Below are 111,858 nucleotides of genomic sequence, written 5' to 3' on the forward strand. Positions count from 1 at the left end.
GGCGCAAATCGAAGGGCTGCGCCGACTGGCCTACGCACTGCGGCCGTTGATCGACCAGGGGCTCGACGCCCACGACATCGCCGCAGAGCTGACCTCCTGGTGGCTCGACTGGCGCCCCGCTCGGCCCGCCGCGTACATCAGCGCGCATCTCCGTGAACGGACGACTGCCACTCCGTACGAAGCCCGGTCGACCAACCTCCACCCGCACACCGCCGAGCCCATCGGCAATCCCGCATGGCAGGCGTGGCTTCGGCAACGCGCCACGGCGAAAGAGTTCCCCGAACCGCAGCGCACCGACGACGATCGCCGCCACGCCCGCCTCTACGGCTGGGACCGGTGGGCGGAGATCGCCGACCACTACGCCACGGACCCCGATGACGCCTTGGACCTCTACGGCACTCGCCTGTGCAGCTACGCGGGCAAGCGTGCTTCGAATGGTGGGGGTAGGAGGTGAGACGGGCATGTGTGGCGACAGCACAACGATGCCCGGGTGGCGGCCGCCAGATGTTCATCACCCAGGGGCGGTCGCCCGCGCGATGGACCTCGACCGGGTGACATGACGGCTGTTCCGCGTCGGCGACCAGAGCTGCGGCTCTACCGTGCGTCCGCACGCCGAATTTCACACAGAGGAATCGCCATGATGAAAGCTTCGGATCAGCAGCCTCCTCACGCCGCAATGCCTCCGATCATCATCAACAACAACGTGGTGGCTTCGGCCTCTGCCTCGGCGGTCGCCGGCGGCTTCGTGGTCCGGCGACGACGCCAAAGCCCATGGGCCCACTTCTGGCTGCTGATGCTCACCGGGGGCATCGGCAACGTCTTCTATGCAATTCACATCAGCCGGTGGAACAGGGACCGGGGTCTGTAGAAGACTGAAACGTTCAGGCCCTTCCCGTGCGCTTCGGGGAGGGCCCCTCGCGGCTCTCGACCCGCCTCCTCCCGATAGGCCCCTTGACCGGGGACATGGGCTATAGTTGATCTTGACGGCGTGCTCCGCTTCGGCGGTGCGGTTGCCTGTGCGTTGGTCGTCCAAGGAAAGATGCCCCGCTTCCTGCGGGGAGATGCAGGTGCAAGGCCTGCCCAGCGCTCCATGAAAGGCCCCGTTCCTGCCGCGGCAGGAACGGGGCCTTTCACATGGGCTGCGGGGTCAGTGCAAGTCTGCTGGAGTCGGTATCCGCTCCTCGCTCTCGGCCGCCGGGCAGTGCCCCCTTCTCGGATTCGCCATCTGGTACCGCGGCTCGCAGGCAGCCCCTCCCCGCGAGCACGTGCAAGCACGCGCGAGCGATCAGTCCGAGGCGCGGAGCGCGACGAGGTGCGAGCCCTCCGCGTACACAAGGCGGTTGCTGCTGAGGAAGAACGGTGTCCCGTTGCTGGTACGCCGCCAGGTGATCTTTCCGTAGACGTCGACGGCGATGATCTCGCCCTTCCGGCCCCTGCCGGGCACGTACCACGCGCCCTGCCCCAACTCCCGCGCGTCGGCGGTCAGCTCTTCGGGACGAATGCGGGGATGGCCGGACGGCCGGGTGCGCGGATCGCGATAACTGCCGTCGGCGCGATGGGCGAAGATTTCGGCGCCGACGGCAACGGGGTACTCGCCGGGCTTCAGGCGCAGCGGGAACGTGCCGTGGTAGTCGTCACCGACCAGGGCGCCCGCCGAGTCCGGCAGGGTCAGTCGGTAGCCCACGAGGAGGGGGATCGACGGATCGCGGCGGCAGCCTTCGCGGACGGACGCCTGGGGCTGGTCCCAGGTGAAGGCGCGCTGCCAGGCCGGGGCGGAGCCGGTGGGCTGGTCCGTGAGGTCGTACGACGCTGCCCGTGCGCGGCAGTCGGGCCCGTGCGGGGCGGATAGCACGAGGACGCGGTAGCGGGTGGGAATCACCTCGGCGACACCGCCCCGGGACGGCTCGATGGGTCTTGCGTGGGGCCGGTCCGCGCCGCGCAGGAGCGTCACGAGGCGGCCGTCGGCGACGAAGGCCAGCACCTCGCAGTTCTGGGTGAAGGCCGGCCCCTTCGCCTGCTTCCCCTGGTCGCAGGGGGCGGCGAAGACGGCCGGGCCACGGGTCCGGTACTTCCACAGGACCTTGCCGGTGGAGGCGTCCCACGCGGTCACCGTGCAGGACGACCCGGTCAGGCACGTGGCGGCCACCGCCTGGAAGGGGAGTCCCGAACTCGACAGGACCTTGACGAACCGCAGCTTCCCGGGGGTTCGGGCCGGTGGCGGGGCGAGCCGCGTCACGCGGCCGGAGACGGGATCGATCTTCGCCATGCTCGGGAACCGGCCGGATGCGGCTGCGCCGACGAGCAGCACCGGGCCGTCGATCGGGGTCGCGGCGGCATGCGTCCGGCCCGGCCGCCCGGTGAGTGCGAACTGGTCCGGCAGCGTCGTACGCCAGAGGAGCTTGCCGTCCTCGTCGACCCTCGCCACCACTCTGCCCTGGCCGATGACCCCCAGGTGACGATTCACCAGCGCCCAACCGCCCGACGGATCCGTCGGCACGGGCAACGGCACACGGAACGCTTCTTCGGTCTCCTGGCTCGCCTCGATGCGCGGTGGACCGGGCGCGAAGCAGCCGGCGAGCAGAGGAAGAAGTATCAGAAGACCAAGCAGTCTGCGCATGAGAACCCCCGCACCACCATGTACGGGACCACTGCTCGCGGGGAGCACGAACGGCGACCGATTCGGTCACGGAACAGCAGGCCCCCTACCGTGCGGCGGTGTCCGGGCAGGCCAGCCGCAAGGGGCCGAGAGCCCTGCCGTGGTCAGCGGCGCAACGTTGTACGGGCTGCTCCCTGACCGCTGGATGCGGATGAGGCGGCGCTGATCGTTACCCGCCTGGGCGGGCGGCGGCCGGGGGTGGGCTTCCCCCCTCTTCGCAGCGAGGGCCGGGGGCCCGCAGGGTGCGGTCGCCGCCGCTGCCGCCGCCGTGCCGAAGCGTTGACGCTCGCAGCAGTCCGAGACCAAAGCGTCATCACGAAATAGCGACACCATGCACACAGATTCCTCACAACAGTCATAAGATCTCACCGATCTGACGCTCTGAGTGGCTTACGCCTCGGGGCTCGGCCCGTATCGCCGCGTCACACGCGGGCGTCGGGCCGCAGCAGTGGTGGGAAACGGGAACTAGGGGGTGGGTGGCATGTCTCTTCGAGATGCGTCCAGGTATTCGATATCCAACGGTGGCCAGGGCATGAAGAACAGGAGCAAGGCGCGCCGGGCGTACGGGGCCCTGGTGGTCGGGCTCGTGGCCCTCTCCGTCAGCATCTCGGGGTGCTCCGGCGGGGGCGAGGACACGTCGTCGGCTTCGGTTTCGGCGAGCACATCGGCTTCGCCTTCCGTCACGGCTTCGGCCTCCCCCTCAGCCACGGCTTCGACGTCCCCGCCCGCCACCGCCTCCGCGTCGCCTTCCGCGACTCCCTCGAAGAAGCCCGTCGTCGTCATGGCGACGGTGGGCGACTACGCCGGGTGGAACCTCCGCAAGGCCGTGGCGGACGCTCGCGGGCACCACGTCAAGTCCGTGTCGTACAAGGACGCCAGCGAGCTGGGGCGCTCCGTGGTGCACACCACCAACTGGAAGGTGTGCTCGCAGAGTCTCTCGGCCGGTACGTACAGCACGGCCACCAGGCTCACGTTCAAGATCGTGGAGGCCGACGAGTCGTGTGCGAACCCGCCGCGCGCCTCGTCCGGGTCGTCCGGGTCGGGCGGGTCCGGCGGGTCCGGCGGCTCCGGTGGTACGTCCACCAGCGGCGGGTCCTCCTCATCCGGCGGCAGCAGCGGCGGCAGCTCCGGTGGGAGTACGGCGACGAGCGGCGGCGACTCCACCACGCAGGTGTGCAGCATCCGGTCCAACGCCGGCAACTGCTACCGCGCCGGACAGTTCTGCCGAAAGGCCGACGTCGGGGCGTCGACCACGGACGCGGCCGGACGAAGGATCACGTGCGGCTACCAGTCCAGCGCGAACCGGTGGCACTACTGAGGCTGTCCGGGGCTCGGCCGAAGCGGCCGGGCCCTTCGGGCGTTGCTCGTCGCCTCGTCTCGTACGCGGTGTCCGTGCCCCCGCTCCGTCACGGCGAGACCGGCGCGGCCGGCGATCACCTCGACGTCGCCGTGCCGGGCGGCGACGACCAGCTGTTTTCCCATGGCACCTTCCGATTCCTTGTCGGCCGCACACCCTGTCGGGGGGCGGCGGCGGGGGTGGTCGGTCGGTCATCCCAACCAGGACCCGAGGGGCGCCTTCCCGACTCCCGTCCGCTCGTACCGGAGCCGGTACGAGCGGCCGCATCTGTGCACGGACCTCCACTGCCTCCTGCGTGACCGGCCGCACCAAGTGGTGCATAAAAACTGCCGGTTGGGGTGGGGCGAGGCAGGGCGTCGCATGTCGGGCTTCAGTGCCGCCCCGCGTCCACATGTGCCGCGATGCGCGCGATCGTTCCGGCATTGTCCTCGATCAGGTGCGCCTGCATGCCCACCGCCTCGGCAGCCCTCACGTTGACCGCCAGGTCGTCGATGAAGAGGCAGCTCTCCGGCCGCACACCCAAGGCGGCGCAGGCGGCCTCGAAGGCGCGTGGGTCCGGCTTCTCGATGCCTGTCTCGTGCGAGTAGACGATCTGCTCGACCAGTTCGTCGAACCCGTACAGCGCCGTCTCCCTCTCCCGGGCACCGACGAAGCTGTTGCTCAGGATGCCGAGCCTGCACTTCCCCCGGAGGCCTCGCACATAGGCGATGAGTTCCTCGTTGGGCGAGCCCAGGTACTCCGTCCAGAGGTCAGCCATGAACGCCTCGACCTGGGACGCGTCCAGTCGCAGGCGGGCGGCCAGTTGCTCGTGCACCTGCTGTTCGCTGATGCTCCCGAGGCTTCCGGCCTGCCATACGTCGCCCATGCGCTCGTTCACCGCGCCCGGGGGCAACTCCAGTCGTTCTTCCCAGCGTTGTACGCACCCCGTCGCCGGGGTGATCTCCAGTACGCCGCCGATGTCGAAAATGACACAGGCCGTGGTCGCTGTCATTCCTCGGTCTCCCTCTTCATCCGGCCGTCCGGCCTCATCCGGCCCCCGGTCGGTCGCACCACATCGTCGCCGCCGACGGCACCAGGCCGACCCAGAACAGCATGAGGGGGACCGTGCGGTCCGTCCACGGGATCCGGGTGACGCGGCGGGAACCACGTAACGCATGCGCGCGTCCGTCCGTCCAGACGCGCGCAAGGTCACCGGAACCCGACAGAGGATCTCACCTCCATGACTGGAACAGCCGCCCGCTACCTCTACCTCACACGCCACGGAGAGGCGTCACCGGACGAGAGCGAACTGACCGCCATCGGCCGACGGCAGGCCGTGCTGCTGGGCGAGCGGCTTCGGCGCAGCCCTCTCACTGCCATCCACCACGGTCCGCTCCCCCGGGCGACGCAGACCGCCCGGCTGATCCGCGAACAGCTCGACGGCGTGCCCCTGCTGGTGTCCGAACAGGCCGGCGACTACATCCCGTACCTGCCGCAACCGCACGAACTGCCCCCGGAGTCGGCCGACTCCATGATCGCGAGGCTGGCCGAGTTCCCGGCCGAGGAACGCGAACAGGGGCCGGAGCGGGCGCGGGCGGCTCTCGCCCGGTTCACCGGGCCCGTGGACGGTGACGAGCCTCGCCATGAACTGCTCGTGACGCACAACTTCCTGGTCGGCTGGCTCGTCCGAGACGCCCTCGACGCTCCGCCGTGGCGCTGGATGGGGCTCTATCACGCCAACGCCGCGCTGACCGTCATCCGGTACGCACCCGGGCGGCCCGCCTCCGTACTCCTCTACAACGACACCGGTCACCTGCCCGCGGAGCTGCGCGCGACCGCGTTCCCGCCCGAGCTGCACATCTGATGCGGGGACCGGCCGCTCCGTATCCGGCGGCCGCCCCGCGCACCGCTGTCCGAGGTCACCCTCGAAAGGGTGCCGCTCACTCCGCGACCACACGTGGCGGGTGCGCAACGAGCGCCGCGATGACGGACCGGTAATGCGCGACAGGGATGTCCACCCGCTTGACCGTCCCCCGGTAGAGGGTCAGACCCGCGATCGCGTCGAGCAGCACATCCGCATCGGCACCGGCGGCGATCTCGCCGCGTGCGATGCCGCGCGCGACGATCTCCACCCCCTGGTTCCGCCGGTTCCTGAAGTACCGCTCCCACAACAACGGGAACACCTCCGGTTCGAAGATCGCGAGCAGCCCGCTCCGGGACTCCGCCGACGGCCCCTGCCGCTGCTGGTTCCGGTGGTTGACCAGCGCGTGCTCGAGGAGGTCGCCTTCGAGGCTGCCGGTGTCGGGCGCCTCGCCCACTTCCAGGACCGACATCGCCGCGGACGCCACCAGGCCGGCCTTGTCGGTGTAGCGCCGATAGATCGTCGCCTTGCCGCAACCGGCACGCTGGGCGACGTGCTCGACGCGCAGGCCGCCGTAACCGACCTCGGAGATCAGCTCGACCGTCGCGCCCAGGATCCGGCGCGTCACCTCCGCATCCTCCGGGCGGCCAACCGTTGCTACAGCTTGGATGCGGGTCATATACATACGATACGTTCCGTTGCCGTACGGCCATGCGTGTCGCCCGGCATCGAGTCGGCACGGGGGCACCTGCTGCGGCCTCGATGGCCGGGAAGCGGATGCGGATGCGGGTGCGGCAGGTTGCCGCGGCGGCCGCAAGTCCACGGCGGCGACGCCGTTCCGGGCAGGCCTTCGGACCGCGCTCACCCCGGCGCCGCCGTCGGGCGACCTCCCCGCCTCCCCCTCCGAGACCACCAGGACGAGCAGGACATCCCATGAACTCCACGTCGATCCGCCTGATCAAGCCGTCCGACGGCCCCGCCCTCGCCGATCTGCGCACCCGGGACCGGCAGAACTACGCGCGCTGGCTGCCCGCCAAACCGCCGGAGTTCTACACACCCGACGGGCAGGCCGCGGTCATCGAGTCCCTTCTGGCCTCCCACGGCGACGGGCTCACCTGGCCCGGCGTCGTGGTCTGCGACGGGGACGTCATCGGGCAGGTCAGCATCAGCTCGATCCTGCGCGGCCCGTTCCAGAAGGGCTTCCTCGGCTACTGGGTCTCCTCCCTCCACCAGGGGCTCGGCCACACGAGCCGTGCCGTCGGCCTGGCGCTGGGGATCGCCGAGGACGAGCTGCGCCTGCACCGGTTGGAGGCGCACACCCAGCTGGAGAACCTCGCGTCCCAGGCGGTCCTCCGCAAGCACGGGTTCACCTCGTGGGGCACCGCCCATGAACACTTCTACGCCGACGGCGCGTGGCGCGACGAAGTGTTCTGGGAAAGGATCCTGGCCGGTGGGCCCGCGTCCTGATGCCGGACAGGCCGCCGGCGGGCCACGCCTCACCGGCGGGCCCGCCGCCTGAGCCCGACACGTTCTAGGCCTGCCGGACGACGTCCTTGACGAACACCATCCCGTCGCTGCCCGCCAGGCGGGCCGGGTCGAGAGCCGCGTAGCCGAACCAGGGGGATACGCGAGGCGCGGGCACCATATCGCCTAAGGCGGACGCCAGTTGTCGGGCATCGATGACGCACCGCTCCTCCGCGAGGGCGTACAGGATGCCCTCGACCGTGTCCGGCGGCGGCGCGTCCACTCCCCGGTGCCCGATCGTGCCGAGTGCCGTGGCCACGAAGGCGTACGCGTCGCCGAGTTCGGCGCTCACCAGCGCACCGGCGCTCCACCACTCCAGCGGCTTCCCGTCCATCCGCATCGAGCTCATCTCCCGCTGGAGATGGGCGTTGTGGGCGTGGACGAGCACCGGCCCCCGCGCGGCGAGCGCGAGGAGGTTGTCGGCCATCAGCCGGTCCCGTACGGCCACCAGCCTGGCCAGGCGGCCGGGTGAGGTGTCGGCCATCCAGGAGTGGTAGCGCAGCAGGCCGGTTGCGGTGCGCCCGTAGAGGCGGGCCCGGTCCCCGGCCTCGGCCGAGGTCGCCGCGAGCAGGTGTGGCGCCTGCTCACCCAGCAGTGCCACCAGGTCGTCGGCGAGCGGCCCCAGCCGGCCGGCGTCGGCGGACCGCCCCATCGACCGGGACGGGTCCCTCATCGCGGCGGGCTCGGTCCACCGGTCGTCGGCGCCGAGCAGGCGGTCGAGCGATTCAGCGGTGCAGGGGAACAGGTCCGCGTCCACCCCGGCGCCGACGAGGTAGGAGTGCAGTGCCGTGAGGGCCTGCCTCGGGCTCGCGGCGCCTTCGATCTCCAGCGGACCGTCGAAGCCGGCGAAGCGGACCTGTTCGGACGCGGGTCTGCCTTCGTTGTGGGCGCGCATCCAGCGCACCAGTTCACGATTGGCCTCGGAGGCGCCCCATCCGTGGCTGATCCCGTGCTCCATGACGTCGTCGAGCGTGCCGGTGCCCGTGGTGACGTAGTCGTCCACGATCAGTCCCCTCAGGCAGTCGCTCTCGATCGCGATCGTCCGGTAGCCCTCCTGTTCGACCAGTTGCCGGAAGAGCTCGTTGCGCAGGTCGAGCAGAGCGTCCTCGCCGTGGGTGGGTTCACCCAGGGCGAGCAGTCGGGGGCGGGCCGGGAACAGTCCCATGACGGCGGAGGCCTCGAAGGCGTGGACGGCGTCCTTGATGTCGGTAGCCATGCCTTCAACGGTATCGTTGAAGCCTCGGTTGAAACTTTTGCGCGACATGGGTGGGATATGGCCAGGGAGGCGAGTCATAACCCTCAAAGCGGTGAGCGGCTCAGGCCCGTTGACCTGGCACGCGCACACGGCCTGTCCACTCAGGCCGTCCGGAACTACGAGGAGGCCGGCATCCTCCCGGCCGCCGCTCGCACCGCCCACGGCTACCGGACGTACACCTCCCTGCACGCGACGGCCCTGAGCGCGTTCCTCGCCCTGGTGCCCGGCCACGGGCACCCGACGGCGACGGCGGTCATGCGGGCCGTGAACGGGGGCGGGGCCGAGGAGGCGTTCCGCCTCATCGACGAGAGCCACGCCCAGCTCCTCGACGACCGCCGGACCCTCCAGGCCGTGGAGAACGCCCTCCGCGGCCTCGGTAGTGCCGAGGCGGCGGAGCCCGGCCCGGCGTCCGGCTCCGGCCGTACGTTCATCGGGCCTCTCGCGGAGCGCCTCGGCCTCCGCCCCGCGACGCTGCGCGCATGGGAGCATGCCGGGCTGGTGCGCCCGCGCCGCGACCCGCAGACCGGCTACCGCGTCTACGAGGAGGCGGACGTACGGGATGCCCAGCTGGTCCACCAACTCCGGCGGGGTGGCTATCTGTTGGAGCAGATCGCTCCGCTGATCGCGCAGGTGCGGGCGGCCGGTGGGCTGGAGCCGCTGGAGGCAGCGCTGCACGACTGGCGCGCCCGGCTTTCGGCCCGCGGGCGGGCGCTGTTGACCGGGGCCGCCGAGCTGGAGACGTACCTCCGCGAGCGCGGTTGAGACGCCCGCTTCCGGGACGCTTCCCGGCTGCCGCGTTCCGCGGTGGAGCCGGCCGCACGCGGCACGGGTGGGGCGCATGGCATGGCGGCGGGCCGGTGCGCGTCGGGGGGCGCCGGGCACGAACAGGCGACCGGCTCGGTGCCGAATCGGTCCGATGTCTTGACGTGCCCCTGACTGGATGGCTTCATGGGATCGCGCAAATGTGGGAGCGCTCCCACGAAGCCCCGGAACGTCTGTCGATGCTCAGCTCTTGATCCCGCCCATCCCCTGGAGCCGCAGTGAGAACAGCAAGAAGCACGGCGAAGAACCCAGCGCGCAAGAATCCCGTCACCGCCCTCCTGACCGCCCTGGTCACCCTCCTCGGGCTGCTCGCCCTCGGCGGCCTCGCCCCGGCGCAGGCCGCCACCCACGCCGCCGCGACCGGGCTGCACATCAGCGACGGGCGTCTCGTCGAGGGCAACGGCAACGACTTCGTCATGCGCGGGGTCAACCACGCCCACACCTGGTACCCCGGCGAGACCCAGTCGCTGGCCGACATCAAGGCGACCGGCGCCAACACCGTCCGGGTCGTCCTCTCCGACGGGTTCCGCTGGAGCAAGAACAGCCCTGAGGACGTCGCAGCCGTCATCGCCCAGTGCAAGGCCACCCGGCTCATCTGCGTACTCGAGGTGCACGACACCACGGGTTACGGGGAGGACGCCGCCGCCGGCACGCTCGATCACGCCGCCGACTACTGGATCAGCCTGAAGGACGTCCTCGCCGGCCAGGAGGACTACGTCATCATCAACATCGGCAACGAGCCCTGGGGCAACACCGATCCCGCCGGCTGGACCGCACCCACGACCGCCGCGATCCAGAAGCTGCGCGCGGCCGGGTTCGCGCACACGATCATGGTGGACGCGCCCAACTGGGGCCAGGACTGGCAGGGCGTCATGCGGGACAACGCCCAGGCCGTGTACGACGCCGACACCACCGGCAACCTGATCTTCTCGATCCACATGTACAGCGTCTACAACACCGCCCAGAAGGTCACCGACTACCTGCACGCCTTCGTGGACGCCGGACTCCCCCTGGTCATCGGTGAGTTCGGAGGCCCTGCCGACCAGTACGGGGACCCGGACGAGGACACCATGATGGCCACCGCCGAGCAGCTGGAGCTCGGCTACATCGCCTGGTCCTGGAGCGGCAACACCGACCCCATCCTGGACCTGACGATCGGCTTCGACCCGACACGGCTCAGCTCCTGGGGCGAGCGCATCTTCCACGGCGCCGACGGCATCGCCCAGACCTCCCGCGAGGCCACCGTCTACGGAGGCGCCTCGGAGGACGACACCGAGGCCCCGACCGCTCCGGGCACCCCGGCCGCCTCCGCGGTGACGGCCACCTCCGCCTCCCTGACCTGGACCGCGTCGTCCGACAACGTTGCCGTAGCCGGTTACGACGTCGTCCGCGTCAGCGGGACCTCGGAGACGACCGTGGCCGCCTCCGCGACCAACAGCGTCTCCGTCACCGGCCTCACCGCCGACACCGCGTACACGTTCGCCGTGTACGCCCGTGACGCGGCGGGGAACCGTTCGGCGCGCTCGGCCACGGTGAGCGTCACCACGGACGAGGGCGGCAGCACGCCGACGGGCGGCTGCTCCGTCGGCTACCGGATCGTCGGCCAGTGGCCGGGCGGGTTCCAGGGCGAGATCACCATCCGCAACGCCACAACCGCCGCCATCGACGGCTGGACGCTGGGCTTCGCCTTCGCCAACGGCCAGAAGGTCACCAACATGTGGGGCGGGACCCCGACGCAGACCGGCGGTTCGGTGAGCGTCGCCCCGGCGTCGTACACCTCGACGATCGCCGCGAACGGCTCGGTCACCGTCGGCTTCACCGGCAGCCAGAGCGGTACGAACGCCGCCCCGGCCGCCTTCACCCTCAGCGGCGCCGCGTGCACCGCCGCGTGACGGAGTAGTACCGCCCCGAGCCCAGGCTGCCGCGACCTCACGCGGACGGGCCTGGCCGGGTGTCCCGGACGCGCTGTCACGGCACGGCGGGCACCCCGGGTATCGCCGGCCGGCAGGGCACTCGCCCCACCGGCCGGCGTCTTCGTGTGCCGGGTTCGCAAGCACGTACGCCGGCGGCCCGGCGCACGACGTCCGGCACACGTCGGCCGCACACCGGCCGTCTGGAGCGGCCCCGGAGTAGGGCCCCCTGGTCCGAGTTACTCTGACGGTCCGTCAGTTCGTGTCGGTGGTCGTGGCACGCTCGTACGTGAGGAACGCCACCCCGCTGTCGAGGACCTTGTGGTCCGCGAGCGTCCAGGCGTTCGGCTGGAACGGGGCCTGGTGGGAGAAGAGCGGGATGCCCGCCCCGATCGTCAGCGGGCTCAGCTTGACGATCAGCGTGTCGATCTCCGGGTAGAGGGAGGCGGCCAGCTCGCCGCCGCCGACCAGCCAGATGTCCTTGCCCTCCTCCTGCTTCAACTCCCGTACGCGCGCCGCCGGATCGGTGGCGACGATCTCCACTGCGGGATCGGGGCTCTCCCCCAGCGTCCGGGAGAAGACGATGTGCCGCAGATGCGGATAGGCATCGCTCACGCCCGCCTTGAGGCCGATCTCGTAGGAGCGGCGTCCCTCGACGACCGTGTCGAAGTGCGTGCCCTCCGCCGTGATCGAGAGCGCGGCCCGGGCGGGGCCCGGGAGGGTCTCCGGGAACTCGGCGATCATGTGCGCGATGTAGTCCCCGGGGATCGGCCAGAATCCGTCGGGCCCGCTGGGGTCGGCGCCGTCCGGACCGGCGATGAAGCCGTCGAGTGTGGAGGCGATGTAGTACACGAGCTTGCGCACGTAGGGCCTTTCGTCCATTGACGCGCCAGCCGCGGGGGCGGCGCGCGTATTCCCCACGGGCGGCAACCCGGGGGCCGGGCAGGGCGGTTCAGGCGGGGTCGAGGAGGGCGAGGTCCAGGGTCAGCCGGTTTCTCCAGTCATTGGTGCAGACGGCGGTCGTTCCCTCGTAGTGCACCGTGATGAACGGGTTCGAGAAGTACATGACGGCGACCCACCGCAGGGTGCGGTCGCTGCCGAGACGGGCGAGGTAGCCGACGTTGCCCATTCCGCTGCCGCCGCCCGACATCCATCCCGACCCGTCCGGGAGCGGGCTCTCGAAGCAGGTGTCCACTTCCGTGGTGCCGTCCTCCTCGATGGCGAGGGCCACGTCGAGCGGCTCACCGAGACGGAAGGGAATCGGCTGCCCGGCGTCCGGGTGATAGGCGCCGGGGCCGTCCACGTGCACGTCCCGACCGGTGTCATCCGGCCGGTACAGCCCGTCCCGGTACGGCATCTCTCCGGCCGCCCACAGGCGCTCGATCATCCCCACGGCCCACCCCGCCGACTCCAGAGGCCCAGCACCCGTCATCGAAGCGCCGCTCGACATGATCAACCAGGCGCTGCCCCCGCGCAACGGGAATCCCCGCTTCCGTCACGGGACCAGCCGGGGCGGCCCCGCGACCGGCAACGCGTCCGGCCCGGCCGCGCGCTGCCGGGTCAGCTCGCCACCTCCTCCCGCCGCCGGTCATCGCTGACTGTGGCGGGGATGGCGTGGTCGATGAGGACGGCGGCGATGGCGTCGGCGGTGGGGAAGGCGTCGGCGTCCAGGACCCGGGTGCGGGCCGCGGCGCCGTCGAGGAGCAGCGCGAGCTGCTCGCCGAGCTGTTCGGGGTCGGCGGCGCCGGCTTCGCGGGCGGTGTCGGCGAGCCGTACGGCGACGGCCTTCTTGTAGTCGCGCGCGTACTGGGACGCGGGGTGCTGGGGGTCTGGCCCACCGCGAGGAGACCTCGATCGCACAGGAGGTCGCCAAGGCGGCCCCGGCCGGCGTCGGCGTGGTGAAGGCGTTCAACACCGTCTTCCGTCACGTCCTGGAGAAGGGACGGCCCGACGTATTCCTCGCCGGCGACCACGCACAGGCCAAGGCGAGCGTGGGGGCGTTCATCGAAAGCCTCGGGATGCGCCCGCTGGACGTCGGGCGGTCTGAAGATGGCGCACTGGCTGGAAGGAGCGGGCCTGGTCACGGTGGGCCTCACCAACAACGGAGTGGGGAACCTGGACTTCGCCCTCGGCGTCACCGAACTCCCCGCCTGAGCGCGCGGCTGACGGTCCATCGGGTCAGCTCGTCGACGGACCCGGGTTCCGCACTCTCCACAGCTCCGCCTCGTCAGCAGGTGGGCAACCGCACCGCGCCGACGTTGTCGTGGGCGTCCCGCGCGCGGTCGACGGACTCGGGAGGGGAGCGTCCGACGAAGCCGCGAATTCGCGCGGGACAGCCCTCGACGTCGGCATCCGCGTCGGCCTCGATGTGCGGCAGCCGACAGAACGGCCGGCGGGAACGTAAGGACCCCGTAACACGCGTACTGCGCCGGTCGGGATTTGGATAGGGTGCCGTTCCTACAGTAGTGCTCTCCGGGGGAGTTACGAGTTCATGAGCGGTCAGCAGCCACAGCGCGGCAGCGCCTCCCACGTCTTCCAGCCACTGGCGGCCGACGACCCGGCCACCATCGCCGGATACCGTCTCGCCGCCAAACTCGGCGCGGGCGGCATGGGCAAGGTGTACCTGTCGTACACGCCCGGCGGACGGCCCGTCGCCATCAAGGTCATCCGGCCCGAGTTCGGCGAAGACCCCGAATTCCGGCGGCGGTTCGCGCAGGAGGTGCAGTCCGCGCAGCGTGTGCAGGGGCTGTTCACCGCGCCCGTCATCGACGCCGACACCAAGGGTGCGCAGCCGTGGCTCGCCACCGCGTACGTCCCGGGGCCCTCGCTCGCCGACGCGGTCCTCGCGCACGGGGCGCTGCCGGTCGAGGCCGTGCTGCTGCTGATCGCCGGAATGGCGGAGGCGCTGCACGTCATCCACGGGGCGGGCATCGTGCACCGCGACCTCAAGCCGTCGAACGTGCTGCTCGCCGCCGACGGGCCGCGCGTCATCGACTTCGGCATCGCGTACGCGGCCGACGCGACCTCGCTCACCGGCAGCGGTGTCACCATCGGCACCCCGTCGTTCATGGCTCCGGAGCAGGCCGCCGGGCGCCGGGTCACTCCGGCCACCGACATCTTCGCGCTCGGTCAGGTCGCGGCGTACGCGGCCACGGGGTCCCCGGCCTTCGGCGAGGGGACCTCGCACGGGGTGCTGTACCGGATCGTCCACGAGGAGCCGGACCTCACCGGTGTCCCGGAGCGGCTGACGGAGCTCGTCGGCCGTTGCCTGGCCAAGGACGCGGAGGCCAGGCCCTCGGTCGCCGAGGTCATCGCGCTGTGCCAGACCGCGAACGCGGAGACGGTGCTGCGGCGCCCCGAGGACTGGCTGCCGAGTCCGGTGGCCGCCGACATCACCGTACGAGCGGCCGCCCCGGCGCCGGTCCAGACGCCGCCGCCCCCGGCCGCCGCCCCCGTCGTCGCCCCGTCCGCCGCCCACGCGCCCACGACTCCGGCGGCGCCGAGCACGCCGCCTCCGGGCTTCGGGCCGCCGGTGACGCCGCCGCCCGGCCAGGCGCCGTATCCGGTGCAGCAGCAGACCGGGCCTCCCACGCAGCCCTACCAGCCGGCCCCGGCGGCTCAGGCGCACACTCCGGGGCCGTTCCCCACGCCGTACCCGCCGCAGGCCCAGACCCACCCCGGACACCTCGCGCCCCAGGGACCGGCCGCACCCCAGCCCAAGAAGCGCCGTGGTGGCCGGGTCGCGGCCCTCGCCATCGCCGTGGCGCTCGTCGTCGGCGTGGCCGGCGGCGGGACGGCGTACTTCCTCCTCAAGGACGACGGGAAGTCGTCGCAGAGCAACGAGTCACCCAAGGGCGACAGCACGCCGAAGCAGAGCAGTTCGTCGCCGAGCACGGAGGAGAACGCGGGGGTGGAGAGCCCGGACACCGCTGCCGATCCGGCGCCGTCCACCGAGGCCGACCCCGAACCTGAGGACTTCGCGGGCATCAACCTCACCACCGAGTACTACCTGACGCTCGGGGACGACGACCTCAAGCCGCAGAACGACGACAGCAGCGGTTCCCCGCTGGTGTACTACAGCAACGGCGGGCACCTCGACGCGGCGGGCCCGGAAGGAACCCTGGTGCTGCTCAATCCGGGCCAGCAGGGGTCGCTGGACGTCTGCCGCGCGGAGACCCGGTTCACCGGGAGCATCTCCGTGAGCAAGCTCTCCAAGGGGAGGCAGGTCTGCGTCACGACAGAGGCCGGGCACATGGCCCTCCTGACGTACCAGGGGCACTCGTCCGAGGACTCCCCCAGCAGGTACATGACGGTGGATGTGACGGTCTGGCGCAACGCGGCGAGCTGACCCGGCGGTGCGGGACGCGGCCGGGGCCGGGCCCCCGGCTGCCGTCCCGCCCGGCGCCCCGCCGCCCCCGGGAGGTAGCTTGCGGGGATGTCCTCATCGCTCCGGCTCATACCGGTCACGTCCGACAACGTCGAAGCGGCGTGCGCCCTCTCCGTCCGGCCCGACCAGAACGGGCTGGTGAAGCCCGTCGCCTGGTCGCTGGCCCAGGCCTACGCCACGCCCGAGACCGCGTGGCCGCGGCTGATCGCCGACGGCGAGACGCTGGTGGGATTCGTCATGGCCTTCCTCGACGTGCGGTTCGACCCCGAGAAGCCTGGTGACCGGTTGCGTTCCGGGCTCTGGCGGCTGAACATCGCCGCCGCGGAACAGGCCCGCGGCTACGGGCGGTTCGCCGTCGAGGCCGTCAACGAGGAGCTGCGGCGGCGCGGATGCACCCGTACGACCGTCACGTACGTGCCCGGCGCGCTCGGCCCCGCGGAGTTCTACCGCAAGCTCGGCTTCCGCCCGACCGGCGAGCTGAGCGGCGACCAGGAGGTCGCGGAGCTGGACCTGACGTAGGCGGCCGGGGCGTCGGCGCGGCCGGGGCGCCCGCCCGTCAGCGGTAGTCCTCCGGGTGGCCCTGCATCCAGGTGCTGACGCGGTCCCGCGTGCCGATCAGATCGTCGAAGTACTTCTTTTCGCCGGCCGTCGAGCTGTCGCCGGCCGGCTTCGCGTGCAGGGCGCTCAGCCAGCCCAGGGGTTCCTTGAAGTGGTCCGGCCCGTCGCTCCGCGCCCTCATCGACTTCTCCAGGCCGGTCAGTTCCTCGTTCACCCGGCCCAGGAAGTAGTCGCAGTCCCCCGCGCCGGGGGTGCAGGTCTCGTCGAGGGTGGCCTGTAGTCCGGCGAAGGCGTCGCGCACCTCCTCCGGCCCGTTGATCTTCGCTCCCCGCTCCGCCTGCGCGTCGGCGGCCGCGTCGGCCGCGTCCGACTCCTCGGCCTTCTCCGCCGCGACTGCCGCCGCCGACGCGTTCACCGACGGGGCCACTTCCGGGACGTCGTCCCCGGGGCCATGCGACGTACTCGCCCCGGTACAACCGGCCAGGGCCGCCACCAGGGCGGCCGTCACCGCCAGTGCGGCGGTGGATGTGCGCACGCGGATCTGGACAGACATCGGAGGCCCCCCTCGTAGGATGGCCCAGACCATACCGCGCGCGTGGCGCGGTGATCAGCCCGTGATCAGCTGCTGGAGCGCGGGTGCGTAGAGGTCGGCGATGCGTTCCGGAGTGGCGCGCGCGCCCGCGCCCTCGCGGTGCAGGCCGAGCGTCGCGCCGAGGCCCAGCAGGTGACCGGCCAGGAGTTCGGCGCGCAGGGCGCGGTCGTCACCGGGGAGCCGGGCGGTCAGGGCGTCGGTGACCTGCTCCTGGAAGCGGTCGCGGAGCAGGGAGCGCTCGTCCTGGTTGCCGAGGGAGAAGACGACGCGCAGCAGCGGATCGGACTTGAGCGTGCGGCGGTGCGTCACCAGCGTGACGACCGTGTGGCGGCCCAGGACGTCCAGCGGGGCGTCGAAGAGTTCCTCGGCCGCCGGGCCGAAGTCGGCCACGGTGTTGAAGAGTTCCTCCTTGCGGCCGAAGTGCTTGACCACGAGCGACGGGCTCACCCCCGCGTCCGCGGCGATCTGGCGGATCGTCACCTCGGCGTACGGGCGCTGGGTGAACGCCCGTCGCGCGGCGCGCAGGATCGCGTCCCGGCCGCTGCCCGCCTCCGCGGAGGCGGGGGCCGTCGCGATGGCCTGGCCGCCGGTCATGCGCCCTCCTGGATTCCTGCCGTCCGGGCACCCCCTTCGCTGGTGCCCGGCGCCTTGCGGCTCCCCTCGACCGTACCCGCACCGGCCGGCGTCCTGCCCGGCAGGAACAGCGTGACGGCCAGCGCGGCGAGTGCCGCGCCCGCCGCGATCACGAAGACCAGCTGGTACGCGTGGAGCGTCGGGGCGGTCCTGCCGCCTGCCTGGAAGGTGATGTTGGCGAGGACCGCGGCGACCGTCGCGCTGCAGAAGGCCTGCCCGATCGACCGCATGAGCGTGTTCAGGCCGTTCGCCGCACCGGTCTCACTGGCCGGCACCCCGCGCATCACGAGGGCGGGCAGGGCCGAGTACGCGATGGCCGTGCCCGAGGCGACGACCGTGGCGCCCGCGATGATCAGCCACAGGCTGTGGCTGGTGAAGTACCGCACCCCGTAGCCGACGGCGATGACCCCGGCGGCCAGCGCGAGGCTGACCTTCGGGCCGTGCTTGGCGGAGATCCGGGCCGAGACGGGCGACAGCGCCACCATCGCCACACCGCCCGGCAACAGGCACAGTCCGCTGACGACGAGCGAGGCGCCGAGCCCGTACCCCGTGGCCTTCGGCTCCTGCACCATCTGTGCGGTGACCAGCGAGTTCGCGTAGAACGCGAAGCCGATCAGCAGTGCGGCGACGTTGGTCAGCAGGACGGCCGGGCGCGCCGAGACCCTCAGGTCGACCATGGGCGTCGCGACGCGGAGCTCGTACGCCCCCCAGAGCAGTGCCACGACCGCGGCGGTCACGAGCAGGCCGACCGTCCGGAGCGAGCCCCAGCCCCAGTCGGCGCCCTGGGTGACCGCGAGCAGCAGGCAGACGAGGGCGGCGGACAGGCCCAGCGCGCCGACCGCGTCGAAGCGGCCGCGGCTGCGCAGCGGGGACTCCGGTACGCAGCGCAGCACCAGCGCGATGTCGATGAGGCCGATCACGCCGGAGACCCAGAACATGGTGTGCCAGTCGAAGTTCTCCACGACGAGGGCGGCGACCGGCAGGCCGATGGCCGCGCCGATCCCGAGCGTCGAGCTCATCAGGGCGACGGCCGACAGGACCCGTTCGGGCGGCAGTTCGTCGCGCAGGATGCTGATGCCCAGCGGTACGACGGCGATCGCGGCCCCCTGCAGGGCGCGGCCGGTGATCAGTACGCCGATGTGGGAGCTGACCGCGCACAGCACCGAGCCCACGACCAGTACCGCCAGGGAGGCCACCAGCACCCGGCGCTTGCCGTACATGTCGCCGACCCGGCCGAGGACGGGGGTGAAGACCGCGCCGGTGAGGAGCGTGACGGTGACCAGCCAGCTCGCGGCGGCCGGGGTGGCGCCGGTCAGCTCGGGGATGTGCGGGAGCAGGGGCACGACGATCGTCTGCATGACCGCGACGACGACCCCGCAGAACGCCAGCACGCCGACGGCGAAGCGGGGGTGCGGGGGCCGGACGCCGGAGGGCGCGGGGCTGACTGGGGCTGGTATGTCCGCGGGCATGTGTCTCCGTACGGTGCTCGGCTGCCGGGAATCATGGGGGTGCACGTCTGTTCACCCCCCAGGGTAAACGCCTGTGCACCCCCTCGGCGACGGGATGCCCGAAGACCGGGTTAGCCTCGGAGCCGATGGCCGGTACGGGCGGACATGCCGCGCGTCCGGCGACGACCTACGAGAAGGCTGAGGTGGCTGCGATGGCGAAGGTTCCGGCAGCGGCGGTAGCGGCGGGCGGACTGGTCGGCGGCTACGCCGTCGCACGGTGGACCAGGAAGCGGCCGCTGGGCGGGGTCGCCCTCGCCGCCGCGGGAGGCGTCGCCGCGTACGAGTGGAACCGGCAGGCCGGGCCGCGCGCCGCCGCCGCCCTGACCACCGCCTACGTGGCCGCCTTCGCGGGATCGCACCCGCTGGCGAAGAAGGTCGGCGCCTGGCCGGCGGTCTTCACCGTGGCGGGCACCGTGGCCGCCGCGTCGTGGGTCGTCACGCGCCGCGCCGCCTGAGTAGAAAAAGTCTCGGGCGGAAAAAGCCTCGGGCGGAAACTCCCTGAGTGGAATCCCCTTGCTCGGAATCTTCTTGGGCGCGGGGTGAACGCGGGCGACGCGGGGTGCGTACTGATGGGCACTCCCCCGCGTAACCCGGGTGCGTATCCGAACGAATCGACAGGACGGATACGCACCCGGCCCTCATCCGTCTCACCAGGCGGCAAGGGCTGTGGGGGCGGCGGCTACGGCCTCAGGCTCCGAACGCCCGCGAGACCGAATAGATCACCAGGCCCGCCAGCGCACCCACCACCGTGCCGTTGATCCGGATGAACTGCAGGTCACGGCCGATGTGGGCCTCGATCTTCTTCGACGTCTGGTCCGCGTCCCAGCCGGCCACCGTGTCGCTGATCAGCGACGTGATCTCCTGCCGGTACGTCGTCACGACGTACACCGCCGCGTCCTCCAGCCAGCCCTCCAGCTTCGCCTGGAGCCGCCCGTCCGTCGCCAGCCTGGCGCCCAGCGCCATCAGTGAGGCCCGGGCCCGCAGCCGCAGCTCGCTCCGCTCGTCCTCCGCGGCCGCGATCACCATCTGCCGGACGGACGACCAGGCGGACGCGATGACGTCCTGGACCTCGCCCCGCCCCAGGATCTCCGACTTCAGCCGCTCCACCCGGGCCCGGGTCTCCGCATCCGTCTGGAGGTCCGCCGCGAAGTCCGTCAGGAACGTGTCGATCGAGCCGCGCGCCGGATGCCCCGGCATGTCGCGCATCTCGGTGAGGAACCGCAGCAGCTCCTTGTAGACCCGTTCACCCACCCGCTTGTCGACGAACCGCGGGGTCCAGCCCGGCGCACCGCCCTGCACCGCGTCCATCACCGAGTCCCCGTGCTGCACCAGCCAGTCGTGCGCCCGCACACAGACCAGGTCCACCACCTTGCGATGACCGCCGTCCGCGACGACCTTCTCCAGCATCTTCCCCAGACCGGGGCCGACCTCCGCCGCGTTCGCCCGCCGGGTGATCGCCTCACCGACCACCGCCTGCACGTCCGCGTCACGGAGCACGGTCAGCGCACCCCGCAGCGCGGTCGACAGCTCGGCCGTCACCCGGTGCGCGTGTTCCGGCTCCGCGAGCCAGGCGCCCAGCCGCCCACCGATGGCGAGGGAGTGGATCCGGTCACGGACGACGCCGGCCGACAGAAAATTCTCGCCGACGAAGGAACCGAGGGAGGCCCCCAGCTGATCCTTCTTCGTGGGAATGATGGCGGTGTGCGGAATCGGCAGACCGAGCGGACGCTTGAAGAGAGCGGTGACGGCGAACCAGTCGGCCAGCGCACCCACCATCCCCGCCTCGGCGGCCGCCGCGACGAAGCCCGGCCAGCCGCCCACCCCCTCGTTCTTCGCCCAGGTGGCGAGGACGTACACCAGCGCGACCAGCAGAAGGAGGCCGGTGGCCGTGGTCTTCATACGGCGTACGCCACGACGCTTCTCCTCGTCCGCCGCGGTGTACGCGAACGAGGCGAGGGAGGCCGGCGGGCGGGTGCCCGTCCGCCGCCCCGGCCCGTCCCCCGCGCCGCCCGCCGCGTCCTCGGCCCTGTCTTCGATCCGTTCCATCCGCTCCACCCGTCCGCGTGCCCGTCGCCCCCGGCGTCCCGTACGCATTGTGCCTACCTGACCTACTCCCGGGCCGCACGTCGAGTTCCCCAGGCCCTGCCGCATCATGGGTCCGACCCACGAACGAATGAGGAGACAGACCGTCCATGCCCAGCCGCCAGGGATCCACCCTGCTCATCGCCCTCCTGGTGGGCACAGCCGCGCTCGCCGCCCTCGTGGCGTTCACGGGGTCCCTGCTGTTCACGGAGCCCCGGGCGAGGACCGTCGCCGCCTCGGGCCCGCAGGGCGTGGCGCGTACCCCCGCCGCACCGGCGCACTCCACCGGCCTCTGGCTCGCCACGTGGGCCGCGGCCCCCGTCCGCGGTGAGACGGACCCGGAGCAGGCGACGGACCCGCACCTGCGCACCATCCGTAACGTCGTCCACACCAGCATCGGCGGCGACGCGGCCCGCATCACCCTGTCCAACCTCTTCGGTACGCATCCCCTGCTCATCGACCGCGTCACCGTGAGCGGCCTCCCGGTGACGTTCCGCGGCGCACCCTCCGTGACCGTGGCCGTCGGCGGGCGGATCGTCAGCGATCCCGTCGTCGTCCCCGTCGCCGCCGACGCCGACCTCGTCGTCGCCCTGCGCACCCCGACGGCCCGGGGGCCGGTCACCGTCCACCCCAACAGCCACCAGACGTCCTCCACCGAAGCCCCGCAGGGCACCCGGGACACCATGGACTGGCGCTACCTCACCGCCGTCGACGTGCGGGGCGGGAAGGCTGCCGGGACACTCGTCGCGTTCGGCGACTCGCTCACCGACGGCAGCGGCTCCACCACCGACGCGAACAGCCGCTGGCCCGACGTCCTCGCCGACCGCCTGGCCGGCCGGTACGCGGTGGTCAACCAGGGCATCGCCGGCAACCGTCTCCTGCGCGACGGCACCGGGCCCCGCGCCCTCGACCGCTTCGAACGCGACGTCCTGGCCGTCACGGGGGCGAAGACCGTCGTCATCGCCCTCGGCATCAACGACGTCCAGGCCTTCCCCCAGGAGACGGACCCCGCCCGGATCACGGACGCCCTGCGCACCCTGACGGAGCGCGCGCACACCCGCGGACTGCGGGTCATCGGCGCGACCCTGATGCCGTACGAGGGCCACCGCAACTGGACGCCCGCCCGCAACGCCGTACGCACCCGGGTCAACGAGGCGATCCGGGCCGGCGGGGTCTTCGACGAGGTCCTCGACTTCGACCGTGCGGCGCGCGACCCGCTGCGGCCCGACCGGCTGCTGCCCGGCTACGACGTCGGCGACCACCTGCACCTGAACGACGCCGGCTACCAGCGCCTGGGCACCCTGGCCGACGTGGCCGGCCTGCTGCGCACCCGGCCTGCGTCCGACGCGCTCTGAGCGATCCGGGACGCTCACGACCTGGTGCTCGACAGCGGGCACCAGGTCGTCACACCCCGGGCCTGTCGTCGCCCTTCTCCAGGCGCGGACGCTCCGCGTCACGCAGCCGCTGCTTCCCGGCCTCACGCAGCCGCTGCTTCTCCGCCTTGCTCCGCTTGTGCTCCACACCGACGCCGCCCATCAGCGCGAAGCCGGTGATCCGCACCCGGGGAGCGTCCGGCGCCGGAATCGCCTCGTCCTTCGTGTGCTCCCCGAAACCGCCCATGATGCCGATGCCACGGACGTCGACGTTCAGATCCGGGGGAACCGTCACATGAATGCCGCCCATGATCGTGAAGCATCGGATGACCACCTCGGGGGCCTCGAAACTCGCCTCGCGCAGATCGATGTGGCCGCCACCCCACATCGCGAAAGCGGTGAACACCCGGCCGACGGTCCAGTTTCCCTGGCGTCGGAACCCGCCCCAGAGCGCGAAGCCGCCGCCGGACGTCGCGGGCTTGCCGATCCGGTCCGACCAGCGGGCCGATGACCCCGTACGCGGCTGCCCGGCGACCACCGACGCCCCCGCGGCACCACCCGGGGCGGGCAGATCACGGACGAGCGGTTCCAGCTCACCGTGCGTGCGGGCCCGGTAGGCGGCGTCGAGCCGTTGCTCGAACTCCTCCATCTGCAGGCGTCCCTCGGCCACCGCCTCGCGCAGAACCTCGGCTATCCGTTCACGTTCGACGTCGCTGGCGCGCATATCCGGGAGTTCGCTTGTCATACCGCGCAGCCTATGGAACGCGGACGCTCCCGTCACCGCACCGAAGGCCACCGGCGCCCCACTACGAGCCGTCGGCCGACGCGTACATCTTCGCGATGACGGCCTCGATGTCCGGTTCCCGCACCGAGAGATCCATCAACGGGTACTCCGCGGCGATCCGCGCCACCAGCGGCGCCGCCGAAGCGGAGGCCGGAAACGCCAGCCACTGCCGCACCCCTTCCACCTTCACCGTACGCACCGACGGCTCCGACTCCAGTCGGATCGGCGGGAGTTCACGCTCCAGATCCACCACGAGCGTCCGCTCGCTCTCACCCACCTCATGCAACCCGGCGAGCGCACCGTCGTACATCAGACGACCGTGATCGATCACCATCACCCGCTTGCACAGCTGCTCGATATCGGTCAGATCATGGGTGGTGAGCAGCACCGTCGTACCGCGCTCCACGTTCAAGTCCCGCAGGAAACCACGGACCTTGGCCTTCGACACCACATCGAGGCCGATCGTCGGCTCGTCCAGGTACAACACCTCCGGGTCGTGCAGCAGCGCCGCCGCGATGTCCCCACGCATCCGCTGCCCCAGGGACAACTGACGCACCGGCACGTCCAACAGCTCGGCCAGGTCCAGAAGTTCGATGCAGCGGTCCATGTTGACCCGGAAGCGGTCATCGGGAATCCGGTACATCCGATGCATCAGCCGGTACGAGTCCCGCAGCGGCAGGTCCCACCACAGCGTCGTGCGCTGCCCGAAGACCACGCCGATCCGCTGCGCCAGCCGCGTACGCTCCCGGGACGGATCGATGCCCGCCACCCGCAGCGAACCGGCGCTCGGGGTGAGGATGCCGGTCAGCATCTTGATCGTCGTCGACTTCCCGGCCCCGTTCGGACCGATGTAACCGACCATCTCGCCGCGCGCCACCCGGAAGCTGATCCCGTCGACGGCCCGCACCTCACGCCGTTCGCTGCGCAGGAACCCCGTCCTGCGGCGGACGTCGAAGACCTTCTCCACGCCGTCGAGCTCGATGAAGTCCGTATCCATGTCCATGTCCGCCGCCTCTTCCCGCTCGCCCCGCCTCAACTTCCCGTACTCCGGTACGCCCGCAGCCCCGCCCGCCACGCCAGACCCGCGGCCGCCCCGCACGCACCCGCCACCAGCGGCGGCAGGAACGCCACCCAGTCCGGCAGGCCCAGCGGATAGTCCCGGCCCAGCACGTACAGGGACGGCAGCCAGTTCACGAACGCCAGCGGCACCACGAAGGTCACCCCCCGCACCAGGTCCGTCGCGAAGACCGTCGGCGGATACTGGAGCAGCGTGGCACCCCCGTACGTGAAGGAGTTCTGCACCTGCGAGGCGTCCTGCGCGACGAACTGGAACGCCGCCCCCGCCACGAACACCGCGGCGAAGATCACCCCACCGCTCAGCACCATCAGCGGCACCAGCACCACCTTCGCCACCGACCAGTCGATGTCCAGCGTCACCAGCGCATACCCCAGCACCATCAGCCCCTGGGACACCCGCCCCAGCCGGCGCAGCGCGAACCGGTCCGCCGCCACCTGCGCGAGCACCGGAACCGGCCGCACCAGCAGCGTGTCCAGCGTGCCGTCCCGCACCCGTCGGCCCAGCCGGTCCATCGAGCCCATCAGCAGATCCGCCAGACCGAACGACATACCCGATGCCCCGTACAGCAGAGCGACCTCCGGCAGCGAGTACCCGCCCAGCGCGTCGACGTGGGAGAACATCAGCAGGATCGCGACGAAGTCGAACGCCGTCGCCGCGAAGTTCCCGAACGTCGTCATCACGAACGACGCCCGGTACGCCATCGTCGAACGCAGCCACATCGCCACGATCAGCCCGTACGCCCGCACCCCCTCAACCACCCGCGACCGGGGGACGAACACCGCTCCCGGCGCGGCCACCACCCCCGTGTCGACCGCCTCCACCGCCTCAGCCACCCTGGACCACCACCCTCCGTGTCGCCACCGACTGCAACAGCCGCCCCGCCAGCAACAGCGCCACCGCCCAGCCCGCCTGGAACGCGTACACCCGCACCAGACCCCAGCCCGTGTACCTGCCGAGGAACACATCGGCCGGCACCTGGAGCAGCGCCGACCACGGCAGCGCCCGCGCCACCTCACCCAGCAGCCCCGGGAACAGATTCAGCGGCAGCAGCATCCCCGAGAAGAACGTCCCCGCCAGGAACGCGATCTGCGCCGCGCCCGCCCCGTCCATCAGCCAGAAGGCCGACAGCGCGACCATGTAGCGGATCGCGAAACTCACCACCACGCCCAGCGTCACCGCGACCAGGAACGCCACCCAGGTCCCCGGCGACGCGGGCATCGTCAGATCGAAGGCGAACGAACCGAAGATCATCGGCACGATGCCGCGCCCCAGCAGATGAAACGCCGCGCGGCCCAAGTCACCTGCCAGCCACCACAGTTGCAGATCTACCGGCCGGTAGAGATCGACCGCGACATCACCCGTGCGGATCCGCTCGATCAGCTCGTCCTCGAAGCCGCCGCCCATCATCACGCACGTCATCAGGAGCGCCTGACCCAGCCACACGTACGTGAGCGCCTGCGACATGTCGTAACCGCCCAGCTGCGGACGCTCGTCCCACAGCGCCGCATACGTGTACGCCAGGATGAAACCGAAGACGGTGTTGGTGAACACCCCCGCCGCCGTCTCGATCCGATACGTGGCATAGCGCCGGAACCCGCCCGCCGCCACCACCGCGTAGAGCCGCACCACAACCACCCCCCGCGATCGGGGTGCCCCGCCGCGCGCGGACACCAAAGCGCAGGAGCCTAGCCCAGCCGGGGCAACCGCCGCGACCGCTTTACGGAGGTCGATCCGATAGTTATTCCATAGAAAAGTGCAGTATGGGAGAACTGACCGCGGCCGAGGAGTCTGCACCGACATGAGCGACGAGCCACAGCAGCAGAACGGGGACCCGGCAGACCGGGGCTGGACCCCCAGGGACCTGTCTGCCGACGCTGCCGCCCCCGCGGAACAAGGCACCCCGGCCACCGGAGGCGGCGACGGCAAGGGCGGCACCGGCGGCGGCGACGGCACCGGCGCGGGCAAACAGAAGAAGCCGAAACGCCCCAAACGCACCGGCTGGCGCCGCGCCATCCCCACCTGGCGCATGGTCCTCGGCGGCATCCTCCTCATCGCACTGGTCCTGATCGGCGGATTCATCGCCGGCTACCAGCTCGTCGACATCCCGCCCGCCAACGCCAGCGCCACCGCCCAGTCCAACGTCTACCTCTACAAGGACGGCAGCGTCATCGCCCGCGACGGCGACGTCAACCGCGAGAACGTCAGGCTCGCCCAGGTCCCCCGCACCGTCCAGCACGCCGTCCTCGCCGCGGAGGACCGCGACTTCTACTCCGAACGCGCCGTCGACATCACGGCAATGGCCCGGGCCGGCTGGAACACCCTCACCGGCAAGGGCAAACAGGGCGGCTCCACCATCACCCAGCAGTACGTCAAGAACTACTACCTCGGCCAGGAACAGACCGTCGTCCGCAAGATCAAGGAATTCTTCATCGCGATCAAGCTCAACCGCGAAGAGTCCAAGGACCAGATCTTCGAGGGCTACCTCAACACCAGCTACTTCGGCCGCAACGCCTACGGCATCCAGGCCGCAGCCCAGGCCTACTACAGCAAGGACATCGGCGACATCACCACCGCCGAAGGCGCCTACCTCGCCTCCCTGCTCAACGCCCCCAGCGCCTACGACGTCATCACCCACCCCGAGAACAAACCCGCCGCCCTCGCCCGCTGGAACTACGTACTCGACGGCATGGTCAAGGAGGACTGGCTGGGAGCCGGCGAACGCGCCGCCCTCACCTTCCCCCTCCCCGGCCCCGTCAAGCCCGCCAACAGCCTCTCCGGACAACGCGGCTACATCGTCCAGGCCGTCGACGACTACCTGATCCAGAACGACATCCTCGACGAGAAAACCCTTGCCACCCGCGGCTACCGCATCACCACCACGCTGGAGAAGACGAAACAGGACGCCCTCGTCGAAGCCGTCGACGACAACGTCATGTCCAAGACCAGCAAGAAGAACGCGGCCGACCGCAACGTCCGCGTCGGCGGCGCCTCCATCGACCCCGCCACCGGCCGCGTCCTCGCCATGTACGGCGGCATCGACTACACCCGGCAGTACGTCAACAACGCCACCCGCCGCGACTACCAGGTCGGCTCCACCTTCAAGCCCTTCGTCTTCACCTCCGCCGTCGCCAACCACTCCACCACCCAGGACGGCCGCCGCATCACCCCCGGCACCCTCTACGACGGCACCAACAAACGCATGGTGCAGGGGCCCGACGGACCCACCGGATACGACCCGGCCAACGAGGACGACCGCAGCTACGGACCCATCACCGTCCGCACCGCCACCGACAAATCCGTCAACGCCGTCTACGCCCAGATGGCGGAGGACGTCGGACCCGAGAAGGTACGCGCCACCGCCATCGACCTCGGCATCCCGAAGAACACCCCCGACCTCACCGCCTCCCCGTCGATCGCACTGGGCCCCGCCACCGCCAGCGTCCTCGACATGACCGAGGCCTACGCCACCCTCGCCAACCACGGCAAGCACGGCGCCCACGTCCTCGTCGACAAGGTCACCAAGGACGGCGAGAGCGTCCGGCTCCCCGACCGCACCACCGAACAGGCCGTCCCCCACGAAGCCGCCGACACCACCACCTCGATCCTCCAGAGCGTTGTCAACGGAGGAACCGGCACCGCCGCCCAGGGCGCCGGCCGCCCCGCCGCCGGCAAGACCGGCACCGCCGAGGAGGACAAGGCCGCCTGGTTCGCCGGCTACACCCCCGACCTCGCCACCGTCATCGCCGTCATGGGCCAGAACCCCGACACCGGCGCCCAGAAACCCCTCTACGGAGCACTCGGCCTGCCCCGCATCAACGGCGGCGGCGCCCCCGCCCAGACCTGGGCCCAGTACACCGCGGCCGCTCTGCGGGGCACCCCCGTCGCACAGTTCGACCTCGACCTGGAAGCCGGCACCGACGAGACCGCACTCCCCACCGACGAGAACACAGCCCCCGGCACCACCCGCACACCCAGCCGCACACCCTCCAGCACAGCCCCGGACACCCCGAGCACCACCCCGCCCAGCACCCCGTCCGCCCCACAGACCACGCCCGACACCACCGACACCGACGGCGGCCCGACGGACGGCGGCACCGACACCGAGGGCGGCGACAACGGAGGCGGCACAGGCGGCGAGGGCAACGGCGGAAACGACAACGGAGGCGGGGACGGCGGAGGCGGCACAGGCCTCCTCGAAGGCCCCCGCGCCGCCGCCGTCCCCGCCATCCCCGCCCGTCAGTGACCCGACGTCGCCTTCAGCCCCACCACAGCCACCAGCAACAGACACACGAAGAAGATCCGGGCCGCCGTCACCGGCTCATGCAGCACCACCATGCCCAGCACCGCCGCACCCGCCGCACCGATACCGACCCACACCCCGTACGCCGTACCGATCGGCAGAGTCCGCGCCGCATGCGACAACAACAACATGCTCGCGACGATCCCCAGGCCCGTGAACACACTCGGCCACAACCGGGTGAACCCCTCGGTGTACTTCATCCCGATCGACCAGGCCACTTCCAGCAGACCCGCGACCACCAACAGAACCCACGCCACGACGGCACCTCCGACGACACAGAACACACGAACAACACGGGTGCGTCGTCTTTACGGAAACCCGGTACGGCGCGTCTCGTCGGGGTCACACCACCGTAGCAAAGAACAGGCAAAAGGCCCGGTGACCGCAGTCACCAGGCCTCCTCCCCCACTCCACGGGCGCTACAGATACAGCCCCGTCGAATCCACCGAACCCTCGAACCGGTCCGCAGCCACCGCGTGCAGATCCCGCTCGCGCATCAGCACGTACGCCACTCCCCGCACCTCGACCTCGGCACGGTCCTCGGGGTCGTACAGGACCCGGTCCCCCGGCTCCACCGTCCGCACGTTCTGCCCCACGGCGACCACCACGGCCCACCCCAGCCGGCGCCCGACCGCAGCCGTCGCCGGAATCAGAATGCCGCCACCGGAACGCCGCTCACCCTCGGGCGAATCGGACCGGACCAGCACACGGTCGTGCAACATCCGAATGGGCAGCTTGTCGTCGCTGTTCTCGCTCACGCCCCGCAACCTACCTGGCCGCGAGGCGGGCACGCGCCCTTGGGGTCAGCGGTTCTTCCGGCGCCGGGACACGACGACCAGCCCCACCACGCCCACCGCCAGCAACGCCGCCGGAATCACCCGCTCCAGACGCGGCGCACCCTCCTCCGACACGAACTGCGCCTTCACGTCCGAAACCGTCCGGTTCACCGCGACGAACGCCCGCCCGGCCGTCCGGTCCACGGTTTCGGCCACCTTCGCCTTCGCGTCACCCATGATCGTCTTCGGGTGCACCCGCACCCCGATCTCATCGAGCACCACCGCGAGCTGCTCACGCCTGCTGATGATGTCCGCCTCGATCTGCGCAGGGCTCCTGGCATCCGACACTGCGCCGCCTCCGTGGTCCTCGTCCGGTAAACCTTCATCGACAGTCTGTCAGCTCGACCGCTCCCGCACCCGGCGGCACCCCTATTACTCTCGGTCCCGTACACCCCACGTACCAACGAGGAGAACCATGAGCGAGCGCCTCCAGCCCGGCGACACCGCCCCCGCCTTCACCCTCCCCGACGCCGACGGGAACGACGTATCGCTCGCGGACCACAAGGGCCGCAAGGTCATCGTCTACTTCTACCCCCGCGCCCTTACCCCCGGCTGCACCAAGCAGGCCTGCGACTTCACCGACAACCTCGACCTCCTGGCCACCGCCGGCTACGACGTCATCGGCGTCTCCCCCGACAAGCCGGAGAAGCTCGCGAAGTTCCGTGACGAGGAGAACCTCAAGGTCACCCTGGTCGGTGACCCCGCCAAGGAGACCCTGGAGGCCTACGGCGCCTTCGGCGAGAAGAAGAACTACGGCAAAACGGTGATGGGCGTCATCCGCTCCACGATCGTCGTCGACGAGAACGGCAAGGTCGAGCACGCCTTCTACAACGTGCGCGCCACCGGCCACGTCGCCAAGATCATCAAGGACCTGGGCATCTGACCCTCCGGCCGAGCCACCTCGAACCGCCCGGGGATTGAGCCGAATGGCCGAAAACATGTGATGGACATCCCAATCCCCGGGCGAATCGGTTTGCAACCGCCATGTCCGCGCAGAAGCCTTTCCTGGAACACCCACCGAGGAAAGGACCCGGCCATGGCGGCCTCCGACCCCCAGCAGGTGGCCGACCCCGAAGCGGTCAAACGCCACCCCGCCCTCTTCCGTGCCATCCGAAAGCGCCAGAACCCGAAGCTGCGCAGGACGGACATCACGGTCACGGACGACCAGGCGGTCAAGCGCGCGGTCAAGGCGGCATCCCTCGGTAACGCCATGGAGTGGTTCGACTTCGGCATCTACTCCTACCTCGCCGCCACCCTGGGTCATGTCTTCTTCCCCTCCGGGAACGACACCACCCAGCTCCTCTCCTCCTTCGCCACCTTCGCCGTCGCCTTCCTCGTGCGACCGCTCGGCGGCATGTTCTTCGGCCCCATGGGCGACAAGATCGGCCGCAAGAAGGTCCTCGCCCTCACCATGATCCTCATGGCGGTCGGCACCTTCGCCATCGGCCTGATCCCCTCCCACGACACCATCGGCGTCGGGGCCCCCATCCTCCTCATCCTCTTCCGGATGCTCCAGGGCTTCTCGACCGGCGGCGAGTACGGCGGCGCCTCCACGTTCATCGCCGAGTACGCCCCCGACAAGCGACGTGGCTTCTTCGGCAGCTTCCTCGAATTCGGCACCCTCGCCGGATACGTCGGAGCGGCCGGCCTCGTCACCGCGCTCTACGCCCTCCTCAACGACACCCAGATGGAGTCCTGGGGCTGGCGCATCCCCTTCCTCGTCGCCGGCCCCCTCGGCCTCGTCGGCCTCTACCTGCGACTGCGCCTCGACGAAACCCCCGCGTTCCAGAAGCTGGAGGGCGGCACCGCACACGCCACCGAAGCGGCGGACAGCGTCGAGACGACCGCCAAGGGCGACCTCGCCAAGATCTTCCGCAACTACTGGCCGACGCTGATCCTCTGCATCTGCCTGGTCGGCGCGTACAACATCACCGACTACATGCTGCTGTCGTACATGCCGACGTACCTCTCCGACGAACTCGGCTACAGCGAGACCCACGGCCTGCTGATCCTGCTCGCGGTCATGGTGTTCCTCATGGTGATCATCAGCCAGGTCGGCAAACTCTCCGACCGCTTCGGCCGCAAGCCCCTGCTGATGACCGGCATGCTCGGCTTCCTGATCCTCTCCCTCCCCGCCTTCCTCCTGATCCGCCAGGGCAGCATCCCCGCCATCACGATCGGCATGCTGATGCTGGGCCTCTCCCTGGTCTGCATGCTCGGCACGATGTCCGCGGCGCTCCCGGCGCTGTTCCCGACGAACGTCCGCTACGGGTCCCTGTCGGTGGGCTACAACCTGAGCGCGTCGATCTTCGGCGGTACGACCCCGCTGGTCATCACGGCCCTGATCAGCGTCTCGGGCAGCAACCTGATGCCGGCGTACTACGCGATGGCGGCGGCGCTGGTGGGCGTGATCGCGGTGGCCTGCATGAAGGAGACCGCCAACAAGCCGCTGGCGGGATCGCCCCCGTCGGTGGAAACGAGCGCGGAGGCGGAGGAACTGGTCGCGGCCCAGACGCCGGACCCGAAGTTCTGATCCTTGCCTCTTGCACGGTCCGTACCGCATCCAGGGAAGCGGTACGGACCGTTCCGCATCTTGTCGGATATCGGACGTGACTCCCCGATAATCGGTTCGTTGATCCGTACGAGGCCACGAACGCGCGGCCGGATACGGAGGGGAACGTGCCGGGTCAGTTTGTGTACGAGCGGGAGAGGCTCACCGGCGCGGTCGCCGAGGCGAAGAACTGGACGGACCTGATGAGTCGGCTCGGGCTCAAGAAGAGTGGGGGCCAGCGGCGCGTTCTGCAGGGGAAGGTGGCCGAACACGGTCTGGATACGTCCCACTTCCAGAAGCGCAGCCCGTGGCAAAAGTACCCGGACGCGGCCATTGCAGCGGCCGTCGCGTCCTCTTCGTCGCTACGCGAGGTCGTCACCAAGCTCGGTGCACCACCCGCCAGTGGCACGCTCTCCCACATCAGCCGCCGCATCGCAGCTGCGGGATTCGATGTCAGCCACTTCCCTGGCATGAACCGCCCGCATCTGGACCTGGTGTTCACCACAGAGGAGCTACGGACGGCCACGGCCGCCGCCGACAGCATCCGCGGAGTGGCGCGCGGCCTGGGAATGGGTGACGACAGCCAGTCGCGCTCAGCACTGGCGGGCCTGCTGCGCAGGAGCGGCATCGATACCTCGCACTTCCGCAATGCGCGCCTCGCCATTCCAGAGGCCGCCCTGCGCGATGCCGTTCCGAGAGCCAGCAGCTTCGCGGAGGTCCTGTGTGCACTCGGTCTTGAGGTAAAGGACTCGAACCACCGCCGGGTGCGACGCAAGGTCCTTCAGTTGAAGCTCGACACGAGCCACTTCACACGACGCCCTTGGGCTTCGATCCAGGTGCGCGAGCCCAAAGCGCTCGCACCGACGACCTTGGTTGTCAAGCCGCAGGGGTCAGCACGCACGAACCGGGAGAGCCTTCACCGCTCTCTGCAAGAGATTGGGGTCGCGTACCGCTGCGAGTCCTGCGGCAACCGGGGGAAGTGGCTGAAACAGTCCTTCACGCTTCAGATCGACCACATCAATGGCGATTGGTGCGACAACCGGGCCGAGAACCTTCGTTACCTCTGCCCCAACTGCCACGCGCTGACTGACACCTGGTGCCGGAAGAAGTTGCCTTCCCAAAGGCTCCACACAGCGACCTGACTGTGCCACGAAGACCTCTGCCACTACGATGGCTATGAGTATGCGGCCGTGGCGGAATGGCAGACGCGCGCCGGCTTAGGACCGGGTGAGCTTCGCTCGTGTGGGTTCGAATCCCACCGGCCGCACAGCAGGATGGGCCGCCCTTCGGGGCGGCCCATCCGCATGTTCAACCCACCAACTCCCGCACCACCGGCACCAGCCCCCGGAACGCCTTCCCCCGGTGGCTGATCGCGTTCTTCTCCGCCGCGGAGAGCTCCGCGCAGGTGCGGGTCTCGCCCTCCGGCTGGAGGATCGGGTCGTAGCCGAAGCCGCCCGTGCCGGACGGGACGTGGCGCAGGGTGCCGAGCAGGCGGCCCTCGACCACGCGTTCCGTGCCGTCGGGGAGGGCGAGGGCGGCGGCGCAGGCGAAGTGCGCGGCGCGGTGCGGTGCGTCGATGTCGGAGAGCTGGGCGAGGAGCAGGTCGAGGTTGGCCCGGTCGTTGCCGTGGGTGCCGGACCAGCGGGCCGAGAAGATGCCGGGGGCGCCGCCGAGTACGTCGACGCAGAGGCCGGAGTCGTCGGCGATGGCGGGGTGGCCGGTGGCCCGGGCGAGGGCGTGGGCCTTGAGGAGGGCGTTCTCGGCGAAGGTGACGCCGGTTTCCTTGACGTCGGGGATCTCCGGGTACGCGTCCGCGCCGACGAGTTCGTGGGTGAGGCCTGCGTCGGCGAGGATCGCGTGGAGTTCGGTGATCTTCCCGGCGTTGCGGGTGGCGAGGATGAGGCGGGTCATGGGTCGATTATCGCCGCGCCGGGATGGCGGGCGTTACGGCGTGCAGACCTTGCCGATCTCTGTCGCCGCGTCGGTGACGGGGGTGATGTCGGGGGTGGCGTCGCCCTTGTCGATGGAGTCGCGGACGTTGCCGACGCCCGCCCGGAGGTCGTCGACGGCCTTGCTGAGGTCGGCGTCGTCGGTCTTGTCGCCGAGGTTGTCGAGTTCCTTCTGGATCTCGTCGAGTGATTCGGAGGCCTGGGTGGGGTCGTTGGAGGCGTTGGCGACGGCCTGTTGGAGGTTGTCGACGCTGGTGGCGATGGCGTCGGCGGTGCGGACGCAGTCGAGGGTCTTGTCGAGGGCGCCGCAGCCGGCTGCGGTGGTGACGGTGAGCAGCGCGGCGGTGATGGCCAGTGCGGTGCGGCGGTGGCGTCGGTGGCGCGTGGCCATGGTGGGTCCCTCCCCGGGTGCGGATACGCGGACGGGCGCACGGTTCGACCCGTGCGCCCGTATTCGTATCGACGCTGTGCGGGGGGACTTGGTTGCTTCTTTACCTGGCGGGCTCTACTCGCCGAGGGTGCGGGCGAGGGCGTCGTTCTGGAGGGCGGTGAGGTCGACGCAGCCTGCCGTGGCGAGGTCGAGGAGGGCGTTCAGTTCCTTGCGGTCGAAGGGCTCGGCCTCGGCGGTGCCCTGGATCTCGACGAAGCGGCCGTCTCCGGTGCAGACGACGTTCATGTCGGTCTCGGCGCGGACGTCTTCCTCGTAGCAGAGGTCGAGGAGGGGGGTGCCGTCGACGATGCCGACGCTGATGGCGGAGACGGTGCCGGTCAGCGGCTTGCGGCCGTGCTTGATGATCTTCTTGCCCTGGGCCCAGGTGATGGCGTCGGCGAGGGCGACGTAGGCGCCGGTGATGGCGGCGGTGCGGGTGCCGCCGTCGGCCTGGAGGACGTCGCAGTCCAGGACGATGGTGTTCTCGCCGAGGGCCTTGTAGTCGATGACGGCGCGCAGGGAGCGGCCGACGAGGCGGCTGATCTCGTGGGTGCGTCCGCCGATCTTGCCGCGTACGGATTCGCGGTCGCCGCGGGTGTTGGTGGAGCGGGGCAGCATGGAGTACTCGGCGGTGACCCAGCCTTCGCCGCTGCCCTTGCGCCAGCGCGGGACGCCTTCGGTGACGGAGGCGGTGCAGAAGACTTTGGTGTCGCCGAAGGAGACGAGTACGGATCCTTCGGCGTGCTTGCTCCATCCGCGTTCGATGGTGACGGGGCGGAGCTGGTCGGGGGTGCGGCCGTCGATACGAGACATGGCGTCGACTTTATCGGGTGCGGGGTGGGGGCCGTTGCGGTGCGGGTGTGCGCCGGGTACGCCGCAGGCCCCGTCCTGGTGGACGGGGCCTGCGGCGTCCCGGGCCGGGGCCCGGGGGTTCAGCGGTGGGTCACATCATGTCTTCGATGTCGGCGGCGATGGGGTCGGCGTCGGTGCCGATGACGACCTGGATCGCGGTGCCCATCTTGACGACGCCGTGGGCGCCGGCGGCCTTGAGCGCGGCTTCGTCGACCTTGCTCGGGTCGATGACCTCGGTGCGGAGGCGGGTGATGCAGCCTTCGACCTCTTCGATGTTCTCGATTCCGCCGAGCCCGGCGACGATCTTCTCAGCCTTGCTGGCCATGGCCTTCTCCCTGGTTCTTCACGTACGTGCGACGGCCCACCCTGGGTCCGTTTCGTCACGGTAACGCACGGTTGGCCCAACTTCGCGAGCGAGTGGCCTGACCATCACCAATGATGACGATCACCGGCGCCCTGTCTTCCGGGCGGGCTCCGCACCGTACCGCAACTGGTCTACACCAGTCTGCAACACCCGCCACACGTGGCCTGTTCCGGGAGGACGCCGATGAGCTCAAGCAGCGCGACGATCCCACAGAAGAAGTGGTGGAACGGCCTCTTCCAGGGCCTCCAGAAGATGGGGCGCAGCCTCCAGCTCCCGATCGCCGTCCTGCCGGCGGCGGGCATTCTGAACCGGCTGGGCCAGCCGGACGTGTTCGGCGACGAGGGTCTGGGCTGGAACAACCTCGCCAAGGTGTTCGCGGCGGCCGGTGGTGCGTTGCTGGACTCGGGCCTCGGTCTGCCGTTGCTGTTCTGTGTGGGTGTCGCGATCGGCATGGCGAAGAAGTCGGACGGGTCCACGGCGCTGGCCGCGGTGACGGGTTTCCTCGTCTACTACGCGGTGCTGCACGCGTTCCCGGTGGACTGTGACAGCGGTTCGACGTTCGTCTCGGGTGGTACGTGGTTCGGTACGTGTGTCACGGGTGACGCGCAGGTGACGGCGGCCGAGTACCAGAACCCGGGAGTGTTCGGCGGGATCGTGATGGGCCTGATGACGGCCTGGTTCTGGCAGCGGTACCACCGGGTGAAGCTGGTGGACTGGCTGGGCTTCTTCAACGGCCGCCGGCTCGTGCCGATCATCATGGCGTTCGTCGCCCTGCTCTTCGCGGCGCTGTGCGCGTGGGTGTGGCAGCCGATCGGTGACGGTCTGACCAGCTTCTCGAAGTGGCTGGTGGACCTGGACTGGGCGGGGTCGGGCATCTTCGGTGTGGCCAACCGTGCGTTGCTGGTGATCGGTCTGCACCAGTTCCTGAACACGTTCGTCTGGTTCCAGTTCGGTGACTACACCAAGCCGGACGGGACGATGGTGCACGGTGACATCAACCGGTTCCTGGCGGGTGACCCGACGGCCGGTCAGTTCACGACGGGCTTCTTCCCGATCATGATGTTCGCGCTGCCGGCGGCGGCGCTGGCGATCTACCACTGCGCGAAGCCGCATCGTCGCAAGGCGGTCGGCGGCATGATGGTCTCGGTCGGGCTGACGTCGTTCGTGACGGGGATCACGGAGCCGATCGAGTACTCGTTCCTGTTCGTCGCGCCTCTGCTGTACGCGATCCACGCGGTGCTGACGGGTGTGTCGATGGCGGTGACGTGGGCGTTCGGGGTGAAGGACGGCTTCAGCTTCTCGGCGGGTCTGATCGACTACGTCATCAACTGGAGTTTGGCGACGAAACCTTGGCTGATCATCCCGGTCGGGCTGGCGTTCGCCGCCGTGTATTACGTCATCTTCCGGTTCGCGATCACCAGGTTCAACCTCCAGACGCCGGGCCGGGAGCCCGACGAGGTGGAGGAAGAGATCGAGAAGGACCTGACGAAGTAGCCGAAGCAGCTGCTCCGACCAGGGCTTACGCCCTGGGCGGCGAAGGCCCCCGGACCACCGGTCCGGGGGCCTTCGGCATGTCACTGTGCGTGGGTGATGGCTGCTGCGAAGTAGTCGGAAATTGCAGGTTCCTTATCTAACCCTCACCGTGCTACAACTGGTCTACACCACTCAGTGGTCCAGACCACGCGACGCCTGCGCGTCGCGTTTCTCGAGTCGTCGCCCACCAAAAACACCCTGTCCCTGGCGGCGCCTTGCTTACTGGAGGAAGTTGATGAGTACGGCCACCGCTACGGCGGCCCCCGCGAAGAAGCGGGGCTCCGGCGTGTTCCAGGGACTGCAGAAGGTGGGACGCAGCCTCCAGCTGCCGATCGCCGTGCTGCCGGCCGCGGGCATTCTGCTCCGTCTCGGCCAGCCCGACGTCTTCGGCGACGACGGTCTCGGCTGGCACAAGGTCGCCTCCGTGTTCGCCACCGCGGGCGGCGCGGTCTTCGACAACCTTCCGATGCTCTTCTGCATCGGTGTCGCCATCGGGTTCGCCAAGAAGTCGGACGGCTCCACCGCTCTGGCCGCCCTCGTGGGCTTCCTGGTCTACAGCAACGTCCTCAAGGCCTTCCCGGTCACCGAAGCGGTGATCCAGAAGGGCGCGGACACTGCCGCGACGTACAACAACCCCGGTGTCCTCGGCGGCATCCTGATGGGCCTCGTCACAGCCATCCTGTGGCAGAAGTTCCACCGCACCAAGCTGGTCGACTGGCTGGGCTTCTTCAACGGCCGCCGGCTCGTCCCGATCATCATGGCCTTCGTCGGCGTGATCTTCGGTGTCTTCTTCGGCCTGGTCTGGGAGCCGATCGGTGAGGGCATATCCAACTTCGGCGAGTGGATGACCGGCCTCGGTTCCTTCGGCGCCGGACTCTTCGGCCTGATCAACCGCGCGCTGCTGCCCGTCGGCATGCACCAGTTCGTCAACACGGTCTCGTGGTTCCAGCTGGGTGACTTCACCGACGCCACGGGCGCCGTCGTGCACGGCGACCTGAACCGCTTCTTCGCCGGTGACCCGACCTCGGGCCAGTTCATGTCGGGCTTCTTCCCGATCATGATGTTCGGCCTCCCGGCCGCCGCCATCGCCATCGCCCACGCCGCTCGCCCCGAGCGCCGCAAGGCCGTGATGGGCATGATGATCTCCCTCGCGCTGACCTCGTTCGTCACCGGTGTGACCGAGCCGATCGAGTTCTCGTTCATGTTCATCGCGCCGCTGCTCTACGCGATCCACGCGGTCCTGACCGCGCTGTCGATGGCCATCACGTGGGCCCTGGGTGTGCACGCCGGGTTCACCTTCTCGGCGGGCTTCATCGACTACGCGTTGAACTGGAACCTGGCGACCAAGCCCTGGATGATCATCCCGATCGGCCTCGTCTTCGGAGCCATCTACTACGTGCTCTTCCGCTTCGCGATCACGAAGTTCAACCTCACCACCCCGGGCCGTGAGCCCGAGGAGGAGGTCGAGGACCTGACCAAGGCGTAAGCCGGGTCGGCAGCACGACGGACCGAAGCCCTCACCTTCCCGGCGGAAGGTGAGGGCTTCGTCGTACCTCGTGGCTCAGATCTCGTACACCGCGCCCGGGATCGCCAGTTCCGTAGGCCCGCCGAAGACCTCGCGGGCGTCGGAGAGGTTGCGGTCGGCGTCGGTCCACGGCGGGATGTGGGTGAGGACCAGACGGCCCACCTGTGCGCGGGCGGCGAGTTCGCCGGCCTCGCGGCCGTTGAGGTGGAGGTCCGGGATGTCCTCCTTGCCGTGGACGAACGACGCCTCGCAGAGGAAGAGGTCGGCGCCCTCCGCCAGCTCGTCCAGGGCCTCGCAGGTGCCGGTGTCGCCGGAGTACGTGAGCGAGCTGCCGCCGTGCTCGATGCGGATACCGAACGTGTCGACGGGGTGGCAGAGCTTCTCCGTACGCACCGAGAACGGGCCGATGTCGAACGAGCCGGGCTTCAGGGTGTGGAAGTCGAAGACCTCGCCCATCGCGTGGTCGGACGGGGTGTCGGCGTGTGCGGTGGTGAGCCGCTGCTCCGTGCCGTCGGGGCCGTAGACCGGGATGCGGGCCGGGCGTCCGCCGTCGGGCGGGTAGTACCGGACGACGAAGTACGCGCACATGTCGATGCAGTGATCGGCATGGAGGTGGCTGAGGAAGATGGCGTCGAGGTCGTAGAGACCGACATGGCGCTGCAGCTCGCCGAGGGCGCCGTTGCCCATGTCGAGGAGCAGCCTGAAGCCGTCGGCCTCTACGAGGTAACTCGAGCATGCCGATCCCGCGGACGGGAACGAGCCGGAGCAGCCGACGACGGTGAGCTTCATGGAGCGTGAACCTCCGAGACGTGGGAACGGGGAGGGTTCGTGCGGTTCGTTGAGCGTAAGGCGCGAAAGAGGTGGTCGCTCCTTTGAGGCGGGTCGTTGTGGGGGAACTCACCTGTGCTGTCACCGGTTCGATGGAAGCGGTGAGGCCGACTCACAGCCCCTCCGGCGATCGAGGAGCGGGGGTGCGGGGGCAGCGGCCCCCGAAACGGCGGATGCCGGGGGCCCGGACCCGTGTGGTCCGGACCCCCGGCATCCGGGGTGGGGCGAGCGCGGGCGGCTACGCCCAGAGCTGGCCCTGCAGCGTTTCGATCGCCGCTTCCGTCGTCGGCGCGGTGTAGACGCCCGTCGACAGGTACTTCCAGCCGCCGTCGGCGACGACGAAGACGATGTCGGCCGCCTCTCCGGCCTTGACCGCCTTGTTGCCGACTCCGATCGCGGCGTGCAGCGCGGCGCCGGTGGAGACGCCCGCGAAGATGCCCTCCTGCTGGAGGAGTTCGCGGGTGCGGGTGACGGCGTCGGCGGAGCCGACGGAGAAGCGGGTGGTGAGTACGGAGGCGTCGTAGAGCTCGGGGACGAAGCCTTCGTCGAGGTTGCGCAGGCCGTAGACGAGGTCGTCGTAGCGCGGTTCGGCGGCGACGATCTTGATGCCGTCGACGTGTTCGCGCAGGTAGCGGCCGACCCCCATGAGGGTGCCGGTGGTGCCGAGGCCGGCGACGAAGTGGGTGATGGAGGGGAGGTCGGTGAGGATCTCGGGGCCGGTGGTGGCGTAGTGGGCGCCCGCGTTGTCGGGGTTGCCGTACTGGTAGAGCATCACCCAGTCGGGGTGCTCGGCCGCGAGTCCCTTGGCGACGCGGACGGCGGTGTTGGAGCCGCCCGCCGCCGGGGAGGAGATGATCTCGGCGCCCCACATGGCGAGGAGGTCGCGCCGTTCCTGGGAGGTGTTCTCCGGCATCACGCAGACGATGCGGTAGCCCTTGAGCTTGGCCGCCATGGCCAGCGAGATGCCGGTGTTGCCGCTGGTGGGTTCGAGGATGGTGCAGCCGGGGGTGAGCCGGCCGTCCTTCTCGGCCTGCTCGACCATGTGGAGCGCGGGGCGGTCCTTGATCGAGCCGGTGGGGTTGCGGTCCTCCAGCTTGGCCCAGATGCGGACGTCGTCCGACGGTGACAGCCGCGGCAGGCGGACGAGCGGGGTGTTGCCCACTGCGGCGAGCGGGCTGTCGTAGCGCATCAGTTCATGCCGCCGGCGACGGCCGGGAGGATGGTGATGCTGTCGCCGTCGCTGAGCTTCGTGGAGATGCCGTCGAGGAAACGGACGTCCTCGTCGTTGAGGTAGACGTTCACGAAGCGGCGGAGCTGGTCGCCGTCGACGATGCGCTCACGGATGCCGGTGTGGCGGCTCTCCAGGTCCGTGAAGAGGTCGGCGACGGTGTCCCCGTTGCCTTCGACGGCCTTGGCGCCGTCGGTGTAGGTACGGAGGATGGTCGGGATGCGGACCTCGATGGCCATGGCGTGGGCTCCTGTCGAAGCGGAGTGGTGGCGGTGGGCGTGGGGCGCGCGGCTCTGCCCCCGCGCAGGGGTGGTGCGTGCGGTGGGGCGGCGCCGGGCTGGGCCCGGCTCAGGCCTCGCGGCCGGCGGTCCGGTGGTTCGTACAGATCGCGCTGGCGAGTCGGCACAGGTCGACGTGCAGGCGCGCCACGAGCAGCGTGCCCGGCGTCTTGTCGCTCACGTCAGTGGGAACCATGCGCTCATCGTATCGATTCCCGGTCCGGGTTCCGGAATGTGATCTCAGCTGATGGATGGTTGGCGTTCGGCAGGTGGACAGGGCGGGGCGGGAGGCTCCGTCCACCTGCCGCGGTGGGGTGCCGGTGTCGAGGTCAGGGTGCCGGATAGGCGTCGACGACCTCGACGTCCTCCTCGGTGATCTCGCCGTCCACGATGCGGTACGAGCGGAACTGGAAGGGCCCCGCGTCGTCGGTGTCGGCGGTGGAGACGAGGACGTAGTGGGCACCGGGCTCGTTGGCGTACGTGACGTCGGTGCGGGAGGGGTAGGCCTCGGTCGCGGTGTGCGAGTGGTAGACGATCACGGGTTCCTCGTCGCGGTCGTCCATGTCTCGGTAGAGCTTGAGGAGGTCGGCCGAGTCGAATTCGTAGAACGTGGGCGAGCGGGCCGCGTTGAGCATGGGGATGAAGCGTTCGGGGCGGCCGGTTCCGGCGGGACCGGCGACCACGCCGCACGCCTCGTCGGGGTGGTCGGCGCGGGAGTGCGCGACGATCTGGTCGTACAGCGCCTGGGTGAGGGTCAGCATGGCGCCCAGGATAGGACGACGGGCCGCCGCGTACCGAGGAGTGGTACGCGGCGGCCCGCATCGTGGACATGACCCCTGTGGGGCGGGGGGGTTCAGCGGCCGGCGAAGGCCTTGTTCTCGGGGTTGCGGGCCTTGAGGACCAGGTAGGAGACGCCGAGGATCAGGGCCCACAGCGGGGCGCAGTAGAGGGAGATCCTGGCGTCCTTGTCGATGCCCATCATCACGATGACGACGCCGATGAAGGCGAGGGCGAAGACGCTGGTGTACGGGGCTCCGGGGGCCCGGAAGCCGGACTGCGGGAGGACGCCGCGGTCGGCCAGGCGGCGGTAGCGGATCTGGCTGATCAGGATCATGATCCAGGCCCACATGCCGGAGATGGTGGCGAAGGAGACGACGTAGGTGAAGGCGTCACCGGGCCACTGGTAGTTGATCCATACGCCGACGAGCATGAGGGCGGCGGAGAACGTGGTGCCGACGAGGGGGGTGCCGCTCCGCGTCAGGCGGGTGAAGAACTTCGGCCCCTGTCCGTTGAGCGCGAGGTCGCGCAGCATGCGGCCGGTGGAGTACATGCCGGAGTTGCAGGAGGACAGGGCGGCGGTCAGGACGACGAAGTTGACGATGCCCGCGCCGAGGCCGAGGCCCATCTTCTCGAAGGCCTCGACGAACGGGGAGACGCCGGGCGAGAACTCGGTCCAGGGGACGACCGAGAGGATCATGATGAGGGCGCCGACGTAGAAGACGGCGATGCGCCACGGCACGGTGTTGATGGCCTTGGGCAGGACGGTCTTGGGGTCCTTGGACTCGCCCGCGGTGACGCCGACGAGTTCGACGGCGAGGAAGGCGAACATCACGATCTGCAGCGTCATCAGGGTGCCCTTGATGCCGTGCGGGAAGAAGCCGCCGTCGGACCAGAGGTGGGTGACGGACGCGGTGTCGCCGGCGTCGGAGAAGCCGAGGGTGAGGATTCCGGCGCAGATGAGGATCATGCCGACGATGGCGGTGACCTTGACCATCGAGAACCAGAATTCGAGTTCGCCGAAGAGCTTTACGGAGATCAGGTTCACGCCGTACAGGATGATCGTGAAGATCAGTGCGGACGCCCATTGCGGAATGTCGAACCAGAAGGTCATGTACTGGGCGGCCGCGGTGACTTCGGTGATTCCGGTGACGACCCAGAACAGCCAGTAGGTCCAGCCGGTGACGAAGCCCGCGAAGGGGCCGATGAATTCGCGGGCGTACTCCGAGAAGGAGCCCGAGACCGGGCGGTACATGAGGAGTTCGCCGAGCGCCCGCATGATGAAGAAGATGACCAGGCCCGCGATGGCGTAGGCCAGGATGAGGCTGGGGCCGGCCTTGGCGATGGCTTTGCCCGCGCCGAGGAAGAGGCCGGTGCCGATGGCCCCGCCGATCGCGATCATCTGGATCTGGCGGGATCCGAGCGCCCTCTGGTAGCCCTCGGCGGACGTGGTGGCATCCGCGGCCGCGGCCTGCGGATCCCGTCCTTTGTCGTCGACCTGCGCCGATGTCATGTGCTGCGCCTTTCTCCACGCCGATCCGCGCCTCACGGCTGCGGATCAGGTCCTGATCCCCCCGGATATGGATGGAGTGCTGCCGGTGGTTGCCGGACTCGTAGCGCCTACCCGGGAACAGGGGTGGCGTCCCCGAGTGGTCGTGAAGATTTATCACGGGGACATCGGTGATCCAGCGGACATTATGTGGCGCACACCACAGGAAAAAGCGGACAACGGCGGCCAGGCCGCTGCAAAGAAGGCCGTTCAGGTGACGCGATCGTTATTCGGATTTGAGCGTTCGTTGAGCGAACGGGCCGTGATCGGCCGTTTACGGCATCAGCGTTTCGATGAGTGTTTCCTGGAGGGCCCCCAGCCAGAGGTAGGCCATGACCATGGGCTTGCGCGGGTCGCTGTCGGGGAGCCGGTAGAGGGAGCCGTCCTCGCCGCCGTCCTCGTCGGAGACGTCCAGGCGGGTGCCGATGGTGAGCCGGAGGTCATTGAGGGAGCCCAGCCAGCTGCGGCACTCGTCGGCCGTGAGGGTGAGGACGGCGGCCCGGTCCCCGGCGGGCGTGAGCGCGTCGAGGGTACGGACGACGACGAGGGCGTCGTCGCGCTTGCGGGTGCGCAGGTCGTTCTCGGTGAAGCGGCGGAACTCGGCGGATGCGGCGCGCAGTTCGGTGTCGTCGTCGCCGTAGGCCTCGGGGAAGAGGCGGGCGAGGGCGGGGTCGGAGGGCGGTTCGCTGGGGCCCTCGGCGAAGAGCGCGGCGAGCGGGTCGTCGCCCTCGGCGGGTTCGTCGCCGGGGCCGATGAGTTCGAGCAGCTGGACGGCGAGGGAGCGCAGGATCGCGATCTCCACCTCGTCGAGCGCGACGGCCGCGCCGCCGCCGGGGGTGGCCTCGAAGTGGCCGGCCATGGGTTGACTCCGATGGTGGTCGGGCGGGGCGGGGGCGGGGTGGAGCGAGGGGTCAGTTGCGGTCCTGGGTGAGGGTGGCCCACAGTCCGTAGCCGTGCATGGCCTGGACGTCGCGTTCCATCTCTTCGCGGCTGCCGCTGGAGACGACGGCCCGGCCCTTCTGGTGGACGTCGAGCATCAGCTTGTGCGCCTTGTCCTTGGAGTAGCCGAAGTAGGCCTGGAAGACATAGGTCACGTAGCTCATCAGGTTGACCGGGTCGTTGTGGACCAGCGTCACCCAGGGGACGTCGGGCTCGGGGACGACGAGGTTCTCCTCGGCCGATTCGGGTCGTTCGATCTCTACGGGGGCGACGCTCACCTACCCCATGCTGCCACTCGGGAGGGGGCATCGCACAAACGGGGGCGGTGGCGTGGCGGGGCCGGGGCCTGCCGCCCGCCTGCCCCCACACCCCCATCTCGTCACTCTGACGAAATAGGGGTAGCATCCCCGGCATGAACTCAGCGGACCTTGGGCGACGGGTCGGTGTGCCGTCGACCGCACTCTTCACCGACCAGTACGAGCTCACGATGGTGCAGGCCGCACTGAAGGCCGGCACGGCCGGCCGGCGCTCCGTCTTCGAGGCGTTCACCCGCCGGCTGCCCGAGGGGCGGCGCTACGGCGTCGTCGCGGGCATCGGGCGGGTACTGGACGCGGTGGAGAACTTCCACTTCGACGACGAGATGCTCGCCTTCCTGCGTGACCAGAACGTCGTCGACGGCCCGACGCTCGACTATCTGGCGGACTACCGCTTCAGCGGCGACATCTGGGGCTACCCGGAGGGCGAGGTGTACTTCCCGGGCTCGCCGATCCTGCGGGTCGAGGGCTCCTTCGCCGAGTGCGTGCTGCTGGAGACGGTGATCCTTTCGATCCTCAACCACGACTCGGCGATCGCCGCGGCGGCCTCGCGGATGTCGGCGGCGGCGGGCGGGCGCCGGCTGATCGAGATGGGCGCCCGGCGCACGCACGAGCTGTCGGCGGTGGCGTCGGCCCGTGCCGCGTACATCGGCGGCTTCGACACGACGTCCGACCTGGCCGCGGGCTTCCGCTACAACATCCCGACCGTCGGCACGAGCGCCCACGCGTTCACCCTGCTGCACGACTCCGAGCGCGACGCGTTCCGGGCGCAGGTCGACTCGCTGGGGCGTGACACGACGCTGCTGGTCGACACGTACGACGTCACGGCGGCGGTCCGTACGGCCGTCGAGGTGGCCGGGACCGAGCTGGGGGCGGTCCGGATCGACTCCGGCGACCTGCTGCTGGTCGCGCACCGGGTGCGCCAACAGCTGGACGAGCTGGGCGCCACGGAGACGAAGATCGTGGTGACCTCGGACCTGGACGAGTACGCCATCGCGTCGCTGGCCGCGGCGCCGGTGGACGCGTACGGGGTGGGTACGCAGCTGGTGACCGGCAGCGGGCAGCCCACCTGCTCGATGGTCTACAAGCTGGTCGCCCGCGCCGCCTCCGCCGACCCGGCGGACGAGCTGCTGCCGGTGGCGAAGAAGTCGATGGGCGCGAAGTCGTCGAGGGGCGGCCGCAAGTGGGCCGCGCGCCGGCTGGACGAGGACGGCGTGGCCGAGGCGGAGGTGATCGGCACCGGCCCGGTCCCGGCGGAGCTGGCCGGCCGGCAGCTGCTGGTGGAGCTGGTCAGGGGCGGCGAGGTCGTCGCGCGCGAGCCGCTGGACGCGGCTCGGGAGCGGCATATCGCCGCGCGGGCGGGCCTGCCGATGTCCGCGATGCAGCTGTCCCGTGGGGAGCCGGTGCTGCCTACGGAGTACGTGTGAGTTCGGGTGCGATTCGGTGCGGTTCGGTGCGGTTCGGTGCGCCTGGTGGTCGCTTTGTCCGCAATCTCCCCCATAGCCTGAAGGCATGGGAGGCGCCCCCTCGACAGGCTCGATTCTCCCGCTCGGCTTGGTGCTTCCCGCCCCGGCCTGATTCTTGACGCCCGGGCTCGATTTGCACGGGCGCCCCCTCCCTAACGCAGGTCCGAGTCCCTAGGCTCGATGCCACCCCCGTAACCGCCGCCGCTCACTCCCCCACCGAAGGACACCCGCCATGCACCGCGCCTTGATCGTCGTCGACGTTCAGAACGACTTCTGCGAAGGCGGGAGCCTCGCGGTGGAGGGGGGCGCCGATGTCGCCGCCGCCATCACCGACCTGATCGGTGAGGCCCAGCCCGGTTACCGGCACGTGGTGGCCACCCGCGACCACCACATCGACCCGGGTGACCACTTCTCCGCCGAGCCGGACTTCGAGCACTCCTGGCCCACGCACTGCGTGGCCGGTACGGAGGGCGTGGGCTTCCACCCCAACTTCGCGCCCGCGGTCGCCTCCGGGGCCATCGACACCGTCTTCGAGAAGGGCGCGTACGCGGCCGCGTACAGCGGCTTCGAGGGCCAGGACGAGAACGGGACGGGGCTCGCCGCGTGGCTGCGGGAGCGCGGGGTCACCGAGGTCGACGTGGTCGGCATCGCGACCGACCACTGTGTCCGGGCCACCGCGCTCGACGCCGTCCGTGAGGGCTTCGCCACGCACGTACTGCTGGATCTGACCGCGGGCGTCGCCGAGGCGACGACGGGCCGGGCGCTGACCGAGCTGCGGGACGCCGGTGTGGTGCTCTCCGGCAAGCCGGTGGTCGGCTGAGGGCTGGGTCCTGTCCGGAGTTCCCCCGCGGCGTCGCGGGGGATCCGGACAGGACCTAGCTCTGCCGGGCCGGCAGGGCGGGCCTCAGGAGGGCGCGTATCGGGTGCCAGAGCTCCTGGGCCCGCTCGGGTCTCGCGCGCCACAGGAGGCCGTCGGGGTGGTGCAGGACGGCGGTGATCTCGTCCGGGGTGGGCGGCTCCGCGTTGCCGCGGAGGTAGACCGCGCGCAGGCCCAGATTGCGCAGCCGGGTCAGTGCGCGGGCCCGGTTCGCCGCGTGGACCAGGACGCGCACCGGGGTGTCCGGTCCGACGCCCTGTGCCGGGCTCGGCAGCGTGATCGCGACGACCACACTGCCGTTCGGCAATTTGCTGAATCCTCCGCCTGCCATGCTCCGCGCTCCCCCGTGAGACCTCGAGTGTCAATAAGAAACCGAACAAGAGGCACCTAAACACGATCGGCCGCCGCCCGCTAGAGGGCGACGGCCGATCATGGTTTGACCTGCGGTTTTACTGAATTACTTGTGGGACGGGCCCACCTTGACGGTCATCGTGGAGCCGCTGAGCGGCTCGCTGACGATCGAGATCCGGGTGTTGGTGTCAGTTACCTGCACGCTTCCGGTCTTGTTCTCCTTGTACCAGTAGGTGCCCTTGTGGTCGTCGAAGACCGGAACGCCGAGCTGCGGCTTGATCTTCGTGGCCACGTCACCGTTGTGCAGCGTGAAGCCGTCGGTGGGGTACCAGCTGAACGGAGCGTCAAAGGGCTGGATCTTGTTGCGCATGACCGAGCCGTCCGACCACTTCAGCGGCTTGGCGTGCGCGTCGATCGGCAGGATCAGGCCCTGACCCGGGTGGGTCGAGACGTTGTTGTCCTTCTGCGAGCCGTCCCACAGCCAGATGAGCAGGCCGTTCTGGTACGGGTAGTGCTCGACCCAGTCCGGACGGGTGTTGGCGAACCCGAAGTTGTACGGGCCGACCTTGAGGGTCTGGTCGTACGAGACGTACTGGCGGTTCTCCGCGATGTAGCGCTGCGGGTAGTCCTTGGTGAAGGACGAGCCCACCCGCGAGAAGCCCTTGGCGGTCCAGCCGTTGTCGTCGCCCTCGGCGTTGTCCGTGAAGAGCGCGGCACCGTCGGCGTTGACCGCGATGGTGTCGGCCGCGAAGCCGACGCCGCCCGCGCCGCCGTCGGTGGCGTAGCGGAAGCGGATGTCGATCTTCTTGCCGGCGTAGGCGTCCAGCGAGTACGAGAGCTGCTGGTACTTGCCGGAGACGTCGGTCAGGGCCGGCTTGTCACTGGCGTCGCGCGGGATGGCCACGCCGTCGGCGGTGCCGTCGATCGCGGTCCAGCTGGTGCCGCCGTTGTCCGAGACCTCGGTGTAGAGGTAGTCGTAGTCCGCCTCGATGTCCCACCAGCCGGCGAGGTCGAGGGAGGCCTTGGACTTGCCGGTCAGGTCGACCGGGCGGGACAGGGTGTTGCTGAGGTTGTCACCCATGTCGCTCCACCACTGCTTGGCGCCCTCGGCGGGCGTCGTGACGGCGGTGGTGACGGCCTTGTCGGGCAGCTCGACGACGAGTGCCTGCTTGTTGGCGGTGTTGTACGCGGAGACGCCCAGCTTGTGGGTGGACTTCGTCGCGGCCTTGGCCGTGTCGTAGTCCAGCCAGCCCAGCTGGAACTTGTCCCAGGCGGTCATGTCGCCGGGCTTGTCACCGATGCTGCCCTTGCCGGTGCCGAGCCAGGAACCGGCCGACATCAGCGACCAGAAACCGACCGAGTTCTCGGCGGTGTTGGTCGTGTCGTACAGGTCCGGCAGACCGAGGTCGTGGCCGTACTCGTGGGCGAAGACGCCCAGGCCGCCGTTCTCGGGCTGCGCGGTGTAGTCGCCGACCCAGACGCCGGTGTCACCGATCTGGGTGCCGCCGGCCTTGTTGTCGGCCGGGCCGGTCGCGCCGGCGTTGGTGCCGTAGGCGTACCAGCGGTGCGCCCAGATGGCGTTGGTGCCCTCGACGCCGCCGCCCGCGGACTCGTCCTCGCCGGCGTGCACGATCTGGAAGTGATCGATGTAGCCGTCGGGCTCGTTGAAGTTGCCGTCACCGTCGAAGTCGTAACGGTCCCACTGGTCGTACTGGGCGAGATCGGTCTTGATCTGCTCGGGCGTACGGCCCTTGGCCTTCTGGTCGGCGGCCCAGGCGTTGGTGCCGTCCTTGATCATGTCCCAGGCGTTGGCGCAGTTGGTCGAACCGCAGTAGTTCGACCCGTAGCGTGCCTCGTTGTACGGGACCTTGACCCAGTCGGAGACCTCGCCGTCCACCGAGTAGCGCCCGGAGGACGTCTTCTCGTAGTACGTCTTGAGCGAGTCCTTGCCGGCACCCGTACCGAAGTACATGTCCTGGAAGTGGGCCTGGTTGTAGTCGGCCTGCCAGGCGGTGCTGTTGTCCTTCTTGGGGTCCGGCTTGGCTATCGTGTTGTGCGCCGGACCCGGCGTGCCGCCGTACTTCGGAACGGCGGGCTTGGGGCCGGCGCCGTCCGGGTCGAACATGGTGGTGTTGTCGACCTGGTCGCCGAACTCCACCAGGATGGTGAAGATCTTGTCGGTCTTCTGGCGTTGCAGCTCGACGTACTTGTTGTCGTCGAGCTTGACGACCTTGGAGCCGTTGCGCGCCGACACCTTCTTGTCGCCGGACATGACCTTCTCCAGGGCGGCCTGACGCTGGGCGTCCTGCTGCTTGCTGAAGGGGCCTTCCAGGTTGTGCGCGTCGCCCTTGGCCGACCCCGGGTCCCGGCGGTCGATGGCGGAGGCGGCGGCGCCTGACGCCTGGTCATCCGCCTGAGCGGTGGCGAAGGCGGATGCGGTGGCGGCCGTCGCGGCCATGGCCACGACAACCGCCCCGGTGCGAAGCGCCCGTCTTTTAATGATCACGTGATGCAGTCCTCCCCGGCGCCCGCGGCTACGGCCTTGGAGGTGTGAAGGGGCCGCGCGCGGTAACGCGTCACAAGTGACGACATTCGACCGGAGTTACGGAAGAAAAGACAGACCTTGACTTGAACAGACCAAGTGCACTATGCAGGAGCCCGTTTCCGCTATCCGGACGGCCCCTCCACGCCACACCGGCGCGCCAAACCCTCCCAGGGGCGCGCGAGATGACTCCGTGCGCCCCCCGTGCAACGGTACCGTGGGTTAGGTGACGCTTACTACCCGTTCCGCTCGGGCATTCACCGTCGTAGAGTCACTTGACACCGAGACCGTGTCGAGAGACCGCCCATCCGACGTCCCGAGGACGGATACCGCCATGCCGCGTCCCACTGCTGCACAGCTCTCCTACGGTTCGGTGACCGTCGTCTTCTCGACCCTCGCCATGCTGCTGCTGTCCCGTACCGAATCGGGCATCGGCATCGCCGTCATCGGTACGGCCGCGCTCGCGCTCGGCCTGCTGGTGGCCGTCACCGTCCCCCTGCCGACCCGCAGGAACACAGCGAAAGCGGCGAAGACGAGGGCCGCGGTGTCCGCACACCGCGACGCCGTCCCCGCCGCTGCCGAACCCGAGGGCCGCACCCTCGACACCGCACAGTCCAGGATCCCTGCCGCACGCGCCGCATCGGAGCGGGTGGGCGAACATTCGCTGCGGCACTGACGACCGGCGCGGCCGGGAGCGGGCCGACACCCTCCCGGCAGACCGTCAGTTGGTGACCACCACCACCGTCTTGGCCGCCTTGTCCTGGAGCCCCTGCTTGTAGGGCTTGTCCGTGAACATCAGCACGATGTTGATCAGCCACCACAGGCACGGGCAGCACAGCAGCGCCGGCACCCACAGCACCACCGCCCGCAGGAACGCACTGCCGGTGTCCGGCACCCTGCCGTCGTTGAGCATCGCGACGCGCAGCTTCAGCAGCCGCTTGCCGAGGGTGCGGCCGTCCTTGTGCGTGAAGTACGTGTCGTACGCGACGTAGCACACCAGGCCGATCAGCGACCAGAGCAACTGATGGCCGCTGTAGGTCTGCGCGAAGATGTCGCCGACGTTGTCGTCGTTGTTGTTGTCCGACATCTCGACCGCACCGCCCCAGGGCAGCGAGATCAGGTACAGCGGGATCGAGATGATCAGGAAGTCGATCAGCCGGGCCAGGATCCGCTTGCCGGGCTCGGCGAGCGGCGGCATGCCCGCCAGCGGATCGGCGCCCCCGTACGGGCCACCGCCGTACGGACCGGGATCGTACGGCGGCGGGGGCGGCGCGCTGTCGTAGGGCGAGCCCGATGACGGCGGCGGCTGAGACCCGGGCGGCTTCTTGGAGAACGGGTCGTCCTCGGGCGGCTGACCGGACGTCGGCTGATCGTTGCTCATGCGGGCCAGTGCACCGCGCCGCACGGACGCCCGCAACGGCTCAGGTGCGTTCGGGGGAACGGCGTCCACCCGACGGCCCTCACCCGAAGGGCCGTCAGCCGAGCGGGTCGACCACCCGGCCGCTCACCCGTCCCTCCTCAGCCCGCGACGAAGGTGCGTGCCGCCTTGTCGTGCCAGCACTGGCGCCACGGCCGGTCGACCAGGCACCAGAGCACGTTGACCACGCCGATGACCAACAGGCCCAGCACCCCGTAGACCAGCCAGCGGCGCAGGGCGGCGCCGAAGCCGGGCGCGTCGTGGGACTCGATGTCGCGTACGTCGAGGCCGCAGAGCTTCTTGCCGAGCGTACGGCCCCACTTCGCGGTCGGCAGTGCCTCCAGTAGGACGCCCAGCACCAGGAAGGTGCCGAGGACCGCGCCGGCCAGGGAGGCCGTGGTGGAGTCCAGCAGCCAGACCGTGACCGTCTCGCCGGACAGCTTGGCAGCGTCGATCTTCTCGTTGACGTGGTCCGCTGCCCGGGACGCCAGCGGTACGGCGACGGCGCCGACGAGTGCGCCGAGCACCACCGTGTCGATGAGCCGGGCGGCGAACCGCTTGCCGAGGGCCGCCGGGCGGGCAGCCGTCCGGGCCGCCGCGAGCTGCTGGAAGTGGTCGTCGACCGGGGGCTTCCACGGCACCACGGGCTGGTCGGGGTGCGGCGCCTGCTGGGACTGCTGCGGGAAGGCGGGCCGTTGCTGCTGCGCGGGCGCCTGCTGCTGCGGCTGGGCGTTCTGTTCGGGCCGGGCCAGCTGGTGGACCTGCTGCGCCCAGGAGGCCGATCCGCCACCGGGGCCGGGCGTGAGCGGGCTGTTGAGCGCCGCGGGAGCCGGGGAGGGGGCGCCGGACTGCGCGGCGGGCGTGGAGGTGTGTGCGGCGGGCGTGGGCGGCTGCGGGGCGGCGGGCGTGACCGGTGCGGTGCCGGGGCCGATCGCACGGATCGTCATCGTGCCGTCGCCGGAGGGCTGCTGTTGCTGCTGTTGTTGCTGCTGTGCGTCGCGCGGGCCGGGTGTCCTGCCGGCGGGGCCCGCGGCGCGCATCGTGACGGTGCCCTCGGCGGGTGGGCGCGGTGTGTCGCCGCTCCCGGGGCCGGGGCGGCGGGAGCGGTCGACCCGGATGGCGACGGTGCTCTCGGGCACCTGCCCGCCGCCGTCGCGCATGCCCGGCAGCGCGCCACCGGTGGGGTCCGCCGGGGCGGGGCGGCGGGGGTCGGCCGGGGCCCGGTCCGCCGGAGCGGGGTCGGCGGCGGCCCGGACGTCGGGCGAACCGGCGGCGGGCGTCCGCGGATCGGGGGCAGCCGTCCCGGCCTGCGGTTCGGGCTGTCCGCCCCAGGAGACCCGCCGGTCGCGCTCGCCGCCGAAGCCGGTCTGCCGGGAGGCGTCGGCCTGCCAGGCGGTGGCGGGTTCGGGGCGGTTCCCCTCGTAGGGCTCCTCGTCGAAGAAGACCGGGCCGGTCTCGTCCACCGGGGCGGGTGCGGGCGCGGGGTCCTGCGGCGCGGCCGCCTCCTCCTCGGCGGGCGCGGCGGGCATGGATTCGCCCTGCTGTGGGGCGGGCCGGCTGGTGCCGGGCACCCAGGAAGCGCCGTTCCAGTACCGGACGTATCCGGGAATGGACGGGTCGGGGTAGTACCCCTCGCGGGGTCGGTCGTCACCGGGTGCCGGGGTTGGGGCGCTCATCACCGTGGTCCCGTATCTCTTCGAGGCCTGGGACCGGCCGGCGATGGGGGAACGACCGGTCCTCATACAAGGGTCCACATCTATCAGACACCTGCCTGTCACCGGGCCGGTCCCGGTGTTTGGACCACTTTCCGGTCACCCCGAAATATTTTTTGCGAAGTCGCGTAATGGATGGCGGGGAGGGCCCTCTCTCCCTGTGCGGGCGGTCGTGCGACCGGCCCACAGGCTTCGAAAGGACGCACCTCATGAACACCGTCGTGGAACGAGAGCTGGAGCTCAAGCTCGTCCTGTCGCCCGAGCGCAGCATCCCCGTGCCCGCCCGGCTGACGTATCGCACCGAGGACCCCTACGCCGTGCACATCACCTTCCACATCGGCTCCGACACCCCCGTGCACTGGACGTTCGCCCGCGATCTGCTGGTCGAGGGGGTGTTCCGGCCCTGCGGGCACGGGGACGTGCGGATCTGGCCGACGAAGGTCGAGGGGCGCAGCGTCATCTGCGTGGCGCTGACCTCACCGGACGGCAACGCCCTGCTGGAGGTGCCGTCCACGGCGATCGCCACGTGGGTGGAGCGGACACTGCGGATCGTCGCGCCGGGTACGGAGTCCGAGCGGCTCGGCATCGACGAGGCCCTGGCCGAGCTGCTCGCGCCGCTGCCGGCCGACGACCTGTGGATGAGTGACCCGTGGCCGTCGGACGAGTCGCAGGACGGGGAGGGTTGAGGGCGGCGGGGCCGGGGCGTCAGAAGACCTTGCCCGGGTTGAGGAGTCCCAGGGGATCGAAGGCCTGCTTGATGCCCCGGTGCAGTTCCACGCTCACTTCGCCGAGTTCGCGGGCAAGCCACTCCTTCTTGAGCACGCCCACGCCGTGTTCGCCGGTGATCGTGCCGCCCAGTTCGAGGCCGAGCGCCATGATCTCGTCGAAGGACTCCCGGGCCCGCCGGGACTCGTCGGCGTCGGTGTGGTCGAAGCAGACGACGGGGTGGGTGTTGCCGTCGCCCGCGTGCGCGCAGACGCCGATGGTGAGGTCGTACTTCTCGGCGACGGCTGCCGTGCCTTCGAGCATCGCGCCGAGTCGCGAGCGCGGTACGCACACGTCGTCGATCATGGTCGCCGACTTGACGGTCTCCAGCGCGGTGAGCGACATCCGCCGGGCCTGGAGGAGCATTTCGGACTCGGCGGCGTCCTCGGCCGGGACGACTTCGGTGGCTCCGGCGGCGGTGCAGAGCTCGGCGACGGCGGCGAGGTCGGCGGAGGGGTCCGGGGTGTCGAAGGCGGCGAGCAGGAGCGCCTCGGTGGAGTCGGGGAGGCCCATGTTCGCCATCTTGTTGACCGCGCGGACTGTTGTACGGTCCATCAGTTCGAGGAGTGACGGTGTGTGTCCGCGCTCCATGATGCGGCAGATGGCGTCGCAGGCGCTCGCCGCGCTGGGGAACTCGGCCGCCAGGACGAGTTGCTGGGGCGGCTGCGGCTTGAGCGCGAGCACGGCCCCGACGACGATGCCGAGGCTGCCCTCGGAGCCGACGAAGAGCCGGGTGAGGTCGTATCCGGCGACGCCCTTGGCGGTGCGGCGGCCGGTGGTGAGCAGGCGGCCGTCGGCGAGGACGACGTCGAGGCCCAGGACGTATTCGGCGGTGACGCCGTACTTCACGCAGCACAGGCCGCCGGACGCGGTGCCGATGTTGCCGCCGATGGTGCACATCTCCCAGCTGGAGGGGTCCGGCGGGTAGTACAGCCCGTGCTCGTTGACCGCCCGGGACAGGACGGCGTTGATGACGCCCGGTTCGACCACGGCGATGCGGTCGACGGGGCTGATCTCCAGGATGCGGTCCATCTTGACCAGGGAGAGCACGATGCAGCCGTCCGAGGCGTTGGCCGCGCCCGACAGGCCGGTGCGGGCGCCCTGGGGGACGACCGGGACGCGCAGCGCGGTGGCGGTGCGCATGATGTGCTGGACCTGCTCGACGGTGCGGGGGAGCGTGACGACGGCGGGGGTGCCCGCTTCGCAGAAGCTCGCCATGTCGTTGGCGTAGGAGGCGGTGACGTCCGGATCGGTGATCAGGGCCTCGGCCGGCAGACCCGCGCGCAGAAGTTCGAGAAGATCGTCCATGATCCAAGACTGACACCCGGGCCCATTGGTGTGAACCCGTATGCGGCAGCGTTCGCAAGGCGCGGTGTGTTCTTCATACTGACGCACAGTGATCGGCATGGACGACACGTCACGGCAGACCCCGATGGCCCCCGGCCCGGACCCTGAGCCCGGCACTACCCCGGCCGCCCCCTACGCGTCACCGCCCGATCCCGCGTCCCTGGCCGAACCGCCGCCCGCCTCGCTGCGCACGACGCTGCGCAGGGCCGCGTTCGGTGTGGTGGCGGGGGCGGTGCTGGTGACGGGCGCGGTGGTCGCGGTGCCCGACGACGACCAGGACGCGACGCCGCCCCTGCCGGGCCCGGTCTCGCGGGCGATGAGCGCGACGGCCGCGGGCTCCCCCGCCTCGCTCTCCGATCTGACGGCGCTCATGGGGGACCGGCAGGAGTGGGTGGGGACGCATCCGTCGGACGCGCGGTCGTGGGCGGTGCTCGGGTCGGCGTACGTGGAGTGGGGGCGGCGGGCCTCGGACGCGGCCTACTACACCCGCGCCGAGCAGGCGTTGAAACGGTCCTTGAACGTGCAGCCGGGTGAGCGCGGGAACGCGGCGGCCTGGGTGGGCCTCGCCGCGCTCGCCAACGCCCGGCACGACTACGTGACGGCGAAGAAGTGGGGCGAGACGGTACGGTCCCGGCAGCCCGGGCAGTGGACCGTGTACCCGGAACTGGTCGACGCGTACAACGGCCTCGGTGACTACAAGTCGGCGACGACGGCGGTGGAGAAGTACGCCGAGCTGCGGGCCGGCGTGCCGTCGCTCGGGCTGACGGCGCAGATGTACCGGGACCGGGGCTGGCGCGAGGACGCGCTGGCCACCGCACAGGACGCCGCGAACCGGGCGAAGACGCCTGCGGAGAAGGCGTCGTGCCTGTCCAGGCTGGGCGAGCTCGCCTGGGAGCGGGGTGAGCCGAAGGAGGCGGTGGCCCAGTACGGGGCCGCGCTGCGCACCGATCCCGCCCATCACCCGTCGCTGGCCGGCCGGGCCCGTGCGCTGGCGGCCCTCGGCCGCACCGACGAGGCCCAGCGCGACTACCAGGCCGCTCTGAAGAAGTCGCCGCGCCCGGCCTATCTGCTGGAGCTGGGTGAGCTGTACGAGTCGCTCGGCCTGGACGGCGACTCGGCCGACCAGTACACGAAGTTGCGCAAGGCCCTGGCCGGCAGCGAGGCGCGGGGCGTGGACGAGTCCCTGCTCCTGGGCCGCTTCGAGGCCGCCCACGGCGACGCGGCCGCGGCGGTGGAGCTGCTGCGGGCGGAGTGGGACCGGGGCCACCACAGCGCGGAGGTGGCCGATGCGCTGGGCTGGGCGCTGCACCGCTCGGGCGATCCGGACGCGGCGCTGGAGTACGCGGAGCGGGCGGTCGACTCGGGCGGTCGGAACGCGTCGTACGCGTACCACCTGGGCATGGTCCAGCGGGCGTTGGACGACTTCGGTCCGGCGCGCCGCCATCTGGAGGAGGCGCTGCGCACCAACCCCGGGTTCTCGCCGCTGGACGCGCCTCGGGCCGAAGAGGCGCTGGACACGCTGGGGCTGCCCCCGGCGGGCGGCCCGCAGGACATGCGGCCGGCCGCGCCGCCGGCCCCTGAGCCGTCCCGGGAGCCGTCACCGGCGGCCGCTCCGGTGGAGCCGGCGAGACCCGGCGGACAGGCCGCGCAGGCTCCCGGTGAGGCACCGGCGCCCGCGGCCGGACCGCCGGGGAACAAGGCCGACCCGGGCCCGCCGAAGGGCTCCGCCGCCACGCCGGTCAAGCCGTCCGCCCCGCAGTCACCGGCGGGGCGCTGACGCCCTTCCGCACGACAGGACGGGCGGGCCCGGAAGCATCCGGCCCGCCCGTCCTGTTGTGCCCCCGTCACTCGGGAGATCAGGCGGTCAGAGGTTGCCGCGGCGCTCCTGCTCGCGCTCGATCGCCTCGAAGAGGGCCTTGAAGTTGCCCTTGCCGAAGCCCATCGAGCCGTGGCGCTCGATCATCTCGAAGAAGACGGTCGGCCGGTCCTGGACCGGCTTGGTGAAGATCTGCAGCAGGTAGCCGTCCTCGTCGCGGTCGACGAGGATCTTCAGCTCGCGCAGGGTCTCCACGGGCACCCGGGTCTCGCCCGCCCACTCGCCGAGGGTGTCGTAGTAGGAGTCCGGGGTGTCGAGGAACTGGACACCGGCGGCGCGCATCGCGCGTACGGAGGCGACGATGTCGTTGGTGGCGAGCGCGATGTGCTGGACGCCTGCGCCGCCGTAGAACTCCAGGTACTCGTCGATCTGGGACTTCTTCTTGGCGACGGCGGGCTCGTTGATCGGGAACTTGACCTTGAGCGTGCCGTCGGCGACGACCTTGGACATCAGCGCGGAGTACTCGGTGGCGATGTCGTCGCCCACGAACTCCTTCATGTTCGTGAAGCCCATGACCTTGTTGTAGAAGCCGACCCACTCGTTCATACGGCCGAGTTCGACGTTGCCGACACAGTGGTCGATGGCCTGGAAGGTGCGCTTGGCCGGGGGCTCGACGATCGGGGCGGCGGCGGCGAAGCCGGGGAGGTAGGGGCCTTCGTAGCCGGTGCGCTCGACGAGCGTGTGGCGGGTCTTGCCGTACGTGGCGATGGCGGCCAGGACGACGGTGCCGTGCTCGTCCTTCACCTCGTGCGGCTCGGTCAGACCGAGGGCGCCGTGCTCGACGGCGTAGGCGTACGCGGCGCGGGCGTCGGGGACCTCGATGGCCAGGTCGACGACGCCGTCGCCGTGCTCGGCCACGTGCTCGGCGAGGAAGCGGCCGTGGTCCGTGGTCGCCCGGATGACGGAGGTGAGGACGAAGCGGGCGGAGCCGTTGGTCAGAACGTAACTGGCGGTCTCGCGGCTGCCGTTCTCCGGTCCGGAGTAGGCGACCAGCTTCATGCCGAAGGCCGTCGAGTAGTAGTGCGCGGCCTGCTTGGCGTTGCCGACGGCGAAGACGACGGCGTCCATTCCCTTGACCGGGAAGGGATCGGCCTGCCGCGCTGTCTCGGGGGTGCTGTGCATCGTCTCAGTCATGTCCGAAGGTTCCCGCCGCTTCGCAAGGTGCGCAACAGTTCGCGAATCCACTGGTCAATCTGTCCAGCACCTCGCCATGATGGGCGGGCTATCTGTACATGATGACCATCACACCGACACCCGGAGGCCGGCCGTGGCAATCGATCACCTGGACGGGCGACTCATCGTCCTGCTGGCGCGCGAGCCGCGGATCGGGGTCCTGGAGGCGTCGCGCCGGCTCGGTGTGGCGCGAGGGACGGTGCAGGCGCGCCTGGACCGCCTTCAGTCGAATGGCGTCATCCGCGGCTTCGGCCCCGACGTCGACCCGGCGGCGCTCGGCTATCCGGTGACGGCGTTCGCGACGCTTGAGATCAAGCAGGGTCAAGGCACCGACGTACGGGCGCACTTGGGCGGCGTACCGGAGGTGCTGGAGCTGCACACCACCACCGGGCACGGCGACATGTTCTGCCGGCTCGTGGCCCGCTCCAACGCCGATCTCCAGCGGGTGATCGACCGGGTTGTCGGATTTGATGGCATTGTCCGGGCCTCCACGGCCATCGTCATGGAGAACCCCGTACCCCTGCGCATCATCCCGCTCGTCGAGCAGGCAGCACAGGACACCGACTGAGCCGAGGAGTGACGTGTGAGCTTCTGGGAGTACCTCGGGAACCGGCACCAGCAGTTGCTCACCGACGCGTTCCAGCACGCCAGCGCCGTCTTCCAGTGCATGGTCATCGCCACCGTGCTCGGCGTCCTGATCGGGGTGGTCAGCTATCGCAGCGGCTGGGGGTCCTCGGTGGCGATCACCTCGACGGCGACCGTCCTGACCATCCCGTCCCTCGCCGCGATCGGTCTGCTGATCCCGCTGGTCGGGCTCGGGGTGGCGCCGACGGTGATCACCCTGACGCTGTACGGGCTGCTGCCCATCGTCCGTAACGCCATCGTCGGCCTGCGCGGCGTGGACCCCTCGCTCGTGGACGCGGCGAAGGGCATCGGGATGTCGCGGACCGCCCGGCTCTGCAAGGTGGAACTGCCGCTCGCCTGGCCACCGATCCTCACCGGCATCCGGGTCTCCACCCAGATGCTGATGGGGATCGCCGCCATCGCGGCGTACGCCTCCGGGCCCGGTCTCGGCAACGAGATCTTCCGCGGCATCGCCTCGCTGGGCAGCGCCAACGCGATCAATTCCGTGCTCGCGGGGACGCTCGGCATCGTCATCCTCGCCCTGCTCTTCGACGCCGCCTACGTCCTGCTGGGGCGGCTCACCATCCCGAGGGGGATCCGTGTCTGAGACCACGGCACCGGCCGGACCGGAACCGGCCGCCAACGCCACCTCCGGCGCCACCATCCAGCTGGAGGAGCTGAGCAAGATCTACCCGGGCACTCCCGCCCCGGCCGTGGACAACGTGTCGATGGACATCAAGGCCGGCGAGACCGTCATCTTCGTGGGCCCGTCCGGCTGCGGGAAGTCGACCACCCTGAAGATGATCAACCGGCTGATCGAGCCGTCCTCCGGGCGGATCAGGATCGGCGACGAGGACGTCACCGACATCGACGCGGTGAAGCTGCGCCGCAAGATCGGTTACGCGATCCAGTCGTCCGGGCTCTTCCCGCACATGACGGTCGCCGAGAACATCGCCCTCGTACCGAAGATGGTGGGCTGGTCGAAGTCGAAGGTGAAGGACCGGGTCGAGGAGATGCTCGATCTCGTCGGTCTCGACCCGCGCGAGTTCCACGGCCGCTATCCGCGTGCCCTGTCCGGCGGCCAGCAGCAACGCGTGGGCGTGGCGCGGGCGCTGGCCGCCGATCCGCCGGTGCTGCTGATGGACGAGCCGTTCGGCGCGGTGGACCCGATCACCCGCGACCACCTCCAGGACGAGCTGATCCGGCTCCAGCACGAGCTCCACAAGACGATCGTCTTCGTCACGCACGACTTCGACGAGGCCATCAAGCTGGGCGACCGGATCGCCGTGCTGCGCGAGCACTCGCACATCGCGCAGTTCGACACCCCGGAGGCCATCCTCACCAATCCGACGGACGACTTCGTCTCCGGATTCGTCGGGGCAGGCGCGGCGCTGAAGCGGCTCAACCTCACCCGGGTGCGCGAGGTGGAGATCGCCGACTTCCCGACGGTGACGGTGGACGACCCGCTCCAGTCGATCTTCAACAAGCTGCGCGACGGGGGCCACAACGAGCTGCTGATGCTGGACCGCAGGAACCGCCCGTACAAATGGCTGCGGCGCGGCGACCTCATGCGGGCCCGCGGTTCACTGGCGCGGGCCGGGCAGCTGGTGCACGACACGGTGACCAGGGACGCGACGCTGCACGACGCGCTGGAGGCGGTGCTGACCGACAGCGGCGGGCGGGTGGCGGTGACGGGGCGGCGCGGTGAGTTCATCGGCGTCGTCGACATGCAGACCCTGATGAACTCCGTGCACGAGCTCCTGGAGGCCGACCGGCTCACCGCCATCGAGCACCAGCACGACCTGGAGCACCTGCGCACACATCAGACCGCCCAGGAGCTGGAGGGCGGTGCGGGCGCATGACTCCCTCCTCCATGTCCGGTCGCGGTTCGTCCGACCGGTCCCCCGCGCCCGGCCGGGACCGTCCGCCGGGCGAACACGACGTCAAGGGCCACGCCTTCCACGACGAGGAGGAGGAACCGGCCCCGCCACCGGCCGGACCGCCGCGCCGCCTCACCTGGCGCAAGCTGGTGATCGTTCCCGCGGCGCTCGCGGTGGTGCTCGTCCTCACGTACGTGTGGATCACGAACGTCGACCTCGACTCCATCGCGGAGAACTCCCTGGCCGGTGACACGGTCCAGCTGCGGTGGTGGCAGCACGTCAGGCTGACGGCCATCTCGACGTTCTGGGTGCTGATCATCGCCATTCCGCTCGGTATCGCGCTGACCCGGCGCGGTCTGAGCAAGGCCGCACCGCTCGTCACCGCGATCGCCAACATCGGGCAGGCGACCCCGGCGATCGGCCTGCTGGCGCTGCTGGTGATCTGGCTGGGCATCGGCCCGTCCACGGCGATCACCGGCATGGTGATCTACGCGGTGCTGCCGGTGCTGTCCAACACGGTGGCCGGGCTCAAGGCGATCGAACCGACGCTGGTGGAGGCCTCGCGAGGCATCGGCATGTCGGCGATGGGGACGCTCAGAAAGGTCGAACTCCCGCTCGCCGTCCCGCTGATCCTGGCCGGCGTGCGGACGGCGCTGGTGCTGAACGTGGGCACGGCGACCCTGGCGACGTTCGGCGGCGGTGGCGGGCTCGGCGACCTGATCACGTCGGGTATCCAGACCCAGCGCATGCCGGTGCTGGTCCTCGGTTCGGTGCTGACGGTGGTGCTGGCGCTGCTGGTGGACTGGCTGGCCTCCCTGGTCGAGTTGGCACTGACGCCGCGTGGACTGGAGGTGGAGCGATGAGGAGGAGCGTGCGTACGGCGTTGGCGGGCGCGGCCGGTCTGGCGCTGGTGCTGGCGGGGTGCGGTCTGAAGAGCGGTTCCCCGCTGGTGGACGACGTGGTGCCGGGGTCGGTCGGGCAGGGGCAGCCGCTGGACGGCGCCTCGATGACCGTCACCTCGAAGAACTTCAGCGAGAGCATCATCCTGGGGCAGATGATCGGTCTGATCTTCAAGGCCGCGGGGGCGGAGGTCCTGGACCGGACGAACCTGCCCAGTTCGATCAGCGCGCGCGAGGCGGTCATCCAGGGCGACGCCGACGCGGAGTACGAGTACACCGGCACCGCCTGGATCACCTACCTCGGCCACGCGAAGCCGATCCCCGACCCTCTGGAGCAGTGGAAGGCGGTGCGCGACGCGGACCTGAAGAACGGGGTGACGTGGCTGCGGCCGTCCACCCTCAACAACACCTACGCGCTCGCCATCAGCAGGAAGAACAACGCCAAGTACCACCTGAAGACGCTCTCCGACGTCGCCGCCCTGTCGAAGGAGAACCCATCGGCGGTGACGATCTGCGTGGAGAACGAGTTCGCCTCGCGCGACGACGGACTGCCCGGCATGGAGAAGACCTACGGGATGTCGATCCCGGCCGCCAACATCAAGAAGATGGACGCGGGCATCGTGTACACCCAGGTGTCGAAGTCCGACTCCTGCCTGCTGGGCGAGGTGTTCACCACGGACGGGCGCATCAAGGCGATGAACCTGGACGTACTGGCGGACAACAAGCACTTCTTCCCCAACTACAACGCGGCGCCCGTCGTCCACACCGCGACGTTCGAGAAGTACCCGGTGATCGCCGACCTGTTGAACCCGCTCAGCGCACGGCTCAACACCGAGGTCGCGCAGGTGCTGAACGCCAAGGTGGACGTCGACGGGGAGGACCCGCACGAGGTGGCGAAGGAGTGGCTGATCGAGGAGGGGTTCATCAAGGAGGGGTGAGGAGCGCCGCCCGGCCGGCCGGCGCGACTTACAAAGAAGATGTTGCAAAGACCTGTTGCAAAGCTGTCTTTGTAACTCTATGGTTGGGGCATGCCAAAGAAGGACGCCGACGACAGCACCGCCACCGCACCGGATCCGAAGGTCCGCACCATCGACGCCCGCTCCCTGCGGGGGCTCGCCCACCCACTGCGCATGCGCCTGCTCGGCTCGCTGCGCGAGTTCGGACCCGCCACCGCGTCGGGCCTCGCCGACCGGCTCGGCGAGTCGAGCGGCGCCACCAGCTACCACCTGCGGCAGTTGGCCGCGTACGGCTTCGTCGAGGACGACCCGGCGCTCGGCAAAGGACGTGAGCGCTGGTGGCGGGCCCTGCACGCCGGCACCGCCTTCGACGACGACTTCATGCGCGACCCCGACCCCGAGATCCGCGGCGCCATGGGCGTCGTACTCCACGAGGTCGCGACGGCGCACACGCAGGAACTGAACACCTGGCTCGGCACGATGCACGAGTGGCCGCAGGAGTGGTACGCCGCCTCGGACCTCAGCGACTTCAAGGTACGGCTCACCCCCGAGCTCTCCAGGGAACTGGCCGACAAGGTCCACGCACTGGTCAACAGCTACCGCGGACGCGTCCCCGAGGACACCGAGGGCTCCGCCGTCGTCCGCACCCATCTGCACGTCTTCCCGCGCCCCACCGACTGAAGGGACCACCACGCCATGCATCCCGAGACGCACCTTCAGCTCCACCACGTCCGTTCCGCCGAACTGCGCTCGCAGTCCGCCGAGTTCCACCTCGCACACCGGTGCGCCGCACCGCGCAAGGGCCTGCGGACCCGACTGGGCTGGACCATGGTCGAACTGGGCCTGCGCGTCATACCCGACCGGACCGCCGTGCCGCCGCGCGCACCGCGCATGGCGTAGTCGTGAGCGGGGGGAAGAACAACACGTCCGGACGGCTGCCACTGACCGCCGTCCTTGCCGCCAACTCCATCTCCACAGCCGGTACTTCACTCACCCTGATCGGTGTGCCGTGGTTCGTCCTCGAAACCACCGGGAGCGCAGGCCGGGCCGGACTCGTCGCCTTCTGCGCGACCCTGCCGATCGTCGTCTCCGCACTGATCGGCGGGCCCGTCATCGACCGGATCGGCCGGCGACGGGTCTCCATCGCCTCCGACACGGTGTGCGGACTCGCCGTCGCCGCCGTCCCGTTGCTGTACTTCGCCGATGCCCTCGCCTTCTGGATGCTCTGCGCCCTGATGGCACTCAACGGGCTCGCCCACACCCCGGGCAACACCGCGCGCTACGTCCTCGTGCCGGACCTGGCCGAGCACGCCGGCACCACGCTCGCCCGCGCCGCCAGCCTCTTCGACGCGGTGTCGCGCGGGGCCCGGATGGTCGGGGCAGCGCTGGCCGGCGTGCTGATCTCGCTGGTCGGCGCGGAGACCGTGCTACTGCTGGACGCGGCGACGTTCCTGGCCTCGGCCGCGTTGATCGCGGCGGGGGTGCGGGGCGTGCGTGCGGCCGAGCCGCTGAAGGCCGCGGCACCGGTCTCGCTGCGTGCCTACCGGCGTGAACTGCGCGAGGGATACGCCTACTTGTTCGGCAACCGGCTGCTGCTGGGCGTCGTCGTGATGGTCCTGTTCATGAACGGCACCGACCAGGGCTGGAACGCCGTCCTTCTCCCGGTCCACGCCTCCGCCGAACTGGGCGGGGCGCGCGATCTCGGGCTCCTCACCGCGCTGTTCGGGGCGGGCGGACTGACCGGGGCGCTGCTGTACGGCGCGGTGGGGCACCGCTACTCGCGGCGGACCGTGTTCACGGTGTGCGTGGTGCTGTGCGGGGCGCCGCGCTTCCTGGTCGCCGCGCTGACCGGTACGACGCTGCCCCTCGCCGTCACGATGGTGCTGAGCGGGATCGCGGGCGGGGTCCTGAACCCGATCCTGACGACCGTGATCTACGGGAGCGTGCCCGACGCGTTGCGCAGCCGGGTCTCCGGGGCGGTGACCGCCGGGTGCGAGCTGGCCATGCCGGTGGGCGGTCTGGCGGCGGGCCTGCTGGTGGAGAGCGCGGGCGCCTCGGGGGCGCTGCTGGCGATGGGCGCGGTCTACCTGATCGCGACGCTGAGCCCGTTGGTGTTCCCGGCCTGGCGGGCGATGGACGACCCGCTCCCCGGGGACCCCGACGACCGTGCGGCGGACCCCGTCAGCAGCTCGGGACCTTCCCGCCGTGGTCCAGCGCCCGCAGCGAGTCCACCGCACCCTTCAGGGTCGTGACCGGGATCAGCCGGAGGCCCTTCGGCAGCTCGGACTTCGCCTCCTTGCACTCGGCCTTCGGCACGAGGAAGACGGTCGCCCCGTCCCGCCGGGCCGCCTGCGTCTTGAGCGATACGCCGCCGACCGCGCCGACGTCGCCGTCCGCCACGATGGTGCCCGTACCGGCGACGGTGCGGCCGCCGGTGAGGTCGCCGCCGGACCCGTCGCCGTCGAGCTTGTCGACGATGCCGAGCGCGAAGAAGAGGCCGGCGCTGGGGCCGCCCACGTCGGCCAGGTGCAGGGTCACGTCGACCGAGCCGGGCTTCCTGCCGAGGTAGTTCAGGGCGGCGTCGACCGCGGAGTCCTGCGACTTCGTCATGTCGTCGAGGTTGTGCTTCTCGATCTCCTTCTCGGAGCCGCCGGACGGGTAGACGGAGTCGCGCGGCATGACCGCCCGGTCCGTACGGAACCAGCTGTCGATCACGTCACCGACCCCGACGTCGGCGCTGGGCCCGGTGGCCACGATCGTCGTCATCAGCAGCCGGCCCTTGGTGGGCCGGGTGGGCGTGCCCTCGATGCTGATCACCGGGGTGCCGTGGTCGTCGCCGAGCACGTTCGCCGTCGTCCCCGGCTGGGCCAGCGTGAACGGCAGCGGCGCGAAGGCGGCTACGCCGAAGAGCGCGAGGACGGGAAGGGCGCACAGGGCGAGGGTGCGGGGGCGGGAGCGACGTGTGGACACCCGCCCAATCTAACGGGCCCCGCGCGCGCGGGGCCCGGCGCCACCGGTGCTCCGCGGGGCGGCGCGCTTGTCCGGTGGGTGGCGGTGGGGTGGTCCCTCCTGCGTCTGCGACGGTCATCAGGCTGGTCCGCAGACTCACGGCGGGCGGGTTCGGGGGCGTGCAGGGGAGTCCCCGCAGGACGACGAACAGATACCCGGGTCCATCGCGTACCCGCCGAACGTTCGTCGTTCGAGGAGACGCCCCGGAGGGACCCCGAACCCCCACCCACCAACCGGAGCCCGTCCGGCGCTTGAGGACGGAACCCCGAGCCCGGGGCCGGGCAACCCTCAGGCGCCCCGCGCTAGCGAAGCGCGTCCGCGACCTCGCGGGCCGCGTCCACCACGCGTGGCCCCACCCGTTCCGGAACCGCGTCCGCGAGCATCACCACACCGACGCTGCCCTCGACCCCCGTCACCCCCATCAGCGCGGCCGCCGCCCCGCTGGCCCCCGCTTCGAGCTCTCCGTGGGTGAGTGTGAAGGCCGTCTCACCCACCGGCTTCGCCCGCGCGGCGAGGATCGCCCGGCCCGCGGCGCCCCGGTCGAGGGGGTGGCGGAAGCCGGCCCGGTAGGCCACGTGGTAGTCCGTCCAGGTCGGTTCGACGACCGCGACGGCGAGCGCGTCCGTGCCGTCGACCAGCGTGAGGTGGGCGGTGGCCCCGATGTCCTCGGCCAGCGAACGCAGCGCGGGCAGCGCGGCCTCCCGGACGAGCGGGTGGACCTGGCGGCCCAGGCGCAGCACGCCCAGCCCGACGCGCGCCCGGCCGCCCAGGTCGCGGCGTATCAGGGTGTGTTGTTCCAGGGTGGCGAGCAGACGGTAGACCACGGTGCGGTTGACGCCGAGTTTGTTGGACAACTCGGTGACCGTCAGGCCGTGGTCGGTGTCGGCGAGCAGCTTGAGGACACGCAGTCCTCGGTCGAGCGTCTGGGAGGTCTCCGCGGTCACGACGCCCTCTCCTCTTTGGTGAGCGGCGGCGGCTGTTCCCACGGGTTGTGCGCCACCGGTCCCAGCGGCGACGCACGGAGAGGCCGCCGGCCTGGCCAAGGCACCGGCTGCGCTCCGCGGCGGCGTTGCCACGGGGCGTTCACATTTTGGGGACAGTAGCGAGCCAGTCCGCTCAGCGGAAGACCTCGTCCAGAATCCGGGCGCTCAAGAAGGGGCGCTCGTACCGGGATCACATAAGTGCCGGTCAGCGGGGCGTCGGCCGAACGGCGCGGATCTACGCGCGTCCATGTCGGCCGACTCCCTCGCGACGCTCCGTACACCGGAGGTGAACCGGCGTTAACTCACTGTGAACAATTGCTGGACGGTTTTTCCGTTCACGAGTACCTCGCAGGCCCTGATCGCCTTCGTCGCCGGGTCCCGGACGGTGAAGTTGAGGGCGAACGTGCCGTCGAGTCCGATGACCCGGGTGACGTAGGAGTCGGAGGTCTGTTTGCCCTCCGCGGTGCGTCCGGTGACGGAGACCGTGGCGACGGGGGCGAAGCCCCGCCCGGTCACCTGCACCACCGTGCCGGGCGGTCCCTCGGGCGGCGAGAGCGCGAAGGAGGCCCCGGTCGGGACCGTGCCGTCCTGGACGGTGAACGCGGCTGTCTCCGTACGCGGGTTGACGAGGACCTCACGGACCCGGAGGGCGACGGTGTCGGCCGCGTTGACGGTGAAGGTCTGCGAGAACGCACCGTCGAGGCCGACCACCTTGGTCCGCACCGGGTCGGAGGTCTGCGAACCGTTGGCCCGCAGCCCGACGATGGACACGGTCGCCACCTTCGCGAAGCCCTGGCCGAGCACGGTGACCGCGGTGCCCCTGGGGCCGGACGCCGGGGTGAGGACCACGAAGGTCGGGGCGACGCTCAGCTGGGTGAGTGCCTGCTGGCCGCCCGCGGTGACCTGGAGCGCGTAGACGCCGCGTGGGGTGGACTTGGCGGGGGTGACCGTACCGGTGAGGGTGCCGTCGGCGGCGATCCGCAGGGTGGAGCCGCTGATCCGGGCCGGGTCGCAGCCGCTGCCGTCGGCCGCGCACAGGGCTGCGGCGGGGGTGACGCCGGAGGGCCAGCCGTCGCCGGAGACGCTGATCGTCCCGCCCGGCTTGACCTTGGCCGCGCCCGCGGACAGCGTCGCGGTGGCCTCGGTCACGGTGAACGGCGTGGTCAGCAGGGTCGCCGGGTCGTTGCCCTCATCGACCTGGATCGAGGCGATCGCGGGGTCCGAGACGGTGAAGTCGACGGAGAACGTGCCGTCGGGGCCGCTCTTCACATAGACGGCCGTGTCGTCGAGCGTCGCGCCGCTCGCGTCGAGACCGACGGTGTTGATCCACCGGTCCTGGTAGTAGTCGCTGCCGGTGACGGTGATCACGCTGCCGACCGGGCCGCTGCCACGGGACAGGGCGATCGCGCGGGGCCCGTCGGGGACGAAGGCCCGGACGGTCAGGGGCGCGGTCGCCTCCTTCGTGCCGTCGCCGACCTTCACGAGGTACGAGCCGTCCGGCACCGTGCCCGACTGGGCGAGCTGGGCGCTGCCGGTCAGCTGTCCGGAGGCGTTGATCGCGAGCGAGCTGCTCGCGAACTTCCCGGCGTCGCAGCCGCCGCCGTCCGTCGCGCAGAGCGACGGTACGGGGGTGGCGCCGACGGTCCAGCGGCTGCCCGACAGGGTGACGGAGGTGGAGGGCCGGGCCGGTGTGGTGGGCGCGATGAGGGTGGCCGGCTGGCCGGCGCTGCCCTCCGCCGTCACGGTGCCGATGGGCCCGCCGCCCGCGGTGATCTCGCAGGTCGTCGAGTAGGTGGAGCCGAGCACCTTCGTGCGGGTGACGTTGCGCAGGGGGGTGAAGGTGATGGGGCCGCTCGCATTGGCGGGGATGAGGAAGTCCCCTTCGAACGGCGGCATATCGATCGACTGTCCGGAAGGGACGTTGATGTTGACCTCGGGCCCGGTGACGGTGACCGTGCCGGTGGCGCCACCGGACATGGCGAGGTCGACGCTCGGGGTGGTGGGCACGTTGTTGAGGCTGAGCCCGCTGGTGGCGGGGGACGGACCGAGGTCCACCTTGGCGTGGATCTTGCCGCCGGGGTCGACGACGTCGGGCGTCAGATCGATGCTGAACACCTGCGGCCCGGTCGCCTCGCCCTGGCCCGCGGGCAGGACGCAGTGCACGGTCGGGGTGACGGTTCCGGCGTGGGCCAGTGGCGCGAGCGCGACGGTTCCCCCGGTCCAGGCGAGTACGGCTCCGGCACCGAGGGCGACGGCGCGGCGCCATGCCGAACGGTCCGGTCTTCCGGTGGGTCTGCGATGCGCGAACATGCGGCTCCTCCAAAGGAAACGGAATGCGACTGATCCGAATGCGGAATGGGAGACGCCCGTCTGTTCCCTTGCCGAACGGAACAGACGGGCGTCGTCGGTGCTTTTCCCGGACCCTTTACAGCAGGGTCAGGGTCAGGGTGGCGCTGTAATCTCCGGGCCGGGTGAATTCAGGAACGGTGAGGGCGAGTCCTGCCTCGGCGTCGAACTTCCCGCCGGTGAACGGACGTGATCCGTCCGGATTCATCCGGCACAGGCTCGCCGCCTCGCTCCCGAGCACGGTGGGTGACCCGGCGACCGGCGTCCCCGCGCTCCCGTCCTGTGCCGTGCAGGCCGGTGCCCACCGCACCGCCCGGGCCGGGAAGGTGTTCCCGTCGGCGCTCGTGAACGCGGTGAGGGTGGCGGTCAGGGACCAGCCGCTGTTGACACCGCGGGCGTCCTGCACCTCCACCCGGTTGAGGTGGGCCCTCTGCACACCGCTGTCCGCGCCCAGGACCGTCGTACCGAAGGCGACGGTGTCACCGTCCTGCGTCATGGACAGCGTTCCCGCCCTGACCTGGGTGCTCAACCGCTGCTCGGCCGTGCTGCCACCCCCGCCGCCACCGGTGGTGACGGTGAACGGGACGGTGCGTACGGTCGCCGGGTCGTTGCCCTCGTCGGCCTGGACGGCGGCGACGGCGTCGGAGATGACGGTGAACTCGACGGCGAAGGTGCCGTCCGCGCCGCTCTTGACGTAGACCGCGCTGTCGTCGAGCGTGCTGCCCGCGGCATCGAGGCCGATGACGTTGATCCAGCGGTCCGGGTTGTAGTTCCGGCCGCTGACGGTGATCACGCTGCCGACCGGGCCGCTGTCCGCCGACAGCGTCATCTCCCGGTTTCCGGCCGCGACGGCTTCGACGGTGAGGGGGGCGGTGGCCTCCTTCGTACCGTCGTTGACCTTCACCTCGTAGCGGCCGTCGGGCACGGCTCCGGCCTCACCCAGGGTCGCGGTGCCGGTGAGGGTGCCGTAGGAGTCGATCCGCAGGGCGTGGGCGGTGAACTTCAGCGGATCGCAGCCACCTCCGCCGACCGCGCACAGCGACGGTACGGGGGCGGCGTCCGGGGTCCATCCCGAACCGCCCAGCTTCACCGCGGTGTTCGGGCGTACCGGGGCGGCGGGCGCGGTCAGGGTGGCGGGCTCCGACGCGGAGCCCTCCGCGGTGACCGTGCCGATGGAACCGCCGCCGTCGACGACGTCACAGGGCGTCTCGAAGACCGATCCGAACACCTTGGTCTGCGTCAGCGTCCGGATCGGAGCGAACGAGATCTCACCCGAGGCGTCCACCGGAACCAGGAAGTCACCTTCGAACGGGGGGAACTCCATGGGCGTGTCGACCGGGACGTTCATGGTGAACTCGGCGCCCCGCACGGTGACGGTGCCAGTGGCCCCGCCGGACATCGCGAGGTCGAGGCTGATGGTGGTCGGCACGTCCTCAAGGGCGATTTTGCTGGTGGCCGGGGACGGGCCCAGCGTCACCTTCGCGTGCACCTTGCCGCCCGGTTCGACGACGGCAGGCGACAGATCGACGGTCATCTCCTGCGGCCCGGTCGCCTCGCCCTGTCCGGCGGGCAGGACGCAGTGCACGGTCGGGGTCACCGTTCCGGCGGCCGCGGCCGCCGCCGCCGCCGGAACGGCCGTCGGGGACGGTGCGGCCGTCGCCCCGACGCAGCCCAGTGACAGTACGAAGCAGGCCGCGAGCAGACCGGTCACACCGGGTCTTCGTCGTCGGATCACCTGACACCCTTTCATGGACCATTGATTGCGCACATTGAGGAGGTCAGGTGCAGAGAAGTCAAGAGAGAGCCAATTGATCCTTTTCGGAAATGCCCCAAAGGGATTTTGGCTGACGTTTCTCGCATACCTGTTGACTTCTTCGAAGATCACCGTTTCACTGCACCCGACATGCCGGGCCCGGCACGCAGATCCGCACGTACAACGAATGCACCGAGTGCAGCGAGACGGCGGATCCGCGGAATTCACACCGGAAGGAGTTCCACCCGTCATGTCGATCTCTTCCACCCGCACGTCCGGCCGAAGACGCCTGCCGCTGATCCTTGCGGCGGCGTGTGCGACGACCGGACTGCTCGCCCTCACCGCCCCGACGGCCTCCGCGGTGACCCCGCTCATCGCGACGGCCACCTACAACTGCGGCTCCTGGGGCAGCGGTCTCGCCACCCTGACCGCCGCCGACAACGGCACGACCAAGAGCATCAAGATCACGTCCTCGGCGATCACGATGCCGGCCGGTACGAGTGCCGACCCCAACAGCATCACGACGACGCTCAAGCTCACCAAGACCGTGGGCGGCGTCACCAGTCAGGTCCAGTTCTCCGCCAAGACCAACCCCGGCATGAGCGGCGGCAACCCGATCACCCTGGGCCCGCTGAAGCTCACGTCCGGAACGCTCGCGGCGGGCAACAGCACCAACTCCGTGGTGCTGCCCACTCCCCCGAGCTCCACCAACTGGTCACTGCAGATCGTGGCCTCGTCCCCGACGTCCGCCACGGTCCCGTGTGTGGCGACGTCCGTCCAGTCCGCTTCGCACGTCTGGTAGCGGCCCGCGCATGACGCCGGCCCGGGGCGGGGACCGCTGTCCCCGCCCCGGGCCGGTGCGTCGTGCGAGCGTCGTACGCCCGGTCATCTCACGTCATGCGGGTGGCCCACTCCTGGACCTTCTTGATCCGCTGCTCGATCTGCCCGGCCGTGGCCTCCGCGCTCGGCGGTCCGCCGCACACCCGGCGCAGCTCGGTGTGGATGACGCCGTGCGGCTTGCCGCTCTGGTGCGTGTAGGCCGACACCATGGTGTTCAGCTGCTTGCGCAGCCCCAGCAGCTGCTTGTGCGTGACCACCGGCCGGTCCTCGGCCGGCTTCTCCAGCAGGTCGGCCTCCGAGGCCGGCTTCTGCCGGCTGTGCGCGATCTGCCGGGTCTGCCGCTTCTGGAGCAGCAGCTGCACCTGGTCCGGTTCGAGCAGCCCCGGGATGCCGAGGTAGTCCTGCTCCTCCTCGCTGCCCGGGTGTGCCTGCATACCGAACTCGGCACCGTCGTACAGCACCCGGTCGAAGACCGCGTCGGACTCCAGCGCCTCGAAGGGCAGCTGCTCCTCGGTCTCCTCGTCCTCCAGCTTCTCGGCGTCGGCGAGGAGCTTGTCCTCCTCGGAGAACGGGTTCTCCTCGTCGCTGCCCTTCTTGGGCTTGTCGAGGACGTGGTCCCGTTCGACCTCCATCTCGTTGGCGAAGTCGAGGAGCATGGGGATGGTGGGGACGAAGACGGAGGCGGTCTCGCCGCGCCTGCGGGAGCGCACGAAGCGGCCGACGGCCTGGGCGAAGAAGAGCGGCGTCGAGATGGTGGTCGCGTACACGCCGACGGCCAGGCGGGGCACGTCGACGCCCTCCGACACCATGCGGACGGCGACCATCCAGCGCGATCCGTCATCGGTGAACGTGTCGATCTTCTTCGACGCGGCCTTCTCGTCGGAGAGGACGACGGTGGGCTTCTCACCGGTCACCTTCTTGAGGATCTTGGCGTACTCGCGCGCCGACTCCTGGTCGGTGGCGATGACGAGCCCGCCCGCGTCCGGAATGCCCTTGCGGACCTCGGTGAGCCGCTTGTCGGCGGCGCTGAGGACGTTGGGGATCCAGTCGCCGGTGGGCGACAGCGCGGTGCGCCAGGCCTGCCCGATGGCGTCCTTGGTCATCGGCTCGCCGAGCCGGGCGGCGATCTCGTCACCGGCCTTGGTGCGCCAGCGCATGTTGCCGCTGTAGCTGAGGAAGATCACGGGGCGGACGACGCCGTCGGCGAGCGCGTTGCCGTAGCCGTACGTGTAGTCGGCCGAGGACCGGCGGATGCCGTCGTTGCCCTCCTCGTACGCGACGAAGGGGATCGGGTTGGTGTCGGATCGGAACGGCGTGCCGGTGAGGGCGAGCCGGCGGGTGGCCGGGTCGAACGCCTCCTGGCAGGCCTCGCCCCAGGACTTGGAGTCACCGGCGTGGTGGATCTCGTCGAGGATCACCAGGGTCTTGCGCTGCTCGCACCGGTTGCGGTGCAGCATCGGGCGGACACCGACGCCCGCGTACGTGACCGCGACCCCGTGGTACTCCTTGCTCACGGGGCCCGCGCTGTACTCGGGGTCGAGCTTGATCCCTATCCGGGCGGCGGCCTCCGCCCACTGCTTCTTCAGGTGCTCGGTGGGGGCGACGACGGTGATCTGCTGCACGACGTGGTGGTGGAGCAGCCATGAGGCGAGGGTCAGCGCGAAGGTGGTCTTCCCGGCGCCGGGGGTCGCGACGGCGAGGAAGTCGCGCGGCTGCTCCTGGATGTACCTCTCGAGGGCGCCCTGCTGCCAGGCTCGCAGCTTGCCGGCCGTGCCCCAGGGGGCGCGGCCGGGAAAGGCGGGTGAGAGGTGGTGGGAGGCGGTAGTAGTCACGGTCTCCGGTTCGGGTCTCTCGGGTACGTGTGGTGCTGTCCACGGACCGGGACGGGCCCGCACGCGATACGACAACCGGGCCACCTTACCGGGGGGCGGGGTGGAACCCCGTACGAACCAACCGTGGTTCGGCACCTCTGAGACCCGCTTCACAGGAGGCGTCCCTATTTGGCAAACCTGGGCAGCTGCTCTGCGATCTTGGGCATGTCCAGCACTCCCTGACAGACGTCCAGCACGAACTGCTCGGCCTCGTCCACATCGAAGCCGACATTCAGCGGGTGGCCGTTCATATGCAGGAAAACCCAGGTCGCGTACCAGGCGATGCGCTTGTTGCCGTCGACGAGCGCATGATTGCGCGCCAGTGACTCCATCAGTGCGGCAGCCTTCTGCCAGACGTCCGGGTAGGCGTCCTGGCCGAACACGCTCGACTGCGGGCGGGCCAGTGCCGAGTCGAGCAGACCGTAGTCACGCACCTCTGCCGCACCGAGGCGCTCCGCCAGGTTGAGCAGCTCAGGCATGGTCAGGTACTGCATCAGGCGAGCCTCCGGTTGAGCTCCTCGCTCGCCTTCAGCACATGCTCCGCCGCCTCGTTGAAGAGGCGGGAGTGTTCGTTTATGGCGGTAATCACCGCATCGTGGGCGAAGGACTGCATGCTCCGCCCCTCCGCCTCGGCACGCGTACGCAAGGCGTCCAGCTCTTCTTCGGTGAACCGCAGATTCAAACCAGCCATGAGCCGATGGTACTACGCGGTACTACGCAGTACTACGCGTTCACCCGCACCCGCGTAGCCACCCACGCCCCCACCAGCGCCACCCCCGCCATCGGCAGGAACACCACCGCGAACGCCCCCGGGTGCGAGCCCGCCGCGCCCGCCTCCACCGCCTCGTGCACGGCCCCCACCGCTCCCCCGCCGAGTGCCGCGAAGGCCGCGCCTCCGGCGGCCAGCAGCAGGACGTTAGAGAGGCCGTCGGAGATCTGCAGGGCCGCGGAGTTCGCCCCCGCCTCCGCCGGCGCGGACAGCTTCAGCAGCTGCACACTGGTCGACGCGATCACCATGCCCATGCCGAAGCAGCCGAAGGCCCAGGCCACGGCGAGCGTCCAGACCGGCACCCCGTCGATCAGCACCGCCGGAGCCGCCGCTATCGCCGCGGCGACCAGGAGCATGCCGCCCACCATCAGCCGCTCGCGGTGCGGTTCGAAGCGCGGGCGTGACTGTACGTACGAGCCCAGGGCCCACGTCCCGCCACCGGCGGCGAGGGAGAGGCCGGCCATCGTCGGGGACATCCCGCGCTGGGTGACCAGCATCAGCGGGACGAACGACTCGGCGGCGATGAACGATCCGGCAGCCACACCGCGCAGCAGCACCACCGCGGGCAGCCCGCGCGCCGCGCGGCCGGTGCCCGGGGGGAGCAGGCCGCGGATCGCGGGGACGAGCAGGGCCACACCCGCGGCGGCCGGCAGCAGGGAGAACCAGTTCCGCTCCTGCCCGGCGTACTGGAGCAGACCGGCGCCCAGCGAGATGCCCAGCGCGAGCACGATGCGCCGGCGGTCGTACGGCTCGACGGGCGCCGCCGGGTCCGCGGGCCCGGCGGCCATCCGCCGGATCGCGGGCAGCGCGAGCACCAGGGGGAAGACGACGAGCACCGGGATGCCGACGAAGACCCACCGCCAGCCCAGGTGCTCGGTCACGCTCCCGGAGGCCAGCGGCCCCACGACGGACGGGATCACCCAGCTCGCGGCGAACGCGGCCAGGATCGCCGGGCGCAGGTGTTCCGGGTAGGCCCGGCTGATCACCACGTACAGCGCGACGATCACCAGCCCGCCGCCGAGCCCCTGCACCGCCCGGCCCGCGATGAACATCCACATCGTGCCGGCGGTCCCGGACAGCAGCAGCCCCGCCCCGAAGGCGCTGATCCCCGCGGCGAGCGGCGCGAGCGGCCCGCGCCGGTCGGCCCACTGGCCGGACAGCACCATGGCGAAGAGGCTGGTGGTGAAGTACGCCGAGAAAGCGAACGCGTACAGCGGGATGCCGTGCAGTTCACGGGCGGCGACCGGCATCGCGGTCCCCACGGCGGTCGCCTCGAAGGCGATCAGGAACACCACGGAGACGATGCCGATGCTGAGCGCCCGGTAGGTCCGCCCCAGGACGCCGTCCGGCACCGGAGCCCCCGCTGTCCCGAGGGCGTCGACGGTGTCTTCGGTGCGCGGCGAGACATCGGCGTCACGCGGTTCCAGGGCGGTCATGAGCCCAAGAGTAAGGGGCGAAATGCGACATGGAACCTGTCGTGGGTCGCCCTGGTTCTCGTCCCTTGGTCGTAGGACCGGAGCGCGCGGGGCCCGGCGATCGTGAACGGCGCATGGCAGTCGCGTTGCACGGCGGCCGGCACCCTTGTACGCCCTGCCGCTCCCGGCCTACCTTCAGGACGTCGCACCGACGCCCGACCGTGTGCCCGAGAGGCTCAGGGGCTCGACTGCAACTCGAGTTACACCGGTTCGAATCCGGTCACGGTCTCGACACCGAGCCGCCCGCCCCCGCCACAGAGGGGCGGGCGGTCCGTCGTTCCGGACCGTCCGCTCACAGCGCCACCAGGGCCTCCGCGTGGGAGAGGCCGCTCTCCTGGACGACTTCGCGCACGGTCTGCGCCTCGCGGACCGGGGCGAAGCGGACCTGACCGTCCGAATCCATGCGATACCCGTATACGGCGGGCCTGGGGAGCGAGTTGTACGAGAAGTGCGAGGAGAAGTAGTACGCCCCGGTGTCGTACAGCGCCACCACGTCCCCCGGCTCGACGGCCGGCAGTTCGCGGGCGATGGCCGTCAGGTCCCCGGCGAAGCAGCACGGTCCCGCGATGTCCACGACCTGGAGGGGGCCCTGCTTGGGGCGGCCGGTGGCGTCGTACACGCCGACGCGCAGGGGCCAGGCCTCCGGCATGAAGACGGTGCGGGTGGCCACCTGGGCTCCGGCGTGGGTGACCGCGATGTGCCGGCCACCGGACGACTTGGTGTACTCGACGACCGAGCCGATGGTGCCGCTCTTCGCCAGCAGCGAGCGGCCGAACTCGGTGACGAGGGTGTAGCGGCCGTCGAGGAGTCCGGGGGCCGCGGCGCGCAGTTCGGCGACGTAGTCGGCGTAGGTGGGGCGGTCGTCCTCGTCGGCGAAGTTGACGGGCAGACCGCCGCCGATGTCCAGGCCGGTGATCCGCGCGTGACCGAGCCGGTCGTTGATCCCCTCCGCGAGGTCGTACGCGGCGCTGACGCCCTGCGCGATCAGCGGCAGCGGGCAGCCCTGCGAGCCGACGTGCGCGTGCAGGCGGTTGAGCCAGGGGCGCCGGACGAAGGCGTCGACGACCGCGTCCACGGCTCCCGGATCGCGCAGTGCGACCCCGAACTTGGACGTCGCGGTCGCGGTGCTCATCGCCCCGATGGCACCGGCGCCGACCTGGGGGTTCACCCGCAGCCCGATGGGGCCGGACGGCTCGCGGCCGGCCAGCAGGCGGTCGACGCGCTCCAGCTCCTGGAAGTTGTCCAGGTTGATCGCGATGCCGTGCTCCAGCGCGAACTCCAGCTCCTCGACCGTCTTCGCCGGGCTGTCGAAGACCAGCCGCTCGGGGGTGAAACCGGCGGCGAGGGCCTGTTCCAGCTCGCCGGGCGAGGCGACCTCGCACCCCATGCCCGCCTCGGCGAGCAGCCGCAGTACCGGCACCAGTCCGCACGCCTTGGCCGCGAACGTGTGGTGGACGGTGGCCGGCCCCTCGAACGCCTCGTTCAGCGCGTCCACCGCGGCCAGCACCCCGTCCACGTCGAGGAGGCCGACCAGGGGCGAGCCGGGGCCGAGCAGCCCCTCCTCGACGGCACGGGCGAGCGCCGCCTCGCGTGCGCGCTCGCGCCGGGGGGCCGGACCGGAAGTCACCTGAAGCACACTCCTACGTGATGGCGTGATGGGCACGATGGTGTTGTGCCCAGCTTCGGTGCGGGGAGCCCTCCATGTCTTCGTCGCCCACGACCAGGACCGGGCGATTCACTTGTACGGACCCACGGGGAAACGATCATGTGGAGGGCGCCCTGCCGGGGCGCGCGTCACCCCGTCCGTCGGCCCAGGCGCAGCCCGACGTCCGCCAGGAGCCGCACGGCCGGGTCCGCGAGGTCCACGCCGAACAGCTCACGGGCCCGGCGCAGCCGGTACCGCAGGGTGTTGGGGTGGACGTTCAGGTGCCGCGCCGCGGCCGCCGTGTCACCGAAGGCGTCGAGGTGCGCGGCCACCGATTCCCCGTACCGCGACCCGTGCGCCCGGTCGTGCTCCAGCAGGGCGTGCACCGGCCCCGACAGCGCCTCCCACAGCGGCTCGACGCGGTCCAGCAGTCGCAGCACCGCCGCCTCGGCCGCCACCTCCGCGTACGACGCCACCGCCGACCCGGCCCCGGCCGCCGGCAGGCGCGCGGCCCGCTCCCTCAGCACCCGTACCACCAGCTCCGCGGCGTCACGGGAGGCGGGCAGCTCCGACAGGTCCGCCACCACGGGTCCGGTGCCGGCGAGGACCGCGCCGCGCGGCACCGCGCGGGCCGTCGCCAGCAGCGTGCCTGCGGGATCGCTCTCGCCGTCCGCGGCCGGCACCAGCACGTACAGGCGCGGTCCCGACCGTGCGGTCACACACCCGGGGCGGTAAGCGGCGGCCTGGAGGGCCAGTACGTCGAGCACCCGCTCCCCGACGTCACCCTGCGCGGGGCCCCCGGCGTCGTACGCCTCCGCCACCAGCACGGCGTACGGCCGGCCCCGCTCGATCCCGACGTCGTACGCCGCCTGCGTGCTGCCCCCCAGGAGGGCTAGCACCGCCCCCTCGCGCGCACGGGCCGCGGCCCGGCCCCACGTCCGGTGGTGCGACAGGTGCGGGACCGCGGCGCGGCCGGCCGTCCGCAGCGCCGCCACCGCGTCCTCGGCCAGCGGCCGCCCGTCGGCGGCGGCCCAGATCGAACCGAGCACCTCGGAGCCGTGCCGCACCGCGACGGCCAGCCGCTCGGCGTACCGGTCGTCGGCGGGGAGCCGCACCACGTCATCGGTGTTCCACAGGGCCTGGAAGAAGCCGCTCTCCCGGAGTTCGACGACCCGCCAGCGGGGCACCTCCTGACCGAGGATCGTGAGCCTGCGCATCGGATCGGGCTCGTGGTCCATGCGCGAGTACGCCAGCACCCGCGACTGCGGGTCCTCGATCGTGATCGCGCCGCCGACGAGGTCGGCCACGGTGTTGGCCAGGCCCGGCAGATCCCCCAGCCGCGGCCCGTCCACCCCGGCGGCGCCCCCGGGCCGGCCGGCGACGCTGTGCACCAGCGCCGTCCGCAACTGCCCGAGCACCTCGGTCCACCCCAGCCCGGGCCGCCGGGCCAGCAACGCCGTGCGACCCCGCCCGGCCGCCTCCAGCAGCGCCGCGCGGGGGCCGCGGGCGCCGCGCCGCATGACCACGGCCGCCGCCCCCGCGCGGTCCGCGGCGCGCAGTACGTCGACCGCCTCGGGCGAGGCGACCTCCACCCCGACGGCGAGCAGGACCAGCCCGGTGGCGGCCCACGCCTCCTCGTCCCGCTCCTCGCCCGCGTCGTGCAGCACCACGTCGGACACCGGCACACCGGTGCCGTGCGGCGCCACGACGACGTCGAGCGTCCCGGCGGCGATCAGCGCGAGGAGCTGCGCCAGCGTGGAGCCGCTCTCGGGGCGGTCCGTTTCAGAGGTGTGCATCCGCACATGGTGGACGCACCCGGCCGGGCCCGGCCATGTCCCCCGTCACCGCGCCGGTGCCGGAATCAGGACCGGGGGACGGCCACGGCAGCCTGGGGCCTGATCGGGAGTCGGTTGACCGGGCGGCCGGTGGCCGAGCGGACCGCGGCGGCCACCGCGGCCGGCGAGGTCACGACGGGGACCGCCGAGGCCGGCTTGGCGCCGAAGGGGGCCACCACGTCACGTTCCTCGACCAGTTTGACGATGTGGATCTCCGGTGCGTCCAGCGCCGTCGGCAGGGCGTACCCCGTCAGGTCGGGGTGCCGGATGACCCCGCGGGCGCTGCGGAGGTTCTCCGTGAGAGCGGCCCCGATGCCCTGGGTGATGCCCGCCTCGATGCGGGTCGCCAGCTGGGACGGGTTGAGGACCCGGCCGACATCCTGGGCGATCGCCATCTCCACGACCCGGATCGAGCCGAGTTCGATGTCGACGTCCACCACCGCGCGGATCGCGCAGAACGCGAGACCCACGAAGGCATCGCCCTGGCCGGACTCGTCGAGCGGCTCGGTGGGGTGCGGGCGGCACTGGGCGGTGGCCCAGAGCTCCTTGCCGTCCATCGCCTCCATGACGGTCGTGGAGAGCACCCCGTCGTAACTGGTGATCTTGCCGTCGGCGATCTGGAGCAGCTCGTGGGACATGCCGAACTTGTGGGCCAGCGGCTGGAGCAGCTGGGTGCGGACCATCTTCGCCGCGCGTTCGACGGCTCCGGCGGAGACCCAGGTGTGGCGGCCGTGCGTCGCCGGGCCTGCCGGGGGCTGGTCGGTGTCGACGGAGGCGACGTGCACCTCTTCGATGCCGAGCGTCTCCTGCACGACCTGCCGGGCAAGCGTGGTGAAGCCCTGCCCCGTCTCGACGGCGGCGCAGATGACGGTGGCGACCCCGTCATGGACCCGGACGGTGGCCGTGGAGACCTCGTCGGTGCCCTCGGCGCCGAGCATGTGGACCATGCCCAGCGCGTACCCGACCCCGCGCCGCACGGCGCCGGGTTCGCCCGCGCCCTCGGGGCCGCCGGGCAGCAGCCAGTCGTCCTCCGGGGTGTCCTTGGGCAGCGAGGGGAGCGGGTAGTCCCGTACGGCACGCAGGAGTTCGGCGACCGGGGCGGGGCAGGTCACGGTCTGCCCGGTGGGCAGGATGTCGCCGGTGGACAGGACGTTGCGCATCCGCAGTTCGGCCGGTTCGATGCCGAGCTTGGCCGCCAGCTTGTCCATCTGGCCCTCGTACGCGGCACAGACCTGCATCGCGCCCTCGCCCCGGACATGGCCGGACGGCGGGTTGTTCGTACGGACGGCCCAGCCCTCGATGAAGGCGTGCGGCACGACGTAGGGTCCGCAGGCGAAGGCGACGGCGGCGGCCAGGGACTCCGACGAGGCGTCCGCGTATGCGCCCGCGTCCAGGAGGATCTGGGCCTCGACCTTGACCAGGCGGCCCTCGGCGTCCGCGTGGTGGCGGTAGCGGAGCAGCGTGGGGTGGCGGTGCGCGTGGCCGAGGAAGGACTCCTCGCGGGTGGCGGCCAGCTTGACCGGGCAGCCGGTGCGCAGGGCGAGCAGGCCGAGCGGGAGCTGGAAGCCGGGGTCCTCGCGGTCGCCGGTGGCGCCGGGCACCCCGGTGACGACGACCTTCACCCGGTCCGGTTCGAGGCCGAAGCAGGCGGCGGCGAGGTCCCGGTCGGTGTGCGGGTCGGTGGACGCGGTGTAGATCTCCACGCCGCCGTCGGGGCGGGGCACGGCCAGTCCCGCCTCGGCGCCGATGGGCGCCGGGTCCTGGCGGCCGATGCGGTACAGCCCCTCGACGACGACCTCGCCGGTGATCTCCGGATCGCCGTAGCGCAGCGGGATGTGGCGGATCAGGTTGCCGTCGGGGTGCAGCGGCTCGGCGGCGAACGCCTTCTCCGGGTCGGTGACCGGGTCCAGCACCTCGTACTCGACGGCGATCGCGGCGGCGGCCAGCCGGGCGGTGTCCGGGTGGTCGGCGGCGACCGCGGCGATCGGCTCGCCGTGGTGGCGGACCAGGTCGGACGCGAAGACGGGGCGGTCGACGACGCGGCGGCCGTAGGAGCCTTCGCCGGGGACGTCCTCGTGGGTGACGACCGCGCGCACACCGGGCATCTCGGCGGCGGCCGAGGTGTCGATGGACAGGATGCGGGCGTGCGGGTGCGGGGAGCGGAGCACGGCGGCCCAGAGCAGTCCCTCGGCCCACAGGTCGGCGGCGTACGGGAAGGTGCCCTCGGTCTTGGCGCGGGCGTCGGCGGGCGGCAGGGAGGCGCCGAGGCCGAGCAGCGGCTGCTCGGTGTCGGGGCCGCCCGGGCCGTCCAGCGACGGGATGCTGATCGCCGTGTGGGTCGCGCCCGCGGCGGTGGCCGCGTCGTTGCTCACGCCATGCCTCCGTCCTGCAGGTGGGCCTGCACACTACCCGCGCCCGGCGCCGCCTGGTGCGGGATGCGGGCCTCGTCCGGGCCCGCGGATTCCTGGGCGGGTGCGGAGGCCGCCTCGGAGGCGGCCTCGCGGCCCGCGATGACCTCGTTCACGGCGTCGAGCACGCCGCGGTAGCCGGAGCAGCGGCAGAGGTTGCCGCAGAGCGCCTGGCGGGTTTCCAGCTCGCTGGGGGCGTGGTTGCCCTCCAGCAGGTCGTGGACGGTCATGGCCATGCCGGGGATGCAGAAGCCGCACTGGACGGCGCCGCAGTCCGCGAGGGCCCGCTGGACGTCGGACGGTTCGCCGTCGACGGCCAGGCCCTCGACCGTGCGGACCTCGCTGCCCGCCGTCGTGGCCGCGGGGACCAGGCAGGAGGCGACGAGCCGGCCGTCCACCTGGACGTTGCAGGCGCCGCACTCGCCCTGCGAGCAGCCGTCCTTGGCACCGGCGAGGCCGAGGCGCTCGCGCAGCACGTAGAGCAGTGACTCGCCGATCCACGCGTCGGTGACGGGGCGGTCGGCGCCGTTCACGTGCAGCACGTAGGTGGTGGCGGGGTGCTCGCTGGGCAGGTCGAACGCGGGGGCGGGCGGGGCCTCCACGGCCACGCCGTCGGGGCCGGCGTCGGCCGGAACCGCTTCCTCCGCCACCTCATCGGCCGCAACGGCTTGGTCCGGGGCCGCGTCGCGCGGGGCGGCGATGTCCGGGGCCGTCGCGTCGGGCAGCCCCGCGTCGGGCCGCTCCGGGGCGTCGGCCCCGGCCGCGAGGTCGTCGGCGACCGGCTCCGGGCCGGGCTCGTCCGCCGGGTCGTCGGCCGGCGCTTCGGCGGCGGGCTCCGGCGGCGGGCCGCTCAGGTCCGTCCCCATCGCCGGGGTGCCCCCGGGGCCGGGCTGCGGCTCCTGCGTCGCCCACGGCGCGGGCGCACCGCCCGGCAGCGTGGCCGGCGGGGTGCGGTCCGCGTACCAGCCGGCGGCCAGGGCGGAGGCGGAGAACTCGCCGGACTCCTCCGGGAGCTCACCGTCGGCGACCGGGATCGTCCACTGTCCGGTGTGACCGGCCGCCTCGACGGGACCGTCGGACTCGGCGAAGTTCCACTGACCGGTGGCGGCCGGGGCCCCGGAGTACTGCTCCGGGTATTCCTGGCCCGGGTACTCCTGGGACGACTGCGGACCGGGCTGCGGGTATCCGTACGGCGTCTGCTGCTGGTTCGGGTCCGGCCAGTGCACCGCGGCGGGCGCGGGCTCGGCCCCGGGGTCCTGCTGGTCCTGCGGGTCCGGTGTCTGGACGACCCAGCTGCCGGTGGCCGCCGGGTCGAGACCGGCCGCGGGGGTCAGCGGAAGGATCATCGGCGGCACGTACCCCTGGCCGGGTGCGGCCAGCGGCACGTTCGCCAGGTCCTCGGGCGGCAGGTGGACGAAGGCGGTCGCCTCGGCGTCGTACTCCCCGCCCTGCGGGGTCGGCTCCCAGCGTCCGCGCCGGTCGGCGTGGTCCTCGTTGCTCACGACAGTGCCCTCCCCAGCGCGCGTCGGGCCAGCGCGGCGACGGTGCGCCGCAGGTGCAGTACGGCGGGGGGCAGCGGTGGTGCCTCTCCCCCGTCGGCGGGTGGTGCCTGGTCCGGGATGCAGGCCGCGGCGACGTACTCGCCGAAGGCGGCCAGCGCGTCGGGGGCCAGGCCGCGTTCGCCGTCCCAGTCGATGAGTGAGGCGATCCAGCGTTCGGCCTCCAGCGGCCGCAGCGGCATCGGCGCGATGGCGCCGACCGCGCAGCGCACCCCGCGCCGGGCCGGGTCGAGCACGATCGCCACGGAGGCGGTGGCGCGGCCGGGGCCGGTGCGTCCGGTCGCCTTGAGGAAGACCTGCGGGGCGTGCAGCAGCGGGACGCGCACGAAGCCGATCAGCTCGGCGGGCTCCAGCATCTCGCGGCCCGCCAGCAGGTGCGAGACCGGGATCTCGCGGCGCGCGCCGCCGGGGCCCACGATGACGAGTTCGGCCTCCAGGGCGGCGAGCACCGGCAGGGCGTCGCCGGTGGGCGCGGCGGTGGCGATGTTGCCGCCGAGCGTCCCGGCGTTGCGGATCTGGGGCGGGCCGGCCGCGCGCGCGGACGCGGCGAGCGCGGGGATGAGGGCGGCGAAGTCGGGCCGTCCCATGCGTGCGTGGGTGAGGCCGGCGCCCAGCAGGGCGTGGCCGTCCTGGTAGTGCCAGCCGCGGAGCTCGCTGATCCGGCCGAGGCCGACCAACGCGGAGGGGCGCAGGAGCCCCTTGTTGACGGCCGCCATCAGGTCCGTGCCGCCTGCCACGGGGACGGCGGCGGGCATGGCGCCGAGTGCCGCCACGGCCTCGTCCAGCGAGGCAGGCAGCGTGACGGACTGCGTCGCCTGCGGTGCGTGCGTGGTCAACCCAGCTGCCCCTTCCCGGTGTCCCGGCTGTCCCGTCTGTTTCGCCGTACGGTACGTGCTCGAAGCCCGGACGTGGCAACTCTGGCACATCTTCGGACCGGCCCGACGCGAGGGTCCGCGAAGGGTGTATCCGTCCATGACCAGGGGAATGCTCCCGTTTCACACCTCTTCGGCGCATCGGGCGGATTACCACTGTTCAACGCGCTTGTGCGACTTGTCCGTTCCGGCGGGTGACGGCTCCCGCGAGGCGGACTCCCGCGCGAACGACACCGCCACCACGGTCCCAGGGACCGTGGTGGCGGCAACCGGACCGCGTCCGGACTCACACGTTCGGGGGTGTTCCCTCGATCGGACGTCCGAGGACCCCGGGACGCCGCTGCCACGGCAACGGACCGCCCGGCGGCCGGTAGTCGACACCGAGCGCGTCAAGTCGCGCGTAGTGCGTGGTCATTCGACGCTCGAAGTCCGCGAAGTCCCGTTCGGCGGGGGCGGGCAGGGCCGACCAGGCGACCTCGGCGAAGGCCGCGAGGCGGGGGAAGACCTGGTAGTCGACCCGGGACCGGTTCTGCATGACCTCGGTCCAGACGTTGGCCTGGGTGCCGAGGACATGACGGGCCGCCTCCTGCGAGAGGGCGGGCGGCACGGGCTCGAAGCGGTAGACGTCCTCCAGGGTGCGGACGTATCCGATGGACATCGGCTCGTCGGGGCCGCCGTGCTGACGGTGGTCCAGGTACACCTGCTGCTCCGGGCACATCACGACGTCGTGCCCGGCCTCGGCCGCCGCGACGCCGCCCGCGTACCCGCGCCACGAGGAGACGGCCGCGCCCTCGGCCAGCCCGCCCTCCAGGATCTCGTCCCAGCCGATGAGCCGGCGGCCGCGCGCGGTGAGCCAGGTGTCGAAGTGCCGGATGAACCAGGACTGCAGCTCGTCCTCGTCGGCGAGGCCGAGTTCCTCGATGCGGGCCCGGGCGGCCGGCGACTGCTTCCACTGGTCCTTGGGACACTCGTCGCCGCCGACGTGGATGAAGGGCGAGGTGTCCGCGGGGAAGAGCTCCAGCAGCTCCTCGAACACGCCCTCGTAGAAGCGCAGGGTGTGGTCGGAGGGGGCCAGCACGTTCGGTGTGACGCCCCAGTTGTCCCACACGGACAGCGCGGCGGTATCGACGACGTCGGTGTTGCCCAGCTCGGGATAGGCGCTGATGGCGGCCTGCGAGTGGCCCGGGATGTCGATCTCGGGTACGACCCGGATGTGCCGCTCGGCGGCGTACGCCACGATCTCGCGGATGTCGTCCTGCGTGTAGTAACCGCCGTACGGGGTCTCGTCCCAGAGCTCCGAGGCCCGGTGCCCGTACTTGGTCCGCGCACGCCACGCGCCCACCTCGGTCAGGCGCGGGTAGCGCTTGATCTCGACGCGCCAGCCCTGGTCGTCGGTGAGGTGGAAGTGGAAGACGTTCAGCTTGTGGGCGGCGAGGAGGTCGAGGTAGCGCAGGACGTCGTCCTTGGGCAGGAAGTGCCGTGCCACGTCGAGCATCAGGCCGCGCCAGCCGAAGCGGGGCCGGTCCTCGATGTCCGTGAACCCGAGGGCAGGCGTGGTGCCGCCGCCGACGGGCGCCCGCCGGAAGGCCTCCGGACCCAGCAGCTGACGCAGTGTCTGAGCTCCCCAGAAGACTCCGGCGGGGCTGCCACCCGTGATCACGACGCTCTCGTCGGGCTGGGTGGTCAGCCGGTAGCCCTCGGCCGCCAACGACGGGTCGACGCACAGCCGGATGGCGCGCGCGGCCCCCTCGGCGCCCGGCGCGAGCGGCAGCCCGAAGGCGGCGCCGAGCGTGGCACGCAGCCAGCGCTCGGTGCTCTCGGTGCCGGGCGCCGCCGCGATGGTGGTGGACGGGTCCAGGAGGAACCCGCGGCGCCCTGGGCCTCCGACGCTCACGGGCGCCGGGATCAGTTCCATGTCCATGTCGTCAGTCCTTAACGCTCCGCCCGGCTCCGGTACCGGGCGTCGCTGTACGAGTTACGAAACCAAGAGGCTAGGTCCGTACCAATGGGCCGACAAGTGGTCTCCACCACTCCGTGACGCAGCCCTCGCGACGCGCCGGACCGCGGAAGAGCCCCCGGGGCACGCGGCTGCGTGCCCCGGGGGCTCTTCCGGGCTGTTCCGCCGTACGGGCCGGGGACTACTTGTCCTTGCCGCCGCCCTTGCCCTTGTCCTTGTCGCCGCCGGCGCCCATGGACTCGTAGATCTCCTTGCACATGGGGCAGACCGGGTACTTCTTGGGGTCGCGCCCCGGTACCCAGACCTTGCCGCACAGCGCGACCACGGGGGTGCCCTCCAGGGCACTCGCCATGATCTTGTCCTTCTGAACGTAATGGGCGTAGCGCTCGTGGTCGCCGTCGCCGTTCGACACCTGCGGTGTCGGCTCCACGAGGGTTCCGGTACCTGACCCGCGCTCGGGCTCAAGAGTGCTCATAACCGCCAAGCGTACTGAAAGCCCGGGCATCAGTTCAGCGAAGGGTCGTCCGGATACGTGGCGATCATGGCCAGTTCGCTGCGCTGACGGCGCAGGACCGCCCGCCAGAGACTTTCCGGGCGGGGCGAGGAGACGTCGCCCGGTTCCGACTCGACGACGTACCAGGCGCCCTCGGACAGTTCCGACTCCAGTTGGCCCGGGCCCCAGCCCGCGTAACCGGCGAAGATCCGCAGCGAGCCGAGAGCCGCGGCGAGCAGCTCCGGGGGCGTCTCCAGGTCCACCAGGCCGATCGCCCCGTACACCCGGCGCCAGCCGAGCGGGCCCTCGTCGCCGGGGATCACCGCCACGCCGAGCGCCGAGTCCAGCGAGACGGGGCCGCCCTGGAAGACGACGTCGGGCTCGCCGGTCAGCTCCGCCCAGGACGCGAGGATGTCACCGACGCCGACCGGGGTCGGGCGGTTCAGGACCACGCCGAGGGAGCCCTCCTCGTCGTGGTCGAGGAGCAGCACCACCGCACGGTCGAAATTCGGGTCCGCCAGGGCGGGTGTGGCCACGAGCAGTCGCCCTGTGAGCGAGGACACCTCGGTCATGGCAGAAATGATCCCGCATCTTCGGTCTTCGCGGGGGCCAAGTGCGCCGCTGGTCGCGCACGGTGCCCGAGCGCAGCTCAGGGCGCACGGGTGCACGGGGAGCGCACAGATCGACCGCCCATCCGGACGGTGACCCTCCGCAAGTTCCGGGGAGCAGAGCGTGTTGTGGCGGATTCATGACGTTCGTACAGCCCCCGTTCTCTTACGGAAGGGGGGTGCCGGGCCATTACCCTTTCGAGTGGCCCCCTGCCCGACCACTCCGGAACGCGAGATTCATGACCGGCACAGACGATGTCCTGCTTGTCCACGGCGGAACCCCGCTGGAGGGCGAGATCCGCGTCCGAGGCGCCAAGAACCTGGTGCCGAAGGCAATGGTCGCCGCGCTGCTCGGCAGCGGGCCCAGCCGGCTGCGCAACGTGCCCGACATCCGCGATGTGCGGGTCGTGCGCGGGCTGCTGCAGCTGCACGGCGTGACGGTCCGTCCGGGTGACGAACCGGGTGAGCTGCTCCTCGACCCCACCCACGTCGAGAGTGCGAACGTCGCCGACATCGATGCCCACGCGGGCTCGTCGCGCATCCCGATCCTCTTCTGCGGCCCGCTGCTGCACCGGCTGGGCCACGCGTTCATCCCGGGGCTCGGCGGCTGCGACATCGGCGGCCGGCCGATCGACTTCCACTTCGACGTGCTGCGTCAGTTCGGCGCGACGATCGAGAAGCGGGCGGACGGCCAGTACCTGGAGGCCCCGCAGCGGCTGCGCGGCACCAAGATCCGGCTGCCGTACCCGTCGGTCGGCTCCACCGAGCAGGTGCTGCTGACGGCGGTGCTCGCCGAGGGTGTCACCGAGCTGTCGAACGCGGCCGTGGAGCCGGAGATCGAGGACCTCATCTGCGTACTGCAGAAGATGGGCGCGATCATCTCCATGGACACCGACCGGACCATCCGGATCACCGGTGTGGACCGTCTCGACGGTTATACGCACCGGGCCATCCCGGACCGCCTGGAGGCCGCCTCCTGGGCGTCCGCGGCGCTGGCGACCGAGGGCAACATCTACGTGCGCGGCGCCCAGCAGCGCTCGATGATGACGTTCCTGAACACCTTCCGCCGGGTCGGCGGCGCCTTCGAGATCGATGACGAGGGCATCCGCTTCTGGCACCCGGGCGGCGCGCTGAACGCGATCGCGCTGGAGACGGACGTGCACCCCGGCTTCCAGACCGACTGGCAGCAGCCGCTGGTCGTGGCGCTGACGCAGGCCGCCGGCCTGTCGATCGTCCACGAGACGGTGTACGAGTCGCGGCTCGGCTTCACCTCGGCGCTCAACCAGATGGGCGCGCACATCCAGCTCTACCGCGAGTGCCTGGGCGGCAGCGACTGCCGCTTCGGCCAGCGCAACTTCCTGCACTCCGCGGTCGTCTCCGGGCCGACGAAGCTGCAGGGCGCGGATCTGGTCATCCCGGACCTGCGCGGCGGTTTCTCGTACCTGATCGCCGCCCTGGCGGCCCAGGGGACGTCCCGGGTGCACGGGATCGACCTGATCAACCGCGGCTACGAGAACTTCATGGACAAGCTGGAGAAGCTCGGCGCGAAGGTGGAGCTGCCGGGCGGCTCACTGGTCTGAGAAGGGGTTCCCGGGGGCCCGCGCCCCCGGGAACATGCCTTCCGGGGCCCAGAACGGCGTTCTGCGGCCCGTACGCCGAAGGGCGGCCACCCTGGTCGGGGTGACCGCCCTTCGGCGTGCTCAGGGGTGTTACTTACCCTTGGCGGCTTCCTTGAGCTTCGAGCCCGCGGAGACCTTCACGCTGTAGCCGGCCGGGATGTTGATCGGGTCGCCGGTCTGCGGGTTACGAGCGGTGCGAGCGGCACGGTGGGTGCGCTCGAAGGTCAGGAAACCGGGAATGGTGACCTTCTCGTCGCCCTTGGCGACGATCTCACCGACGGTCTCGGCGAGCGCGGCCAGCACGGCGTCGGCGTCCTTGCGAGTCACCTCGGCACGGTCGGCCAGGGCGGCCACCAGCTCACTGCGGTTCATGTTGTTACTCCCGTGTTCTTCTTGCCTGTGAGGCGTGAGATCGAAGCCGATGCTGCCAGGGCCCTCGGACAGTCCCCGGACCCGGGTCCGAATTTTGAGACATTCGCGCCCCGTGGGGTCTCCCCCGGACGAAGTCCTTGGGAAAGCATCCTGCCCCCACCTGCGGCGGGAAAGCCAATCCGGCACCCTCCGGAGTCACACGAAAAGCACCACTGCCTCGTCGTGGTGACGTTCCGTCGACTCCCCGCAAGCGGTCCGCACCTGATGCGGGGCTCCGCGGGACGCGTCGCCCGCCCACCCTAAAGGGGCGTTTGGGGCGCCGCGACCCGCGACGCGCCGGACATCAGACCGACGTGGGGCCCGTCACAGCGTCACCGGCCGCCTTGGCGGCGTCCCGGACCGCTCCCGCGACCGCTCCGGCGACCCTGTCGTTGAAGACCGACGGGATGATGTAGTTCGCGTTCAGCTCGTCCTCGGCGACGACGTCGGCGAGGGCGCGCGCGGCGGCGAGCATCATCTCCGTGTTGACGGTGCGGGACTGAGCGTCCAGCAGGCCGCGGAAGACGCCGGGGAAGACCAGGACGTTGTTGATCTGGTTGGGGAAGTCCGAGCGGCCGGTGGCCACGACCGCCGCCGTCAGACGTGCGATCGCCGGGTCGACCTCGGGGTCCGGGTTCGCAAGCGCGAACACGATCGCGTCGTCGGCCATGGCCGCGACGTCGGTGCCGTCCAGGACGTTGGGGGCCGAGACGCCGATGAAGACGTCGGCGCCCACGACGGCCTGCTTGAGGGTCCCGGTGACCGACTCCGGGTTGGTGTTGTCGGCGATCCAGCGCAGCGGCGAGTCCGCGTGGGCGGAGACCAGGTCCTCGCGGCCGGCGTGCACCACCCCGTGGATGTCGGCGACGACCGCGTGCTTGACGCCCGCGGCGATGAGCAGCTTCAGGATGGCCGTGCCGGCCGCTCCTGCGCCGGACATGACGACCCGTACGTCACCGATCGCCTTGCCGACCACGCGCAGCGCGTTGGTCAGGGAGGCCAGGACGACGATGGCGGTACCGTGCTGGTCGTCGTGGAAGACGGGGATGTCGAGGGCCTCGCGCAGCCGGGCCTCGATCTCGAAGCAGCGCGGCGCGGAGATGTCCTCCAGGTTGATGCCCGCGAAGCCGGGGGCGATCGCCTTGACGATCTCGACGATCGCGTCGGCGTCCTGCGTGTCCAGGCAGATCGGCCAGGCGTCGATGCCGGCGAAGCGCTTGAAGAGCGCCGCCTTGCCCTCCATCACGGGGAGCGCGGCCATCGGGCCGATGTTGCCGAGGCCGAGCACCGCGGAGCCGTCCGTCACGACTGCGACGGAGTTGCGCTTGATGGTGAGGCGCCGCGCGTCCTCGGGATTCTCGGCGATCGCCATGCAGACCCGGGCCACACCCGGGGTGTAGATCATCGAGAGGTCGTCACGGTTGCGGATGGGGTGCTTCGACGCCATCTCGATCTTGCCGCCGAGGTGCATCAGGAACGTACGGTCGGAGACCTTGCCGAGGACGACGCCCTCGATGTCCCGCAGACCTTCGACGATCTCGTCCGCGTGGGAGGTGGAGGAAGCGGCGATCGTGACGTCGATCCGCAGCTTCTCGTGGCCGGAAGCGGTCACGTCGAGGCCGGTGACCGAGCCACCGGAGGACTCCACGGCCGTGGTCAGCTGGGAGACCGCTGTGCCGCTCGCGGGCACCTCCAGCCTGACCGTCATCGAGTACGAGACGCTGGGCGCCGTTGCCATGGCCGAGTCCTTCGCTTTCCTGAGAGCGGCCGTCCTTCGGGGGCGGCGTCGCGGGGCTGGGCACGCTCCCCGGGGGCCGGACGCTCTTAGCTTCATTGCTACGCGTGGCCGGAACTGTCACTCCGGACACGCCTGACCGATATTCGCACCTACCGACGAGTAGCCGGTAATGACTGCCACACTTCGGAAAGTGTTTTCCACCATACGAGATACGAGGGAGCGGGCGGAACCCCCACCGGCCCCGAAAACAGAAACAGACCCGCGCCACCCGAGGGTGACGCGGGTCTGTCTTCTTCAGTTGAACGGCACCGACCCGCCATGCTCGCCTCGCGGCAAGTGGTCGCTCGAAGCGACGAAGGTTGGGCCCGGGGGCTTGGATCGAGCCGGTGCCGACTCCAGGCTAACAAACACCCCGGAGAAGTGATTCCCCCAGCGCGGGTTGACCGGAAAAAGCCTGTCGGGACAGCCCCTGGGCCCCGTCTCACGGGGCAGCCGTCGGGCCCCGTCAGTCCCTCAGCAGGTCCGGCACCCCGTCCTCGTCCGGCAGGTCCCGCTCCCCCGAGACCACCGTGAGCTGCTGGGTCGCGCGGGTCAGCGCCACGTACAGCACCCGCAGCCCCGCCGGGGACTCGTCCGCGATCTCCGCGGGCGAGACGACCACCGTGGCGTCGTACTCCAGCCCCTTGGCCTCCAGGCTGCCCAGCGCCACCACGCGCTCGCCGAGCTCCGCGAGCCAGCCACGGGCCTGGGCGCGCCGGTTCATCGCGACGACGACGCCGATGGTGCCGTCCACCTCGCCGAGCAGCCGCCGGGCCTCCTCGCGCACGGTGCCGGCCAGATCGCCGTCCCGCACGGTCTCGAAGCGCGGCTTCACTCCCGTGGAGCGGACCGCGGCCGGGGACTCCATGCCCGGCATGGCGAGCGCCAGGACCTTGGCGGCCAGCTCGGCGATCTCCGCCGGGTTGCGGTAGTTGACGGTCAGCGTGAAGTTGCGGCGCGGGCGGCTGCCCAGCGCCTCGTCACGGGCCGCCGACGCCTCGTCCGGATCGGACCAGGAGGACTGCGCCGGGTCGCCGACGATCGTCCAGGTGGCGTGCCGGCCGCGGCGACCGACCATCCGCCACTGCATGGGCGTCAGGTCCTGCGCCTCGTCGACGATGACGTGGGAGTACTCCGTGCGCTCCGACGCGAGCCGCTCGGCCCGCTCCCACTGGGTCTCCTCACGCTGCGGCATCAGCTCCTCAAGGCCCGTGAGCTGGTCCAGCGGATCGAACTCGCGCTTGCGCTTGGGCCGGTGCGGGGTGCCGATCAGCGTCTGGAGCTCGTCCAGGATCGCCACGTCGTGCACGGACAGCGGCCCGCGGCCCTCGGCGTCCAGGCGCTTCAGGGAGCGCGCGAGCCGGCGCACCTCGCCCTGGTTGAGGGTGCGGCGCGCCCAGCGGGCGAGCCGCTTCTCGTCGGCCATGGCGGCGAGCACCCCGCGCGGGGTGAGCTCCGGCCACCACGCGTTCAGGAACTCGATGAACGGCGTCTCGGTGGAGACGTCCTCGTCGAACGACGAGCGCAGTTCGGCCGCGAGCTCCTGATCGGTGTAGCGGCCACGGCCCGACGACCTGTTCCAGAGCGCGTCGAGCAGCAGTTTGCGGGCGCGCGGGCGCAGCAGGTTGACGGGTGCGGTGCCGCTGAGCACGTTGTTGCGGATGCGCCGGAGCTCGTCCTCGTGCAGTTCGACGCGGGCGCCGAAGGCCACCACGCGGAGCCGGGTGGGCGTGGCGGCCTCCTGGGGGGCCTCCTCGGCCTCTCCGAAGGCCAGCTGCCCCTCCTGGGCCGCCGGGCGGGACACGGGCTGCTCCAGCGCCCCGCGGGCCGCCTTGCGCAGCACGTGGAGCATCCGGGAGGAGCCCTTGATCCGGGCGACGGCCGGTTCGTCGTAGGTGGTCGCGCCCTCGATGCCGGCCGCCTCGTCGGAGAGCGAGCCGACCGCGCGGATCGCGACCTGGCCCTCCTCGCCGAGCGAGGGCAGCACCCCTTCGGTGTACGCGACCAGCAGCGGCGTCGGCGAGACGACGAGGATGCCGCCCGCGTACCGCCGCCGGTCCTGGTAGAGCAGGTACGCGGCACGGTGCAGGGCGACCGCGGTCTTGCCGGTGCCGGGACCGCCGGAGACCTCGGTGACCGAGGCGGCGGGCGCCCGGATCACCAGGTCCTGCTCGGCCTGGATGGAGGAGACGATGTCCCGCATGGTGTGGCTGCGGGCCTGTCCGAGCGCCGCCATCAGCGCGCCGTCCCCGATGACGGGGAGGGTGCCGCCGTCCAGGTACGCGGTCAGCTCGGGGCGCATCAGGTCGTCCTCGACGCCGAGGACCCGGCGGCCCTTGGAGCGGATGACCCGGCGGCGCACGACCCGGCCCGGTTCCTTGGGCGTCGAGCGGTAGAACGGTGCGGCCGCCGGGGCGCGCCAGTCGATGACCAGCGGCGCGTAGTCGGAGTCGAGGACCCCCATCCGGCCGATGTGCAGCGTCTCGGCGATGTCCGCGGTGCTGTCCTCCCGTACGGCGTCGTCGGCCGGTTCGACGGAGGTGAAGGCGCCGTCCGGGCCGCGTTCACCGTCCTTGCCGAGCAGCAGGTCGATCCTCCCGAAGAGGAAGTCCTCGAACTCGCTGTTCAGCCGGTTGAGGTGGATTCCGGCGCGGAACACCTGGGCGTCACGTTCGGCGAGCGCTCCCGGTGTACCCACCTGGCCGCGCTTGACGGCGTCATTCATGAGAAATTCCGCCTCGTGGATCTTCTCCTCGAGGCGGTGGTAAACACGGTCGAGATGTTCCTGCTCGACACCGATTTCCCGGTCCCGCAACGAATCGACAGCGGCATCCTGCGCGGCCACCGAGGCCCCCTTCTGACGTGCATTGGGCAGCCGTCAACCCTATGCGAAGGGGGGCCGTCGCGCACCTGCCGAAGGCATCGATCTCGCGCGCCGGGATATCGATTGCGTGTCGATGGTCCGGAAAGCACCCCGGGCGGCACTCAGACGCCGACACTCACCAGCCGTGCGCCGTCGAACGTACGGACCTCGAAGTGGTCGATGTCGGCCCGCTCCATGGCCGCACCGCCGTGGACGTAGAGCGGATATCTGGCGGTGGGGTGGGTGGAGTCCGCGATGCCGTATCCCCACTTCGGGACGGACCAGGAGGTGACGACCTCCTCCTCACCGGTCTTCGATACGGCGATCAGCCGGCACTTCTGCGGGCCCTTCACGTTCTTGAGTTCGAGGACGGTGTGCGTGCCCCAGGCCTTCGGCTCCATGCCGACCGTGGCGTCGACCGCGGTGACCGGGTCGGTCGCCCGCGCCTTCTCCTTCATGTGGTGGAAGAAGGCGTCCTCGGCGGGGCTGGTGGGGTGCGGGTCGGCCGCCTCCACACTGCTCGTGCCGCCGCCGGTGGCCATGACCGCGACCACCGGGCCGCCGATGATCAGTGCCGCTGCCGCCGCCAGCAGGTACCTGCCGCGCCGGGTGCGCCGGGCCCGCTTGACCGCGACCTCGTCCACCAGGGTGTCGAGCAGCCGGGGTGCGGGCGGCGTGGGGACGTGCGGGACCGGGCGGGCGCCGGGCACGGCGGCCGGGGACTCGGCGAGCATCGCGAGCATCGGCTCCAGGCCGGCGAACTCGTCGAGGTGGGCGGCGCAGCGGGCGCAGCCGGCCAGGTGCGCCTCGAAGGCGGCGGCCTCGGCGCCGTCCAGGATGCCGAGGACGTAGGCGCCCGCCGCGTCGTGTCCTGCCTCGTCGCCGGGGCCTCCGGGGACGGCGAAGGGCCCGGCGGGGCCGGAGGGACCGGCGGGCCGGGGCCCGAAGGGCTCCCACTCGTGGTCGCTCATGCCGTGATCCCCCTCTCTTCGAGTGCGAGCTTCATCGAACGCAGTGCGTAGAAGACCCGGGAGCGCACCGTGCCACTGGGTATCCCGAGCACCTCGGCCGCCTCGTTGACCGTACGGCCCTTGAAGTAGGTCTCGACCAATGCTTCCCGGTGGGCCGGGGTCAAATCGTCGAGGGCGTCGGAGAGCGTCATCAGCCACAGCGCCTTGTCGATCTCGTCCTCCGCGGGAATGACCTCCAGTGGCGACGGGTCGACCTCGTGCGGCCGGGCCTGCCGGCTGCGGTGGCCATCGATGACGATGCGCCGGGCGACCGTCACCAGCCAGGGCCGGACGGAACCGGTGGCCCTGTTGAGCGAACCGGCGTTCTTCCAGGCACGGATGAGCGTTTCCTGCACCACGTCCTCGGCGCGCTGTCGGTCGCCGGCGACGAGGCGGAGTACGTACGCGAGCAGGGGCCCGGCGTGTTCGCGGTAGAGCGCCCGCATCAGCTCCTCGTCGGGGACGGCGGAGGGTGACGGGGGCGGCCCACTGCGATGCCTGGCCCTGTGCGGACGGTCATCGGCCACGGCCGCATCCTTGCGCACCCGAACCTCCCCGGTCGAGACCCTGTCGAGCTCCTTGGCCATCGGTACGGGGATGCGGGGCGATCCATTCAACGCGCGTCCAAGATTCTTTACGGTTCCGGGCGCGATCAGGGTTCTTCACTGTTCCGGGCCGGCCCCGCGCCCGGGAACCGCGCGGTCTCCGGAGCCGCCCACCGGGTCCGTGTGGCGCCGCCGGTGCCGGGCGACCCGTTCGCGGTTGCCGCAGACCTCGCTGGAGCACCAGCGCCTGCGCCGGCCGCGCGAGGTGTCCAGGTAGACGCGGCGGCAGTGGTCGCCCTCGCAGCGGCGGAGGCCGGCCAGGGCGACCGGATCGGTGAGAAGTTCCACGGCGTCCCGCGCCACGGCGGCCAGCAGCGCCCCGCAACCGGGCTCGGTGCTCAGGCCGCGCACCAGGGCCCCGTTCCCGGCGCGTACGGCGCACAGGCCGGGCGGGGCGCCGGCGGCGAGCGCGTTGACGCGCTCCAGGGCGCCGTCCGCGCCCCGCCCGCCGAGCTGCGCGCTCAGCAGCCGGTCCACGGCGCTCCTCAGCTGCCGGAACGCCACGAGCCAGTGGTCGTCCACGCCGTCGAGCCGGGTGCCCTCGGGTACGGCCCCGGCGGCCACCAGCCAGTCGGCGAGCCCCTCGGGCCGGTCCAGCGGGTCGGTGGCGCCCGGGCTCGTGGCCCCCGTCGCGACCAGGTCCAGGCAGAGCCGCCCGGAATCGAACCGCCGGTCGTACGAGCCCTTGCCCGTTGCCATGCGCATGCCACCGCCTCGGGTCCGGCCGCCGTCCCCACCAGAGTGCCCCGCCCGGCCCCCGGCCGTAACCCCTGCCGCGCGGGCCGCGGCAACTCCCCTCATACGATGGGCTGATGAACGAGCAGCTGCGTGACGTCCGCCTCCGGACCGGCTCCCTGGTGCTCCGCCCATGGCTGCCGGGCGACCTCACTGCCCTGCTGGACGCCTACCGCGACCCGGCGATCCAGGCCGGTTCGCGCGCCCCCGTGGCGGACCGGGCGGCGGCGGAGCGCTGGTTGCGGGACCGGGAGGAGGGCCGGGAGTCCGGTCTGCGCCACAGCTTCGCCGTGGTGGACACGGCGCTCGGGGACGGGCCGGTCGGGAACGTCGGCCTCGTGCGTCCCGCGTCCGGCTCGGAGGCGGCCGAGGTCGGCTACTGGACGGTGGCGCCCGCGCGCGGCCGGGGCGTCGCCCCGCAGGCCCTCGAAGCGCTCACCGACTGGGCGTTCAGGACACTCGCCGCGGACGGCCTCGCCACGCTGCATCTGCTGCACCAGGTGGACAACGAGGCGTCGTGCCGGGTGGCGGAGAAGGCCGGGTACGGCTTCGTGGAGGTGCTGCCCGCCCACCCGCCGTGGCCGCTCGACGGCCACCGTCACGAGCGCCGGGCGGCCGGTTCCGGGCGCTGAAGCCGCGGTGCCTCTCAGGCCCCGGTCACCGGGCCGTCGTGCAGGACGCGCTGGAAGATCCGGTGGTCGCGCCATGCGCCGTCGATGTGGAGATAGCGCGGAGCCACTCCGAACTCCTCGAAGCCGCACTTGGCGAGCACCCGCTGCGACGCCGCGTTGTCCAGCACCGTCCCGGCCTCGACCCGGTGCAACCGGAGTGCGTCACGCGCCAGTTCGCAGACCGTCCGCACCGCGGCCGTGGCCAGCCCGCGCCCCGCGAAGTCCACGTCCACCCAGTAGCCGAGGGTGGCGCTGCGGAACGGCCCGAGCACCACTCCGTTGAGGGTGAACGCGCCGATCGCCCGGTCTTGCCCGTCACAGAGCACCCAGGGCATCGCGCGCCCCGCGTCACGGTCGGCCAGCGCACCCGCCAGCCGCTCGCGCTGCCCCTCCTCGGTGTAGAAGGCGTCGGGCCGCACGGGCTCCCAGGGGCGCATGTACGCACGGCTGCGGGCCAGGGACCGCGCGAGGGGACCGGCGTCGGCCATGGCAAGCGGCCGCAGCCGTACCTCCGCGTCGATCCGGTGGATGTCATCGATCATCCCGGCACGCTATCCCGCACGGCTCCCGCCCGCCGGGCCCGGTCTGGACGCCCGCGAAGGGAACTGCGCGCCTGAGCCATGGAGCGCACCGGGCCGGGCCACTTGACTGAGCGCATGACGACCAGCGGGCCCGACCGGCCGACCTCCGCCCTCCGCCCCCTCGTACTCGGCGCCGCCACCGTGGCCACCGGCCTGATGGCGGGCACCTTCTCCGTCTTCTCGTGCGCGGTCATGCCCGCGCTCGGCCGCAGCGACGACCGGACCTTCATCGAAGTGATGCGGAACATCAACGACGCGATCGAGAACCCGGTCTTCTTCGCCGGCTTCTTCGGCGCGCTGATCCTCACCGCGGCCGCCTCCTGGCAGCAGCGCCGCTCCCCGGGCCCGCGCCGGTGGGTCCTCGCCGCGCTCGCGGTGTACGCCGTGGCGTTCCTGATCACCTCGGGCGTCAACGTCCCGCTGAACAACGCCCTCGCGGACGCCGGTGCCCCCGCGCGGATCGCCGACCCCGCCGCCGTACGGGACCGCTTCGAGGGCGCCTGGGTCGCCTGGAACACCGCCCGGGCTCTCCTGTGCACCGCCGCACTCGCACTCCTGCTGCGAGCTTCGTCCCTCGCGTCCCGCCGACTCGCTCAGGAGTCCGCGTACTTGGCATCGGACGCCGGGTCCAGGGCCAGCCGGTAGCCGCGTTTGACGACGGTCTGGATCAGCCGGGGCACCCCGAGCGCGGTCCGCAGCCGGGCCATCGCCGTCTCCACCGCGTGCTCGTCCGTACCGCTGCCGGGCAGGGCGCGCAGCAGGTCGGCGCGGGCCACCACCCATCCCGGCCTGCGGGCCAGGGTGTGCAGCAGGGCCATGCCGGCGGGCGGCACCGCGCGCAGTTCGTCGTCGACGAGGACGGCATGGCCACGGATCTCGACCCGGTGCCCGGCGACCGGCAGGGTCCTCGCGCGGGAAGGCAGTTCCCGGCAGAGCAGCTGGACGAGCGGGCCGAGCCGGAAGCGCTCCGGCTGGACGGTGTCGATGCCGCGGTCCTGCAACGGGAGTGCGGTGACGGGGCCGACGCAGGCTGAGAGGACGTCGCCCTGCAGGGCGACGGTCAGCTCGGTCAGCAGCCCGCGTTCCCCGGCCCTGCGCAGCAGGGAGGCCGCGGCCGGGGCGCTGGTGAAGGTGAGCGCGTCCAGGCCGCCCGCGACCGTGATGTCGATGAGCCGGTCGAGGGGGGCGATGTCCTCGGGCGGCATCCAGCGGTAGACGGGGACGCCGACGACCTCGCCACCGGCCGCGCGCAACGACTCCACGAAGCCTGGGAGGGGTTCGCCGTGCAGCTGGAGGGCGATGCGGCGGCCCTCGACGCCCTCCTCCAGGAGCCGCTCCAGCACCTCGGCCATGGATTCGGACGCCGGTGACCAGGTCTCGGTCAGCCCGGCGGCGCGGACCGCACCCTTGACCTTGGGTCCGCGGGCCAGCAGTTCGACCCCGCGCAGGGTGTCCAGCAGTTGTTCCCCGATGCCCCAGCCGTCGGCGGCCTCGATCCAGCCGCGGAAGCCGATCGCCGTGGTCGCGAGGACCACGTCGGGGACGTCGTCGATGAGTTCCTTGGTGGCGGCGAGCAGTTCGCTGTCGTCGGCGAGTGGCACGATCCGCAGGGCGGGCGCGTGCACCACGGTGGCACCCCGCCGCCGCAGCAGGGTGGAGAGCTCGTCCGCCCGGCGCGCGGCGGTGACACCGACCGTGAAACCCGCGAGGGGTCCGTGCTGTTCGTCGTCGTGCATGTGGTCTACCCGGCTCTCGTCCCGCTGCTGCTCAATGGTGCGGAGGTCCGAGCCTGCCAACGAACCATGACAGGCTCGGTTCACCCGTATTTCCCGCCCGTTACGTCACCCGACATCGCAAGGTCATCATCACACTTTCGCGTAGCTGAGCTGGGGCTTCGCCGGGACGGCGGCGGTGCGGCGAAGGTATACCGCCCAGGTGAGCACGAAACACACTCCGTAGAAGACGAGGAAGGACCAGAAGGCCGCCGTTCCGGTGCCCGAGGTCTGGAAGGACTGCCGGAAGGCGAGGTTGATGGCGAGCCCGCCGAGCGCCCCGACCGCGCCGATCAGTCCCATCGCCGCCCCGGACAGCCGCCGTCCCTGAGCCGCCGCCTCCTCGCCGCGCAGCCCTTGGGCGATCGCCTTGGCGTGGAAGATGCCCGGGATCATCTTGAACGTCGATCCGTTGCCGAGCCCCGTGAGGACGAACAGGGCGGTGAAGCCGATGAGGAACACGGTGAGCGACGCGATGCCGGAGGCGTACACGACGACACCGGTCGCGACGGCCATGGCAGCGTAGTTCGCCAGGGTGATCCGGGCGCCGCCGTACCGGTCGGCCAGCCAGCCGCCGACCGGCCTGATGAGCGAGCCCAGCAGCGGGCCGACGAAGGTGAGCGAGGCGGCCTGCAGCGGGGTCCGGCCGAACTGGGTCTGCAGGACGAGCCCGAAGGCGAAGCTGTAGCCGATGAAGGAACCGAAGGTGCCGATGTAGAGCACCGCCATGATCCAGGTGTGCGGGTCGCGAGCGGCGTCCTTCGCGGCCCCGGTGTCGTTCTGCACGGGGGCCAGGTTGTCCATGAACTTCGCGGCGCACAGCCCGGCGACGACGATCAGCGGAATGTACACGCCGAGCACGATCCGGGGGTGCATGGCGCCCGCGGTCCCGATCACGAGCAGCCCGGCGAGCTGCACCACGGGTACCCCGATGTTGCCGCCGCCGGCGTTCAGCCCGAGCGCCCAGCCCTTCTTGCGCAGCGGGAAGAAGGCGTTGATGTTCGTCATCGAGGAGGCGAAGTTGCCGCCGCCGATACCGGTCAGCGCGGCCACGGCCACGAGGGTGGTGTACGAGGTCCCCGGCTCCATCACCACGAAGGCGGCGACGGTCGGCACCAGCAGGGTGAAGGCGCTGAACACGGTCCAGTTCCGGCCACCGAACCGGGCGACGGCGAAGGTGTACGGCACCCGCACGAGGGCCCCGACCAGTGTCGCGGTCGAGATCAGGAAGAACTTCCCGGCCGGGTCCACCCCGTACTCCGGCCCCATGAACAGGACCATCACCGACCACAGGGTCCAGATCGAGAACCCGATGTGCTCGGAGAGTACGGAGAACCAGAGGTTCCGGCGGGCGATGCGCTCGCCCTTCTCCCGCCAGAACGTCTCGTCCTCGGGTTCCCAGTGCTCGATCCAACGGCCAGCCATCACGCGCCTCCACGGTGGTCGGGGTGTTGTCCCCGACGCTAGGGAGCGCGCGTTTCGGTGTGGTGCCGCGAGGTGACCGGTGCGCAACCTTGCTCTCACCGGGCCGGAGCCGGCCCGGTGAGACGGTGGTCAGCGGACGCGGGACGAAGGCCGCTCGGGCCGGCCGGACGGACCGCCGGGCCGCGCGCTCTTCTTCGCGGCGCCGTTCGGCCACAGCTGCGGCCGGCGTTTCGCCGCGACGTCCTCGGTCCAGCCGAACGCCAGGATGCACACCGCGATGAGCGCCCAGGCGAAGATCAGGACCGGCACCCAGCTCTCCAGCAGCCAGGGCACGTTCTCGCCGATCACGTCGACGGCCCACAGCCGGTCGTACATGGTCGCGGCGACGAGGATGCAGACGTTGTGCCAGAGGTAGATCGTGACCGCGCGTGAGTTGAGCAGCGTGATCGTGGTGTCCCAGGCCCGCAGCCGTTTGGGCCACTCGGTCCAGGACGGGCTGTAGTGCAGCAGGAGCAGGACGCAGCCGAACGACCACAGGGCCTGCGCCAGCGGAATGGAGTCCAGGTCGAAACCGGCCCGGAACCCCTCGTGCGTCGCCCACCACAGCCCCAGCGCGGCGACGACCGGGGCGAGCGACGGCACGAGGTAGGACGGCAGCCGTTTCAGGATCCCTTCCTGGTGGGCCATCCCGAGCACCCAGCAGGCGCCGAACGTACTGAAGTCGGTGATCGCCGAGTCGATGCGCTCCGGGGTGGAGATCACTTCCCTGGACATGATGAAGGCCAGCACCAGGGGGGCGAGCAGCGTCGGCCAGGGCATCTTGCGCAGGCCCCGCAGGATCAGCGGCGACATCAGGACGTACCAGAGGTACGCGCGGATGTACCAGAGGGGCCCGGCGAGGTCGCTCCCCCAGGTCTCGCCCAGGAAACCGTAGATGCCCGGCAGTTCCTCCGCGAACGGCGGATCGCTGAGCGGCAGGATCCAGAGCAGCAGGTGGGTCCACCACCAGCCGGGGTGCCCGTCGGCGTCCGGCCCCCAGCCCTGGAGCACCATGCCGGTGACGCCGATCGCCCCGAGCAGCCAGAGCGGAGGCAGCAGACGGCGGACGCGGCTGCGGATCACCTGTGCGGCGGGCCGCTTCAGCGAGCGGGCCATGAGGTTGCCGGCCAGGGCGAACATGACGCCCATCGACGGGAAGACGATCGGCAGCCAGGCCCAGCCTGTGAGGTGGTAGAGCACGACGCGGAACAGCGCCAGGGCTCGGAGCAGGTCGAAGTAGCGGTCCCGGCCGGGCTTCTTCGGCGCGGGCACGGGCGCGGACTCGGCCCCCGGTATCGCGGAGACCGGAGCGTCCGGCGCCCCCACCAGGCCCACCTGCTGCGGCAACGGCTGGGTCGCCGGGCCGTGGGGGTCGTAGGTGCCGAACGTGTCATGGGTGCCGTACGGCCGGCTCGGCGGCACGTACGGCCGGTACGGCCCGGGCGCCGGTTCGTACGGCTGAGCCGGTTCGTACTGCTGGGCCGGTTCGTACGGGTGGGCCGGTTCGTACTGCTGGGCCGGTTCGTACGGGTGGTACGGCTGAGGCGGTTCGTACGGTTCATGGTTTCCGCGCGGGCCGGAGTCGGGCGGGGTGGGGCTGGGATACGTCACGCGACGGGCCTCCGGTCGGTGCTGCGCACGGCCCCCTGGCTCGACGCCGCCCGGGGCGCCTCCACGGCACCCGTGCGGCGCAGCTTCTGCCAGCGGAGCCGGCCGCCTGTGAGAGCGGTGATCCAGGACTGGAGCAGCACGACGTACATGAGCTGCCGGTAGAGGATCTGCTGGAGGGGCAGCGAGAGCAGGTGGGTCATGCGCTCCCGGTCGAGCCGGAAGGCGTACGCGGCGCAGACGCCCTGCACCGCGAGGACGCCGAACCAGGCGACGATCGTCTGCTCGGTGGGGCCGAAGACGAGCCCGTACAGCAGGAAGACGTCGATGAGCGGGGCGAGCAGCGGGGCGACGACCATGAACAGGGCGACGAACGGCAGCCCGACGCGTCCGAAACGGCCGGACGGGCCGCGCTCGATCACCGAGCGTCGGTGCTTCCAGATGGCCTGCATCGTGCCGTACGACCATCGGTAGCGCTGCGACCAGAGCTGTTGCACGGACTCCGGCGCCTCGGTCCAGGCGCGGGCGTTCTCCGCGTACACGACGCGCCAGCCGTCCCGGTGCAGGCCCATCGTGACGTCGGTATCCTCGGCGAGGGTGTCCTCGCTCATGCCGCCGATCCGGTTCAGCGCCTCGCGGCGGAACGCCCCGACCGCGCCGGGGATCGTGGGCATGCAGCCGAGCATGTCGTACATGCGGCGGTCGAGGTTGAAGCCCATCACGTACTCGATGTGCTGCCAGGCGCCGATCAGCGAGTCGCGGTTGCCGACCTTGGCGTTGCCGGCGACGGCCCCGACCCGGGGGTCGGCGAAGGGCTGCACCAGTTCACGGACGGTGGACGGCTCGAAGACCGTGTCGCCGTCCATCATCACGATGATGTCGTGGCGGGCGTGCGCGATGCCGTTGTTCAGGGCGGCGGGCTTCCCCGCGTTGCGCTGGCGCACCACCCGGACGCCCGGCAGCCGCATCCTGTCGACGAGGTCCGCGGTGCCGTCCGTGGAGCCGTCGTCGATGACGATGACCTCCAGCGGGTAGTCGCTCGCCACCAGGGAACGGACCGTGTTGGCGATGCACTTGCTCTCGTTGTACGCGGGCACCAGGACGGACACCGGGCGGGTGAGCGGCTCGCCCCACCTGAAGTCCCGCTTGCGGACCCGGCGGGCGTGCGCGAAGGACAGCAGCAGCATCAGGCCGAAACGGGCCAGGACCAGCACCCCGATGACGGCGAGGCCGACGACCATCACATCGGTGATGTGCTCCGAGACCTCCACCGCCAGGACGAACGCCTTGCCCTTCCAGAGCGCGTACCCGGTGACCGGGGTGTGCGCGCTGGGGGCGCCGAGTGCGTCGGTGAGGTTGGTGAACTCGTAGCCCTTGTCCTGCATCTTGGGCAGGAAGTGACCGAGCGCGGCCACGGTCTGGGACCGGTCGCCCCCCGAGTCGTGCATCAGGACGATGGCGCCCTTGCCGCCCTTGGGGGTGGCGTTCTTGCTGATGACGCCGACGCCGGGCCGCTTCCAGTCCTCGCTGTCGGTGTTGTTGACGACGGTGAGGTAGCCGCGGCTGCCGATGTACTGGGTGACCGGCCAGGACTTGTCGTCCATCGCGTCGGCGAACGAGGAGTAGGGCGGCCGGAACAGGGACGTGCGGATGCCGGCCGCGCCCGCCAGAGCCAGCTGGTTCTGCGACAGCTCCCAGTCGATGCGGCTGGTGGACTGGTAGGAGAGGTCGGGGTGGTTGAAGGTGTGCAGCCCGACCTCGTGCCCCTCCTTGACCATGCGCTCCACCAGATCGGGGTAGCGCGAGGCCATGGTGCCGGTGACGAAGAAGACGCCGTGGGCGTCGTACTCCTTGAGCTTGTCGAGCACGCGCGGGGTCCACACGGGGTCCGGGCCGTCGTCGAAGGTCAGCACGATCCGGTGATCGGGGATGCGCAGCGTCTTCGCGGGCTCGGTGGCGCTGCGCGCGTCGATGACCGGGCCGCCCTCCAGCACCTGCTCGGGCACCCGCTCGGTGGCCGCCGGTGGCTGGATCCGGTGGTCGGCGAGGATCTCGCTGTGCACGTAGCCGCGCAGCATCAACATGGCGAGCAGGGCAACGAGGAACAGGAACGGCAGCATGTAGCGCATGGGAAGTCTGCGCCGCCGTGCCTGCTTCTTACGGTTGTGCCTGACCCGCGGGGCGGGGGTGGTCATCTAGCTGGCGCCTTCTTGCTCTTGCACAGGGGGATCAGGTGTGGTGGCGGTCGAGCTCACGGGGTCCGGCGGCGTGGCCGTGGGATCGGCGCTCGCCGTCCCGTGTTCGACGGCCGGCGTGGAGGCGGACGTCTCGCCGCCCGGGGCACCGCCCGCGGTGCTCGATTCCGTCCCGGAACGCTGGGTGGACGGAGCGGCAGGGGCCGAGGCGGAGGTTCCCGAAGCGGGCACCGAGGCGCTGCCGCTACCGGCGGCGCCACCGCCCCGCACGGGCGTGCTCCCTCCGGACTGCGGGGTCGGGGAGAGCGAGGTGCCGGGCGTCGTACCAGGTGAGACCTGGGCTCCCGGGCTCTCGCCCGGCGTGACCGACGTGGCCGGCGTCCGTACCTCTTCCGTCTTGCGATGCTCCTCCTGGCCGGACAGCGGCAGGAAGGGCGCGCTGGAATTGCCTCCGAGCACGGCGACGACGAGCGTCACCGCGTAACCGAGGAAGAGCGCGGCCAGGACCCAGCCGAGTCGCCGGAGCGACTTGCCGCGCCGACCGCTCTCGTCGACGAAGACGGGGCCGTCGGAGCCCTCCGGAGCGCTGGGTTCCGGCAGCAGCTCGGAGAGCTGCCGTCCGAGTCCGTCCAGCTGGATGGTGACTTCGTTCGGCTCGTGGGTGTGACCCGCACGGGCACCTTCACGCCAAGTTTCCACTGTTGTACGCACTTCCCCCACTCAGGATCGGGTGCGCGCAACTGACCGTCTGTGCGTCGTCGGACCGGGCCCCCACCCTGTCCACGCGCCCCCTACCACAGTGCACCCGGGCCATGAATGTAGCGCACGCCGACGACAGTCCGACCCCACGGTCGGGTGTTGTTCATCATGAGAGATACATCTGTTTTCGAACCGTGGTGCGGGTACTGCCCCGACCGGGCCGGCCCCTCCGAAGCGTGGGAGCGCGGTGCATGCTCGCGCGCCGGGGGCGCACGCCCCTGAGGGGCATCCGGAAAATCCCCGCGGCGTCGGTCGCCACCCAAGATGCGTCGGTCAGCAAAAAACGAGGACCCCGCTGCCGGTGGCAGCGGGGTCCTCGTTCACATGGGAATTGTGGAGATGGCGGGAATCGAACCCGCGTCCAACGGTGCGGAACCAGGGCTTCTCCGAGTGCAGTTCGCTACGCTTTTCTCGGCCCCGGAGGTCACGCGAACAAGCCTCCGACAGGCCCAGTCACTGTTTGATTTCCTTCTAGGCCCCGTGACCGGGCTTAGAAGTTTAGATCCCTAGTTGATGCCAGGATCCGGGTCGGGATCACCCCCGGGCTGACACTCCGCAGAGTCTTCGCTTAGCTGCTAATTAGGCAGCGAGGGCGAAGGCGGAGGAATCGCGCTTGGAATTGGCGATTATAGTTTGCGACATATGGTTTACGAGATCATTGTCGCTTCCTCGACTCGCTTCCCCTGCTTCGACATCCGCTGTCGAAACCGATCATCCCCATGTTGATTTTTCAAAGGTGGTACACACCCCGTGGGGTGCAGTGCCATCGTACGTGACCAACGCACGACGATGCCAGCCTATTCCTGCCGCACCGGCCGGCAGCCACTGGCGCGGGGCGCTCAGGCGCTCCGCTGACGGCGGCGGGCCGCCGAGATCGCCCGGTTCGTCTCCCTCGTGTCCTGCTTCTCGCGCAGCGTCTGCCGCTTGTCGTACTCCTTCTTGCCCTTCGCCAGCGCGATCTCGACCTTGACCCGGCCGTTGGTGAAGTACAGGGCGAGCGGCACGATCGTGTGCCCGGTCTCCTGCGCCTTCGACTCCAGCTTGTCGATCTCGGCCCGGTGCATCAGCAGCTTGCGCTTGCGCTTGGCGGAGTGGTTGGTCCAGGTCCCCTGGACGTACTCGGGGACGTGGATGTTGTGCAGCCACGCCTCGCCGCCGTCGATCTGCACGAAGCCGTCCACCAGGGAGGCCCGGCCCATGCGCAGCGATTTGACCTCGGTACCCATCAGCACGAGGCCGCACTCGTAGGTGTCGAGGATGGTGTAGTCGTGGCGCGCCTTCTTGTTCTGCGCGACCATCTTGCGCCCGGTGTCTTTTTCCTTAGCCATAGTGTGGCCATTTTCGCACTACGACCCACCCCCGAGGCCACTCAATACCGTCTCGGCCCGCTGCTGGGCCCGCGCGCTCACCGCGAGGTCGGGGGTGATGCCGCGGCCGTCGACGCTGTGGCCCGCCGGAGTGCGGTAGTGCCCCACGGTCAGCTCCGCCACGGAGCCGCCCGCGAGTCTGCTCGGCATCTGGACGGACCCCTTGCCGAAGGTCCGCGAACCGACCGTGACCGCCCGGCCCCGGTCCTGCAGGGCGCCGGTCAGGAGCTCGGCCGCGCTCATGGTCCCGCCGTCGACGAGGACGACGAGGGGGCGCCCGGTGTCGCCGCCCGCCTCCGCGTACAGGGCCTGCTGCTCACCGTGCACGTCGTACGTGGCGACCAGGCCGCCGTCCAGGAAGGCGGAGGCGGCGGTGACGGCCTCGGTGACCAGTCCGCCGGAGTTGCCGCGCAGATCCAGCAGCACACCGGCGCCCGCCGGCGCCTTCAGGACCGCGTCGCGCACCGCGTCACCGGTTCCCTTGGTGAACGAGTCGACCTCGATCAGGACAGCTGCGGAGGAATCGGAACGGTCCGGTCCGAGGTGGTGCACGGAGACGGCCTCGGTGGCGAGACGGGCCCGCCGCAGCGTCTCGGTCCGGGTGACGGAGCCCCGCTGGACGCCCAGCACCACGGTGGTCCCGGCGGCCGCGCCCTTACGGTCGCCCCGCAGCAGGGCCACGACATCGGAGACCGGCCGCTTGTCGACCCGGCTTCCGTCGACCGTGCGCAGCAGATCACCGGCCCGGATGCCGGCCCGGTCGGCGGGGCCGCCCGGCTGGACCCGGGCGACCGCGACCGTCCCGTCGTCGGAGCGTCTGGCCGCGATCCCGACGCCCGTGTACGAGCCGTCGAGGGCCTGCTCGAACTCCTGGTACTCCCGCTCGTCGTAGACCGCGCCCCAGCGGTCCCCGCTGCGGCTGACGGCCTCCTCGGCCGCCTCCGTGCCGGACTTGCCGTCGGCCACGGCCTCGGCGGCGGCCTCGGTCACCGCGTCACGGTCGGCCGAGGCGGCGACGGACCGGGTCTCTATGTCGGCGCTCCGCGCCTCACCGCGCGGCAGCGAACCGGTGGCGGCGGCCGTGGCGAGCACACTCGCGAAGACCAATGTCAGGGCCGCCCCGCGGCAGAGGCCGCGGGGCCCGAAACGGTTCTCAGGGCCCGGCATGGCGCCGAGTCTAGGACAACGCCCCGACGGCGCACGGCCCGTTGGCCGCGCGCCCCACGGGGCGCATGTCACACCTTGAGGTACTTGCGCAGCGCGAAGAGAGCGGCAACTGCGGGCATCAGCAGGCCGATCGCCAGAACCAGCGGGAGCTTGGTGAGGACGGCCTCCCAGCCGATGAAGTCGATCAGGTTCATCTTGTCCTGGAGGGCGAGGCCGCCGTCGATCAGGAAGTAGCGCCCGGCCAGCAGCATGACGCAGGCCAGTACGCCACCGATGAGTCCGGCGAACGCGGCCTCCATGATGAACGGCATCTGGATGTAGAAGCCGGAGGCGCCGACGAGCCGCATGATGCCCGTCTCCCGCCGTCGGCTGAACGCGGACACCCGGACGGTGTTCACGATCAGCATCAGGGCGATGACGAGCATCAGTGCCATCACGCAGACCGCGGCGACGTTCATGCCGTTCATCAGCTCGAAGAGGTTGTCCAGGAGGCTTCTCTGGTCCTGGACCGACTGCACCCCGTCACGCCCGGCGAAGGCCGTGGCGACGACCTTGTACTTCGTCGGGTCGTGCAGCTTGACGCGGAAGGACTCCGGCATCTGGTCCGGCGTGATGCTGCTCGCCATCGGGGAGTCGCCGAACTCCTCCTGGTAGTGCTTGTACGCCTCGTCGGACGACTCGTAGATCACCTTCTCGACGACGTCCATCTTCTTGAGATCGGCCTCGATCTCCTTCTTCTGGGGATCGGTGATCGCACCCTTGGCGCACTGGACCACCGTCTCCGCATCCCCCTTGCCACAGAGGTAGATGGAGACGTTGACCTTGTCGTACCAGTAGTCCTTCATCGTGCTGACCTGCTCGCGCATGAGCAGCGCGCCACCGAACAGGGCGAGCGAGAGGGCGACGGAGACGACGACGGCGAAGGTCATCGTGAGGTTGCGACGGAGGCCGACGCCGATCTCCGACAGGACGAACTGGGCGCGCATGGCGTCCTTTCAGTGCTGGGTGCTCAGTGCTGGTAGCCGTAGACGCCGCGCGCCTGGTCGCGTACGAGACGGCCCTGCTCGAGCTCGATGACGCGTTTGCGCATCTGGTCGACGATGTTCTGGTCGTGGGTCGCCATGATCACGGTGGTCCCGGTGCGGTTGATCCGGTCCAGCAGCTTCATGATCCCGACCGAGGTCTGCGGGTCGAGGTTGCCGGTCGGTTCGTCCGCGATCAGCAGCATGGGCCGGTTGACGAAGGCCCGCGCGATCGCCACGCGCTGCTGCTCACCACCGGAGAGCTCACCGGGCATCCGGTCCTCCTTGCCGCCGAGGCCGACGAGGTCGAGGACCTGCGGGACCGCCTTGCGGATCTCACCGCGCGGCTTGCCGATCACTTCCTGGGCGAACGCCACGTTCTCCGCGACGGTCTTGTTGGGAAGGAGGCGGAAGTCCTGGAACACCGTGCCCAGCTGGCGGCGCATGTGCGGCACCTTCCAGTTGGACATGCGCGCGAGGTCCTTGCCGAGGACGTGGACCATGCCCTGGCTGGCGCGCTCCTCGCGGAGGATGAGACGCATGAAGGTGGACTTGCCGGAGCCGGAGGAGCCCACCAGGAAGACGAACTCACCCTTCTCGATATCGAGAGACACATCCCGTAGAGCGGGACGGCTCTGCTTCGGGTAGGTCTTGGAGACGTTGTCGAATCGGATCACGGATGCACCACGGTCGGCCGGGAGTAGGTGTGCGTGACCATACGCGAACCGGGCTCAGGCGTGCAGGCGCGCGTACCGGGATGGGTGATTTACGGTGAAACGGCAGCGGCCCGGGCTGCGCCGGAAGCGGAACGGAGCGGGAGGTATCCGGCGGGCCGAGCCGAAACCCGTGCGAGCTGGCACAGTGGTAGGGGGAACGGTCGCGTTTCCGTGAGCGTTGTGCGGAGAGAAAGCTTGTGCGGCTCCGCCGCGCGGGAGGAGGAAAGCGCATGACCTATGACCGACTGGTGTGCGCGAACTGCGCGGCGCCCGTGAACGAGGGGCGCTGCCCCGTATGCCGGGCGAGCCGCGCGCGTATGCGGCAGGAGCAGGAGCAGGGCCCCTTCGCAGGGCTCAGCCCGGCGATGCTGGTGGCCCTGATGGTGGTGCTGCTGGCCGCGCTCGCGCTGCTGGCGCACCAGACCGTGTAGAGCGCATCCACCCGCCCCGTACGGGGCCGTTCTCGTAGGCGCAGATACCTGCACAGGGGCCCCGGACGCCGATCGGCGTCCGGGGCCCCTGTGTGTATGCATACGCGTACGCGAACCGCTGCGGCCCGTCAGGCGGCCGTGCGGCCGTTCACCAGGCGCGGCAGGATCCGGAAGCCGATGCCTCCGGCGATCATCGTCGCGGCGCCGACCAGCAGGAACGTGGTCTCGGCGGCACCGGTCTCGGCGAGCTCGTCCTTGCCCTTGCCCTGCTCGGCCGGCTGGTTGCCGACCGAGTCGGTGTCCGTGTTGTCGGCGCACTCGGCACCGTCGAGGTCGACGGTGCAGGTGCCGGTGCCGGTCTCACCGGTGGAGCCGGTCGACGAACCCGTCTGCCCGGAGGTGTTCTCACCGGTGGTGGACGTCTTGCCGGTGGTCTCACCCGTGGTGGTGGTCTCGCCGGTGGTCTCACCCGTGGTGGTGGTCTCGCCGGTGGTCTCACCCGTCGTGGTGGTCTCGCCGGTCGTGGTGGTCTCGCCGGTGGTCTCACCCGTGGTGGTGGTCTCGCCGGTGGTCTCACCCGTCGTGGTGGTCTCGCCGGTCGTGGTGGTCTCACCCGTGGTGGTGGTCTCGCCGGTGGTCTCACCCGTCGTGGTGGTCTCGCCGGTCGTGGTGGTCTCACCCGTGGTGGTGGTCTCACCGGTCGTCTCACCCGTGGTCTGTCCCTGGTCGACAGCCCCGCCCGCGTCCGTACCGCCGTCGGCCTCACCCTGCGGGCCGAGACCGGCGTCGATGCCGAGGCCGGACTCGTCGGCGTGGGCGTTGACGGACAGACCGCCGACATTGATACCCACGGCCTGCGCCGCACCCGCGGCGGTGAGCGAGGCACCCGCGGCAATGACCGCACCCGCGGCTATCCGCGCGACGCGGACTCGCGTCTTCTTTGTCATGTGCTGCTACCCCCAGTAGCCGTTCTCGTCAATGGAGCAGCCATATGCGGGGCATGGCCCAGCGGGGTTTGCTCCGAGCGCCGGCCCACGTCGTGCCGTGGCCATGCCGCCCGCCCCCGATCACACCCATCCCAGACATACGCACGCTGCTCCAGCACCCTGTCCAGAGTTAAGGACTACGTCAAGGCCGTTCTGTGCAGTGCGCACCGATATGCATGGAGTTGACCGTCATTCAGCACCACGACTGTGACGCACTCACCACGCCGTCTCCGCAACCCATGGAGCCAACTCCCCTTTGTCCCGGGTGTGTTTCGGACGCCTGCCCTTGGCGTCGCGGCCATGTCCGGTTCATCCGCAACGATCATCCTGCGGACGTCCGCACGAACCGACGCCCCGAACCCCGGTGAACCCATGCAGAAGCGAACCGCCGCACTCTCCTTGACGCTCGCCGTCTCCGCCCTCCTGCCGACAGCACTGCCGGCGCAGGCCACGACGGGCTCCTCCGGCTCCTACGCCACCAAGACGCCGTACGCGCCGCAGCAGAACCCGCGCTCGTACCAGAAGGCTCCCAAGGGCTTCGTTCCTGTGTTCACCGAGAACGTCTCCCGCCACGGCTCCCGGGCGGCCTCCGACAGCGAGGACGGCGACCTGGTCCTGACCTTGTGGGAGAAGGCGCGCGGCGAAGGGCAGTTGACGCGCGACGGTGAGCGGTTCGGCGGCGAGACGCAGTCGTTGCTCGCCGCCATGGACGCGATCGGCTACGGACAGCTCAGTGGGCGCGGCGTACGCGAGATCCAGGACACCGCCGTACGGCTGGAGCAGCGGCTGCCCGGACTCTTCCGGCAGATGGCCAGGGACTCCGAGCGGATCAACGTCGTCAACTCCGGCAAGGACCGTGCCGTCGACAGCGGGAACCTGTTCACGGAGGCCCTCGCCGAGAACGACCCGGCCCTGGCTCCCCTCATCACCCCGGCCAGGACCGACGCCGACCTGCTCTACTTCCACAAGTCGGCCGGCGGCGCGGAGTACCGGGACTACGTCGAGAACGACGAGCGGCTCGCCGCCACCCTCGCCACGATCACCGACCAGCCGGCCTCGCACACCGCGGCCCGCAACGTACTGAAGAAGATCTTCAAGCCGGCCTTCGTCGAGCGGATCGCGGCGGGCGAGTTCGACTCGATCGCCACCGAGGTGGAGGCCGCACAGGCCGTCTACGCC

At 70.8% G+C, this 111,858-nt stretch carries 107 protein-coding genes, 2 tRNA genes, 1 other RNA gene, 1 pseudogene and 1 riboswitch (2 of these 112 cut by a window edge); of the genes and pseudogenes, 39 read left to right on the top strand and 72 right to left on the bottom strand.

Annotated elements, in window-relative coordinates:
- Positions 1-454: the end of a cell wall protein gene (locus ACFYPA_RS26370; RefSeq protein WP_359082405.1), read on the top strand. 653 nt of this gene lie to the left of the window's left edge; 454 of the gene's 1,107 nt are visible here — the last part of the coding sequence; its start codon lies off the left edge, out of view; the stop codon is at positions 452-454.
- 183 nt (positions 455-637) lie between these two features.
- Positions 638-868 (top strand): hypothetical protein, encoded by a 231-nt coding sequence (locus tag ACFYPA_RS26375; RefSeq protein ID WP_389134491.1) that lies wholly within the window; start codon positions 638-640, stop codon positions 866-868.
- A 417-nt stretch (positions 869-1,285) separates the two neighbouring features.
- Here ACFYPA_RS26375 and ACFYPA_RS26380 read toward each other — a convergent pair whose 3' ends face one another.
- The gene (locus tag ACFYPA_RS26380; RefSeq protein ID WP_389134494.1) at positions 1,286-2,617 is read right to left on the bottom strand and encodes a PQQ-binding-like beta-propeller repeat protein; all 1,332 of its coding nucleotides are present in this window, start codon (positions 2,615-2,617) and stop codon (positions 1,286-1,288) included.
- Between the two features lie 504 nt (positions 2,618-3,121).
- The gene (locus ACFYPA_RS26385; RefSeq protein WP_359082402.1) at positions 3,122-3,439 is read right to left on the bottom strand and encodes a hypothetical protein; all 318 of its coding nucleotides are present in this window, start codon (positions 3,437-3,439) and stop codon (positions 3,122-3,124) included.
- Between ACFYPA_RS26385 and ACFYPA_RS26390 the strand changes: the two genes are divergently transcribed.
- Positions 3,438-3,974 carry a hypothetical protein gene (locus ACFYPA_RS26390; protein ID WP_389134497.1) on the top strand — a complete coding sequence of 179 codons (537 nt, stop codon included), beginning with the start codon at positions 3,438-3,440 and terminating at the stop codon, positions 3,972-3,974. The genes ACFYPA_RS26385 and ACFYPA_RS26390 overlap by 2 nt on opposite strands.
- On the opposite strand, the gene ACFYPA_RS26395 is transcribed toward ACFYPA_RS26390, so the two are convergent.
- A complete protein-coding gene (locus ACFYPA_RS26395; RefSeq protein ID WP_389134500.1) occupies positions 3,968-4,138 on the bottom strand; it encodes a hypothetical protein in 171 nt (56 codons plus the stop codon). The two genes, ACFYPA_RS26390 and ACFYPA_RS26395, sit on opposite strands and share 7 nt — an antisense overlap.
- A 245-nt stretch (positions 4,139-4,383) precedes the next feature.
- Complete coding sequence (locus tag ACFYPA_RS26400) at positions 4,384-5,004, bottom strand: HAD family hydrolase (protein ID WP_389134502.1); 621 nt, start codon at positions 5,002-5,004, stop codon at positions 4,384-4,386.
- A 228-nt stretch (positions 5,005-5,232) separates the two neighbouring features.
- On the opposite strand from ACFYPA_RS26400, the gene ACFYPA_RS26405 reads away from it, so the two are divergent.
- A complete protein-coding gene (locus ACFYPA_RS26405; RefSeq protein ID WP_359316881.1) occupies positions 5,233-5,856 on the top strand; it encodes a histidine phosphatase family protein in 624 nt (207 codons plus the stop codon).
- Between the two features lie 76 nt (positions 5,857-5,932).
- On the opposite strand, the gene ACFYPA_RS26410 is transcribed toward ACFYPA_RS26405, so the two are convergent.
- Positions 5,933-6,532, bottom strand: coding sequence for a TetR/AcrR family transcriptional regulator (locus ACFYPA_RS26410; protein WP_389134506.1), 600 nt, complete (start codon positions 6,530-6,532; stop codon positions 5,933-5,935).
- Positions 6,533-6,786: 254 nt separating this feature from the next.
- On the opposite strand from ACFYPA_RS26410, the gene ACFYPA_RS26415 reads away from it, so the two are divergent.
- A complete protein-coding gene (locus ACFYPA_RS26415; protein WP_359082396.1) occupies positions 6,787-7,320 on the top strand; it encodes a GNAT family protein in 534 nt (177 codons plus the stop codon).
- Positions 7,321-7,384: 64 nt separating this feature from the next.
- Here ACFYPA_RS26415 and ACFYPA_RS26420 read toward each other — a convergent pair whose 3' ends face one another.
- Positions 7,385-8,593, bottom strand: coding sequence for an erythromycin esterase family protein (locus tag ACFYPA_RS26420; protein ID WP_359351547.1), 1,209 nt, complete (start codon positions 8,591-8,593; stop codon positions 7,385-7,387).
- Between the two features lie 57 nt (positions 8,594-8,650).
- Here ACFYPA_RS26420 and ACFYPA_RS26425 point away from each other — a divergent pair, with 57 nt between their 5' ends.
- Both ACFYPA_RS26425 and ACFYPA_RS26430 read left to right on the top strand, forming a co-directional pair.
- Positions 8,651-9,394, top strand: coding sequence for a TioE family transcriptional regulator (locus tag ACFYPA_RS26425; protein WP_389134510.1), 744 nt, complete (start codon positions 8,651-8,653; stop codon positions 9,392-9,394).
- Positions 9,395-9,672: 278 nt separating this feature from the next.
- Positions 9,673-11,346 carry a cellulase family glycosylhydrolase gene (locus ACFYPA_RS26430; protein ID WP_389134513.1) on the top strand — a complete coding sequence of 558 codons (1,674 nt, stop codon included), beginning with the start codon at positions 9,673-9,675 and terminating at the stop codon, positions 11,344-11,346.
- 273 nt (positions 11,347-11,619) lie between these two features.
- Here the strand turns inward: ACFYPA_RS26430 and ACFYPA_RS26435 are convergent, their stop codons facing one another.
- The 3 genes from ACFYPA_RS26435 to ACFYPA_RS26445 all read right to left on the bottom strand — a co-directional run bounded on the left by ACFYPA_RS26435 (position 11,620) and on the right by ACFYPA_RS26445 (position 13,224).
- The gene (locus ACFYPA_RS26435; protein WP_389134633.1) at positions 11,620-12,228 is read right to left on the bottom strand and encodes a dihydrofolate reductase family protein; all 609 of its coding nucleotides are present in this window, start codon (positions 12,226-12,228) and stop codon (positions 11,620-11,622) included.
- Positions 12,229-12,316: 88 nt separating this feature from the next.
- Positions 12,317-12,751: a hypothetical protein gene (locus tag ACFYPA_RS26440; protein WP_359082391.1), complete on the bottom strand. Its 435-nt coding sequence runs from the start codon at positions 12,749-12,751 to the stop codon at positions 12,317-12,319.
- Positions 12,752-12,924: 173 nt separating this feature from the next.
- Positions 12,925-13,224, bottom strand: coding sequence for a hypothetical protein (locus ACFYPA_RS26445; RefSeq protein WP_389134516.1), 300 nt, complete (start codon positions 13,222-13,224; stop codon positions 12,925-12,927).
- Here ACFYPA_RS26445 and ACFYPA_RS26450 point away from each other — a divergent pair.
- From ACFYPA_RS26450 to ACFYPA_RS26460, 3 genes and pseudogenes are all read left to right on the top strand, one after another.
- Positions 13,191-13,518: pseudogene (locus ACFYPA_RS26450) on the top strand (NADP oxidoreductase); the annotation flags it as partial. The gene ACFYPA_RS26445 and the pseudogene ACFYPA_RS26450 overlap by 34 nt on opposite strands.
- Before the next feature lie 337 nt (positions 13,519-13,855).
- A complete protein-coding gene (locus ACFYPA_RS26455; protein ID WP_359316866.1) occupies positions 13,856-15,712 on the top strand; it encodes a protein kinase in 1,857 nt (618 codons plus the stop codon).
- Between the two features lie 87 nt (positions 15,713-15,799).
- Positions 15,800-16,270, top strand: coding sequence for a GNAT family N-acetyltransferase (locus tag ACFYPA_RS26460; RefSeq protein ID WP_359082388.1), 471 nt, complete (start codon positions 15,800-15,802; stop codon positions 16,268-16,270).
- Positions 16,271-16,307: 37 nt separating this feature from the next.
- On the opposite strand, the gene ACFYPA_RS26465 is transcribed toward ACFYPA_RS26460, so the two are convergent.
- The 3 genes from ACFYPA_RS26465 to ACFYPA_RS26475 are packed head-to-tail and all read right to left on the bottom strand — an operon-like array spanning position 16,308 to position 19,003.
- Positions 16,308-16,862: a hypothetical protein gene (locus ACFYPA_RS26465; protein ID WP_389134519.1), complete on the bottom strand. Its 555-nt coding sequence runs from the start codon at positions 16,860-16,862 to the stop codon at positions 16,308-16,310.
- Between the two features lie 54 nt (positions 16,863-16,916).
- Complete coding sequence (locus tag ACFYPA_RS26470) at positions 16,917-17,495, bottom strand: TetR family transcriptional regulator (protein ID WP_389134522.1); 579 nt, start codon at positions 17,493-17,495, stop codon at positions 16,917-16,919.
- Entirely contained in the window at positions 17,492-19,003 is a 1,512-nt protein-coding gene (locus tag ACFYPA_RS26475; protein WP_359082385.1) for an MFS transporter, read from the bottom strand. Before ACFYPA_RS26475 ends, ACFYPA_RS26470 begins: the two co-directional genes overlap by 4 nt.
- 191 nt (positions 19,004-19,194) lie before the next feature.
- Here ACFYPA_RS26475 and ACFYPA_RS26480 point away from each other — a divergent pair, with 191 nt between their 5' ends.
- On the top strand, positions 19,195-19,497 hold the full coding sequence (locus tag ACFYPA_RS26480; protein ID WP_359082384.1) for a hypothetical protein: 303 nt from the start codon (positions 19,195-19,197) through the stop codon (positions 19,495-19,497).
- Between the two features lie 232 nt (positions 19,498-19,729).
- Here the strand turns inward: ACFYPA_RS26480 and ACFYPA_RS26485 are convergent, their stop codons facing one another.
- A complete protein-coding gene (locus ACFYPA_RS26485) occupies positions 19,730-21,088 on the bottom strand; it encodes a DUF445 domain-containing protein (protein ID WP_389134525.1) in 1,359 nt (452 codons plus the stop codon).
- 146 nt (positions 21,089-21,234) lie between these two features.
- Between ACFYPA_RS26485 and ACFYPA_RS26490 the strand changes: the two genes are divergently transcribed.
- Complete coding sequence (locus tag ACFYPA_RS26490; RefSeq protein WP_389134528.1) at positions 21,235-22,479, top strand: SGNH/GDSL hydrolase family protein; 1,245 nt, start codon at positions 21,235-21,237, stop codon at positions 22,477-22,479.
- 49 nt (positions 22,480-22,528) lie between these two features.
- Here ACFYPA_RS26490 and ACFYPA_RS26495 read toward each other — a convergent pair whose 3' ends face one another.
- The 4 genes from ACFYPA_RS26495 to ACFYPA_RS26510 all read right to left on the bottom strand — a co-directional run bounded on the left by ACFYPA_RS26495 (position 22,529) and on the right by ACFYPA_RS26510 (position 25,985).
- The gene (locus tag ACFYPA_RS26495) at positions 22,529-23,221 is read right to left on the bottom strand and encodes a DUF1707 domain-containing protein (RefSeq protein ID WP_359317013.1); all 693 of its coding nucleotides are present in this window, start codon (positions 23,219-23,221) and stop codon (positions 22,529-22,531) included.
- 82 nt (positions 23,222-23,303) lie between these two features.
- Complete coding sequence (locus tag ACFYPA_RS26500) at positions 23,304-24,278, bottom strand: ATP-binding cassette domain-containing protein (protein WP_389134636.1); 975 nt, start codon at positions 24,276-24,278, stop codon at positions 23,304-23,306.
- Positions 24,279-24,313: 35 nt separating this feature from the next.
- Positions 24,314-25,192, bottom strand: a complete 879-nt coding sequence (locus ACFYPA_RS26505; protein ID WP_389134531.1) for an ABC transporter permease — start codon at positions 25,190-25,192, stop codon at positions 24,314-24,316.
- Positions 25,185-25,985 (bottom strand): ABC-2 family transporter protein, encoded by an 801-nt coding sequence (locus ACFYPA_RS26510; RefSeq protein ID WP_359082502.1) that lies wholly within the window; start codon positions 25,983-25,985, stop codon positions 25,185-25,187. The genes ACFYPA_RS26505 and ACFYPA_RS26510 overlap by 8 nt, the downstream gene beginning before the upstream one ends.
- Before the next feature lie 172 nt (positions 25,986-26,157).
- Here ACFYPA_RS26510 and ACFYPA_RS26515 point away from each other — a divergent pair, with 172 nt between their 5' ends.
- Positions 26,158-28,602: a transglycosylase domain-containing protein gene (locus tag ACFYPA_RS26515; protein ID WP_389134533.1), complete on the top strand. Its 2,445-nt coding sequence runs from the start codon at positions 26,158-26,160 to the stop codon at positions 28,600-28,602.
- On the opposite strand, the gene ACFYPA_RS26520 is transcribed toward ACFYPA_RS26515, so the two are convergent.
- The 3 genes from ACFYPA_RS26520 to ACFYPA_RS26530 all read right to left on the bottom strand — a co-directional run bounded on the left by ACFYPA_RS26520 (position 28,596) and on the right by ACFYPA_RS26530 (position 29,783).
- Positions 28,596-28,916, bottom strand: coding sequence for a multidrug efflux SMR transporter (locus tag ACFYPA_RS26520; RefSeq protein ID WP_018555875.1), 321 nt, complete (start codon positions 28,914-28,916; stop codon positions 28,596-28,598). The genes ACFYPA_RS26515 and ACFYPA_RS26520 overlap by 7 nt on opposite strands.
- A 39-nt stretch (positions 28,917-28,955) precedes the next feature.
- Positions 28,956-29,021, bottom strand: a riboswitch (guanidine-III (ykkC-III) riboswitch).
- A gap of 57 nt (positions 29,022-29,078) precedes the next feature.
- Positions 29,079-29,417: a co-chaperone GroES gene (locus ACFYPA_RS26525; protein WP_136325477.1), complete on the bottom strand. Its 339-nt coding sequence runs from the start codon at positions 29,415-29,417 to the stop codon at positions 29,079-29,081.
- Between the two features lie 45 nt (positions 29,418-29,462).
- On the bottom strand, positions 29,463-29,783 hold the full coding sequence (locus tag ACFYPA_RS26530) for a DUF3618 domain-containing protein (RefSeq protein WP_359082378.1): 321 nt from the start codon (positions 29,781-29,783) through the stop codon (positions 29,463-29,465).
- 127 nt (positions 29,784-29,910) lie between these two features.
- Here ACFYPA_RS26530 and bcp point away from each other — a divergent pair, with 127 nt between their 5' ends.
- From bcp to ACFYPA_RS26550, 4 genes are all read left to right on the top strand, one after another.
- The gene (bcp, locus tag ACFYPA_RS26535) at positions 29,911-30,378 is read left to right on the top strand and encodes a thioredoxin-dependent thiol peroxidase (RefSeq protein ID WP_389134537.1); all 468 of its coding nucleotides are present in this window, start codon (positions 29,911-29,913) and stop codon (positions 30,376-30,378) included.
- Positions 30,379-30,531: 153 nt separating this feature from the next.
- Positions 30,532-32,028, top strand: a complete 1,497-nt coding sequence (gene proP, locus ACFYPA_RS26540; RefSeq protein ID WP_359082376.1) for a glycine betaine/L-proline transporter ProP — start codon at positions 30,532-30,534, stop codon at positions 32,026-32,028.
- 146 nt (positions 32,029-32,174) lie between these two features.
- On the top strand, positions 32,175-33,188 hold the full coding sequence (locus tag ACFYPA_RS26545; protein ID WP_389134540.1) for an HNH endonuclease signature motif containing protein: 1,014 nt from the start codon (positions 32,175-32,177) through the stop codon (positions 33,186-33,188).
- A gap of 42 nt (positions 33,189-33,230) precedes the next feature.
- Positions 33,231-33,313 (top strand) — tRNA-Leu (locus tag ACFYPA_RS26550).
- A gap of 41 nt (positions 33,314-33,354) precedes the next feature.
- On the opposite strand, the gene rdgB is transcribed toward ACFYPA_RS26550, so the two are convergent.
- From rdgB to ACFYPA_RS26570, 4 genes are all read right to left on the bottom strand, one after another.
- Positions 33,355-33,957, bottom strand: coding sequence for an RdgB/HAM1 family non-canonical purine NTP pyrophosphatase (rdgB, locus tag ACFYPA_RS26555; protein ID WP_359316849.1), 603 nt, complete (start codon positions 33,955-33,957; stop codon positions 33,355-33,357).
- 33 nt (positions 33,958-33,990) lie between these two features.
- A complete protein-coding gene (locus ACFYPA_RS26560; protein WP_359082373.1) occupies positions 33,991-34,386 on the bottom strand; it encodes a hypothetical protein in 396 nt (131 codons plus the stop codon).
- A 114-nt stretch (positions 34,387-34,500) separates the two neighbouring features.
- Positions 34,501-35,238 carry a ribonuclease PH gene (gene rph, locus ACFYPA_RS26565; protein ID WP_359082372.1) on the bottom strand — a complete coding sequence of 246 codons (738 nt, stop codon included), beginning with the start codon at positions 35,236-35,238 and terminating at the stop codon, positions 34,501-34,503.
- A 130-nt stretch (positions 35,239-35,368) separates the two neighbouring features.
- Positions 35,369-35,602, bottom strand: a complete 234-nt coding sequence (locus ACFYPA_RS26570) for a glucose PTS transporter subunit EIIB (protein WP_018517946.1) — start codon at positions 35,600-35,602, stop codon at positions 35,369-35,371.
- A 222-nt stretch (positions 35,603-35,824) separates the two neighbouring features.
- Between ACFYPA_RS26570 and ACFYPA_RS26575 the strand changes: the two genes are divergently transcribed.
- Positions 35,825-37,135 carry a PTS transporter subunit EIIC gene (locus tag ACFYPA_RS26575; protein WP_359316845.1) on the top strand — a complete coding sequence of 437 codons (1,311 nt, stop codon included), beginning with the start codon at positions 35,825-35,827 and terminating at the stop codon, positions 37,133-37,135.
- Between the two features lie 274 nt (positions 37,136-37,409).
- Complete coding sequence (locus tag ACFYPA_RS26580) at positions 37,410-38,660, top strand: PTS transporter subunit EIIC (protein WP_359082370.1); 1,251 nt, start codon at positions 37,410-37,412, stop codon at positions 38,658-38,660.
- A 75-nt stretch (positions 38,661-38,735) separates the two neighbouring features.
- Here the strand turns inward: ACFYPA_RS26580 and ACFYPA_RS26585 are convergent, their stop codons facing one another.
- The 8 genes from ACFYPA_RS26585 to clpS all read right to left on the bottom strand — a co-directional run bounded on the left by ACFYPA_RS26585 (position 38,736) and on the right by clpS (position 44,576).
- Positions 38,736-39,488, bottom strand: coding sequence for an MBL fold metallo-hydrolase (locus tag ACFYPA_RS26585; RefSeq protein WP_359316843.1), 753 nt, complete (start codon positions 39,486-39,488; stop codon positions 38,736-38,738).
- Positions 39,489-39,765: 277 nt separating this feature from the next.
- A complete protein-coding gene (locus ACFYPA_RS26590; protein ID WP_359082368.1) occupies positions 39,766-40,716 on the bottom strand; it encodes a cysteine synthase in 951 nt (316 codons plus the stop codon).
- Positions 40,716-40,994: a MoaD/ThiS family protein gene (locus tag ACFYPA_RS26595; protein WP_359082367.1), complete on the bottom strand. Its 279-nt coding sequence runs from the start codon at positions 40,992-40,994 to the stop codon at positions 40,716-40,718. The genes ACFYPA_RS26590 and ACFYPA_RS26595 overlap by 1 nt, the downstream gene beginning before the upstream one ends.
- Positions 40,995-41,103: 109 nt before the next feature.
- On the bottom strand, positions 41,104-41,229 hold the full coding sequence (locus ACFYPA_RS26600) for a putative leader peptide (protein ID WP_359082366.1): 126 nt from the start codon (positions 41,227-41,229) through the stop codon (positions 41,104-41,106).
- A gap of 133 nt (positions 41,230-41,362) precedes the next feature.
- Positions 41,363-41,794: a M67 family metallopeptidase gene (locus ACFYPA_RS26605; RefSeq protein ID WP_359082365.1), complete on the bottom strand. Its 432-nt coding sequence runs from the start codon at positions 41,792-41,794 to the stop codon at positions 41,363-41,365.
- A gap of 92 nt (positions 41,795-41,886) precedes the next feature.
- Entirely contained in the window at positions 41,887-43,323 is a 1,437-nt protein-coding gene (locus tag ACFYPA_RS26610) for an amino acid permease (protein ID WP_359082364.1), read from the bottom strand.
- A gap of 310 nt (positions 43,324-43,633) precedes the next feature.
- Positions 43,634-44,218: a DUF2017 domain-containing protein gene (locus ACFYPA_RS26615; RefSeq protein WP_359082363.1), complete on the bottom strand. Its 585-nt coding sequence runs from the start codon at positions 44,216-44,218 to the stop codon at positions 43,634-43,636.
- A 52-nt stretch (positions 44,219-44,270) separates the two neighbouring features.
- A complete protein-coding gene (gene clpS, locus ACFYPA_RS26620) occupies positions 44,271-44,576 on the bottom strand; it encodes an ATP-dependent Clp protease adapter ClpS (RefSeq protein ID WP_018555894.1) in 306 nt (101 codons plus the stop codon).
- A 134-nt stretch (positions 44,577-44,710) separates the two neighbouring features.
- Here clpS and ACFYPA_RS26625 point away from each other — a divergent pair, with 134 nt between their 5' ends.
- Positions 44,711-46,039 carry a nicotinate phosphoribosyltransferase gene (locus tag ACFYPA_RS26625; protein ID WP_359082362.1) on the top strand — a complete coding sequence of 443 codons (1,329 nt, stop codon included), beginning with the start codon at positions 44,711-44,713 and terminating at the stop codon, positions 46,037-46,039.
- Between the two features lie 271 nt (positions 46,040-46,310).
- Complete coding sequence (locus ACFYPA_RS26630) at positions 46,311-46,898, top strand: isochorismatase family protein (protein WP_359082361.1); 588 nt, start codon at positions 46,311-46,313, stop codon at positions 46,896-46,898.
- A gap of 55 nt (positions 46,899-46,953) precedes the next feature.
- Here ACFYPA_RS26630 and ACFYPA_RS26635 read toward each other — a convergent pair whose 3' ends face one another.
- On the bottom strand, positions 46,954-47,286 hold the full coding sequence (locus tag ACFYPA_RS26635; protein ID WP_311312213.1) for a hypothetical protein: 333 nt from the start codon (positions 47,284-47,286) through the stop codon (positions 46,954-46,956).
- 126 nt (positions 47,287-47,412) lie between these two features.
- Positions 47,413-49,812 (bottom strand): immune inhibitor A domain-containing protein, encoded by a 2,400-nt coding sequence (locus tag ACFYPA_RS26640; protein WP_359082360.1) that lies wholly within the window; start codon positions 49,810-49,812, stop codon positions 47,413-47,415.
- Positions 49,813-50,182: 370 nt separating this feature from the next.
- Between ACFYPA_RS26640 and ACFYPA_RS26645 the strand changes: the two genes are divergently transcribed.
- Positions 50,183-50,524, top strand: a complete 342-nt coding sequence (locus ACFYPA_RS26645; RefSeq protein ID WP_359082359.1) for a hypothetical protein — start codon at positions 50,183-50,185, stop codon at positions 50,522-50,524.
- A gap of 45 nt (positions 50,525-50,569) precedes the next feature.
- On the opposite strand, the gene ACFYPA_RS26650 is transcribed toward ACFYPA_RS26645, so the two are convergent.
- Entirely contained in the window at positions 50,570-51,229 is a 660-nt protein-coding gene (locus tag ACFYPA_RS26650) for an RDD family protein (RefSeq protein ID WP_359082358.1), read from the bottom strand.
- 137 nt (positions 51,230-51,366) lie between these two features.
- Positions 51,367-52,941 (bottom strand): RDD family protein, encoded by a 1,575-nt coding sequence (locus tag ACFYPA_RS26655; RefSeq protein WP_359082357.1) that lies wholly within the window; start codon positions 52,939-52,941, stop codon positions 51,367-51,369.
- Positions 52,942-53,186: 245 nt separating this feature from the next.
- Here ACFYPA_RS26655 and ACFYPA_RS26660 point away from each other — a divergent pair, with 245 nt between their 5' ends.
- Complete coding sequence (locus ACFYPA_RS26660; RefSeq protein ID WP_359082356.1) at positions 53,187-53,663, top strand: SsgA family sporulation/cell division regulator; 477 nt, start codon at positions 53,187-53,189, stop codon at positions 53,661-53,663.
- A 19-nt stretch (positions 53,664-53,682) separates the two neighbouring features.
- On the opposite strand, the gene ACFYPA_RS26665 is transcribed toward ACFYPA_RS26660, so the two are convergent.
- Positions 53,683-55,050 carry an FAD-linked oxidase C-terminal domain-containing protein gene (locus ACFYPA_RS26665; RefSeq protein ID WP_359082355.1) on the bottom strand — a complete coding sequence of 456 codons (1,368 nt, stop codon included), beginning with the start codon at positions 55,048-55,050 and terminating at the stop codon, positions 53,683-53,685.
- Between the two features lie 97 nt (positions 55,051-55,147).
- Between ACFYPA_RS26665 and ACFYPA_RS26670 the strand changes: the two genes are divergently transcribed.
- Entirely contained in the window at positions 55,148-56,866 is a 1,719-nt protein-coding gene (locus tag ACFYPA_RS26670; protein ID WP_389134553.1) for a tetratricopeptide repeat protein, read from the top strand.
- Between the two features lie 87 nt (positions 56,867-56,953).
- Here ACFYPA_RS26670 and hppD read toward each other — a convergent pair whose 3' ends face one another.
- Positions 56,954-58,099 carry a 4-hydroxyphenylpyruvate dioxygenase gene (hppD, locus tag ACFYPA_RS26675; protein ID WP_359082353.1) on the bottom strand — a complete coding sequence of 382 codons (1,146 nt, stop codon included), beginning with the start codon at positions 58,097-58,099 and terminating at the stop codon, positions 56,954-56,956.
- A gap of 133 nt (positions 58,100-58,232) precedes the next feature.
- On the opposite strand from hppD, the gene ACFYPA_RS26680 reads away from it, so the two are divergent.
- The 8 genes from ACFYPA_RS26680 to ACFYPA_RS26715 all read left to right on the top strand — a co-directional run bounded on the left by ACFYPA_RS26680 (position 58,233) and on the right by ACFYPA_RS26715 (position 64,749).
- The gene (locus ACFYPA_RS26680) at positions 58,233-58,706 is read left to right on the top strand and encodes an Lrp/AsnC family transcriptional regulator (RefSeq protein ID WP_359082352.1); all 474 of its coding nucleotides are present in this window, start codon (positions 58,233-58,235) and stop codon (positions 58,704-58,706) included.
- Positions 58,707-58,721: 15 nt separating this feature from the next.
- Positions 58,722-59,369, top strand: coding sequence for an ABC transporter permease (locus ACFYPA_RS26685; protein ID WP_359082351.1), 648 nt, complete (start codon positions 58,722-58,724; stop codon positions 59,367-59,369).
- Positions 59,362-60,624 (top strand): betaine/proline/choline family ABC transporter ATP-binding protein, encoded by a 1,263-nt coding sequence (locus ACFYPA_RS26690; RefSeq protein WP_359082350.1) that lies wholly within the window; start codon positions 59,362-59,364, stop codon positions 60,622-60,624. Before ACFYPA_RS26685 ends, ACFYPA_RS26690 begins: the two co-directional genes overlap by 8 nt.
- On the top strand, positions 60,621-61,505 hold the full coding sequence (locus tag ACFYPA_RS26695; protein WP_359082349.1) for an ABC transporter permease: 885 nt from the start codon (positions 60,621-60,623) through the stop codon (positions 61,503-61,505). Before ACFYPA_RS26690 ends, ACFYPA_RS26695 begins: the two co-directional genes overlap by 4 nt.
- Positions 61,502-62,479: a glycine betaine ABC transporter substrate-binding protein gene (locus tag ACFYPA_RS26700; RefSeq protein WP_359082348.1), complete on the top strand. Its 978-nt coding sequence runs from the start codon at positions 61,502-61,504 to the stop codon at positions 62,477-62,479. The genes ACFYPA_RS26695 and ACFYPA_RS26700 overlap by 4 nt, the downstream gene beginning before the upstream one ends.
- Positions 62,480-62,569: 90 nt before the next feature.
- Entirely contained in the window at positions 62,570-63,178 is a 609-nt protein-coding gene (locus ACFYPA_RS26705) for a helix-turn-helix domain-containing protein (RefSeq protein WP_359082347.1), read from the top strand.
- A 15-nt stretch (positions 63,179-63,193) separates the two neighbouring features.
- Positions 63,194-63,397 carry a hypothetical protein gene (locus tag ACFYPA_RS26710; RefSeq protein ID WP_359316827.1) on the top strand — a complete coding sequence of 68 codons (204 nt, stop codon included), beginning with the start codon at positions 63,194-63,196 and terminating at the stop codon, positions 63,395-63,397.
- A 2-nt stretch (positions 63,398-63,399) separates the two neighbouring features.
- Complete coding sequence (locus ACFYPA_RS26715) at positions 63,400-64,749, top strand: MFS transporter (RefSeq protein WP_389134560.1); 1,350 nt, start codon at positions 63,400-63,402, stop codon at positions 64,747-64,749.
- Here the strand turns inward: ACFYPA_RS26715 and ACFYPA_RS26720 are convergent.
- The 4 genes from ACFYPA_RS26720 to ACFYPA_RS26735 form a co-directional block, all read right to left on the bottom strand.
- Complete coding sequence (locus ACFYPA_RS26720) at positions 64,679-65,467, bottom strand: S16 family serine protease (protein WP_359082344.1); 789 nt, start codon at positions 65,465-65,467, stop codon at positions 64,679-64,681. The two genes, ACFYPA_RS26715 and ACFYPA_RS26720, sit on opposite strands and share 71 nt — an antisense overlap.
- 341 nt (positions 65,468-65,808) lie before the next feature.
- Positions 65,809-66,450 (bottom strand): helix-turn-helix domain-containing protein, encoded by a 642-nt coding sequence (locus tag ACFYPA_RS26725; protein WP_359082343.1) that lies wholly within the window; start codon positions 66,448-66,450, stop codon positions 65,809-65,811.
- 336 nt (positions 66,451-66,786) lie between these two features.
- Positions 66,787-68,799: a hypothetical protein gene (locus tag ACFYPA_RS26730; RefSeq protein ID WP_359082342.1), complete on the bottom strand. Its 2,013-nt coding sequence runs from the start codon at positions 68,797-68,799 to the stop codon at positions 66,787-66,789.
- Positions 68,800-68,914: 115 nt separating this feature from the next.
- The gene (locus ACFYPA_RS26735; protein WP_389134562.1) at positions 68,915-70,546 is read right to left on the bottom strand and encodes a hypothetical protein; all 1,632 of its coding nucleotides are present in this window, start codon (positions 70,544-70,546) and stop codon (positions 68,915-68,917) included.
- A gap of 292 nt (positions 70,547-70,838) precedes the next feature.
- Here ACFYPA_RS26735 and ACFYPA_RS26740 point away from each other — a divergent pair, with 292 nt between their 5' ends.
- Positions 70,839-71,390 (top strand): hypothetical protein, encoded by a 552-nt coding sequence (locus tag ACFYPA_RS26740; RefSeq protein ID WP_359082340.1) that lies wholly within the window; start codon positions 70,839-70,841, stop codon positions 71,388-71,390.
- Between the two features lie 88 nt (positions 71,391-71,478).
- Here ACFYPA_RS26740 and ACFYPA_RS26745 read toward each other — a convergent pair whose 3' ends face one another.
- The 4 genes from ACFYPA_RS26745 to ACFYPA_RS26760 form a co-directional block, all read right to left on the bottom strand.
- Positions 71,479-73,260 carry a DEAD/DEAH box helicase gene (locus ACFYPA_RS26745; RefSeq protein WP_359082339.1) on the bottom strand — a complete coding sequence of 594 codons (1,782 nt, stop codon included), beginning with the start codon at positions 73,258-73,260 and terminating at the stop codon, positions 71,479-71,481.
- Between the two features lie 164 nt (positions 73,261-73,424).
- Positions 73,425-73,793: a Fic family protein gene (locus ACFYPA_RS26750; protein ID WP_359082338.1), complete on the bottom strand. Its 369-nt coding sequence runs from the start codon at positions 73,791-73,793 to the stop codon at positions 73,425-73,427.
- Positions 73,793-73,990 (bottom strand): Arc family DNA-binding protein, encoded by a 198-nt coding sequence (locus tag ACFYPA_RS26755; protein ID WP_352126812.1) that lies wholly within the window; start codon positions 73,988-73,990, stop codon positions 73,793-73,795. Before ACFYPA_RS26755 ends, ACFYPA_RS26750 begins: the two co-directional genes overlap by 1 nt.
- A 32-nt stretch (positions 73,991-74,022) precedes the next feature.
- On the bottom strand, positions 74,023-75,504 hold the full coding sequence (locus ACFYPA_RS26760; protein WP_359082337.1) for an MFS transporter: 1,482 nt from the start codon (positions 75,502-75,504) through the stop codon (positions 74,023-74,025).
- A 196-nt stretch (positions 75,505-75,700) separates the two neighbouring features.
- Between ACFYPA_RS26760 and ACFYPA_RS26765 the strand changes: the two genes are divergently transcribed.
- Positions 75,701-75,772 (top strand) — tRNA-Cys (locus ACFYPA_RS26765).
- A gap of 63 nt (positions 75,773-75,835) precedes the next feature.
- Here ACFYPA_RS26765 and ACFYPA_RS26770 read toward each other — a convergent pair.
- The 8 genes from ACFYPA_RS26770 to ACFYPA_RS26805 all read right to left on the bottom strand — a co-directional run bounded on the left by ACFYPA_RS26770 (position 75,836) and on the right by ACFYPA_RS26805 (position 86,884).
- Positions 75,836-77,179: a diaminopimelate decarboxylase gene (locus ACFYPA_RS26770; RefSeq protein WP_389134567.1), complete on the bottom strand. Its 1,344-nt coding sequence runs from the start codon at positions 77,177-77,179 to the stop codon at positions 75,836-75,838.
- 158 nt (positions 77,180-77,337) lie between these two features.
- The gene (locus ACFYPA_RS26775; RefSeq protein ID WP_389134570.1) at positions 77,338-78,984 is read right to left on the bottom strand and encodes a PucR family transcriptional regulator; all 1,647 of its coding nucleotides are present in this window, start codon (positions 78,982-78,984) and stop codon (positions 77,338-77,340) included.
- Positions 78,985-79,049: 65 nt separating this feature from the next.
- Complete coding sequence (locus ACFYPA_RS26780) at positions 79,050-81,395, bottom strand: molybdopterin cofactor-binding domain-containing protein (RefSeq protein WP_359316809.1); 2,346 nt, start codon at positions 81,393-81,395, stop codon at positions 79,050-79,052.
- Complete coding sequence (locus tag ACFYPA_RS26785) at positions 81,392-82,933, bottom strand: 2Fe-2S iron-sulfur cluster-binding protein (protein ID WP_389134574.1); 1,542 nt, start codon at positions 82,931-82,933, stop codon at positions 81,392-81,394. The genes ACFYPA_RS26780 and ACFYPA_RS26785 overlap by 4 nt, the downstream gene beginning before the upstream one ends.
- Positions 82,930-83,826 carry an FAD binding domain-containing protein gene (locus tag ACFYPA_RS26790; RefSeq protein ID WP_359082332.1) on the bottom strand — a complete coding sequence of 299 codons (897 nt, stop codon included), beginning with the start codon at positions 83,824-83,826 and terminating at the stop codon, positions 82,930-82,932. The genes ACFYPA_RS26785 and ACFYPA_RS26790 overlap by 4 nt, the downstream gene beginning before the upstream one ends.
- A 322-nt stretch (positions 83,827-84,148) precedes the next feature.
- Complete coding sequence (locus tag ACFYPA_RS26795; RefSeq protein WP_359082331.1) at positions 84,149-85,783, bottom strand: beta-N-acetylhexosaminidase; 1,635 nt, start codon at positions 85,781-85,783, stop codon at positions 84,149-84,151.
- 217 nt (positions 85,784-86,000) lie between these two features.
- Positions 86,001-86,294 carry a DUF3039 domain-containing protein gene (locus ACFYPA_RS26800; protein ID WP_359082330.1) on the bottom strand — a complete coding sequence of 98 codons (294 nt, stop codon included), beginning with the start codon at positions 86,292-86,294 and terminating at the stop codon, positions 86,001-86,003.
- Between the two features lie 29 nt (positions 86,295-86,323).
- Positions 86,324-86,884 carry a YqgE/AlgH family protein gene (locus ACFYPA_RS26805; protein WP_219573439.1) on the bottom strand — a complete coding sequence of 187 codons (561 nt, stop codon included), beginning with the start codon at positions 86,882-86,884 and terminating at the stop codon, positions 86,324-86,326.
- Between the two features lie 275 nt (positions 86,885-87,159).
- On the opposite strand from ACFYPA_RS26805, the gene murA reads away from it, so the two are divergent.
- Positions 87,160-88,500 carry a UDP-N-acetylglucosamine 1-carboxyvinyltransferase gene (gene murA / locus ACFYPA_RS26810; protein WP_359082329.1) on the top strand — a complete coding sequence of 447 codons (1,341 nt, stop codon included), beginning with the start codon at positions 87,160-87,162 and terminating at the stop codon, positions 88,498-88,500.
- 129 nt (positions 88,501-88,629) lie between these two features.
- Here the strand turns inward: murA and ACFYPA_RS26815 are convergent, their stop codons facing one another.
- The 6 genes from ACFYPA_RS26815 to ACFYPA_RS26840 form a co-directional block, all read right to left on the bottom strand.
- Positions 88,630-88,911, bottom strand: coding sequence for an HU family DNA-binding protein (locus tag ACFYPA_RS26815; protein WP_003968811.1), 282 nt, complete (start codon positions 88,909-88,911; stop codon positions 88,630-88,632).
- A 343-nt stretch (positions 88,912-89,254) separates the two neighbouring features.
- Complete coding sequence (locus tag ACFYPA_RS26820; RefSeq protein ID WP_359082328.1) at positions 89,255-90,688, bottom strand: NAD-dependent malic enzyme; 1,434 nt, start codon at positions 90,686-90,688, stop codon at positions 89,255-89,257.
- Positions 90,689-91,193: 505 nt separating this feature from the next.
- The gene (locus ACFYPA_RS26825; protein WP_359082327.1) at positions 91,194-93,572 is read right to left on the bottom strand and encodes a UvrD-helicase domain-containing protein; all 2,379 of its coding nucleotides are present in this window, start codon (positions 93,570-93,572) and stop codon (positions 91,194-91,196) included.
- Positions 93,573-93,712: 140 nt separating this feature from the next.
- On the bottom strand, positions 93,713-94,561 hold the full coding sequence (locus tag ACFYPA_RS26830) for a zf-HC2 domain-containing protein (protein ID WP_359082326.1): 849 nt from the start codon (positions 94,559-94,561) through the stop codon (positions 93,713-93,715).
- Positions 94,558-95,187 (bottom strand): sigma-70 family RNA polymerase sigma factor, encoded by a 630-nt coding sequence (locus ACFYPA_RS26835; RefSeq protein ID WP_359082325.1) that lies wholly within the window; start codon positions 95,185-95,187, stop codon positions 94,558-94,560. The genes ACFYPA_RS26830 and ACFYPA_RS26835 overlap by 4 nt, the downstream gene beginning before the upstream one ends.
- 75 nt (positions 95,188-95,262) lie before the next feature.
- Positions 95,263-95,904: an ABATE domain-containing protein gene (locus ACFYPA_RS26840; protein WP_359082500.1), complete on the bottom strand. Its 642-nt coding sequence runs from the start codon at positions 95,902-95,904 to the stop codon at positions 95,263-95,265.
- A gap of 113 nt (positions 95,905-96,017) precedes the next feature.
- On the opposite strand from ACFYPA_RS26840, the gene ACFYPA_RS26845 reads away from it, so the two are divergent.
- Complete coding sequence (locus ACFYPA_RS26845; protein WP_359082324.1) at positions 96,018-96,572, top strand: GNAT family N-acetyltransferase; 555 nt, start codon at positions 96,018-96,020, stop codon at positions 96,570-96,572.
- 14 nt (positions 96,573-96,586) lie between these two features.
- Here the strand turns inward: ACFYPA_RS26845 and ACFYPA_RS26850 are convergent, their stop codons facing one another.
- Positions 96,587-97,153 carry a GNAT family protein gene (locus tag ACFYPA_RS26850; protein WP_359082323.1) on the bottom strand — a complete coding sequence of 189 codons (567 nt, stop codon included), beginning with the start codon at positions 97,151-97,153 and terminating at the stop codon, positions 96,587-96,589.
- A 114-nt stretch (positions 97,154-97,267) separates the two neighbouring features.
- Here ACFYPA_RS26850 and ACFYPA_RS26855 point away from each other — a divergent pair, with 114 nt between their 5' ends.
- Positions 97,268-97,837 (top strand): anthrone oxygenase family protein, encoded by a 570-nt coding sequence (locus ACFYPA_RS26855; protein ID WP_359082322.1) that lies wholly within the window; start codon positions 97,268-97,270, stop codon positions 97,835-97,837.
- Here the strand turns inward: ACFYPA_RS26855 and ACFYPA_RS26860 are convergent.
- From ACFYPA_RS26860 to ftsE, 10 genes are all read right to left on the bottom strand, one after another.
- Positions 97,786-98,928, bottom strand: a complete 1,143-nt coding sequence (locus tag ACFYPA_RS26860; protein ID WP_359082499.1) for a uroporphyrinogen-III synthase — start codon at positions 98,926-98,928, stop codon at positions 97,786-97,788. The genes ACFYPA_RS26855 and ACFYPA_RS26860 overlap by 52 nt on opposite strands.
- Positions 98,929-99,057: 129 nt before the next feature.
- Positions 99,058-100,389, bottom strand: coding sequence for a nitrate/nitrite transporter (locus tag ACFYPA_RS26865; protein ID WP_359082321.1), 1,332 nt, complete (start codon positions 100,387-100,389; stop codon positions 99,058-99,060).
- A 129-nt stretch (positions 100,390-100,518) separates the two neighbouring features.
- On the bottom strand, positions 100,519-101,754 hold the full coding sequence (locus ACFYPA_RS26870; RefSeq protein ID WP_389134640.1) for an acyltransferase: 1,236 nt from the start codon (positions 101,752-101,754) through the stop codon (positions 100,519-100,521).
- Positions 101,755-102,035: 281 nt separating this feature from the next.
- On the bottom strand, positions 102,036-104,165 hold the full coding sequence (locus ACFYPA_RS26875; protein WP_389134642.1) for a bifunctional polysaccharide deacetylase/glycosyltransferase family 2 protein: 2,130 nt from the start codon (positions 104,163-104,165) through the stop codon (positions 102,036-102,038).
- 66 nt (positions 104,166-104,231) lie between these two features.
- Positions 104,232-104,930, bottom strand: coding sequence for a hypothetical protein (locus tag ACFYPA_RS26880; RefSeq protein ID WP_359082319.1), 699 nt, complete (start codon positions 104,928-104,930; stop codon positions 104,232-104,234).
- Positions 104,931-105,321: 391 nt separating this feature from the next.
- Positions 105,322-105,709, bottom strand: a transfer-messenger RNA (tmRNA) gene (gene ssrA / locus ACFYPA_RS26885).
- Positions 105,710-105,829: 120 nt separating this feature from the next.
- Entirely contained in the window at positions 105,830-106,318 is a 489-nt protein-coding gene (smpB, locus tag ACFYPA_RS26890) for an SsrA-binding protein SmpB (protein ID WP_350996693.1), read from the bottom strand.
- A gap of 18 nt (positions 106,319-106,336) precedes the next feature.
- Positions 106,337-107,524 carry a S41 family peptidase gene (locus ACFYPA_RS26895; RefSeq protein ID WP_359082318.1) on the bottom strand — a complete coding sequence of 396 codons (1,188 nt, stop codon included), beginning with the start codon at positions 107,522-107,524 and terminating at the stop codon, positions 106,337-106,339.
- Positions 107,525-107,592: 68 nt separating this feature from the next.
- Positions 107,593-108,510, bottom strand: coding sequence for a permease-like cell division protein FtsX (gene ftsX, locus ACFYPA_RS26900; protein ID WP_359082317.1), 918 nt, complete (start codon positions 108,508-108,510; stop codon positions 107,593-107,595).
- A gap of 23 nt (positions 108,511-108,533) precedes the next feature.
- A complete protein-coding gene (ftsE, locus tag ACFYPA_RS26905; RefSeq protein ID WP_024489199.1) occupies positions 108,534-109,223 on the bottom strand; it encodes a cell division ATP-binding protein FtsE in 690 nt (229 codons plus the stop codon).
- 269 nt (positions 109,224-109,492) lie between these two features.
- On the opposite strand from ftsE, the gene ACFYPA_RS26910 reads away from it, so the two are divergent.
- On the top strand, positions 109,493-109,693 hold the full coding sequence (locus ACFYPA_RS26910) for a hypothetical protein (protein WP_359082316.1): 201 nt from the start codon (positions 109,493-109,495) through the stop codon (positions 109,691-109,693).
- A 128-nt stretch (positions 109,694-109,821) separates the two neighbouring features.
- Here ACFYPA_RS26910 and ACFYPA_RS26915 read toward each other — a convergent pair whose 3' ends face one another.
- Entirely contained in the window at positions 109,822-110,640 is an 819-nt protein-coding gene (locus ACFYPA_RS26915) for a hypothetical protein (RefSeq protein WP_389134586.1), read from the bottom strand.
- Between the two features lie 411 nt (positions 110,641-111,051).
- Between ACFYPA_RS26915 and ACFYPA_RS26920 the strand changes: the two genes are divergently transcribed.
- Positions 111,052-111,858, top strand: the 5' portion of a protein-coding gene (locus ACFYPA_RS26920) for a histidine-type phosphatase (protein ID WP_359082314.1). The gene runs 543 nt beyond the window's last position; 807 of the gene's 1,350 nt are visible here — the first part of the coding sequence; its start codon is at positions 111,052-111,054; its stop codon lies off the right edge, out of view.

This window comes from Streptomyces sp. NPDC005775 (assembly GCF_042871565.1).
GTDB lineage: Bacteria > Actinomycetota > Actinomycetes > Streptomycetales > Streptomycetaceae > Streptomyces.

Coding starts and splice junctions, on each gene's coding strand:
- ACFYPA_RS26795 (WP_359082331.1), bottom strand. CDS start 85,783: ATGGACATGGAACTGATCCCGGCGCCCGTGAGCGTCGGAGGCCCAGGG.
- ACFYPA_RS26480 (WP_359082384.1), top strand. CDS start 19,195: ATGGCGAAGGTTCCGGCAGCGGCGGTAGCGGCGGGCGGACTGGTCGGC.
- ACFYPA_RS26865 (WP_359082321.1), bottom strand. CDS start 100,389: ATGGCTGGCCGTTGGATCGAGCACTGGGAACCCGAGGACGAGACGTTC.
- ACFYPA_RS26730 (WP_359082342.1), bottom strand. CDS start 68,799: ATGTTCGCGCATCGCAGACCCACCGGAAGACCGGACCGTTCGGCATGG.
- ACFYPA_RS26755 (WP_352126812.1), bottom strand. CDS start 73,990: ATGGCTGGTTTGAATCTGCGGTTCACCGAAGAAGAGCTGGACGCCTTG.
- proP (WP_359082376.1), top strand. CDS start 30,532: ATGGCGGCCTCCGACCCCCAGCAGGTGGCCGACCCCGAAGCGGTCAAA.
- ACFYPA_RS26660 (WP_359082356.1), top strand. CDS start 53,187: ATGAACACCGTCGTGGAACGAGAGCTGGAGCTCAAGCTCGTCCTGTCG.
- ACFYPA_RS26700 (WP_359082348.1), top strand. CDS start 61,502: ATGAGGAGGAGCGTGCGTACGGCGTTGGCGGGCGCGGCCGGTCTGGCG.
- rph (WP_359082372.1), bottom strand. CDS start 35,238: ATGTCTCGTATCGACGGCCGCACCCCCGACCAGCTCCGCCCCGTCACC.
- ACFYPA_RS26815 (WP_003968811.1), bottom strand. CDS start 88,911: ATGAACCGCAGTGAGCTGGTGGCCGCCCTGGCCGACCGTGCCGAGGTG.
- ACFYPA_RS26460 (WP_359082388.1), top strand. CDS start 15,800: ATGTCCTCATCGCTCCGGCTCATACCGGTCACGTCCGACAACGTCGAA.
- ACFYPA_RS26395 (WP_389134500.1), bottom strand. CDS start 4,138: ATGGGAAAACAGCTGGTCGTCGCCGCCCGGCACGGCGACGTCGAGGTG.
- ACFYPA_RS26740 (WP_359082340.1), top strand. CDS start 70,839: ATGTCGATCTCTTCCACCCGCACGTCCGGCCGAAGACGCCTGCCGCTG.
- ACFYPA_RS26385 (WP_359082402.1), bottom strand. CDS start 3,439: ATGACGACGACGGGCTTCTTCGAGGGAGTCGCGGAAGGCGACGCGGAG.
- ACFYPA_RS26500 (WP_389134636.1), bottom strand. CDS start 24,278: ATGGATACGGACTTCATCGAGCTCGACGGCGTGGAGAAGGTCTTCGAC.
- ACFYPA_RS26485 (WP_389134525.1), bottom strand. CDS start 21,088: ATGGAACGGATCGAAGACAGGGCCGAGGACGCGGCGGGCGGCGCGGGG.
- ACFYPA_RS26710 (WP_359316827.1), top strand. CDS start 63,194: ATGCATCCCGAGACGCACCTTCAGCTCCACCACGTCCGTTCCGCCGAA.
- ACFYPA_RS26670 (WP_389134553.1), top strand. CDS start 55,148: ATGGACGACACGTCACGGCAGACCCCGATGGCCCCCGGCCCGGACCCT.
- ACFYPA_RS26600 (WP_359082366.1), bottom strand. CDS start 41,229: ATGGTTCCCACTGACGTGAGCGACAAGACGCCGGGCACGCTGCTCGTG.
- ACFYPA_RS26860 (WP_359082499.1), bottom strand. CDS start 98,928: ATGCACGACGACGAACAGCACGGACCCCTCGCGGGTTTCACGGTCGGT.
- ACFYPA_RS26610 (WP_359082364.1), bottom strand. CDS start 43,323: ATGACATCGGCGCAGGTCGACGACAAAGGACGGGATCCGCAGGCCGCG.
- ACFYPA_RS26915 (WP_389134586.1), bottom strand. CDS start 110,640: ATGACAAAGAAGACGCGAGTCCGCGTCGCGCGGATAGCCGCGGGTGCG.
- ACFYPA_RS26835 (WP_359082325.1), bottom strand. CDS start 95,187: ATGGCCAAGGAGCTCGACAGGGTCTCGACCGGGGAGGTTCGGGTGCGC.
- rdgB (WP_359316849.1), bottom strand. CDS start 33,957: ATGACCCGCCTCATCCTCGCCACCCGCAACGCCGGGAAGATCACCGAA.
- ACFYPA_RS26625 (WP_359082362.1), top strand. CDS start 44,711: ATGAACTCAGCGGACCTTGGGCGACGGGTCGGTGTGCCGTCGACCGCA.
- ACFYPA_RS26665 (WP_359082355.1), bottom strand. CDS start 55,050: ATGGACGATCTTCTCGAACTTCTGCGCGCGGGTCTGCCGGCCGAGGCC.
- ACFYPA_RS26495 (WP_359317013.1), bottom strand. CDS start 23,221: ATGCGCGCCAGCGACGTCGAACGTGAACGGATAGCCGAGGTTCTGCGC.
- ACFYPA_RS26655 (WP_359082357.1), bottom strand. CDS start 52,941: ATGAGCGCCCCAACCCCGGCACCCGGTGACGACCGACCCCGCGAGGGG.
- ACFYPA_RS26440 (WP_359082391.1), bottom strand. CDS start 12,751: ATGATCGAGCGCCTGTGGGCGGCCGGAGAGATGCCGTACCGGGACGGG.
- ACFYPA_RS26705 (WP_359082347.1), top strand. CDS start 62,570: ATGCCAAAGAAGGACGCCGACGACAGCACCGCCACCGCACCGGATCCG.
- ACFYPA_RS26590 (WP_359082368.1), bottom strand. CDS start 40,716: ATGCGCTACGACAGCCCGCTCGCCGCAGTGGGCAACACCCCGCTCGTC.
- ACFYPA_RS26630 (WP_359082361.1), top strand. CDS start 46,311: ATGCACCGCGCCTTGATCGTCGTCGACGTTCAGAACGACTTCTGCGAA.
- ACFYPA_RS26855 (WP_359082322.1), top strand. CDS start 97,268: ATGACGACCAGCGGGCCCGACCGGCCGACCTCCGCCCTCCGCCCCCTC.
- ACFYPA_RS26570 (WP_018517946.1), bottom strand. CDS start 35,602: ATGGCCAGCAAGGCTGAGAAGATCGTCGCCGGGCTCGGCGGAATCGAG.
- ACFYPA_RS26650 (WP_359082358.1), bottom strand. CDS start 51,229: ATGAGCAACGATCAGCCGACGTCCGGTCAGCCGCCCGAGGACGACCCG.
- ACFYPA_RS26390 (WP_389134497.1), top strand. CDS start 3,438: ATGGCGACGGTGGGCGACTACGCCGGGTGGAACCTCCGCAAGGCCGTG.
- ACFYPA_RS26375 (WP_389134491.1), top strand. CDS start 638: ATGATGAAAGCTTCGGATCAGCAGCCTCCTCACGCCGCAATGCCTCCG.
- ACFYPA_RS26475 (WP_359082385.1), bottom strand. CDS start 19,003: ATGCCCGCGGACATACCAGCCCCAGTCAGCCCCGCGCCCTCCGGCGTC.
- ACFYPA_RS26840 (WP_359082500.1), bottom strand. CDS start 95,904: ATGGCAACGGGCAAGGGCTCGTACGACCGGCGGTTCGATTCCGGGCGG.
- ACFYPA_RS26455 (WP_359316866.1), top strand. CDS start 13,856: ATGAGCGGTCAGCAGCCACAGCGCGGCAGCGCCTCCCACGTCTTCCAG.
- ACFYPA_RS26615 (WP_359082363.1), bottom strand. CDS start 44,218: ATGGCCGGCCACTTCGAGGCCACCCCCGGCGGCGGCGCGGCCGTCGCG.
- smpB (WP_350996693.1), bottom strand. CDS start 106,318: ATGGCTAAGGAAAAAGACACCGGGCGCAAGATGGTCGCGCAGAACAAG.
- ACFYPA_RS26605 (WP_359082365.1), bottom strand. CDS start 41,794: ATGCTGACCCTCACCCAGGCGCTGTACGACCAGATCGTCGCGCACTCC.
- ACFYPA_RS26910 (WP_359082316.1), top strand. CDS start 109,493: ATGACCTATGACCGACTGGTGTGCGCGAACTGCGCGGCGCCCGTGAAC.
- bcp (WP_389134537.1), top strand. CDS start 29,911: ATGAGCGAGCGCCTCCAGCCCGGCGACACCGCCCCCGCCTTCACCCTC.
- ACFYPA_RS26415 (WP_359082396.1), top strand. CDS start 6,787: ATGAACTCCACGTCGATCCGCCTGATCAAGCCGTCCGACGGCCCCGCC.
- murA (WP_359082329.1), top strand. CDS start 87,160: ATGACCGGCACAGACGATGTCCTGCTTGTCCACGGCGGAACCCCGCTG.
- ACFYPA_RS26845 (WP_359082324.1), top strand. CDS start 96,018: ATGAACGAGCAGCTGCGTGACGTCCGCCTCCGGACCGGCTCCCTGGTG.
- ACFYPA_RS26635 (WP_311312213.1), bottom strand. CDS start 47,286: ATGGCAGGCGGAGGATTCAGCAAATTGCCGAACGGCAGTGTGGTCGTC.
- ftsX (WP_359082317.1), bottom strand. CDS start 108,510: ATGCGCGCCCAGTTCGTCCTGTCGGAGATCGGCGTCGGCCTCCGTCGC.
- ACFYPA_RS26830 (WP_359082326.1), bottom strand. CDS start 94,561: ATGAGCGACCACGAGTGGGAGCCCTTCGGGCCCCGGCCCGCCGGTCCC.
- ACFYPA_RS26750 (WP_359082338.1), bottom strand. CDS start 73,793: ATGCAGTACCTGACCATGCCTGAGCTGCTCAACCTGGCGGAGCGCCTC.
- ACFYPA_RS26695 (WP_359082349.1), top strand. CDS start 60,621: ATGACTCCCTCCTCCATGTCCGGTCGCGGTTCGTCCGACCGGTCCCCC.
- ACFYPA_RS26805 (WP_219573439.1), bottom strand. CDS start 86,884: ATGACCGAGGTGTCCTCGCTCACAGGGCGACTGCTCGTGGCCACACCC.
- ACFYPA_RS26400 (WP_389134502.1), bottom strand. CDS start 5,004: ATGACAGCGACCACGGCCTGTGTCATTTTCGACATCGGCGGCGTACTG.
- ACFYPA_RS26490 (WP_389134528.1), top strand. CDS start 21,235: ATGCCCAGCCGCCAGGGATCCACCCTGCTCATCGCCCTCCTGGTGGGC.
- ACFYPA_RS26775 (WP_389134570.1), bottom strand. CDS start 78,984: ATGCACACCTCTGAAACGGACCGCCCCGAGAGCGGCTCCACGCTGGCG.
- ACFYPA_RS26560 (WP_359082373.1), bottom strand. CDS start 34,386: ATGGCCACGCGCCACCGACGCCACCGCCGCACCGCACTGGCCATCACC.
- ACFYPA_RS26645 (WP_359082359.1), top strand. CDS start 50,183: ATGCCGCGTCCCACTGCTGCACAGCTCTCCTACGGTTCGGTGACCGTC.
- ACFYPA_RS26420 (WP_359351547.1), bottom strand. CDS start 8,593: ATGGCTACCGACATCAAGGACGCCGTCCACGCCTTCGAGGCCTCCGCC.
- hppD (WP_359082353.1), bottom strand. CDS start 58,099: ATGACTGAGACGATGCACAGCACCCCCGAGACAGCGCGGCAGGCCGAT.
- ACFYPA_RS26820 (WP_359082328.1), bottom strand. CDS start 90,688: ATGGCAACGGCGCCCAGCGTCTCGTACTCGATGACGGTCAGGCTGGAG.
- ACFYPA_RS26895 (WP_359082318.1), bottom strand. CDS start 107,524: ATGCCGGGCCCTGAGAACCGTTTCGGGCCCCGCGGCCTCTGCCGCGGG.
- ACFYPA_RS26580 (WP_359082370.1), top strand. CDS start 37,410: ATGAGTACGGCCACCGCTACGGCGGCCCCCGCGAAGAAGCGGGGCTCC.
- ACFYPA_RS26380 (WP_389134494.1), bottom strand. CDS start 2,617: ATGCGCAGACTGCTTGGTCTTCTGATACTTCTTCCTCTGCTCGCCGGC.
- ACFYPA_RS26760 (WP_359082337.1), bottom strand. CDS start 75,504: ATGACCGCCCTGGAACCGCGTGACGCCGATGTCTCGCCGCGCACCGAA.
- ACFYPA_RS26405 (WP_359316881.1), top strand. CDS start 5,233: ATGACTGGAACAGCCGCCCGCTACCTCTACCTCACACGCCACGGAGAG.
- ACFYPA_RS26465 (WP_389134519.1), bottom strand. CDS start 16,862: ATGTCTGTCCAGATCCGCGTGCGCACATCCACCGCCGCACTGGCGGTG.
- ACFYPA_RS26470 (WP_389134522.1), bottom strand. CDS start 17,495: ATGACCGGCGGCCAGGCCATCGCGACGGCCCCCGCCTCCGCGGAGGCG.
- ACFYPA_RS26575 (WP_359316845.1), top strand. CDS start 35,825: ATGAGCTCAAGCAGCGCGACGATCCCACAGAAGAAGTGGTGGAACGGC.
- ACFYPA_RS26515 (WP_389134533.1), top strand. CDS start 26,158: ATGAGCGACGAGCCACAGCAGCAGAACGGGGACCCGGCAGACCGGGGC.
- ACFYPA_RS26425 (WP_389134510.1), top strand. CDS start 8,651: ATGGCCAGGGAGGCGAGTCATAACCCTCAAAGCGGTGAGCGGCTCAGG.
- ACFYPA_RS26585 (WP_359316843.1), bottom strand. CDS start 39,488: ATGAAGCTCACCGTCGTCGGCTGCTCCGGCTCGTTCCCGTCCGCGGGA.
- ACFYPA_RS26595 (WP_359082367.1), bottom strand. CDS start 40,994: ATGGCCATCGAGGTCCGCATCCCGACCATCCTCCGTACCTACACCGAC.
- ACFYPA_RS26410 (WP_389134506.1), bottom strand. CDS start 6,532: ATGACCCGCATCCAAGCTGTAGCAACGGTTGGCCGCCCGGAGGATGCG.
- ACFYPA_RS26850 (WP_359082323.1), bottom strand. CDS start 97,153: ATGATCGATGACATCCACCGGATCGACGCGGAGGTACGGCTGCGGCCG.
- ACFYPA_RS26875 (WP_389134642.1), bottom strand. CDS start 104,165: ATGCGCTACATGCTGCCGTTCCTGTTCCTCGTTGCCCTGCTCGCCATG.
- ACFYPA_RS26800 (WP_359082330.1), bottom strand. CDS start 86,294: ATGAGCACTCTTGAGCCCGAGCGCGGGTCAGGTACCGGAACCCTCGTG.